The organism is Enterococcus malodoratus, from assembly GCF_027659535.1.
In the GTDB taxonomy this organism is placed as follows: domain Bacteria; phylum Bacillota; class Bacilli; order Lactobacillales; family Enterococcaceae; genus Enterococcus_A; species Enterococcus_A malodoratus.
Genome location: NZ_JAQDPG010000007.1, coordinates 1 through 115,343 on the forward strand (window position 1 = coordinate 1; position 115,343 = coordinate 115,343).

120 protein-coding genes, 2 tRNA genes and 1 pseudogene (1 of these 123 running past the window's edge) are annotated in these 115,343 nt (G+C 41.0%); 106 read left to right on the forward strand and 17 right to left on the reverse strand.

What is annotated here, in order from left to right; genetic code table 11:
- Positions 1 to 72 precede the first annotated feature (72 nt).
- Positions 73 to 234, forward strand: coding sequence for a hypothetical protein (locus PGP85_RS12155; protein ID WP_270327738.1), 162 nt, complete (start codon positions 73 to 75; stop codon positions 232 to 234).
- Positions 235 to 241: 7 nt separating this feature from the next.
- A complete protein-coding gene (locus tag PGP85_RS12160) occupies positions 242 to 682 on the forward strand; it encodes a zinc-binding metallopeptidase family protein (protein WP_270327739.1) in 441 nt (146 codons plus the stop codon).
- Between the two features lie 41 nt (positions 683 to 723).
- On the opposite strand, the gene PGP85_RS12165 is transcribed toward PGP85_RS12160, so the two are convergent.
- Complete coding sequence (locus tag PGP85_RS12165; protein WP_270327741.1) at positions 724 to 1,212, reverse strand: hypothetical protein; 489 nt, start codon at positions 1,210 to 1,212, stop codon at positions 724 to 726.
- A 112-nt stretch (positions 1,213 to 1,324) separates the two neighbouring features.
- Between PGP85_RS12165 and PGP85_RS12170 the strand changes: the two are divergent.
- Positions 1,325 to 1,480, forward strand: a pseudogene (locus tag PGP85_RS12170) (JAB domain-containing protein); the annotation flags it as partial.
- 151 nt (positions 1,481 to 1,631) lie between these two features.
- Positions 1,632 to 1,832, forward strand: coding sequence for a cold-shock protein (locus PGP85_RS12175; protein WP_010743254.1), 201 nt, complete (start codon positions 1,632 to 1,634; stop codon positions 1,830 to 1,832).
- A gap of 85 nt (positions 1,833 to 1,917) precedes the next feature.
- Here the strand turns inward: PGP85_RS12175 and PGP85_RS12180 are convergent, their stop codons facing one another.
- The 3 genes from PGP85_RS12180 to PGP85_RS12190 all read right to left on the reverse strand — a co-directional run bounded on the left by PGP85_RS12180 (position 1,918) and on the right by PGP85_RS12190 (position 4,573).
- Entirely contained in the window at positions 1,918 to 2,421 is a 504-nt protein-coding gene (locus PGP85_RS12180; protein ID WP_010743255.1) for a TetR/AcrR family transcriptional regulator, read from the reverse strand.
- 261 nt (positions 2,422 to 2,682) lie between these two features.
- Positions 2,683 to 4,359 (reverse strand): ribonuclease J1, encoded by a 1,677-nt coding sequence (gene rnjA, locus PGP85_RS12185; protein ID WP_010743256.1) that lies wholly within the window; start codon positions 4,357 to 4,359, stop codon positions 2,683 to 2,685.
- A 1-nt stretch (position 4,360) separates the two neighbouring features.
- Positions 4,361 to 4,573: a DNA-directed RNA polymerase subunit epsilon gene (locus PGP85_RS12190; protein WP_010743257.1), complete on the reverse strand. Its 213-nt coding sequence runs from the start codon at positions 4,571 to 4,573 to the stop codon at positions 4,361 to 4,363.
- A 358-nt stretch (positions 4,574 to 4,931) separates the two neighbouring features.
- Between PGP85_RS12190 and PGP85_RS12195 the strand changes: the two genes are divergently transcribed.
- From PGP85_RS12195 to PGP85_RS12365, 35 genes are all read left to right on the forward strand, one after another.
- Positions 4,932 to 6,662: an ABC transporter ATP-binding protein gene (locus tag PGP85_RS12195; RefSeq protein WP_270327742.1), complete on the forward strand. Its 1,731-nt coding sequence runs from the start codon at positions 4,932 to 4,934 to the stop codon at positions 6,660 to 6,662.
- Positions 6,659 to 8,419, forward strand: a complete 1,761-nt coding sequence (locus PGP85_RS12200) for an ABC transporter ATP-binding protein (RefSeq protein ID WP_270327743.1) — start codon at positions 6,659 to 6,661, stop codon at positions 8,417 to 8,419. The genes PGP85_RS12195 and PGP85_RS12200 overlap by 4 nt, the downstream gene beginning before the upstream one ends.
- 429 nt (positions 8,420 to 8,848) lie before the next feature.
- Complete coding sequence (gene yjeM, locus PGP85_RS12205) at positions 8,849 to 10,363, forward strand: glutamate/gamma-aminobutyrate family transporter YjeM (protein WP_010743261.1); 1,515 nt, start codon at positions 8,849 to 8,851, stop codon at positions 10,361 to 10,363.
- Between the two features lie 4 nt (positions 10,364 to 10,367).
- Positions 10,368 to 11,597 carry an aminopeptidase gene (locus tag PGP85_RS12210; protein ID WP_010743262.1) on the forward strand — a complete coding sequence of 410 codons (1,230 nt, stop codon included), beginning with the start codon at positions 10,368 to 10,370 and terminating at the stop codon, positions 11,595 to 11,597.
- A 111-nt stretch (positions 11,598 to 11,708) separates the two neighbouring features.
- Positions 11,709 to 12,215: a gamma carbonic anhydrase family protein gene (locus PGP85_RS12215; protein WP_010743263.1), complete on the forward strand. Its 507-nt coding sequence runs from the start codon at positions 11,709 to 11,711 to the stop codon at positions 12,213 to 12,215.
- A complete protein-coding gene (locus tag PGP85_RS12220; protein ID WP_010743264.1) occupies positions 12,202 to 12,537 on the forward strand; it encodes a hypothetical protein in 336 nt (111 codons plus the stop codon). Before PGP85_RS12215 ends, PGP85_RS12220 begins: the two co-directional genes overlap by 14 nt.
- Positions 12,538 to 12,603: 66 nt before the next feature.
- Positions 12,604 to 12,870 carry a (4Fe-4S)-binding protein gene (locus PGP85_RS12225; RefSeq protein ID WP_010743265.1) on the forward strand — a complete coding sequence of 89 codons (267 nt, stop codon included), beginning with the start codon at positions 12,604 to 12,606 and terminating at the stop codon, positions 12,868 to 12,870.
- A 28-nt stretch (positions 12,871 to 12,898) separates the two neighbouring features.
- The gene (locus PGP85_RS12230; protein ID WP_010743266.1) at positions 12,899 to 13,174 is read left to right on the forward strand and encodes a GNAT family N-acetyltransferase; all 276 of its coding nucleotides are present in this window, start codon (positions 12,899 to 12,901) and stop codon (positions 13,172 to 13,174) included.
- 81 nt (positions 13,175 to 13,255) lie between these two features.
- The gene (secG, locus tag PGP85_RS12235) at positions 13,256 to 13,492 is read left to right on the forward strand and encodes a preprotein translocase subunit SecG (RefSeq protein ID WP_010743267.1); all 237 of its coding nucleotides are present in this window, start codon (positions 13,256 to 13,258) and stop codon (positions 13,490 to 13,492) included.
- A 193-nt stretch (positions 13,493 to 13,685) separates the two neighbouring features.
- Positions 13,686 to 14,450, forward strand: a complete 765-nt coding sequence (locus PGP85_RS12240) for an alpha/beta hydrolase (RefSeq protein ID WP_270327746.1) — start codon at positions 13,686 to 13,688, stop codon at positions 14,448 to 14,450.
- Complete coding sequence (gene rnr / locus PGP85_RS12245) at positions 14,431 to 16,803, forward strand: ribonuclease R (protein WP_270327748.1); 2,373 nt, start codon at positions 14,431 to 14,433, stop codon at positions 16,801 to 16,803. The genes PGP85_RS12240 and rnr overlap by 20 nt, the downstream gene beginning before the upstream one ends.
- 1 nt (position 16,804) lies before the next feature.
- A complete protein-coding gene (gene smpB, locus PGP85_RS12250) occupies positions 16,805 to 17,272 on the forward strand; it encodes an SsrA-binding protein SmpB (protein WP_010743270.1) in 468 nt (155 codons plus the stop codon).
- A gap of 286 nt (positions 17,273 to 17,558) precedes the next feature.
- Complete coding sequence (gene atpB, locus PGP85_RS12255) at positions 17,559 to 18,272, forward strand: F0F1 ATP synthase subunit A (protein ID WP_010743271.1); 714 nt, start codon at positions 17,559 to 17,561, stop codon at positions 18,270 to 18,272.
- Positions 18,273 to 18,309: 37 nt separating this feature from the next.
- The gene (gene atpE / locus PGP85_RS12260) at positions 18,310 to 18,522 is read left to right on the forward strand and encodes an ATP synthase F0 subunit C (RefSeq protein WP_010743272.1); all 213 of its coding nucleotides are present in this window, start codon (positions 18,310 to 18,312) and stop codon (positions 18,520 to 18,522) included.
- 99 nt (positions 18,523 to 18,621) lie between these two features.
- Positions 18,622 to 19,143: a F0F1 ATP synthase subunit B gene (gene atpF, locus PGP85_RS12265; RefSeq protein WP_010743273.1), complete on the forward strand. Its 522-nt coding sequence runs from the start codon at positions 18,622 to 18,624 to the stop codon at positions 19,141 to 19,143.
- Positions 19,133 to 19,678, forward strand: coding sequence for an ATP synthase F1 subunit delta (atpH, locus tag PGP85_RS12270; protein WP_010743274.1), 546 nt, complete (start codon positions 19,133 to 19,135; stop codon positions 19,676 to 19,678). The genes atpF and atpH overlap by 11 nt, the downstream gene beginning before the upstream one ends.
- A gap of 19 nt (positions 19,679 to 19,697) precedes the next feature.
- On the forward strand, positions 19,698 to 21,224 hold the full coding sequence (atpA, locus tag PGP85_RS12275) for a F0F1 ATP synthase subunit alpha (RefSeq protein WP_010743275.1): 1,527 nt from the start codon (positions 19,698 to 19,700) through the stop codon (positions 21,222 to 21,224).
- Between the two features lie 15 nt (positions 21,225 to 21,239).
- Positions 21,240 to 22,145 carry a F0F1 ATP synthase subunit gamma gene (locus tag PGP85_RS12280; RefSeq protein WP_034708422.1) on the forward strand — a complete coding sequence of 302 codons (906 nt, stop codon included), beginning with the start codon at positions 21,240 to 21,242 and terminating at the stop codon, positions 22,143 to 22,145.
- 22 nt (positions 22,146 to 22,167) lie between these two features.
- The gene (atpD, locus tag PGP85_RS12285) at positions 22,168 to 23,568 is read left to right on the forward strand and encodes a F0F1 ATP synthase subunit beta (RefSeq protein ID WP_010743277.1); all 1,401 of its coding nucleotides are present in this window, start codon (positions 22,168 to 22,170) and stop codon (positions 23,566 to 23,568) included.
- 13 nt (positions 23,569 to 23,581) lie between these two features.
- Positions 23,582 to 24,016, forward strand: a complete 435-nt coding sequence (locus PGP85_RS12290) for a F0F1 ATP synthase subunit epsilon (RefSeq protein ID WP_010743278.1) — start codon at positions 23,582 to 23,584, stop codon at positions 24,014 to 24,016.
- Positions 24,017 to 24,413: 397 nt separating this feature from the next.
- Positions 24,414 to 24,647, forward strand: coding sequence for a DUF1146 family protein (locus PGP85_RS12295; protein ID WP_010743279.1), 234 nt, complete (start codon positions 24,414 to 24,416; stop codon positions 24,645 to 24,647).
- A 45-nt stretch (positions 24,648 to 24,692) separates the two neighbouring features.
- Positions 24,693 to 25,994 (forward strand): UDP-N-acetylglucosamine 1-carboxyvinyltransferase, encoded by a 1,302-nt coding sequence (gene murA, locus PGP85_RS12300; RefSeq protein WP_010743280.1) that lies wholly within the window; start codon positions 24,693 to 24,695, stop codon positions 25,992 to 25,994.
- 11 nt (positions 25,995 to 26,005) lie between these two features.
- Positions 26,006 to 26,182: a DNA-directed RNA polymerase subunit beta gene (locus PGP85_RS12305; protein ID WP_010743281.1), complete on the forward strand. Its 177-nt coding sequence runs from the start codon at positions 26,006 to 26,008 to the stop codon at positions 26,180 to 26,182.
- A 123-nt stretch (positions 26,183 to 26,305) separates the two neighbouring features.
- Positions 26,306 to 26,602 (forward strand): membrane protein insertion efficiency factor YidD, encoded by a 297-nt coding sequence (yidD, locus tag PGP85_RS12310; protein WP_270327753.1) that lies wholly within the window; start codon positions 26,306 to 26,308, stop codon positions 26,600 to 26,602.
- Positions 26,603 to 27,047: 445 nt separating this feature from the next.
- A complete protein-coding gene (locus PGP85_RS12315; RefSeq protein WP_010743283.1) occupies positions 27,048 to 28,211 on the forward strand; it encodes an ABC transporter substrate-binding protein in 1,164 nt (387 codons plus the stop codon).
- Between the two features lie 117 nt (positions 28,212 to 28,328).
- The gene (locus PGP85_RS12320) at positions 28,329 to 29,207 is read left to right on the forward strand and encodes a branched-chain amino acid ABC transporter permease (RefSeq protein ID WP_010743284.1); all 879 of its coding nucleotides are present in this window, start codon (positions 28,329 to 28,331) and stop codon (positions 29,205 to 29,207) included.
- Between the two features lie 9 nt (positions 29,208 to 29,216).
- On the forward strand, positions 29,217 to 30,191 hold the full coding sequence (locus tag PGP85_RS12325) for a branched-chain amino acid ABC transporter permease (protein WP_090402997.1): 975 nt from the start codon (positions 29,217 to 29,219) through the stop codon (positions 30,189 to 30,191).
- Entirely contained in the window at positions 30,172 to 30,948 is a 777-nt protein-coding gene (locus PGP85_RS12330; RefSeq protein ID WP_010743286.1) for an ABC transporter ATP-binding protein, read from the forward strand. The genes PGP85_RS12325 and PGP85_RS12330 overlap by 20 nt, the downstream gene beginning before the upstream one ends.
- Positions 30,948 to 31,649, forward strand: coding sequence for an ABC transporter ATP-binding protein (locus PGP85_RS12335; RefSeq protein WP_010743287.1), 702 nt, complete (start codon positions 30,948 to 30,950; stop codon positions 31,647 to 31,649). Before PGP85_RS12330 ends, PGP85_RS12335 begins: the two co-directional genes overlap by 1 nt.
- A gap of 3 nt (positions 31,650 to 31,652) precedes the next feature.
- Positions 31,653 to 32,297, forward strand: a complete 645-nt coding sequence (locus PGP85_RS12340) for a CBS and ACT domain-containing protein (RefSeq protein ID WP_010743288.1) — start codon at positions 31,653 to 31,655, stop codon at positions 32,295 to 32,297.
- 75 nt (positions 32,298 to 32,372) lie between these two features.
- Positions 32,373 to 32,603, forward strand: a complete 231-nt coding sequence (locus PGP85_RS12345) for a DUF2969 domain-containing protein (protein ID WP_010743289.1) — start codon at positions 32,373 to 32,375, stop codon at positions 32,601 to 32,603.
- 83 nt (positions 32,604 to 32,686) lie between these two features.
- Positions 32,687 to 32,770, forward strand: a tRNA-Tyr gene (locus tag PGP85_RS12350).
- Between the two features lie 4 nt (positions 32,771 to 32,774).
- Positions 32,775 to 32,846: transfer RNA gene (locus PGP85_RS12355), tRNA-Gln, on the forward strand.
- 330 nt (positions 32,847 to 33,176) lie between these two features.
- On the forward strand, positions 33,177 to 33,560 hold the full coding sequence (locus tag PGP85_RS12360; protein ID WP_010743290.1) for a hypothetical protein: 384 nt from the start codon (positions 33,177 to 33,179) through the stop codon (positions 33,558 to 33,560).
- A gap of 48 nt (positions 33,561 to 33,608) precedes the next feature.
- Positions 33,609 to 34,295: a DUF2922 domain-containing protein gene (locus tag PGP85_RS12365; RefSeq protein ID WP_270327756.1), complete on the forward strand. Its 687-nt coding sequence runs from the start codon at positions 33,609 to 33,611 to the stop codon at positions 34,293 to 34,295.
- Positions 34,296 to 34,510: 215 nt separating this feature from the next.
- Here PGP85_RS12365 and PGP85_RS12370 read toward each other — a convergent pair whose 3' ends face one another.
- Positions 34,511 to 35,386, reverse strand: a complete 876-nt coding sequence (locus PGP85_RS12370; RefSeq protein WP_270327757.1) for a helix-turn-helix domain-containing protein — start codon at positions 35,384 to 35,386, stop codon at positions 34,511 to 34,513.
- A gap of 308 nt (positions 35,387 to 35,694) precedes the next feature.
- Here PGP85_RS12370 and PGP85_RS12375 point away from each other — a divergent pair, with 308 nt between their 5' ends.
- Complete coding sequence (locus tag PGP85_RS12375; protein ID WP_010743293.1) at positions 35,695 to 35,865, forward strand: hypothetical protein; 171 nt, start codon at positions 35,695 to 35,697, stop codon at positions 35,863 to 35,865.
- A gap of 33 nt (positions 35,866 to 35,898) precedes the next feature.
- Here PGP85_RS12375 and PGP85_RS12380 read toward each other — a convergent pair whose 3' ends face one another.
- On the reverse strand, positions 35,899 to 36,507 hold the full coding sequence (locus PGP85_RS12380) for a TetR/AcrR family transcriptional regulator (RefSeq protein WP_010743294.1): 609 nt from the start codon (positions 36,505 to 36,507) through the stop codon (positions 35,899 to 35,901).
- A 178-nt stretch (positions 36,508 to 36,685) separates the two neighbouring features.
- On the opposite strand from PGP85_RS12380, the gene PGP85_RS12385 reads away from it, so the two are divergent.
- Together PGP85_RS12385 and PGP85_RS12390 are read left to right on the forward strand one after the other, a co-directional pair.
- Entirely contained in the window at positions 36,686 to 40,927 is a 4,242-nt protein-coding gene (locus PGP85_RS12385; RefSeq protein WP_270327759.1) for a 2-hydroxyacyl-CoA dehydratase, read from the forward strand.
- A gap of 359 nt (positions 40,928 to 41,286) precedes the next feature.
- Positions 41,287 to 41,991: a GntR family transcriptional regulator gene (locus PGP85_RS12390; RefSeq protein WP_034708418.1), complete on the forward strand. Its 705-nt coding sequence runs from the start codon at positions 41,287 to 41,289 to the stop codon at positions 41,989 to 41,991.
- A 9-nt stretch (positions 41,992 to 42,000) separates the two neighbouring features.
- Here PGP85_RS12390 and PGP85_RS12395 read toward each other — a convergent pair whose 3' ends face one another.
- Positions 42,001 to 42,642: a YigZ family protein gene (locus PGP85_RS12395; protein ID WP_270327761.1), complete on the reverse strand. Its 642-nt coding sequence runs from the start codon at positions 42,640 to 42,642 to the stop codon at positions 42,001 to 42,003.
- A gap of 108 nt (positions 42,643 to 42,750) precedes the next feature.
- Between PGP85_RS12395 and PGP85_RS12400 the strand changes: the two genes are divergently transcribed.
- The 31 genes from PGP85_RS12400 to PGP85_RS12550 all read left to right on the forward strand — a co-directional run bounded on the left by PGP85_RS12400 (position 42,751) and on the right by PGP85_RS12550 (position 71,156).
- Positions 42,751 to 43,032, forward strand: a complete 282-nt coding sequence (locus tag PGP85_RS12400) for a DUF7662 domain-containing protein (protein WP_010743298.1) — start codon at positions 42,751 to 42,753, stop codon at positions 43,030 to 43,032.
- 430 nt (positions 43,033 to 43,462) lie between these two features.
- The gene (locus PGP85_RS12405) at positions 43,463 to 44,767 is read left to right on the forward strand and encodes a DEAD/DEAH box helicase (RefSeq protein WP_270327763.1); all 1,305 of its coding nucleotides are present in this window, start codon (positions 43,463 to 43,465) and stop codon (positions 44,765 to 44,767) included.
- A complete protein-coding gene (locus PGP85_RS12410) occupies positions 44,757 to 45,422 on the forward strand; it encodes a ComF family protein (RefSeq protein WP_010738966.1) in 666 nt (221 codons plus the stop codon). The genes PGP85_RS12405 and PGP85_RS12410 overlap by 11 nt, the downstream gene beginning before the upstream one ends.
- A gap of 140 nt (positions 45,423 to 45,562) precedes the next feature.
- Positions 45,563 to 46,108 carry a ribosome hibernation-promoting factor, HPF/YfiA family gene (hpf, locus tag PGP85_RS12415; protein ID WP_010738965.1) on the forward strand — a complete coding sequence of 182 codons (546 nt, stop codon included), beginning with the start codon at positions 45,563 to 45,565 and terminating at the stop codon, positions 46,106 to 46,108.
- A 266-nt stretch (positions 46,109 to 46,374) separates the two neighbouring features.
- A complete protein-coding gene (gene secA / locus PGP85_RS12420; protein ID WP_010738964.1) occupies positions 46,375 to 48,906 on the forward strand; it encodes a preprotein translocase subunit SecA in 2,532 nt (843 codons plus the stop codon).
- 331 nt (positions 48,907 to 49,237) lie between these two features.
- Positions 49,238 to 50,348 (forward strand): peptide chain release factor 2 gene (prfB, locus tag PGP85_RS12425; RefSeq protein ID WP_251865880.1). Its coding sequence is split into 2 segments (ribosomal slippage): positions 49,238 to 49,309 and positions 49,311 to 50,348, totalling 1,110 coding nucleotides; the frame shifts between segments, so codons are not numbered across the junction.
- Positions 50,349 to 50,445: 97 nt separating this feature from the next.
- Positions 50,446 to 51,135, forward strand: coding sequence for a cell division ATP-binding protein FtsE (ftsE, locus tag PGP85_RS12430; protein WP_010738962.1), 690 nt, complete (start codon positions 50,446 to 50,448; stop codon positions 51,133 to 51,135).
- Positions 51,128 to 52,012 (forward strand): permease-like cell division protein FtsX, encoded by an 885-nt coding sequence (gene ftsX / locus PGP85_RS12435; RefSeq protein ID WP_010738961.1) that lies wholly within the window; start codon positions 51,128 to 51,130, stop codon positions 52,010 to 52,012. Before ftsE ends, ftsX begins: the two co-directional genes overlap by 8 nt.
- Before the next feature lie 204 nt (positions 52,013 to 52,216).
- Positions 52,217 to 52,537, forward strand: coding sequence for a DMT family transporter (locus tag PGP85_RS12440; RefSeq protein ID WP_010738960.1), 321 nt, complete (start codon positions 52,217 to 52,219; stop codon positions 52,535 to 52,537).
- 48 nt (positions 52,538 to 52,585) lie between these two features.
- On the forward strand, positions 52,586 to 53,023 hold the full coding sequence (locus tag PGP85_RS12445; protein ID WP_270327768.1) for a GNAT family N-acetyltransferase: 438 nt from the start codon (positions 52,586 to 52,588) through the stop codon (positions 53,021 to 53,023).
- Between the two features lie 60 nt (positions 53,024 to 53,083).
- On the forward strand, positions 53,084 to 54,532 hold the full coding sequence (cls, locus tag PGP85_RS12450; protein ID WP_010738958.1) for a cardiolipin synthase: 1,449 nt from the start codon (positions 53,084 to 53,086) through the stop codon (positions 54,530 to 54,532).
- Positions 54,533 to 54,623: 91 nt separating this feature from the next.
- Positions 54,624 to 55,472, forward strand: a complete 849-nt coding sequence (locus PGP85_RS12455; RefSeq protein ID WP_010738957.1) for a phosphate ABC transporter substrate-binding protein PstS — start codon at positions 54,624 to 54,626, stop codon at positions 55,470 to 55,472.
- Between the two features lie 633 nt (positions 55,473 to 56,105).
- Complete coding sequence (locus tag PGP85_RS12460) at positions 56,106 to 56,882, forward strand: AraC family transcriptional regulator (RefSeq protein WP_270327770.1); 777 nt, start codon at positions 56,106 to 56,108, stop codon at positions 56,880 to 56,882.
- A gap of 67 nt (positions 56,883 to 56,949) precedes the next feature.
- The gene (locus PGP85_RS12465; protein ID WP_270327771.1) at positions 56,950 to 57,342 is read left to right on the forward strand and encodes a VOC family protein; all 393 of its coding nucleotides are present in this window, start codon (positions 56,950 to 56,952) and stop codon (positions 57,340 to 57,342) included.
- Positions 57,343 to 57,347: 5 nt separating this feature from the next.
- Positions 57,348 to 57,599, forward strand: coding sequence for a helix-hairpin-helix domain-containing protein (locus tag PGP85_RS12470; protein WP_090402887.1), 252 nt, complete (start codon positions 57,348 to 57,350; stop codon positions 57,597 to 57,599).
- Between the two features lie 400 nt (positions 57,600 to 57,999).
- Positions 58,000 to 58,932 (forward strand): phosphate ABC transporter permease subunit PstC, encoded by a 933-nt coding sequence (gene pstC, locus PGP85_RS12475; RefSeq protein ID WP_010740063.1) that lies wholly within the window; start codon positions 58,000 to 58,002, stop codon positions 58,930 to 58,932.
- Positions 58,925 to 59,812 carry a phosphate ABC transporter permease PstA gene (pstA, locus tag PGP85_RS12480; RefSeq protein ID WP_010740062.1) on the forward strand — a complete coding sequence of 296 codons (888 nt, stop codon included), beginning with the start codon at positions 58,925 to 58,927 and terminating at the stop codon, positions 59,810 to 59,812. Before pstC ends, pstA begins: the two co-directional genes overlap by 8 nt.
- Positions 59,813 to 59,891: 79 nt before the next feature.
- Positions 59,892 to 60,692, forward strand: a complete 801-nt coding sequence (pstB, locus tag PGP85_RS12485) for a phosphate ABC transporter ATP-binding protein PstB (RefSeq protein WP_010740061.1) — start codon at positions 59,892 to 59,894, stop codon at positions 60,690 to 60,692.
- A gap of 17 nt (positions 60,693 to 60,709) precedes the next feature.
- Positions 60,710 to 61,465, forward strand: a complete 756-nt coding sequence (gene pstB, locus PGP85_RS12490) for a phosphate ABC transporter ATP-binding protein PstB (protein ID WP_010740060.1) — start codon at positions 60,710 to 60,712, stop codon at positions 61,463 to 61,465.
- A 92-nt stretch (positions 61,466 to 61,557) separates the two neighbouring features.
- Positions 61,558 to 62,235 (forward strand): phosphate signaling complex protein PhoU, encoded by a 678-nt coding sequence (phoU, locus tag PGP85_RS12495; RefSeq protein WP_010740059.1) that lies wholly within the window; start codon positions 61,558 to 61,560, stop codon positions 62,233 to 62,235.
- A gap of 181 nt (positions 62,236 to 62,416) precedes the next feature.
- Positions 62,417 to 63,967 (forward strand): daptomycin-sensing surface protein LiaX, encoded by a 1,551-nt coding sequence (gene liaX, locus PGP85_RS12500; RefSeq protein WP_270327775.1) that lies wholly within the window; start codon positions 62,417 to 62,419, stop codon positions 63,965 to 63,967.
- Positions 63,968 to 63,992: 25 nt separating this feature from the next.
- Entirely contained in the window at positions 63,993 to 64,310 is a 318-nt protein-coding gene (locus tag PGP85_RS12505; RefSeq protein ID WP_010740057.1) for a PspC domain-containing protein, read from the forward strand.
- A complete protein-coding gene (locus PGP85_RS12510; RefSeq protein WP_010740056.1) occupies positions 64,310 to 64,672 on the forward strand; it encodes a phage holin family protein in 363 nt (120 codons plus the stop codon). The genes PGP85_RS12505 and PGP85_RS12510 overlap by 1 nt, the downstream gene beginning before the upstream one ends.
- Positions 64,673 to 64,875: 203 nt before the next feature.
- A complete protein-coding gene (gene hprK / locus PGP85_RS12515) occupies positions 64,876 to 65,811 on the forward strand; it encodes an HPr(Ser) kinase/phosphatase (RefSeq protein ID WP_010740055.1) in 936 nt (311 codons plus the stop codon).
- A gap of 1 nt (position 65,812) precedes the next feature.
- The gene (gene lgt, locus PGP85_RS12520; protein WP_010740054.1) at positions 65,813 to 66,643 is read left to right on the forward strand and encodes a prolipoprotein diacylglyceryl transferase; all 831 of its coding nucleotides are present in this window, start codon (positions 65,813 to 65,815) and stop codon (positions 66,641 to 66,643) included.
- Between the two features lie 138 nt (positions 66,644 to 66,781).
- The gene (locus PGP85_RS12525; RefSeq protein ID WP_010740053.1) at positions 66,782 to 67,801 is read left to right on the forward strand and encodes an NAD(P)H-dependent glycerol-3-phosphate dehydrogenase; all 1,020 of its coding nucleotides are present in this window, start codon (positions 66,782 to 66,784) and stop codon (positions 67,799 to 67,801) included.
- A 19-nt stretch (positions 67,802 to 67,820) separates the two neighbouring features.
- Positions 67,821 to 68,714: a UTP--glucose-1-phosphate uridylyltransferase GalU gene (gene galU, locus PGP85_RS12530; RefSeq protein ID WP_010740052.1), complete on the forward strand. Its 894-nt coding sequence runs from the start codon at positions 67,821 to 67,823 to the stop codon at positions 68,712 to 68,714.
- 165 nt (positions 68,715 to 68,879) lie between these two features.
- A complete protein-coding gene (locus PGP85_RS12535; protein WP_010740051.1) occupies positions 68,880 to 69,446 on the forward strand; it encodes a TetR/AcrR family transcriptional regulator in 567 nt (188 codons plus the stop codon).
- A gap of 112 nt (positions 69,447 to 69,558) precedes the next feature.
- Positions 69,559 to 69,996: a DUF948 domain-containing protein gene (locus PGP85_RS12540; RefSeq protein ID WP_010740050.1), complete on the forward strand. Its 438-nt coding sequence runs from the start codon at positions 69,559 to 69,561 to the stop codon at positions 69,994 to 69,996.
- A gap of 2 nt (positions 69,997 to 69,998) precedes the next feature.
- Complete coding sequence (locus PGP85_RS12545; protein ID WP_010740049.1) at positions 69,999 to 70,565, forward strand: YtxH domain-containing protein; 567 nt, start codon at positions 69,999 to 70,001, stop codon at positions 70,563 to 70,565.
- 108 nt (positions 70,566 to 70,673) lie between these two features.
- The gene (locus PGP85_RS12550) at positions 70,674 to 71,156 is read left to right on the forward strand and encodes a helix-turn-helix domain-containing protein (protein WP_010740048.1); all 483 of its coding nucleotides are present in this window, start codon (positions 70,674 to 70,676) and stop codon (positions 71,154 to 71,156) included.
- 43 nt (positions 71,157 to 71,199) lie between these two features.
- Here the strand turns inward: PGP85_RS12550 and PGP85_RS12555 are convergent, their stop codons facing one another.
- Positions 71,200 to 72,300 (reverse strand): M24 family metallopeptidase, encoded by a 1,101-nt coding sequence (locus PGP85_RS12555; RefSeq protein ID WP_010740047.1) that lies wholly within the window; start codon positions 72,298 to 72,300, stop codon positions 71,200 to 71,202.
- 195 nt (positions 72,301 to 72,495) lie between these two features.
- On the opposite strand from PGP85_RS12555, the gene ccpA reads away from it, so the two are divergent.
- Positions 72,496 to 73,500: a catabolite control protein A gene (ccpA, locus tag PGP85_RS12560; RefSeq protein ID WP_010740046.1), complete on the forward strand. Its 1,005-nt coding sequence runs from the start codon at positions 72,496 to 72,498 to the stop codon at positions 73,498 to 73,500.
- 55 nt (positions 73,501 to 73,555) lie between these two features.
- Here the strand turns inward: ccpA and treR are convergent, their stop codons facing one another.
- Positions 73,556 to 74,278 (reverse strand): trehalose operon repressor, encoded by a 723-nt coding sequence (gene treR / locus PGP85_RS12565; RefSeq protein WP_010740045.1) that lies wholly within the window; start codon positions 74,276 to 74,278, stop codon positions 73,556 to 73,558.
- A gap of 447 nt (positions 74,279 to 74,725) precedes the next feature.
- Between treR and treP the strand changes: the two genes are divergently transcribed.
- Both treP and treC read left to right on the forward strand, forming a co-directional pair.
- Positions 74,726 to 76,672, forward strand: a complete 1,947-nt coding sequence (gene treP / locus PGP85_RS12570) for a PTS system trehalose-specific EIIBC component (RefSeq protein ID WP_090402876.1) — start codon at positions 74,726 to 74,728, stop codon at positions 76,670 to 76,672.
- Between the two features lie 15 nt (positions 76,673 to 76,687).
- Entirely contained in the window at positions 76,688 to 78,310 is a 1,623-nt protein-coding gene (gene treC, locus PGP85_RS12575; RefSeq protein WP_270327783.1) for an alpha,alpha-phosphotrehalase, read from the forward strand.
- Between the two features lie 29 nt (positions 78,311 to 78,339).
- On the opposite strand, the gene PGP85_RS12580 is transcribed toward treC, so the two are convergent.
- From PGP85_RS12580 to PGP85_RS12595, 4 genes are all read right to left on the reverse strand, one after another.
- Positions 78,340 to 78,846 (reverse strand): QueT transporter family protein, encoded by a 507-nt coding sequence (locus tag PGP85_RS12580; protein WP_270327784.1) that lies wholly within the window; start codon positions 78,844 to 78,846, stop codon positions 78,340 to 78,342.
- A 117-nt stretch (positions 78,847 to 78,963) separates the two neighbouring features.
- Positions 78,964 to 79,716, reverse strand: a complete 753-nt coding sequence (locus PGP85_RS12585) for a 3-oxoacyl-ACP reductase (protein ID WP_270327785.1) — start codon at positions 79,714 to 79,716, stop codon at positions 78,964 to 78,966.
- On the reverse strand, positions 79,713 to 79,934 hold the full coding sequence (locus tag PGP85_RS12590; protein WP_270327788.1) for a DUF2829 domain-containing protein: 222 nt from the start codon (positions 79,932 to 79,934) through the stop codon (positions 79,713 to 79,715). The genes PGP85_RS12585 and PGP85_RS12590 overlap by 4 nt, the downstream gene beginning before the upstream one ends.
- A gap of 141 nt (positions 79,935 to 80,075) precedes the next feature.
- Positions 80,076 to 82,445, reverse strand: coding sequence for a transglycosylase domain-containing protein (locus PGP85_RS12595; protein ID WP_010740039.1), 2,370 nt, complete (start codon positions 82,443 to 82,445; stop codon positions 80,076 to 80,078).
- A 331-nt stretch (positions 82,446 to 82,776) separates the two neighbouring features.
- On the opposite strand from PGP85_RS12595, the gene tyrS reads away from it, so the two are divergent.
- The 3 genes from tyrS to PGP85_RS12610 all read left to right on the forward strand — a co-directional run bounded on the left by tyrS (position 82,777) and on the right by PGP85_RS12610 (position 85,954).
- Positions 82,777 to 84,039, forward strand: coding sequence for a tyrosine--tRNA ligase (tyrS, locus tag PGP85_RS12600; protein ID WP_270327790.1), 1,263 nt, complete (start codon positions 82,777 to 82,779; stop codon positions 84,037 to 84,039).
- A gap of 96 nt (positions 84,040 to 84,135) precedes the next feature.
- Positions 84,136 to 85,041, forward strand: coding sequence for an AEC family transporter (locus PGP85_RS12605; RefSeq protein WP_270327792.1), 906 nt, complete (start codon positions 84,136 to 84,138; stop codon positions 85,039 to 85,041).
- Between the two features lie 22 nt (positions 85,042 to 85,063).
- Complete coding sequence (locus PGP85_RS12610) at positions 85,064 to 85,954, forward strand: deoxyribonuclease IV (protein ID WP_090402861.1); 891 nt, start codon at positions 85,064 to 85,066, stop codon at positions 85,952 to 85,954.
- A gap of 126 nt (positions 85,955 to 86,080) precedes the next feature.
- Here PGP85_RS12610 and PGP85_RS12615 read toward each other — a convergent pair whose 3' ends face one another.
- A complete protein-coding gene (locus tag PGP85_RS12615) occupies positions 86,081 to 87,331 on the reverse strand; it encodes a glutamate-5-semialdehyde dehydrogenase (protein ID WP_270327796.1) in 1,251 nt (416 codons plus the stop codon).
- Entirely contained in the window at positions 87,324 to 88,133 is an 810-nt protein-coding gene (gene proB / locus PGP85_RS12620; RefSeq protein ID WP_010740034.1) for a glutamate 5-kinase, read from the reverse strand. The genes PGP85_RS12615 and proB overlap by 8 nt, the downstream gene beginning before the upstream one ends.
- Before the next feature lie 289 nt (positions 88,134 to 88,422).
- Here proB and PGP85_RS12625 point away from each other — a divergent pair, with 289 nt between their 5' ends.
- The 9 genes from PGP85_RS12625 to PGP85_RS12665 all read left to right on the forward strand — a co-directional run bounded on the left by PGP85_RS12625 (position 88,423) and on the right by PGP85_RS12665 (position 98,070).
- On the forward strand, positions 88,423 to 88,641 hold the full coding sequence (locus tag PGP85_RS12625) for a YneF family protein (RefSeq protein WP_010740033.1): 219 nt from the start codon (positions 88,423 to 88,425) through the stop codon (positions 88,639 to 88,641).
- A 257-nt stretch (positions 88,642 to 88,898) separates the two neighbouring features.
- The gene (gene trxB / locus PGP85_RS12630) at positions 88,899 to 89,813 is read left to right on the forward strand and encodes a thioredoxin-disulfide reductase (protein ID WP_010740032.1); all 915 of its coding nucleotides are present in this window, start codon (positions 88,899 to 88,901) and stop codon (positions 89,811 to 89,813) included.
- A 254-nt stretch (positions 89,814 to 90,067) separates the two neighbouring features.
- Complete coding sequence (locus PGP85_RS12635; RefSeq protein WP_010740031.1) at positions 90,068 to 91,792, forward strand: phospho-sugar mutase; 1,725 nt, start codon at positions 90,068 to 90,070, stop codon at positions 91,790 to 91,792.
- A gap of 13 nt (positions 91,793 to 91,805) precedes the next feature.
- The gene (locus tag PGP85_RS12640) at positions 91,806 to 92,093 is read left to right on the forward strand and encodes an ArsR/SmtB family transcription factor (RefSeq protein ID WP_010740030.1); all 288 of its coding nucleotides are present in this window, start codon (positions 91,806 to 91,808) and stop codon (positions 92,091 to 92,093) included.
- Positions 92,094 to 92,220: 127 nt separating this feature from the next.
- Positions 92,221 to 93,510 carry a homoserine dehydrogenase gene (locus PGP85_RS12645; protein ID WP_010740029.1) on the forward strand — a complete coding sequence of 430 codons (1,290 nt, stop codon included), beginning with the start codon at positions 92,221 to 92,223 and terminating at the stop codon, positions 93,508 to 93,510.
- 2 nt (positions 93,511 to 93,512) lie between these two features.
- Positions 93,513 to 94,571: a threonine synthase gene (gene thrC / locus PGP85_RS12650; protein WP_270327799.1), complete on the forward strand. Its 1,059-nt coding sequence runs from the start codon at positions 93,513 to 93,515 to the stop codon at positions 94,569 to 94,571.
- Positions 94,568 to 95,431: a homoserine kinase gene (gene thrB / locus PGP85_RS12655; protein WP_010740027.1), complete on the forward strand. Its 864-nt coding sequence runs from the start codon at positions 94,568 to 94,570 to the stop codon at positions 95,429 to 95,431. Before thrC ends, thrB begins: the two co-directional genes overlap by 4 nt.
- Before the next feature lie 433 nt (positions 95,432 to 95,864).
- Positions 95,865 to 97,136, forward strand: coding sequence for an O-acetylhomoserine aminocarboxypropyltransferase/cysteine synthase family protein (locus PGP85_RS12660; RefSeq protein ID WP_270327800.1), 1,272 nt, complete (start codon positions 95,865 to 95,867; stop codon positions 97,134 to 97,136).
- Between the two features lie 4 nt (positions 97,137 to 97,140).
- Positions 97,141 to 98,070, forward strand: coding sequence for a homoserine O-succinyltransferase (locus tag PGP85_RS12665; RefSeq protein WP_010740025.1), 930 nt, complete (start codon positions 97,141 to 97,143; stop codon positions 98,068 to 98,070).
- Between the two features lie 2 nt (positions 98,071 to 98,072).
- Here the strand turns inward: PGP85_RS12665 and PGP85_RS12670 are convergent, their stop codons facing one another.
- Entirely contained in the window at positions 98,073 to 98,927 is an 855-nt protein-coding gene (locus tag PGP85_RS12670; protein ID WP_010740024.1) for a pyruvate, water dikinase regulatory protein, read from the reverse strand.
- Positions 98,928 to 99,012: 85 nt separating this feature from the next.
- Between PGP85_RS12670 and PGP85_RS12675 the strand changes: the two genes are divergently transcribed.
- The 9 genes from PGP85_RS12675 to recO all read left to right on the forward strand — a co-directional run bounded on the left by PGP85_RS12675 (position 99,013) and on the right by recO (position 106,356).
- A complete protein-coding gene (locus tag PGP85_RS12675) occupies positions 99,013 to 99,450 on the forward strand; it encodes a Fur family transcriptional regulator (RefSeq protein ID WP_010740023.1) in 438 nt (145 codons plus the stop codon).
- 138 nt (positions 99,451 to 99,588) lie between these two features.
- Positions 99,589 to 99,765, forward strand: a complete 177-nt coding sequence (gene rpsU / locus PGP85_RS12680; RefSeq protein WP_002356740.1) for a 30S ribosomal protein S21 — start codon at positions 99,589 to 99,591, stop codon at positions 99,763 to 99,765.
- A 21-nt stretch (positions 99,766 to 99,786) separates the two neighbouring features.
- Positions 99,787 to 100,233, forward strand: a complete 447-nt coding sequence (locus PGP85_RS12685) for a GatB/YqeY domain-containing protein (RefSeq protein WP_270327802.1) — start codon at positions 99,787 to 99,789, stop codon at positions 100,231 to 100,233.
- A 333-nt stretch (positions 100,234 to 100,566) separates the two neighbouring features.
- The gene (locus PGP85_RS12690; RefSeq protein ID WP_177183992.1) at positions 100,567 to 101,487 is read left to right on the forward strand and encodes a PhoH family protein; all 921 of its coding nucleotides are present in this window, start codon (positions 100,567 to 100,569) and stop codon (positions 101,485 to 101,487) included.
- Positions 101,488 to 101,502: 15 nt separating this feature from the next.
- The gene (locus PGP85_RS12695; RefSeq protein ID WP_270327804.1) at positions 101,503 to 103,707 is read left to right on the forward strand and encodes an HD family phosphohydrolase; all 2,205 of its coding nucleotides are present in this window, start codon (positions 101,503 to 101,505) and stop codon (positions 103,705 to 103,707) included.
- On the forward strand, positions 103,707 to 104,180 hold the full coding sequence (ybeY, locus tag PGP85_RS12700) for an rRNA maturation RNase YbeY (RefSeq protein WP_270327806.1): 474 nt from the start codon (positions 103,707 to 103,709) through the stop codon (positions 104,178 to 104,180). The genes PGP85_RS12695 and ybeY overlap by 1 nt, the downstream gene beginning before the upstream one ends.
- The gene (locus PGP85_RS12705) at positions 104,158 to 104,553 is read left to right on the forward strand and encodes a diacylglycerol kinase family protein (protein ID WP_010740018.1); all 396 of its coding nucleotides are present in this window, start codon (positions 104,158 to 104,160) and stop codon (positions 104,551 to 104,553) included. The genes ybeY and PGP85_RS12705 overlap by 23 nt, the downstream gene beginning before the upstream one ends.
- Positions 104,554 to 104,614: 61 nt before the next feature.
- Complete coding sequence (gene era / locus PGP85_RS12710; protein ID WP_251865979.1) at positions 104,615 to 105,514, forward strand: GTPase Era; 900 nt, start codon at positions 104,615 to 104,617, stop codon at positions 105,512 to 105,514.
- Between the two features lie 62 nt (positions 105,515 to 105,576).
- Entirely contained in the window at positions 105,577 to 106,356 is a 780-nt protein-coding gene (gene recO / locus PGP85_RS12715; RefSeq protein ID WP_010740016.1) for a DNA repair protein RecO, read from the forward strand.
- Positions 106,357 to 106,726: 370 nt separating this feature from the next.
- Here recO and PGP85_RS12720 read toward each other — a convergent pair whose 3' ends face one another.
- Positions 106,727 to 107,116 (reverse strand): hypothetical protein, encoded by a 390-nt coding sequence (locus tag PGP85_RS12720; protein WP_270327810.1) that lies wholly within the window; start codon positions 107,114 to 107,116, stop codon positions 106,727 to 106,729.
- Between the two features lie 323 nt (positions 107,117 to 107,439).
- On the opposite strand from PGP85_RS12720, the gene hisG reads away from it, so the two are divergent.
- The 9 genes from hisG to PGP85_RS12765 all read left to right on the forward strand — a co-directional run.
- Positions 107,440 to 108,999, forward strand: a complete 1,560-nt coding sequence (gene hisG / locus PGP85_RS12725) for an ATP phosphoribosyltransferase (protein ID WP_270327811.1) — start codon at positions 107,440 to 107,442, stop codon at positions 108,997 to 108,999.
- Positions 108,996 to 110,276 carry a histidinol dehydrogenase gene (gene hisD, locus PGP85_RS12730; RefSeq protein ID WP_270327812.1) on the forward strand — a complete coding sequence of 427 codons (1,281 nt, stop codon included), beginning with the start codon at positions 108,996 to 108,998 and terminating at the stop codon, positions 110,274 to 110,276. The genes hisG and hisD overlap by 4 nt, the downstream gene beginning before the upstream one ends.
- The gene (gene hisC, locus PGP85_RS12735) at positions 110,273 to 111,331 is read left to right on the forward strand and encodes a histidinol-phosphate transaminase (protein ID WP_270327814.1); all 1,059 of its coding nucleotides are present in this window, start codon (positions 110,273 to 110,275) and stop codon (positions 111,329 to 111,331) included. The genes hisD and hisC overlap by 4 nt, the downstream gene beginning before the upstream one ends.
- A complete protein-coding gene (hisB, locus tag PGP85_RS12740) occupies positions 111,328 to 111,921 on the forward strand; it encodes an imidazoleglycerol-phosphate dehydratase HisB (RefSeq protein WP_090402829.1) in 594 nt (197 codons plus the stop codon). The genes hisC and hisB overlap by 4 nt, the downstream gene beginning before the upstream one ends.
- A gap of 45 nt (positions 111,922 to 111,966) precedes the next feature.
- Entirely contained in the window at positions 111,967 to 112,593 is a 627-nt protein-coding gene (gene hisH / locus PGP85_RS12745; protein ID WP_270327817.1) for an imidazole glycerol phosphate synthase subunit HisH, read from the forward strand.
- A complete protein-coding gene (gene hisA / locus PGP85_RS12750; protein ID WP_270327819.1) occupies positions 112,590 to 113,312 on the forward strand; it encodes a 1-(5-phosphoribosyl)-5-[(5-phosphoribosylamino)methylideneamino]imidazole-4-carboxamide isomerase in 723 nt (240 codons plus the stop codon). Before hisH ends, hisA begins: the two co-directional genes overlap by 4 nt.
- Complete coding sequence (gene hisF, locus PGP85_RS12755; RefSeq protein ID WP_010740007.1) at positions 113,309 to 114,067, forward strand: imidazole glycerol phosphate synthase subunit HisF; 759 nt, start codon at positions 113,309 to 113,311, stop codon at positions 114,065 to 114,067. Before hisA ends, hisF begins: the two co-directional genes overlap by 4 nt.
- A 191-nt stretch (positions 114,068 to 114,258) precedes the next feature.
- Entirely contained in the window at positions 114,259 to 114,891 is a 633-nt protein-coding gene (gene hisIE / locus PGP85_RS12760) for a bifunctional phosphoribosyl-AMP cyclohydrolase/phosphoribosyl-ATP diphosphatase HisIE (protein ID WP_270327821.1), read from the forward strand.
- Between the two features lie 17 nt (positions 114,892 to 114,908).
- Positions 114,909 to 115,343, forward strand: partial view of a histidinol-phosphatase gene (locus tag PGP85_RS12765; RefSeq protein WP_270327823.1) — the 5' portion only. The gene runs 393 nt beyond the window's last position; only the first 435 of its 828 coding nucleotides appear in the window; it begins with the start codon at positions 114,909 to 114,911; its stop codon lies beyond the right edge, outside the window.

The following is a 115,343-nucleotide window of genomic DNA, read 5'->3' on the forward strand; positions in this document are numbered from 1 at the left end:
TAAGCACTACTGGAAAGAAGTTGAGGAGTATGTCAAAGAGATCCGCTAACGTCGCCAATAAAGGAGGATTTCATGAAGAAAAATATCAAGGAAGTTATTTCAGTGGCTCATGTTCATGGGTATGAAAAGCTGAAAGATATCAAAATGATGGACAAAACAAGATACTCAGCACTTATAGGTAAACTCGACTGTTTGTCCGGGACCGTCGTTATATCCTCGTCTGCCAGAAATTAAAAATCGTGTGAATAGCGGTTCCGCTACCCCATCAGCGCCGAGTACACCTAACAAGCCGCAGAATCCGCTAACTGCAGGCTCTGGTTATTCTGTTTTAGCTGATGGAAAAGGGAACAAAGGACACTTAGACGAATATGGACCAACTGGTTCTAAGCTTAAAGTTCGTGGGTGGCATATAGCAAACTATAAATATGAATGTATCATTTTAATCGATCGGGTGACTGGAAAAGAAGTTACACGGCAAATAGCCAAAGGGGTGGCTCGTCCAGATGTAAACAAGGCCTACAACACAAAGGGGAATGTTGGATTTGATGTAACATTTGACTTGAAACCGCTAAAAGGAAGGTCAATTGTTGTTTTGATGAGAGCGACAAATGATCCGAAAGGAAATATTGCAGGAGGGTTCCAAGATTTCACGGAAACTCGTTGGTATCACGATATTAAGTAAAACAAAGCCCTCTCTACCTTAATTGGTTGAGAGGGCTTTGTTTAGTATCCGTTTGCTTTATCTTGTTCTGCCAAACGAGCGTTTTCAGCTTCAATAGATGCTTGTTGTTCAGCATCTTGTCTTTGTAACTCAGCATTTTGGCGTGCGGCTTCAGCCTCCATGGCTGCTCTTTCATTAGCTTCCTGTTGCCTATACTCAGCATTAACTCTTGCCGCTTCAGCTTCCATTGATGCCTGTGCCTCGGCTTCTTGTCTTCGGTACTCGGCATTTTGCCTTTCAGCCTCAGCCTCTAAAGAAGCCTGTTGTTCGGCCGCATTTTGTTCTGGAGAAGCTGAACTATCTTGTTGATTGGATTCAACTGATTCAGAACTTGATGTGCTGCTGGAGTCTTTTTTTGAAGATTTTTTCGTTGATGAACTCTTTTCAGTTGATGCAGACGAGCCATCAGTTTTCTTGTCATTCCCACCACCGCAGGCAGCTAATAAAATTACTAATGCGAAAACAGATATTAACCCTAATGTCTTTTTCAAAATTTCCCCTTCTTTCGGTAAAATAATGTTTACAATTTCATTTTATCATTGAATGGTTTTGTTTTCTTGCAACATTTGAGTTGAATGCTAATTATGAAGGTTTAAAAGTTATCATCCTTCCGGAAATCCGACGCCTTCGCAAAACGATTTGGATTTCACGAAACGCGTTCAAGAGTGCGGTTCAATGATGGGAATTGAGCTGATGGACCACATTATTGTCGGAGAAACCAAATATTTCAGTTTACGTGAAGAAAAATACTTAAAGTAGCAATTGAAAACCCTTGCGCGCTAGATAAAACCAGTGTTAAACTATTATTGTAATTTTGTTTGAGTTGCGAGTTGGTATACGTATGTTTCCCTTTTCGTAGGCCGGCAATGTTACAATCAATTAGTGCTTAGGCACGAGGAGGATTTTATTCATGGAAAACGGAACAGTAAAATGGTTTAACGCAGAAAAAGGTTTTGGCTTCATTACTCGCGAAGATGGCAGCGATGTATTCGTACATTTCTCAGCTATCCAAGGTGACGGCTTTAAAACAATCGAAGAAGGTCAAGCAGTAACTTTTGACGTTGAAGAAAGCGATCGTGGACCTCAAGCAGCTAACGTAGTTAAACAATAAAACGACAAGCCTTAGAGAATTTCTCTAAGGCTTTTTTTGCGCATTCGATTTTACCATGTGATGCCGATTCTGAGTAATCCTGAGATTAGCTTTCTAATGAAAATTCAAAGAAACGATCTTCCTCTAAATCTTCGGTATGGTTAGCGTTATTGATCGCTAAGGCGGCTTTTCCGATGCAATACTGCCAGAAAAAGTCAAAAAAGAAACAATCACTTTTTTCTGGATGAATAGTAGCAAAAACCTCTCTGGTTACTTGCTTAACTAATTGAATCGTGTCTGAGTCCTGTAAGAAAAAACGATGAAATTCATCTGGATAATCCGTTGCATAGTTTGTAATGGCCGTTGACATAGCCTGCAGTGATTTTGGTTCTTGGTCTTCTAAAAAGTCGGTGTATTTAACTAAGATGCGATTAGTCAATACTGACTTCAATTCAGCCAAGTTGGCAAATTCGCGATAGATCGGTTGGGTCGAGCAGGCGATATGCTGGGCGATGTTGCGGGCATGAAATTTTTTAAAACCTTCATTAATAATTAGTTGATAAGCGCCGTCAATAATGTGGCTCCGTTGCACGCGTTGTGTTCTTACCATAATCAATCTTCCTTTATCCTAAATTCAAGAAACTATAAAATAACTAGTGATAGTTATCAGCTCTTTCTAACTAATCTTCATTGTGCAAATAATACGGTTATTTGTCAATCGATTTTTTGATAATTTCAAGAAAATAATATTTTATTTTGCAAAAAAATCGCTAGTTATTTATGTGGACTGAAAAGGCATCATAGGCAGGATTGAATAAAAAAACACCTATCTGGCTTTCAGATAGGTGTTTTGACTAACGTTTTAATACTATTAAATATCTGGTGTCATGATCATAGGCAAGATCATTGGGTGACGTTCAGTTTGATCAAATAGAAACGGCTGTAATGCAGCGACCATTGCGTTTTTCAATTTTGTTTCAGTGCAACCAGTCTCATTCAGAGCTTCTCGCAAGGCATGGAATAAGATTCGTTGTCCTTCATTGATCATTTCGCCAGATTCACGCATATAGACAAATCCTCGAGACAAAATGTCTGGACCAGCTAAAATTTCTTTCTTCTCAATATCAACTGTAGCGACAGCTAAGACTAAGCCTTCTTCAGAAAGAATACGGCGATCGCGCAAGACGACGTTTCCGATATCACCGATACCGCTGCCGTCCACATATACATCACTCGCGTTAAAATGACCTGCACGCCGAGCGCTGTCCGCGGTTAGCGCAAGCATATCACCATTTTCCATGATGAAACAATTTTCTTCAGGAACACCAGTATCCTGTGCTAAGCCGGCATGGATTTTCAACATTCTGAATTCACCATGAATCGGAACAAAATATTTTGGTTTCATTAAACGGAGCATCAATTTTTGTTCTTGCTGACTGCCGTGACCAGAAGTGTGGATATTGTTAACTTTTCCATGGATTACTTCGGCACCAGCTTCAGAGAGCAAGTTGATCAAATGATTGACGCTGGTAGTATTTCCAGGGATGGGTGAACTTGAAAAGATCACGGTATCGTCTGGCTGAATCTGGATCTGACGGTGTGTTCCGTTCGCGATCCGTGATAGAGCCGCCATAGGTTCACCTTGAGATCCGGTACATAAAATCATCAATTCATTGGCCGGCAAATGGTTGATTTCGTGAGCATCAACAAAAGTACCATCAGGCACATCAATGTAACCTAATTTTTGTCCATTGACGATCGCATTTTCCATACTGCGGCCGAATACAGCGATTTTACGTCCCGTGGCAACAGCAGCCGAAGCAGCTTGCTGCAAACGAGAAATGTTAGAGGCGAAGGTGGCGAAAATGATTCGACCTTCGATTTTTCCCATAATACGCAAGATCGATTGACCGATCGATTGCTCAGACTTAGTAAAGGTTGGGACTTCTGCGTTGGTACTGTCAGAAAGCAGGCACAAAACGCCTTCTTCTCCAAGCTTTGCCATGCGATGCAAGTTTGCAGGTTGACCAACCGGTGTGAAGTCGAATTTGAAATCTCCGGTTTCCACAACATTTCCAGAAGGAGTTTTAACAACAACACCTAATGGATCAGGAATACTGTGAGTGGTGCGGAAAAAGCTTACAGATGTTTTACGGAAGCGAATCACAGAATCTTCATCGATCTCATGCAATTCTGCGTCACGCAGTAAACCGTGCTCATCCAATTTGTTTTTGATCAGTGCCAAAGCTAGTGCGCCAGCGTAGATCGGAATATTGGCTTGCTTTAATAAATAAGGCACACCACCGATATGATCCTCATGTCCGTGAGTAATCACGAGTGCTTTTACTTTATTGATATTTTGGACAACATAACTAAAATCGGGAATGACATAATCAATTCCTAGCAGATCATCTTCGGGAAATTTTATTCCAGCATCAATGATGATGATCTCATCTTGAAATTGAACCCCATACATATTTTTTCCGATTTCGCCCAATCCACCAATGGCAAAGACACCAGTTTCATTGTTTTTTAGCGAAAGTTTCATATTAGAACTCCGTTAACTTAAAGTCGGCATTTTCTTTTTCGTATTCTAAGTGGTTGCCTTCTAAAAGTTGGATATATTCCACGTTATATGGGGTATTCTCGCGTAATAAATTGTGAACCATTTCTTCGTTGTCCGCTTCCACATACAATGATTGTGTTTGCTCACGTTTTGGATTGCGTTCTTTGGTTTCTTGATAATAAACTTTGTAAATCATGAATCTATCTCCTTTATTTGCTTTATAGCAATTTTTTCCACGACAAAATGAGGGGCGGCTGCCACCTATTTTCTTATGCTCGACGACTTAGCTTTGGCTAAAGCGCTGAGAAGAAGCCTCGTCTTTGCTTCTTGCTTGAAAAAATAATTTCACCGTTCTTTGGGTTGTCCTTACAACAATTACTTGTAGTTTATCACAGAATAAATAAGAAGTATAGAAACTAGGAAGTGAAATGGGGATTCATAAGAAATTTTCAGAAAGTCTAAAAAACAAAATAAAAAAACAATTTTCTAAGCGGGCAGAAGAAGTTCATTTATGCTATATTGGAGACATTACGGTATAGAAAGAGGCGAGAATAATGAAGTTGATGTTGCGGTATACCTTGCGTTACAAGAAGCTATTATTGTTTGATTTCATCAGTGTTTTTGGATTTATCTTGATTGAGTTGGGGTTGCCGACGATTTTAGCCATGATGATCGATAAAGGAATTGGAAATAACGATTTTGACTATGTTCAAAGAATGGGTATTGTGATGATTGCGATTACTGTAATTGGAATTATCATGAGTATCTCATTGCGTTACTTCAGTTCTCAAATCACATCTAGAATGGTAGCGGCAATACGAGATGATCTTTTTGAAAAAGTTCAGACTTTTTCTCATTCAGAGTACGAGCAGATCGGTGTACCTTCATTGATTACTAGAGCAACAAATGATGCTTATCAAATCATGTTGTTCATGCAAAATATTTTGACGACTGGTTTTATGACCCCAATGATGTTTGGGATGAGCTTGTACTTGATTATGCGTACGAGTCCAGGCTTAGGTTTTTACGTTTTGTTGGCGCTGCCGATATTGTTGTTAGCAGTCATTCTGATTGCAAAATATTCAGAACCATTGTCGACGAAGCAGCAAAAAAACTTAGACAATATCAATGGGATATTGCGAGAAAACTTATCAGGACTACGAGTAATCCGTGCGTTTGTTAATGAAAAATTTGAAGAAATGCGTTTCCGTTTAGTCAATGATGCATATACAAATAGTTCTAAGAGTTTGTTTCACTTAATGGCAGTAGCACAGCCGGGTTTTTTCTTTCTATTTAATATTGTGATGGTCTTGATCATTTGGAATGGAACAGTTCAAATCAGTGACGGCTCTTTGGCAGTTGGAACATTGATTGCTTTTATCGAGTATATTTTCCACGCATTGTTTTCTTTCATGCTTTTTGCAACGGTCTTTATGATGTATCCTCGAGCAAATGTTTCAGCACAGCGAATTCAAGAAGTTTTTGATATGGATCCGCTGATCAAGGACAATCCTGAAAAGACAGTGGAACCAACTAAAAAAAGTTCGTTGGAATTTCGTGATGTAACTTTTGCTTATCCTGGGCATGCAGAAAGCCCTGTGATTCGCAATGTCAGCTTTACAGCGAATCTCGGAGAAACAGTAGCATTTATCGGGAGTACTGGGTCAGGAAAATCAACATTAATTCAATTAATTCCCCGTTTCTACGATGTGACAGCGGGCCAGGTTTTAGTTGACGGTCAGGATGTTCGAGATTATCGTTTAAAGGATTTACGTGAAAAAATCGGCTATATTCCGCAAAAGGCTCAATTATTTAATGGAACGATCGCGGATAATTTGCGTTACGGAAAGAAAGACGCAACCCAAGAGGAAATGGAGCTGGCGGCAGAGATTGCGCAAGCAGCAGATTTTATCGCACAAAAACCAGATGGTTATCAAGAGGAGCTGGCAGAGGGCGGTAGTAATTTCTCTGGTGGCCAAAAGCAGCGTTTAGCAATCGCCCGTGCGGTGATCCGTCGTCCAGAAATATATATTTTTGATGACAGCTTTTCTGCACTGGATTATCAAACAGACGCGAAATTACGCGCTCGTTTGAAAAAGGAAACGACTGATTCTGCTGTTTTGATTGTCGCGCAGCGTGTCGGCACGATCATGCATGCAGATAAAATTGTGGTTCTTAACGAAGGGGATGTCGTGGGTATAGGCTCCCACCGAGAACTGTTGGAAAAATGTCCAATTTATTATGACATTGCCGCATCACAATTATCGAAGGAGGAATTAGCATGAGAAAATATACTTCTTCCTTAAAGCGTTTGATGCATTATATTAATCCTTACAAAAAATCATTTATCTTAGTTTTAGTCCTTGCCGTAGGAACCCTGGTTTTAGGAACGTGGCTGCCGTATTTAACAGGTTTGCCAACAACTGAGGTCAGTAAAAATATCGCACAAGGAGAACCGGTCAATTTTGATTATTTATTTAAATGGCTGATCGTGATTGTGATTGTTGGTATTTTCTATTGTGTTACTCAGTTAGGGACTGGTTGGTTGATGGCTAATGTGGTTCAATCCGCGATGCGGGATCTGCGAGATGATATTGAAGCAAAAATCAATCGTCTGCCGGTATCCTATTTTGACCGTAACCAGCAAGGGAATATCCTGTCACGGGTGACTAACGATGTGGATGCTGTAAGTAATGCTATGCAACAAGCGATTATTAAATCGATCAACGCTGTTTTAGGAATTTTGTTAGCAGTGGGCATGATGTTTTATATTAATCCCATGATGGCAATTTTATCTATGATCATGATTCCTTTATCAATCGTGATCTCACGAAAGATCGTACAGGTGTCGCAAAAAGATTTCCAAGGAATGCAAAATTCGCTTGGAGACTTGAATGGTTTCGTACAAGAAAATATGACGGGTTTCAGTGTTTTGAAGCTTTACGGCCGCGAACAAGAGACCTTAGCCGGGTTCAGTGAAGTCAACCACGAATTGCGTCGATTTGGTTTTCGAGCAGCTTTTGTGTCCAGCTTAATGCAGCCGCTTGTTCAATTAACTGCGTATGCAACCTATATTGCAATGGCGCTTTTAGGTAGTTGGAACGTGATTCATGGTGTAATCCTAGTTGGTCAGCTGCAAGCCTTCATTCAATATATTTGGCAAGTCAGCCAACCGATGGGAGAAATCACGCAATTGTCTTCGATGATCCAAAGTGCATCGGCTTCGGCTAAGCGGGTCTTTGAAATTCTGGATGAACCAGAAGAAATATTGAATGAACAAGATCTGCCATTGCCAGAACCCGTTCAAGGAAATGTCGTTTTCGATCATGTTAAATTCAGTTACGATCCGAAGAAACCGCTGATTGAGGATTTGAGTTTTGAGGTTAAGGCAGGTGAAACGGTAGCGATCGTTGGACCGACCGGTGCTGGCAAAACAACTTTGATCAATTTGTTGATGCGCTTTTATGATATCAACAGCGGAAGAATTTTGATTGATGGCGTGAATACCCAAGAAATGAATCGTTCCGATGTTCGTTCGCTATTCGGGATGGTTTTGCAGGATGCTTGGTTATATGAAGGAACGATTGGCGATAATATTCGCTTTGGACGGCTGGAGGCCACAGATTATGAAGTGGTTGATGCGGCCAAGACTGCCAATGTCGATCATTTTATTCGTACAATGCCAGGCGGTTATGAGATGGAGATCAACTCAGAAGGGAATAATGTTTCGCTTGGTCAGAAACAATTATTGACGATTGCTCGTGCAATTATCTCTGATCCCAAAATCTTGATTTTAGATGAAGCTACTAGTTCGGTAGATACTCGACTAGAGGGTCTGATCCAAAAAGCGATGGATCGAGTGATGGAAGGTCGAACTAGTTTTGTAATTGCTCACCGTTTATCGACAATTCGCGATGCAGATCACATCTTAGTGATGAGAGATGGACAGATCATTGAACACGGGACGCATCTTGAATTATTAGCACAAGGCGGCTTCTATGAACAGCTTTATAATAGTCAGTTTATGGAAGAAGCAGAATAGAACAATATGATCAGAGGCACGAAGTTTTCTTCGTGCCTCTTTTTTACTGCTTAAAACTGATGAATCGAGGACCATACACATTATTTATTCATGAGAGGAGCAGCTTTTTTTCTAATTTCTGACGACAGATCATTTAACGGCAAACTGTACTGGTTTAGAAGGGGGAGATTCTCTAAGCCGCAGTGTTTCAACCTATCAGTTAGTTTTTGCCCTAAATAAAAATAACGGATAATTTTTATTAAAAATAGAAAGCGTTTTCTTTTGAGAGTGATACTTTGCTAAAAACTACACCAGTTTTGTTGTTTTATTCTTTAAATATTCCTACAATTTTCCTAACAAGACGAATCAATAAAAAAACACTTTTTATTAAGTATTGAAAGAAAGGAGCTAATCGGTTCGTTATAAAAATACAAATTGGAGGAAATAGTTATGTCGAGCCCCAAGAAAAAGAAATTAACACTGATCTCACTTATTCTTATGATTTTTACTTCGGTATTTGGCTTCACTAATATTACACGAGCGTTCTATTTGATGGGTTATGCATCAATACTTTGGTATGTGTTGGCCGCAGTTACATTTTTCTTGCCTTTTGCATTTATGCTTTCAGAATACGGTGCAGCGTTTAAAGATCGTAAGGGTGGAATTTATTCCTGGATGGCAGAATCATTTAACCCCAAATTTGCCTTTATCGGCACATTTATGTGGTATGCCTCTTACATTATTTGGATGGTGAATGTAGGATCCGGAATTTGGATTCCTTTATCAAATGCGATTTTTGGTGTAGATAAAACACAGCAATGGACACCGTTTGGTTTGTCGGGTGTACAAACGTTAGGGATATTGGCTATTTTTTGGATTATTTTAATCACATTTGTCTCTTCAAGAGGATTGGATAGTATCAAAAAAGTGACTTCGATTGGTGGAACAGCGGTGGCCTTAATCAACGTTGTACTATTTCTCGGCGGATTAACTATTCTTTTATTAAATGGTCATATGGCACAGCCGTTAAGTCCAGGCGCCTTTTTCAAATCACCAAACGCGGATTATTCAACAATGATCCAAGTCTTTGGTTTCTTAGTATTTGCAATATTTGCCTATGGCGGCTTAGAAGTTGTAGGCGGGTTAGTTGATGAAACCGAAAATGCAGAGAAGACGTTTCCGCGAGGAGTAGCAATATCGGCCATCGTAATTGCGATTGGCTATGCGGTCGGAATCTTTATGATGGGAGCATTTACGAACTGGAATTTTGCTTTTACACAATTTTCCGATGCGGAAGTAACTTTAGGAAATGTAGCCTACATTGCTATGAATAATATGGGGTATCAATTGGGTCATGCATTGAATATCTCAGAGGCAGCCTCAGTGACGATGGGTGTGTGGGTATCTCGCTACATGGGCTTGTCGATGTTTTTAGCTTTGACCGGAGCGTTCTTTACATTGATTTTTTCTCCATTGAAACAATTGATTGAAGGGACACCAAAAGAGGTCTGGCCTGAATTTTTAACGAAAACAAAAAATGATTTACCAGTCAACGCTATGAAAGTTCAAGCAGCAATCGTGATCGCAATCGTCGCATTGGTTTCATTCGGCGGCAGCGGTGCGAAGTACTTTTTCCAAGTGCTGGTTTCAATGACCAATGTTTCGATGACGATTCCTTATATGTTCTTAGCGATTGCCTTTATTGGCTTCAAGAAGAAAAAGGAAATCGAAAAACCGTTTGAAATTTATAAGACACAAACAATGGCAAACATCGCAGTAACAGTCGTCACGTTTGTGGTCGGCTTTGCCAATGTCTTTACCATCGTTCAGCCAGCGATGCAGGGAGATATTGCTGGAACCCTTTATTCAATTTTAGGACCGGTTATTTTTGGAATTATCGCAGTGGTCATGTACAGCCGCTATGAGCGAAAATATATTTTATCATCAAAAACAGTACAGAGGTGAAAACATGGAAAATTTAATGACCTATTTAGATAAGTATGCAATGTTGATCGTCAAAACAGGCGTGAATGTACAAAAAGACGACTTAGTACAGTTAGATATTTCGGTTAACCAAGCCCCGTTAGCTCGACTGATCGTTAAAAAAGCCTATGAAGCAGGTGCAAGCCAAGTTGTTTTACGTTGGACAGACGATACAATCTTACGAGAGCAAGTAGAAAACATGGACATCGAAGAATTACGTACTGTTCCTGAATATAAGCAAACTGAAATGGAGGAAATGTTCAAACGTCGAATTAGTCGAATTAGCGTTGTCTCGCAGGATCCAGGTGTTTTTTCTGGAGTAGCGAAAGAACGTATCGAGGCTTATCAACAATACGACCGTCAATTATTATTTGGTCTGCGTCAAGCGGCGGCAGCAAATAGAATTAGTTGGACAGTTGTAGCAGCCTCCGAAGCATCATGGGCAGCAAAAGTTTTTCCTGAACTGCCAGCAGCGGAGCAAGTAGATGCATTGTGGGATGCTATTTTTAAGGCAACGAAAATTTACGAGGCAGATCCTGTTGAAGCATGGTCGCTGCATGAGAAGCGGTTGCAAGAAAAAGCAGCAATGATGAATCAAGAGCAATTCCAAGCTCTGCATTATCAAGCGCCTGGAACAGATCTGACCATCGGGTTGCCAGAAAATCATATTTGGGACAGTGCCCGCAGCATCAATGAAAAAGGTTTTGAGTTTATGGCGAATATGCCGACAGAAGAAATTTTTACCGCTCCTGATCGGCGTGTGGCAGACGGAGTTGTTTCTTCAACCAAGCCATTGGCTTATGCGGGACAAGTAATTACGGGAATAAAATTGACTTTCAAAGATGGTGCGATCATTGACGTGAAGGCTGATCAAGGTGAAGAGGCCTTGAAAAGCTTAGTAGCGATGGATGAAGGCTCCAAACATTTGGGAGAAGCGGCTTTGGTGCCAGATCCTTCTCCAATCTCACAATCGAGGATTACCTTTTTCAGTACTTTATATGATGAGAACGCATCAAATCATTTAGCTATCGGCAATGCGTATGCATTTAATCTAGCCAATGGTGTAGAAATGACTGAAAAAGAATTAGCAGAGCATGGGTTGAACCGCAGCAAGAATCATGTGGACTTTATGATTGGCTCAGACAAGATGAATATTGATGGTATTCGTAAGGATGGCAGCCGCGTAGCGATTTTTAGAAACGGCGACTGGGCTTAAGCGTTTTTCTTATATTGAAAACAAAGAGGCTTTGCATTTTGAGGTCTCTTTGTTTTTTATTTAGTTTTGAAGAGTGGAAGGCGTGCTATACTAGTGATTGAGGTGAGAAGAATGGTAGATTTTATCGCAAATAGTTCAGATGTATATGGAGACGTAACACTTGGAGAAGGTTCGACCATTTGGTTTCAAAGTGTTTTGCGTGGTGACAGCAACACGATAGCAATCGGTAAAATGAGTAACGTGCAAGATGGTACGATCGTACATGTAGATCATGGCGCGCCGACAAACATCGGTGATTATGTAACGATTGGGCATGCTTGTATTATCCACGGATGTACGATTCATTCTGGGGCATTGATTGGAATGGGCGCTACTGTTCTGAACCACGCGGAGATTGGAGAGAATAGTTTGATCGGTGCGGGTTCATTAGTGACAGAAGGAACAGTCATTCCCGCAAACTCGTTGGCATTCGGTTCTCCTGCTCGTGTGATTCGCAAATTGACACCTGAAGAAATCAAAAAAAATCGCGAGAATGCAGAGCATTACTACGAACTTGGACAAGCATACTTGAACAAGGAGATTCTTCCAATAAAGGGATCCGCTCATGAAGGAGACTAGTTTTCTGTTGCTGCAGGCTCAATTAAGAACACTGTTTCCGAACGAAGGACTACATCAGTTAGCGATCTATGAAGACCAAATGGAGAAAATTCTGATTTTCTCAAGTCGTGGCTTGCATGTATTAGAAGAAGATGATTTAACAAAGAGGCCGCGAAATGTTTACTTCACTGCGGATTGTTTAAAACCTTTTGCGCTGAGACAAAACGCAGGTGTTTTTGAGTTGGTCATTGAGACCTTAGGAAGTCGCACATTCATTTTGGCCTTTCCGGATCAAATGGATGCTCATCAGGCAATGCAGACGCTTATAGATCTTTTAGCATGATAAGACGATTTAGTGTAATTTTTTTTTGATTCCCATTATAATCTTACTTAAAGGAAGTGATAGGAAATGGATGGAAGTAAATTTGATCAAGAACCAGTTAATGAAGAGGAATTATTGGTTCAAGGTTATCGCAAATATCATGGTGAGGGCGTTGATATTTATTACAACAAAGATATTTGTGCGCACATCGGGAATTGTGTAAGAGGAAATCCAGAAATTTTTGAGGTGGGTCGCAGACCGTGGATTATCCCCGATAACGGCAGTGCAGAAAATGCTAGTTATGTCGTAAATACATGTCCTAGCGGTGCCTTGAAATATATTGTGAAAAATTAAAGCTAAAAAAGCTGTAAGGAGAATTGTGATGGAAATCAAAGAAGAAAAAGAACGTTTTGTTTTATTGAATGATGCGAATGAAGAAGCAGGAGAAATGACTTGGTCGAATGCGGGTTCAGAAATCATGATTATTGATCATACATTTGTAGATCCAACTTATCGTGGCCAAGGTTTGGCAGAAAAATTGGTTGCTGCTGGTGTAGAAAAAGCGCGTAAAGAGGGTAAAAAAATTATTCCGTTATGCCCATTTGCTAAAAAAGAATTCGACGAAAAATCGGATTATGCAGATGTTTTAAGAAAATAAGTTTTTGACTTCTCTGGTCAAACGACTTCAATTGTGCTAAAGTAAAAAATGAGGTAGTTTGGAAATAAGGAGGATCAGCTTTTGTATAATTTTATTTTGGGTGTTATCTTAGTTTTATCAGTGATCATTGTCATTACGATCATGATGCAACCTAGCAAACAAAATAGTGCTGCGAGTGCTTTTACTGGTGGTGCGGATCAATTGTTCGGAAAGCAGAAAGCACGTGGCTTTGAAGCTGTTATGCAACGATCAACCGCAGTTTTAGGTGCGGTTTGGATGATTCTGCTCTTCGCATTAATGTTTTTATCAAGCAAATAAAACCGGCCTCTCAAGTGAGAGGTCTTTTTTATTTTGTATTTAGGTCAAATCAAGTACACTTTAAGATAGAGTGAGGATGCCAATTCGATTTTTTGCGATGTTTTGGCAGATCAAAGGTACGGAAAAAAAGAGCGAAATCAATTTTTCGTTTTTGAGAAAATGAAGATCAACTACGAGATCGGAGTGAAGAAAGATGATTCAAGCCCCAGGATCGTTGTTTCTGCCCCAGGGGAAACGAGCGGTTTTACTGCTACATGCCTATTCAGGCAGTCCGAATGATGTGCGGATGCTGGCGCGTTTTTTGGAAAAATTAGATTATACAGTTTATGTTCCACTTTACTCAGGACACGGAACAGCAGATCCTTTGGATATCTTGCAGGAAACTTCTGAGCAATGGTGGCAGGATAGTCAACAAGGCGTCAAATTTTTGCAATCACAAGGTTACCAGGAGATCGCTGCATTTGGACTTTCAATGGGTGGTATTTTTGCAACCCGTCTATTACAAGCATTGCCCAAACAATTTTTAGGAGGCGGTTTTTTCTGTTCGCCTATTGCACCAGTCAAAACCAATGTAACAAAAAACTTCCTATTATATGCCAAACAGGTGTTAGAACGAAACGGTGCGAAAACGACTGAAAACAAAATTGAAAGTTATCGTCCTCTAGTAGAACGACAATTGACAACAATCGAAGAGCAATCCCAAACAGCATATGAAAATTTAACGAAAATCGATTGTCCTTTTTTTATGGCGCAGGCAGGACAGGATGAGATGATCGAAGCGGATGGTGTTTTTCAAACGGCAGAGCGTTTGAAACAGACCGCCTTCACCTTAAACTGGTACCCGCAAAGCGGACATGTGATTACCGTAGGGCCCGAAAGAAGACAATTAGAACAAGATGTGGCCGATTTTTTAGCCGGTCTTGGCTGGAGAGAAGAAAATGGAGAGAAAAACAATTAAAGCAGAAATACTGGCTGGATTGAAAGCAGCCAATAAAAAAAGTCTTTCAATGGAAGAATTAGCAGAAGTTTTAGACATGCGCAAGAGCGAAGATTTTAAGTTATTAGTTCAAACGGTTGCGCAGCTTGAGCGAGAAAAAACTGTGGAATTTAATAAAAAGGGTCGTGTCATGCTGCCTTTTCAACCAATCGAAGTAGAAGGAATCTTTCGCCGCAATGAAAGAGGATTCGGCTTTGTAACGATTGATCCGGAAGAACCGGATATCTTTATCCCGAAAGAAGCAACGAACTTTGCGATGGATGGCGATATTGTCATGATCGATATTCAAAAGACGGCGGATCTCTTTTCTGATCGTGGAGCAGAGGGTCGTGTTGTTTCTATTAAAGAGCGGAAGATCCAACAGCTCGTGGGTGAATTCAATGCCTTTGACGTTGATGAGATTGCTGAATCAGATTTATTCGGTTACGTAACGCCGAAAGATAAAAAAAGTGCGCAGTTCAAAGTCTTCATTGCAGCAGAGGGGATTCAACCTGTTGATGGGAGTATCGTCATCGTTGAAATCACTCATTATCCTGAGAAGGGCTATGCTACGAGCTTGGAAGGGATGATTACTAAGGTAATTGGGCATAAAAATGATCCTGGTATGGATATTCTATCCATCGTAATCGCTCAAGGCATTCCGACATCCTTCCCCGATGAAGTTCAGACTGCTTCAGAGCAAGTGCCGGATAAAATTGCTGAAGCGGATCTAGTTGGACGCCGTGATCTGCGCGACCAGCAAATCGTTACGATCGATGGGGCTGATGCGAAAGATTTGGATGACGCAGTAACGGTTCGCAAGTTAGAAAATGGGAATTACTTCTTGGGTGTCCATATCGCGGATGTTTCTTATTATGTTACTGAAGATAGCGTCTTGAATAAAGAAGCTTTTGAACGTGGAACGAGTGTATATCTGACGGATCGTGTGATCCCAATGATTCCACAGCGTTTATCAAATGGTATCTGTTCATTAAATCCGCATGTACCGCGCTTGACCATGAGTTGCGAGATGGAGATTGATACTAATGGGATGATCGTTCATCATGAAATCTTCCAAAGTGTCATCCAAACGAGCGAACGAATGACCTACTCGGCTGTGAATGCTATTTTGGACAATGATTCTGAAACAGTCGAACACTATCATGAGTTAGTACCGATGTTTCATTTAATGAAGGAACTTCATCAAATTCTTGAAAATCGCCGCAAGCAGCGCGGAGCTATTAACTTTGAGGATCGTGAAGCGAAAATCATAGTTGATCCTGAGGGACGTCCAATAGATATTGAACTACGGGAACGGGGTGTCGGCGAACGATTGATTGAATCCTTTATGCTAGCGGCTAATGAAACAGTGGCTGAGCATTTCAATAAATTGAAATTGCCCTTCATTTATCGGATTCACGAGCAACCAAAGGAAGAAAAGATGCAGCGCTTCTTTGATTTTGCGGCAGCATTAGGAATTTTAGTTAAAGGGACAAAAAATACGATTACACCAAAAGATTTGCAGCAAGTCATCCATGATGTAGAAGACAAGCCCGAGTCCGCGGTTATTAACACAATGTTGCTGCGCAGTATGCAGCAAGCGCGTTATTCGGAAGACAATTATGGTCATTATGGATTAGCGGCGGAATATTACACGCACTTCACATCGCCTATTCGTCGTTACCCTGATTTGATCGTTCATCGCTTGATTCGGACATATAGCCAGGATCAAAGTGAAGCAACGAAAGAGAAGTGGGCAGAAACGTTGCCTGAGATCGCTGATCATAGTTCGAAAATGGAACGGCGTGCCGTGGAAGCAGAACGTGAAGTTGATAGTATGAAAAAAGCCGAATACATGGCCGAGAGGGTTGGCGAAGAATTCGACGGTATTATCAGCTCCGTTACAAAATTTGGAATCTTTATCGAATTGCCAAATACGGTTGAAGGCATGATTCATCTAAACGAGATGAAACAAGATTATTTCCATTTCATCGAAAATCAACTGGCTTTGGTGGGGGAACGTACTCGTCAAACATTTAAGATTGGACAAAAGGTCCGCATAAAGGTGACTAAATCTGATCCTGAAACCCGTGAAATTGATTTCGAGCTGCTTGAGGCTGAAGAGATACCTTCATTGGAGGTGCCGGGAAATAGTCAACGTAATCAACGAAGGAAACCGGCGGGCGGCAGAAAGAATAATAGGGATTCTAATAAGAATTACGGTAAGACTTCCGATCGTTCAAAGACAAGCAAAGAGAAGAAAAATAAAAAAGGCAAGAAGCCGTTTTATAAATCAGTAGCCAAAAAGAAAAAGCCAGGTAGAAAGAAGGGATAATATGCCAAAAGGTGAAGGCAAGTTAGTAGCACAAAACAAAAAGGCGCGACACGATTATACGATCATCGATACAATCGAAGCTGGAATTGTCTTGCAAGGGACGGAAATAAAATCAATCCGAAATAGCAGGATTAATTTAAAAGATGGATTTGCTCGAATTCGAAATGGTGAAGCTTTTTTATACAATGTTCATATCAGTCCTTATGAACAAGGCAACATTTTCAATCATGATCCTGTCCGTACGCGTAAATTGCTGATGCACAAAAAACAAATTGCGCGTTTAGCTGGTGAGGTCAAAAATACCGGGATCACATTAGTTCCGTTGAAAGTCTATTTGAAAGATGGGTTTGCGAAGGTCCTAATCGGTGTGGCTAAAGGGAAACATCAGTACGATAAACGGGAAACTTTGAAGCGTAAAGATGTTGATCGACAAATCAGCCGCACATTGAAAAACTATTCTCATCAGTAAAATATTCTTTTTCGCATATTCGATGATTATTTCTTTACTTAAACTTCGATTTTGATACGATTAGTTACAATCTATAATAGCCTAATTTCGGGCTAAAATAAGTACCAGAGCCGTCTAACGAAAGATAAAATAACGTTTCGAAATTTATCTTCAAGTTATTCGAAAAATTTTAGGAAAATTCTTTGAAATTTTCTTTCTCTGGTGGTAACATACGATAGTATTTTGAGGAGCAGCGCTAAGCAGGCACGAGCTGACGCCGAGTCGCTGGGAAGAGAGGTGAACTTGATTGAATGAAAAATCTTGGTTTTTCCATATTGGACCCATATGGTTTGACGGAACGGTAACGACAATGATTATCGTAACGTGTGTAATTGTCTTTTTCCTTGTCTATTCCTTTACACGCAATCTGTCATTGAAACCTAAAGGAAAGCAAAACGCAATTGAGTGGGTCATTGATTTCACTACGAACATTGTTGGTGACAATATGCCTCGTAAGGAAGTCAGAAATTTTAGTTTGTTCTCATTTACGTTGTTCTTATTTATTTTTGTAGCAAACCAAATTGGACTCGTCACAAAAATTGTCTCTGGTAATGATGTGACTTATTGGAAAAGTCCAACAGCTAATCCTTTTGTAACGATGGGATTGGCCTTACTTGTATTAATCTTAGCGAATTACCTAGGAACAGAAAAATTGGGATTAGGTCGTTACATCAAAAATTCTTTCTTCACACCGTCAGGACTATTTCCTATTAAGTTGATGGAAGAATTTACCAATGTTATCACGTTGGGCTTACGTCTTTACGGAAACATTTTCGCAGGTGAAGTATTGCTTTCGCTGATCGCAAGCATGGTTACAAGTGCAGGATGGTGGACACTGCCATTCGCTATACCGCTTGAAATGATTTGGATCGCATTCTCACTATTTATTGGTAGTATCCAAGCCTTTGTTTTCACAACTCTATCTATGGTTTATATTAGTCATAAAATCGAGGTAGAATAATAAAAAAATTAATACACTTTTTAGGAGGAAATTTATTATGAACTTTATCGGTGCAGGAATCGCAATCATGGGAGCCGCAATTGGGGCTGGTTATGGTAACGGACAAGTAATTTCAAAAGCAATTGAATCAATGGCGCGTCAACCAGAAATGTCAGGACAAATTCGTTCAACAATGTTTATCGGTGTTGGTTTGATCGAAGCTGTGCCAATTCTAGGTGTAGTATTAGGTATGTTGATGGTTTTCCAATAAAAATCAGTACTTTTTTGTTGAGACTCACTTCAAAGGTGAGCAGGAGGACCGCTTGACGGTTCTTTTAATGAGGAAGACGAACAGAAAGGAAGACCGAGTATGCTGAATCTAGTTATTGCTGAGGCTGTCAATACAACGCTCGGTAATTTAATTGCTGTTACGGGAGCATTCGTGATCCTAATGGCATTATTGAAAAAATTCGCGTGGGGTGCCGTTCAAGACATTCTACAAAAACGTGAAGATAAGATCGCCAATGATCTAGATTCTGCCGAACAATCCCGGGTTAAAGCTGCTGAGTTGGAAAAAGAACGTGAAACTCAATTGGCCAGCTCCCGCAGTGATGCGGCAGATATCATTAAAAATGCGAAAGAAAGTGGCGAATTAAGCCGTCAAAATATCATCAAAGATACGAAAGAAGAAGTTTCGCGTCTAAAAGATCGTGCGCAAGCAGAGATCAAAGATGAACGTGAAAATGCGTTGACTTCTGTCAAAGATGATGTGGCAACACTTTCTCTACAAATCGCAGAAAAAATCTTGAGTAAAGAGCTCTCACAAGATGCTCATCAAGATTTGATCAACAACTATATGGACAAGCTAGGAAACACAAAGCATGAAGCTTGATAAATACACTGTTGGTAAACGTTATGGGAAAGCTTTGTTTGAATTGGCGATCGAAAATGAAGCCGCCGATGCCGTTTATCAAGAGTTGTTGACGATTCGGGAAATCTGTAAAGAAATTCCTGATCTAGGAAATATTTTAACTGATGTTCGTTTAGAAGGTGCAGAAAAGAAGGCCATCATGGATGCTTTTACTGGCGGATTCGACGGGATCGTTAAAAATTTTCTATTGGTTGTATTTGAGTACAACCGCAGCGATGATCTTCCATTTATGATTGATGAATTTGAGCGTCGCTATGATGAAATGAACAAAGTCGCACACGGTACAGTCACAACGGCTGTTCCGCTCTCTGAAGAAAAGAAACACGAACTTGAAGCAAAAGTCGCTGATGTTTTTGGCTACCAAAAGGCCTCATTAACCCCGATAGTTGATGAATCAATTCTCGGTGGTGTCATTGTTGAAGCCGATCATCAAGTGATCGACGGCAGCCTCGCCAGCCAATTAAATGGCCTACGAGCAGCACTTAGTAAAAAGTAGAGAAGAAGAGGTGAAATGAATGGCCATCAAAGCAGAAGAAATCAGTGCTTTAATCAAAGAACAGATTCAAAATTATGACAATAAGCTGTCTGTCGAAGAAATCGGAACAGTCACTTACGTTGGGGATGGAATCGCCCGTGCCCACGGTTTAGAAAATGCAATGAGTGGAGAACTTCTAGAGTTTTCAAACGGCTCTTATGGGATGGCACAAAACTTAGAAAGCAATGATGTCGGTATCATCGTTCTAGGTGAATTTGAGTCCATTCGTGAAGGAGACAAAGTAAAACGTACCGGTAAAATCATGGAAGTGCCAGTCGGTGATAACATGATCGGTCGTGTTGTAAACCCATTAGGTCAACCAATCGACGGTATGGGTCCAATCGAAACAAGTAAAACACGTCCAGTGGAAGCAATGGCTCCCGGTGTTATGCAGCGTAAATCAGTATCAGAACCAATGCAAACAGGTCTGAAGGCAATTGATGCCCTTGTTCCAATTGGCCGCGGACAACGTGAATTGGTCATTGGTGACCGTAAAACTGGTAAAACATCGATCGCTATTGATACGATTATTAACCAAAAAGGTCAAGATATGATCTGTATTTATGTGGCTATCGGACAAAAAGAATCTACGGTTCGTTCACAAGTGGAAACACTTCGTAAATTTGGTGCCATGGATTATACCATCGTTGTCACAGCTGGTGCGTCTCAACCTGCACCGCTATTATTTATCGCGCCTTACGCTGGAACAGCAATGGGTGAGGAATTCATGTATAACGGCAAACACGTATTAGTTGTTTTTGATGATTTATCAAAACAAGCTGTGGCTTATCGTGAACTGTCACTATTATTACGTCGTCCGCCAGGTCGTGAAGCTTATCCAGGGGATGTTTTCTATCTGCATTCACGTTTGTTAGAACGTGCAGCAAAACTTTCAGATGAATTAGGCGGCGGTTCATTAACTGCCTTGCCATTCGTTGAAACACAAGCAGGAGATATCTCTGCTTATATTCCAACCAATGTAATCTCAATCACCGATGGACAAATCTTCTTAGAAAACGATTTGTTCTATGCTGGTATTCGTCCAGCCGTTGATGCGGGTCTATCCGTATCACGGGTTGGTGGTTCCGCACAAATCAAAGCGATGAAAAAAGTTGCAGGGACACTTCGTTTAGATCTCGCCAGCTATCGTGAATTAGAAGCCTTTACGCAATTCGGTTCAGATTTAGATGCGGCTACACAAGCAAAATTAAATCGTGGACGCCGAACTGTTGAGGTACTAAAACAAAAATTACATGATCCGCTTCCTGTTGAAAAACAAGTAGTGATTCTATATGCCTTGACTCATGGTGTGCTAGATAGTATTCCAGTCAATAGTATTTTAGATTTTGAAGCACAATTATTTGAATACTTGGAAACGAATCATTCTGATTTATTCGCTGCGATTCGCGAAACAAAAGAATTGCCTGATACAGATAAATTAGATAGTGCTATCCAAGAATTCAAAGATATTTTTGACGCTTCCACAGCTAACCAAGAAAAAGCATAATCGAGGTGAGAATAAATCATGGCATCCTTAAATGAAATCAAAACACGGATTGCATCGACGAAGAAAACTAGTCAAATCACCAAGGCTATGCAAATGGTATCAGCATCTAAGTTGACGAAATCAGAAGTTTACTCAGCAAAATTTCAAATTTACGCTTCAAAAGTACGTGAAGTATTGACGCACTTAACAGCGAGTGAATTAACGGAATTAGCCAACTCTGGTCGTGAACTAGGCGGCATCAACTATCACAGCATGCTGTTGAATCGTCCAGTTAAAAAAACTGGCTATATTGTGATTACTTCTGATGGCGGTTTGGTGGGGGGCTACAACAGCTCAATCCTAAAACAGACGATGACAATGCTTGAAGATGATCATGATTCTGCTGATGAATATGTTTTGTTAGCCATCGGTGGAACCGGTGCGGACTTTTTCAAAGCTCGCGGCGTTAAATTAGCTTATGAATTACGCAATTTATCGGATCAGCCTAGCTTTGAAGAAGTACGAAAAATCGTTTCGATGACGACCAGTATGTATGAAAATCAAGTCTTTGATGAACTTTACGTCTGCTACAATCATCACGTTAATTCATTATCTAGTCAGTTCCGGGTAGAAAAAATGCTGCCTATCTCTGATTTGGATCCTAGTGAAGCACAAACGTATCGCGAAGAATATTTGTTTGAACCTTCAAAAGAAGCGATTCTTGATCAATTACTGCCGCAATATGCAGAAAGCTTGATCTATGGCGCAATCGTTGATGCCAAAACGGCGGAACATGCAGCCGGGATGACCGCAATGAAGACGGCAACAGATAATGCTGGCTCGATCATTGATGATTTAACCATTTCATACAACCGGGCACGCCAAGCGGCGATCACCCAAGAGATTACTGAAATTGTCGGCGGGGCTTCCGCATTAGAATAATTTCGAGATTGGAGGAAAAAACATGAGTTCAGGCAAGATTGTTCAAGTTATTGGTCCCGTTGTCGACGTGGAATTTTCTTTAGATCAATCCTTACCAGACATCAACAATGCGTTGATTGTTTACAAAAAAAATAAAACAAAAGTTGTTCTTGAAGCTGCTTTGGAACTTGGTGATGGTGTTATCCGCACGATCTCTATGGAATCAACAGATGGCTTGCAACGTGGAATGGAAGTTGTCGATACAGGCAAACCAATCTCAGTTCCCGTTGGTAAAGAAACTTTAGGTCGTGTGTTTAACGTATTAGGTGAAACAATCGACAAAGAAGCGCCTTTTCCAGAAGATGCAGTAAAAAGCGGTATTCATAAAAAAGCGCCGGCTTTTGAAGAACTTAGTACCAGTAATGAAATTTTAGAAACAGGGATCAAAGTTATCGACTTATTAGCTCCTTACTTAAAGGGTGGTAAAGTCGGACTATTTGGTGGTGCCGGTGTTGGTAAAACCGTCTTGATCCAAGAATTGATTCATAATATCGCCCAAGAACACGGTGGTATTTCAGTGTTTACGGGTGTTGGTGAACGTACTCGTGAAGGGAACGACCTTTATTATGAAATGAAGGAATCAGGCGTTATTGAGAAAACTGCCATGGTGTTTGGACAAATGAACGAGCCGCCAGGTGCGCGTATGCGTGTTGCCTTGACTGGTTTGACATTGGCTGAATATTTCCGAGATGAAGAAGGACAAGATGTGCTGTTGTTTATCGACAACATCTTCCGTTTCACTCAAGCCGGTTCTGAAGTTTCTGCCTTGCTTGGCCGGATGCCTTCAGCCGTTGGCTACCAACCAACTTTGGCAACTGAAATGGGTCAATTGCAAGAACGAATCACTTCAACGAAGAAGGGTTCAATTACTTCTATTCAAGCTATTTATGTTCCAGCCGATGACTATACTGACCCAGCGCCAGCAACAGCGTTCGCCCATTTGGATGCAACAACCAACTTGGAACGTAAGTTAACGGAGCAAGGGATCTATCCAGCCGTTGACCCATTGGCTTCATCTTCAAGTGCATTGGCACCTGAAATCGTTGGGGAAGAACATTATCGTGTAGCGACAGAAGTTCAACGTGTTTTACAACGTTACCGCGAGTTACAAGATATTATCGCTATTTTGGGGATGGACGAATTGTCTGACCAAGAAAAAGTGATTGTTTCTCGTGCTCGTCGAATCCAATTCTTCTTATCACAAAACTTCAATGTAGCGGAACAATTCACTGGTCAACCAGGTTCATATGTACCAGTTGAAAAAACAGTTGAAGGCTTTAAAGAAATTTTAGAAGGCAAGTATGATGACCTTCCAGAAGATGCTTTCCGTAGTGTAGGTACGATCGAAGACGTAGTAGAAAAAGCAAAAACTTTAGGCTACTAGAAAGAGGTGCCCGATGGAACAAGAAAAAGACAAAGTTCTGCAAGTGAACGTTGTTACTCCAGATGGTAACGTCTATGATCATAATGCAACCATCGTCATTGCAAAAACGGTCGCCGGTGAAATTGGGATATTACCAAACCATGCACCGATCATTGCGCCTCTTGCAATCGATGAGGTTCGTGTTCGCCGGACGGATGCTGATACACACGTGGATTGGATCGCAGTCAATGGTGGGATCATGGAAGTTCGGGACAATGTGTTGACGATTATCGCCGATACGGCAGAACGTGAACGAGATATCGATGTTTCACGTGCTGAAAGAGCAAAACAACGTGCGGAAGCGCGGATTCAAGAAGCTCGCGAAAAGGAAGATACCGATCAGTTGAGCCGTGCCGAAGTTGCTTTGCACCGTGCTATGAATCGGATCAAGGTTTCTAAACATCGTTAAATATTGCAAAAACGGTCATTGCAGAATCCTTTTCTGAAAGACCATAGGATTATTGAAAGTTGTGCCGCTGATTGCGGCACAACTTTTTTTTGTGAAATAGTTCAATATTTTAACTGATTATTAGAATAAAGAAAGCAAGTAAATGCACAAATTTTCAAAAAACTTGGACTTCAAAAAACACTGGGTATTTTTTGATATATTGACTAAAAAAGGAACCTAAAAATTTTTAAAGGACTTTTTACCTATAAAAAAAAGTTGTTTTGATAATAAAAAAGCAAAATTGAAAGATTAAGTTTTTTAAAAGTTTCTGTATAGTTCTTTGAATGCGCAAAGTGTTCTTCTTTATATAAATCTGTGCTATAATCCAACTATTGATTTTTTTGAAAGGAAACGAATTATGCAAGTATTTGGAATTGATGCAATCGTTCGGATTGTATCGCATTTTTCCTTTATCTATTTAGCCTTCTGGGCTTTAAGAGCTTTGCGAATTGAAAATCTGTTTAAAGCATTTAAGGAGACTCAAGTTCGAATCGTGATTTTGATGATGGCGATCGCCTTAGGTTTTGCTTGCAGTACGTTCTTCTTAGAAATCATTCTTTTATGCAAAAATATATTTTTGACATTTAGTTAAGGTACATATACGAGATAATCGACTAGCTTTTTTGGAGGGAATACAATGGAAGAGATCATCGTTCGTGGTGGTAAACAATTAAAAGGAACAGTACATATCGAAGGGGCAAAAAATGCCGTATTGCCAATTTTAGCTGCGACTTTATTAGCTGAAGAAGGAACATCAACATTAAGCAATGTTCCGATTTTATCTGATGTCTTTACCATGAATCAAGTGATTCGTTATTTGAATACAGATGTTGAGTTTAATGAAGAAACGAAAGAAATTACAGTGGATGCGACCCGTCAATTGAACGTGGAAGCCCCTTATGAGTATGTTAGCAAAATGCGTGCGTCAATCGTTGTGATGGGGCCTTTATTGGCGCGCAACGGACACGCAAAGGTTGCAATGCCTGGCGGCTGTGCAATTGGTAAACGTCCAATTGATTTGCATTTGAAAGGATTCCAAGCTTTGGGTGCGAAAATTATCCAAAAAAATGGATACATTGAAGCAATCGCTGACGAATTAGTCGGGGATACGATTTATTTGGACTTCCCAAGTGTCGGTGCGACTCAAAATATCATGATGGCCGCTGTAAAGGCTAAAGGAACAACTGTGATCGAAAACGTTGCTCGCGAACCTGAGATCGTTGATTTGGCGAACTTCCTAAATAAAATGGGTGCTAGCATCCATGGTGCTGGTACAGAAACGATGCGTATCGAAGGTGTTGACCATCTTCACGCTGTTTCTCATCCAATCGTTCAAGACCGGATTGAAGCTGGAACATTCATGGTTGCTGCTGCAATGACGGAAGGCAATGTCTTGATTGATGGAGCAATTCCTGAACATAATCGTCCATTGATCTCTAAACTGATCGAAATGGGTGTTAAGATCACTGAAGAAAATGACGGATTACGAGTTATCGGTCCTAAGAGCTTGAAAGCGACGGATATTAAAACGATGCCTCATCCAGGATTCCCAACAGATATGCAAGCACAAATGACTGCTATTCAATTAGTAGCTGATGGTGTTAGCACAACTACAGAAACGGTCTTCGAAAATCGTTTCCAACATTTAGAAGAAATGCGCAGAATGAATGCACAAGTGAAGATCGACAATAACGTTGCCTTGATTAAAGGGGCATCTGAATTGCAAGGCGCAGAAGTTTATGCGACTGATCTACGTGCGGCAGCTGCTTTAGTTTTGGCTGGTCTGCGAGCAAATGGTATGACACGTGTCCGCAATTTGAAATATTTGGATCGCGGCTACTACAAATTCCACACTAAATTACAACAATTAGGTGCGGATGTGGAACGTGTTGACAATGAAAGCAAGAAAACGGCCGACGCAGTCACTGTATTAGCTTAAGGAGTGGATATATGAGTTCGGGTGAACATATCTTACGCAGCTTAATTCGGATCGTGGCAATTTTACTAGCTGGTGTCCTATTATTTGTTGTCGGCAGTATGATCGGTTACGGTGCAATGGGTGGCGGAAATCCTTTTAAAGTGTTGATGCCAGATGTTTGGCGTCATATCTTAGATTTTGTCCATTAATTTGCAGTGAAGTTTTAGTTGATTATAAGGGGTTGCTCCATTTATTTGGTGCGATCCCTTTTTTGCAAGTTCTCTTTAAAAAGAATGGTATACGTAATATAGGAACGATGTTGAGGTGAGAGAATGAATTTCATAGGTAAAGGATTAATCTTTTTAGTACGAGGCTATCAGCGCTTTATCTCGCCGTTAACGCAGCCCTCTTGTCGCTATTACCCATCATGTTCTAGTTACATGATTAAGGCGATCCAAGTTCATGGGGCTTTTAAAGGGTTTTTGATGGGGACTTCGCGTATTCTGCGGTGTCATCCATTTACTAAACCGGGATTAGACTATGTACCTGTCAATTTTTCTTTGCGGAAAAATTTAGTTGATCGAGAAGAACCTGATTATCAGAATTCGAAGAAGGATTTGAAGGTATAAAAAGTAGGCTGAATTTTCGATAGAAAAGAAGCTATAATTGTGTCTGTCATTCATTTTAGCGAGTGACAAGAAATTGGGCAATCTGGTTATTGTATGGACGGGGTGATTTCTTTCAGATTTTTCACGGCTAGTTTAGTCAAACGAATCCAAAATGAGCAAATCGGCTCAAAATAGCCCATGATCAATGATTCTGAGCAGAATCTTGAAGCGGCCTTACAATTAAGAAACTCAGTTATTTTAAATAAATCTCTTTGACTGTTTATCAGTTAAAGGGATTTTTTTTAGTTATCTGATAGACTTTAAATAGGGTTGTAAGCGCTATAAATTGTTTGAGTATTGTTGAATTATTAAAATATTCAGAAAATTTAATTGACAGTGAGAGTTTTTTCCTATATATTCTTTATTATCTTAACAAATTATCATTATTTTATTAGGGGGTAACAGGATGAAGAAAAGAACAGTAGCTGCATTGGCAGCAGGGTTGTTTCTATTTGGCGCATGTGGTTCGCCTAAAGCCAATGATAGCAGTGGCGGGGAAGATGCCAAAACAATCAAAATCGGCGGAAATTTTGAATTATCTGGTGCTGTAGCCGCTTATGGTGAAGCAGAAAATGAAGGTGTCAAATTGGCTGTTGAAGAAATCAATAAAGACGGCGGGATTGACGGAAAGAAAATCGAGTACGTTTCAAAAGACAATAAGTCAGATAATAATGAAGCTGCTTCTGTTGCGGCTAACTTAACTACTAAAGATGAAGTTGTTGCGATTGTGGGACCGGCTACTTCTGGCGCAACAAAAGCGACATTGCCAAACTTATCGAAAGCCAAAGTACCTGCTATTACGCCTTCAGGAACAGATGATGCGATCACTGTACAAAAGGGTAAAGTACAAGATTATATCTATCGAGCTTGTTTCCAAGACAGTTCTCAAGGGGTCATTTTAGCAAAATATGCGGAAGATAATTTGAAGGCTGATAAAGCAGTGATTTTAGGCGATAACTCAAGCGATTATGCAAACGGGTTGAAAAAAGCCTTTAAGGAAACGTATAAAGGAACAATCGTAGCGGAGGAAAACTTTACCGCTGGTGACAAAGATTTCCAAGCAATGTTGACAAAAATCAAAGATAAAGACTTCAATGTCATCTATATCCCAGGTTATTACACAGAAGCTGGCTTGATCATCAAACAAGCCCGTGAAATGGGTATTGAACAACCAATCATCGGTGCAGATGGTTTCGGTGATGAAAAACTGATTGAAACTGCTGGTGCAAGCAACGTCAAAAACGTTTATTACACAGGGCACTTCTCAACGAAAGCTCCAGCAACAGACAAAGTGGAACCATTTGTAAAAGCTTTTGAAAAGAAATACAGCAAACAGCCTTCTTCATTCAACGCGTTAGCTTATGATTCTGTTTACATGATCAAACAAGCGATCGAAGATGAAGGAAAAGCAACACCTGAAGCTATCAAGAAAGGTCTTGCGAATTTGAAAGACTTTGAAGGGGTTACTGGTAAGATTTCTATGGACAAGGATCACAATCCTGTGAAACCTTTAGTTGTACTAGGACTGACAGATGGAAAAGAAACTTCTGCTGAAACCGTAAATCAATAATTAATCGGGAAAAGCAGGCAAGGGGGTGTGCCAATGGACTTTGGCACACTCCCTTTTAAGAATCAAGTACGCAAAATAAGCGGCTAATCTATTTTTTTGAAAAGTGATGTGATAAAGATGGAAATATTTATTCAGCAAATCGTCAATGGGCTTTTTCTTGGGAGTGTCTATGCGTTGATGGCGCTAGGCTATACCATGGTTTATGGAATTATTAAATTGATCAACTTTGCCCATGGTGAAATCTATATGATTGGCTCATTTATTGGCTACTTTTTGATCAATCAATTTAATATGGGATTCTTTCCAGCATTGATTTTGTCAATGGCGGGCAGTGCGATCTTAGGTGTAGTAATCGAATTCTTGGCCTATCGACCACTGAGAAATTCAACTCGGATCGCGGCATTGATTACAGCGATCGGTGTATCGTATCTATTACAAAATACAATGATCTATTTTTTCAGCTCGACAACCAGACCTTTTCCGCAAGTGATTAAATTGCAGGTCTTCAAGATTGGTTTCTTAAGCGTCTCAAACATTCAGTTGTTAATTTTAGGCCTGTCCTTATTCCTGATGATCACCTTAAACTTGATCGTTCAAAGAACTAAGATGGGGAAAGCGATGCGTGCAGTCAGCGTTGATACCGATGCTGCACAGCTGATGGGGATCGATGTGAATCGGACGATTTCATTTACCTTTGCATTGGGTTCGGCACTCGCTGCAGCCGGTGGAATGATGATCGGACTGTATTATAACTCGATTGATCCGATGATGGGCTATATTCCGGGGCTGAAATCCTTTATCGCGGCTGTTTTAGGCGGGATCGGGATTATTCCGGGAGCTGCGATCGGCGGCTTTGTTATTGGACTGATCGAAACAATAACAACGGCGTTAGGATTCTCTGATTTCAAAGATGCAGTGGTTTACGCAGTATTGATTTTAATTTTATTAGTTCGTCCAGCCGGCATTTTGGGCAAACACGTAAAAGAGAAAGTGTAGGTGGATCAAATGAAAAAGAATTTGAAATACAATTTGATTTGGCTAGCTTTGATCGTAATTGGCTATGTGATTTTATATGTGGCTTACTCTGCTGGGATGGTCAATTTGTTCTTAGATAATGTTTTGGTTCAAATCGGAATTAATGTGATTTTAGCGGTGGGTTTGAATTTGATTATTGGTTTTTCTGGTCAGTTTTCTTTGGGACACGCTGGATTCATGGCGATTGGCGCTTATGGAGCGGCACTAGTTTCAATGAGTATGCCGACTTACGGCGGATTCTTCTTAGGAATGGCTGTCGGCGTTATTATCGCCGGTATTGTTGCTGTAGCGGTGGGGATTCCAACGTTGCGTTTAAGCGGTGACTATTTAGCAATCGCGACATTAGGTGTTGCGGAAATCATTCGGATACTATTGATCAACTTTAAAGACATCACGAATGGACCATCAGGGCTATTTGGAATCGAACCTTTTGTTGACTGGCAAATGGTTTACGGTTTTATGGCGATCACAACCTTGTTTATCGTCAACTACATTCGTTCAGGTGCGGGTCGTGCGACCATGGCGATTCGCGAAGATGAGATCGCGGCCGAATCAATGGGCGTGAACACGACGAAATACAAAGTTATGGCCTTTACATTTGGCGCGATGACAGCGAGTATTGCTGGTTCGTTGTATGCAGGGTATCTGCAATCAATCGCACCGAAGGATTTTGCATTTACTAAATCTGTCGATATTTTGATCTTAGTCGTATTAGGCGGGATCGGCAGTGTTACAGGGACCTTTATCGCAGCGATACTTTTAGGAATCATCAATATGTATCTGCAAGATTTCGGAACCTTACGGATGATTATCTACGCGTTGGCATTGATCATCTTGATGATCTTCAAGCCAGGCGGATTATTAGGAACGAAAGAATTATCTGTGAAGAAAATTGTTGATAAGTTTAAAAAGGGAGATGACCAGAATGCCTCTGTTGGAAATTAAAGAGTTAACCAAAAACTTTGGCGGTTTGGCGGCGGTCTCCAATGTCAATATCGCATTAGAAGAGAATCAATTAGTCGGTCTGATCGGGCCGAATGGTGCCGGAAAAACAACCCTATTCAATTTGATTACCGGTGTTTATGAGCCTAGTGAAGGGGACGTGCTGTTAGAAGTCGATGGGAAAAATCATCGCCTGAATGGTCAGAAACCTTACGCGATCGCTGATTTAGGCCTGAGTAGAACGTTTCAGAATATTCGTTTGTTTAAAGATTTAACGGTTTTGGACAATGTTTTGATCGCTATGAATAGTAAAAACAAAGAGGGCTTCTTTTCCAGTGTTCTGCGTTTACCTGCTTTTTATAGTAAGGAAGCAGAATTAAAGGAAGAAGCGTTGAAATTATTAACGATTTTTGATTTGCAGGACAAAGCGGAAAACTTAGCTCGCAACTTGCCGTATGGCGAACAACGACGTTTAGAAATCGTACGGGCGTTGGCGACAAAACCGAAAATTCTCTTCTTGGACGAACCGGCAGCAGGGATGAACCCGCAAGAAACGGCGGCGTTGACCTTGTTGATCAGAAAGATCCAAAAGGAGTTTCAAATCACGATTCTATTAATTGAACACGATATGAGCTTAGTTATGGATGTCTGCGAACGGATCTATGTTTTAGAATATGGTCGGATTTTAGCAGAAGGTGTTCCTGAAGAAATTAAGAACAATCCAGAAGTTATTAAAGCCTACCTTGGAGGTGACCTATAATGCTGAAAATTGAAAATCTTTCGGTTCATTACGGCATGATCCAAGCGGTACGCGATGTTAGTTTTGAAGTCAATCAAGGCGAGATCGTTTCATTGATCGGGGCGAATGGTGCGGGAAAAACAACCATTTTACGGACGATCTCTGGACTGAATCAGCCCTCAAAAGGGACAATCACCTTTGAAGGGGTACCGATCCAAAAGAAGGCGCCAAGAAAAATTGTTGCTCAAGGAATCTCTCAAGTGCCTGAAGGCCGTCATGTCTTTTCTGGCTTGACTGTTTTAGAAAACTTAGAGATGGGGGCTTATTTACGAAAAGATGACGCCATCAAAAAGGATTATGAACACGTTTATGAAAAATTCCCGATCTTGAAAGAACGCTTAAATCAAGATGCTTCAACGTTATCTGGGGGAGAACAACAGATGCTGGCGATGGGGCGGGCATTGATGTCTAAACCGCGCTTGTTGCTGTTAGATGAACCTTCTATGGGCTTAGCACCAATCTTTATTCAGGAAATTTTCAACATCATTCAAGAAATTCAAAAGCAAGGAACGACGGTTTTATTGATCGAGCAGAATGCCAAAATGGCGTTATCAATCGCTGATCGCGGATACGTATTAGAGACTGGAAAAGTGGTCTTGTCAGGAACGGGTCAAGAGTTGCTAGAAAGTGAAGAAGTGAAGAAAGCTTATCTAGGAGGGTAAAGAATGAGTGTAAAAGATTTTATGACAGAAAAGTTAATCACGGTCACATCTCAAACCAAAATATTTGATGCCGTTGATTTGATGAAAAAATATGATATCCACCGTCTTCCGGTGATTGATAATGATCGATTGGTGGGACTGATCACGGAAGGAACGATTCAAGAGGCGCTGCCTTCAAAAGCAACTAGTCTGAGTGTGCATGAAGTCAATTATCTATTGAACAAAACCGTTGTAGCCGATGTGATGATCAAGGATGTTAAGACTGTCGCTCCCGATGCAGAACTAGAAGACGGTATTTACCTGATGCGTCAAAACAAGATCAATGTGCTTCCAGTACTAGAAGGTGAAAAGCTAGTCGGAATCATCACCAACAATGATATTTTTGATGCCTTCCTTAAATTAACCGGGTACTATGAAGGTGGAACTCGTGTTCAATTGAAGATTTTAGAAGACAAAAAAGGTGTATTGGCTAGAGTAACGAAAATTTTAGCAGATCATGATTTTAGTATTCTAACGGTCATCGTAGACCACAAAACAGAGGCAACGATCGTGGAGATTCAATTATCCAGCAAAGAAACCGAAGAGATTAAGCAGCTGCTGACCGATAATGGCTATGAAGTACTGCGAGCGGTAGTAACACAGCCTTAACCCTAGAGACAACTGAGTGATCAGTTGTCCTTTTCTTTTGGAGTATGATAAACTATTCAGGGTGGAGGGAAATATATGTCTAAAAAAAACAAAGATATCCAAGTTCAGATCAATGAAGAAGAACGTCTGATTAACGGAGAAAAACAAACCGTCACTCAATTAGTGATCGGTAAAAAAAATATCGGTGAGATTATTCCCGAAAATAAAAATTTTCAAGCCTATAATGACGGGCATTTACTAGGGAATTACAAGACCCTAGATGATGGTATTGAGGCGTTAATTCGAAATTGGAATTTACATGAATAATTTTTGAAAAAAGTACTTGCATTTTTTTTGAAGATTAGGTATTATAACTGAGTCGGGTTTTTAAATAATAAAAAAACCTAGCTGGAGGAGTAGCGAAGTGGCTAAACGCGACGGACTGTAAATCCGTTCCTTAGGGTTCAGTGGTGCGAATCCAGTCTCCTGCACCATGTTTGGGGTATAGCGAAGCGGTAAGGCAAGGGACTTTGACTCCCTCATGCGTTGGTTCGAATCCAGCTACCCCAGTTGTTAAGTGAGTTGCATAAGCAGCTCACTTTTTTTGTGTTTTGAAAGCGGGAATAAGCCGGACTTAGAACGAACAATCAAGAAAGTGGTCAAAAAAAAAGGATTTCTTCTTTCTGTTTTTAGGATAATTGACTAAAAAATAGAAAACGATTTCATTATTTATTGCCCGACTTTTCGTTGCTGTGATCAGAAAGAGTGTTTGATAATCATTATCTTTAAAATATTATAAAAAAAGCGGAGGGTAATTCCCGGCAAAAAGAGGTATTTTAGTTTTGTAGATGAAAACATCTATCAACAAAGAAAATTATTAATTAGGAGGGAGGCAGTGAGATGGAAGAATATGGCCTAAGCAAACGGCAGATTTTCACTTTAAAGCGTCGAAGTCTTGAAAAAAGAATCAATAAATACTATCAACAAACCAATGATGGCGAGGGCACAATCGAACTGCTGATTACGCTCCAAGTGCGTGATGAACTGTGTGATCTAGACTTTTCATTTATGTTGAGTCAACTGGTCAAAAGAATTTTTACACGGACTCGTTCGACAGCCGCGCTGCGCCGTTATTATGTTTATTTCGCAGAATACTTTGATAAAAAGGAATGGCGTTTGTTATTAGTCAAACTATTTCCTGCTAAAACCTTTATCGCTGAGAAGCTTGAGCAATTATATACGCAATACATTAAAGCACCTTTAGCCAGATTGGCTGGATCATGACGAAGAATGATGGCGAGTTAAAAAATGCAGAGGAAAGGAAGAGAGAGCATGTTCACATTAGATGCGGAATTTGAGAAAAGCAATGGAAAACACCATCATTTGCGGTTAAGCGATTTTGATCCGACAAAAACGGCAGAAGAGATCAAATCATCATTAGAGAAGTTAACGAAATTGAATTTGTTTGAAAAGGAAGGCACTGGTCTATTTAAAAAGGTGCTGCACGCAACCGTGATCGAGAAAAAGGTGACAACAATTTTCGATGACAGCAAGAAGAAAAAGAAACGTGGGAAAGATCCATTATCCCAATTAATGGAAGCAGCAAACCACTCGGTCGTAGAACCAGCAGCAGTAAAAGAAGTACCAGTACTAGAACCAGAGTCTGTAAAAGCAGTGGTTGATTTAGCGACTCTGCGTATCCCGCAAGATTTGCGCATCACAGAGGAAAGAATAGAACCTGATAGACTGATCCAGACGATCGAACTGCCTAGAGGGATCGATCCATGGAAAATGAACGAAAGTCAAGCTTTTGGGCTGGTAGTGGCTTGTATGCCAGCGAAGGCGAAGCTGATAAATGTAGAGGTCGATGATAAATCCATTCCGGCCAGACTGATTGTAACTGAATCAATCGCGGGATCAGGATTGCCGACTGAGTTGCCGGTGAATACCAAGTCACCGCCAGAAAAGCCGAAGAAAAAACGAACGCGATTATTAGATCGAATCCGAAAACGAGAATAAGCGACGGTGTTCGTCTCATCAGAAAATCCGACGTTGGTATAAGACTCCTCTGTTACTAATAATAAGAATATACCGCGCAATGATCCCGATTAAGCAGAGGGCTATTTGTCATGGCCTTTGCAGGTATCATTCGCAGGTTTATTTTACCCTGGCGTTCAGAGATGTTCGCTCCCCTATTGAAAAAGCGCCCGTGCTGAAATCGCGGACGCTTTTTTCTAGTGATTAATTAATCGGCTGCGTAGTTTGAGCGCCCCGTAAAAACCGGCTGCGCAAAAGACGAATACCAGGAAAAGAATGAAGGAGATCAAGGCATAAGGGAAAATTGGTGCAGCAGTGACTGATAAGATTGGTTCGACAATCAGTTGCCGAATAATGGTCGGAACTTCCTGCTGTAGGTCACTCAACGCGCGAGTGATCTCCGGAAGATTGCTGTGTTCAGGTAAAATACTGGCGTGAGGTCCAAATGCTTTATTCCCAATAGCGAGATAACCTAAGGCAAAGTTGCCTAAACTGAAGAAGCCGACCACCAAATTGCCTAAAGCAAACAATCCGATAGCGAGGTTTCCAAGGCCAATCGTTCCCAAGGCTACATTCCCCGCTGAAAAAATCCCCAAAGATAAAAATCCTGCGGAAAGGATTCCTAAAGAAAAGAAGCCCACCGAAAGAAAGCCTTTAGCAAAAACGCCTAAAGCAAAAATTCCTGAGGAGAAAAAGCCGATACTGAAAAAACCGTGTGCTGTCGGAATCAGCTGCTGCTTATGGCATAATGTACTGAGTGCGAATTGTCGATTGTGCCATAAGAGTTCCGAGAGATTCGGAATAATGATATGCAGCAGCGGCAGGTTGAATAAAAGTGTCGCCGAACGGTATTCAAAATATAATTCCGGCTCGCGTTCATTTAATAAATTGTCTAAAGAAATATCCAGCAATTGCGCAATTTTTTTTAATGTATCGATATCAGGATACCCAGCCCCGCGCTCCCATTTTGAAACGGTGCGATCCGATACATATAAAATATTTGCCAGTTGTTTTTGTGTCAGTTCATTACGCTGCCGATAGTTTCTTAATTGTACCCCTAAAAAATTATTCATTTGATTTCCTCTTTCTTATTGATACTTTAAGCATAGCGGATTCGCAGTAAGATGAATAGGAAATCCAGTGAAAAAGCGACTCTACTTTGCGTAGAGTCTTGTCAAATCAAGCTTACTGCAAAAATTGGTCGAATCAAGGGTCTCTCACTTGAAGCCATTTAAAATTTAGGCTACATTTAAGAGGAAGATGTGAATGATGTATTTTGCTAATGCAAATGTTTGTGCCGGGGCTAATTTTTTGAAAGGTTGAAGGCCAGACTGCTTAGCAAGGTGCAGCGATAAATGAAATCAGAAGGGAGTCTAAGATCATGAGTAAAGTTGAGGAAGTCAAAGAAATGCTGACCGATACGGTGGCTAAAATTTATACCACGATTAAGGACAATTCAATCGAGGTAACGAAAGAAAAAGGACAAGCGCCGCGTGTACGGAATGTTCGTCCAACTCGTCACACCATTAAATGGAAAGCAAAAAATCATTAAGAAAAGCGCTCAGAAAATCTGGGCGCTTTTTTTTTAATGATCAATTTCAATCCCTAAAATAGTTAAGTGGCCGTTACCGATTAGTTTGACCACAAGTTTTGAGAGGCTGTCGGCACTCATGTCTGTATCGCTGGTGATCCACCAATGCAGGGTACCAACGAAAATCGAGGTCATGTACTCAATAATGAAATCCAAGGGAACTTCGATATCGTTTTCGGTGATTTTCAAGCGTTTGAAGATGTGGGCATATTTCTCATCCAAAATCTCCGCAATCTTTTTTCGCAGAATTTCATTGCCGGAAGCATCCATGATCGTTAAAAAGAATTTTCGATTCGCTTGGATTTGTTCGTAAATATTTTTCAATACCATCTCAACTTTCCAAACCTTCAGGCGATTGCCTTGAACAATCTGGTCGGGATCGAGAACGGAGGCAAAGGCATCAATCGCCTGTTTGAAAATGCAATCGTAAAGATCTTGCTTGTCTTTGAAATGGGCATAGAAGGTCGCACGATTAATCATTGCTTCGTCAGCGATCTCTTGTATGGTGATATTATCGTATCCCTTTACTTCTACTAAATGAATAAAAGATTCCATAATCATTTTATTCGTTCGCTTAACCCGCAGGTCAATTTTTTTTGCCATAGGAATTTCCTCTCATTTTCACAACATATTCCAATAAATTGTTGCTTATCACACGAATGAAATGGTTTTGAGTATTGCATAACGTTCGAATTGTTTTTAGAATATACGTGAGTAGTATAACAAACACTTTGTAAGTTAATCAACATGTGTTGTTAAAAATGGAAGGTAGGAAATAAGTATGACATTACGAGCGGGGATTGATGTTGGCTCTACAACCGTCAAGTTGGTCATTTTGAATGAAAAAAACGAAAGCCTATTTGCGAAGTATGAACGGCATTTTTCTGATGTGAAAACTGCCACAGAACGTGTGCTGCGCGAGGCTGAAGCATTAATCGGTAATCAAGAAATGACAATGAGCATCACAGGTTCCGGTGGGATGGGCCTGGCAGATGTTTTAGAGATTCCTTTTGTTCAAGAGGTAATCGCGTGTACACGCACGGTTGAAGAAGTTATTCCAGAAACAGATGTTGCGATCGAACTTGGTGGAGAAGATGCGAAAATCACCTTCTTTGAGGGTTCTTTAGAGCAGCGAATGAACGGAAGCTGTGCCGGTGGAACGGGAGCGTTTATTGACCAGATGGCTGTCTTATTAAAGACCGATGCCAATGGTGTGAATGAACTAGCCAAAAATTATAAAACGATTTATCCGATCGCTTCACGTTGTGGGGTGTTCGCGAAAACAGATGTACAGCCGTTGATCAATGAAGGCGCGGCAAAAGAAGATATCGCGGCGAGTATTTTTCAGGCGGTAGTCAATCAAACGATTGCTGGTTTAGCAGCGGGTCGCAAGATCAAAGGGAAGATCGCTTTTCTGGGCGGCCCTTTATTCTTTATGTCCGAATTGCGACAGCGTTTTATCGAAACGTTGAACATTACACCGGAAAATGTTGTTTTTCCAGAAAATCCGCAGCTCTTTGTAGCGATGGGAGCGGCTTTTTATTCAGAAGAAGCAGATGCCTCTTCATTAGAAGAATTGCTGCATCGGTTAACGACGGCAGAAGAGGGTCATTTATCGCCTTCTGATACGTTAGAACCGTTGTTTAAAGACGAGGCGGACTTGGCCGAATTTCGGATGCGCCATGGACAGGCACAAGCTAGTGAAAAGAGTCTATCCGACCATGATGGCGTAGCCTTTTTAGGAATTGATGCCGGATCGACTACAACGAAGGTTGCGTTGATCGATGACAGCGGCAATTTGATGTATTCTTTTTATGGCAATAATCAAGGACAGCCGTTGGAAACAACGATGACTGTGTTAAAAGATCTTTATAAACAATTACCGGAAAACGTGTTTATCGGTAAAGCAGCCGTGACCGGTTATGGCGAACAACTGATCAAAAATGCGTTGAAGGTCGATATTGGTGAAGTGGAAACGATGGCTCACTATAAAGCGGCGAACCATTTTCAACCGGGCGTAGATTTTATTCTGGATATCGGCGGACAAGACATGAAAGCCATGACGATCAAAGACGGTGCTCTGTCTTCGATCCAATTGAATGAAGCCTGTTCTTCAGGCTGTGGCTCATTTATCGAAACCTTCGCGAAATCGTTGAATTATAAAGTAGAGGATTTTGCACAATCTGCCTTGAAATCTAAAGGACCTGTCGATTTAGGTTCACGTTGTACCGTCTTTATGAATTCAAAAGTGAAGCAGGTGCAAAAAGAAGGTGCTTCTGTCGGAGATATCTCTGCAGGACTTTCTTATTCAGTTATTAAGAATGCGATCTATAAAGTCATCAAAGTTCGTCGTCCAGAAGAGCTTGGCGAAAAAATCGTCTGTCAGGGCGGCACGTTCTATAACGAAGCTGTTTTGCGGGCTTTCGAGCTGGTGGCGGGACGCGAAGTGGTTCGTCCATCGATCGCGGGTCTGATGGGCGCTTTCGGAGCGGCGTTGATCGCTTTGGAAAATTATGAAGTGGGCGAACGAACCGAAACACTTTCGTTAGCTGAAATCGATGCGTTTACCGCTGAAAAAGAATTTACTCACTGCGGCTTATGTGAAAACAACTGTATGCTGACAGTGACCCTATTCTCAGATGGTCGTCAATTCATCACAGGCAATCGTTGTGAACGCGGTGCTCGAATCAAAGTGAAGCGGGAAGATAAAAAAGTCAATCTGGTGGATTACAAATACCGCCGCTTGTTCAAATATCGCCCATTACGTAAAAAAGAAGCCGTTCGCGGTGAGATCGGTATTCCACGGGTCTTGAACATGTATGAAAACTATCCATTGTGGCATACCTTTTTCAGTGATTTAGGCTTTCGTGTGAAATTATCACCGCGCTCAAACAAGGAATTGTATGAACAAGGGATGGAAACAATCCCAAGTGATACGGCTTGTTATCCTGCCAAAATTGCTCATGGCCATATCCAAGCCCTGATCGATGGCGGTGTGCCGATGATCTTTTATCCAGGGGTCGTTTTTGAACGGGAAGAATCAAAAGAAGCGGACAATCATTTCAACTGTCCGATCGTTCAAAGCTATCCTGACGTAATCCGCAACAATGTCGATGACATTCGTGACGGGAAAGTTGACTATCGCAATCCTTATCTAAACTTAGCTAATGAAGCCTCTGTCGCAAAAGTTTTAGGACGCTGCTTCGAGGATTTGGGCATTACTCAAGAAGAAATTAATAACGCGCTGCACCATGCGTATGAAGAATTGGAAACCTTTAAAGATGATATTCGCCAAAAAGGGGAAGAGACGTTATTAATGCTCAACCAAAAGGGCGAACGAGGAGTAGTTCTTTCTGGCCGTCCTTATCATTTGGATCCTGAAATCAATCACGGAATCGCTGAGGTTATTACCCAAGAAGGCTTCCATGTATTAACGGAAGACAGTGTTTCTCATTTAAGCGATGTGGGTAACCTGCGGGTAGTTAACCAATGGGTCTACCATTCTCGTTTGTATGCCGCAGCACGTGTCGTGGCAAAATCGAAAAATCTTGAGCTTGTTCAATTGAACTCATTTGGTTGCGGCCTTGATGCGGTAACTACCGATCAAGTTGAAGAAATCATGGAACAATACGGCAAGATCTATACGGTCTTGAAAATTGATGAAGGCTCGAATTTAGGCGCTATCCGAATTCGATTGCGGTCATTAAAAGCGGCCGTCAATGAACGGGAAAAATCAAACTTTGAACCCGTTAGACGTTTTGAAGAACCAGAAAAAATCGTCTTCACTAAAGAAATGCGTAAAAAGCACACGTTGCTGTTACCAATGCTTAGTCCGATCCATCAATCTGGTTTGTTTGATATCGCTTTGGAAGCTTCTGGCTACAATGTGGTTTGTTTACCAGCGATGGACCGCGAGGCGATCAATGTTGGTTTGAAATTCGTCAACAATGATTCTTGCTACCCTGCGATTATTTCGATTGGTCAATTAGTCGAGGCTCTGCAAAGCGGCGACTACGACTTAAACAATACAAGTGTAATGATGAGTCAGACCGGCGGCGGCTGTCGTGCGACCAACTATATTCCATTGTTGCGCAAAGCCTTGAACGATGCCGGGTTCCCGCAAGTTCCTGTTGTTTCTGTTTCACTTGGAAATAAAGGGGTAGAAAGCAACCCAGGCTTCAAATATACCTTGCCGATGCTGAAACGAATTGTTGTCGCCATTCTTTACGGCGATCTTTTCGAACGAATGGTTTATCGGACACGTCCGTACGAATTGGAAAAAGGCCAGATCGATGCTTTGCATGAAGAATGGTTGAAAAAGGTGGAGAGCAATGTTCGCAATGGCTCGTTGACGATCTTTAATCGGAACATGAAGAAAATCGTTAAGGACTTTGATACCGTACCGATCTCAAATGAGGTCAAACCAAAAGTCGGTGTCGTAGGCGAAATCTTAGTGAAGTATTCTCCAACCGCTAATAACGATATTGTTCGCCTGCTGGAATCTGAAGGTGCTGAAGCGGTTGTGCCGGACTTGATCGGTTTCATGAACTATTCCTTGTACAACCAGATTTGGAAATATGACAACATGGGCATGCCGAAGAAGAATAAGACCATCGCGGAAATGGCGATCAAATTGATTGAAGTCGTGGAAAAACCAATGGATAAAGCGTTGCGAGCTTCTGAACGTTTCACTGGTATTCATTCGATCTATCAGTTGGCTGAAGATGCGGGCAAGATTCTTTCTATCGGGAATCATACCGGTGAAGGCTGGTTCTTGACTGGTGAAATGATCGATCTATTGAAGACCGGTGTCAATAACATCGTCTGCATGCAGCCATTTGGTTGTTTGCCAAACCATGTGGTTGGTAAAGGTGTGATCAAAGAGCTGCGCCATCAATATCCAAAATCAAATATCGCCGCGATTGATTATGATCCAGGTGTTTCGATCGTTAACCAATTGAATCGAATTCGTTTGATGATGGCAACAGCCAACAAACAGTTAAAAGAAGAAGTGAAAAATTAAGCGGAAGAGTAGACCAATTAAAACCGGTCTGCTCTTTTCTTTTGTCCGGTTTTTGTGAGTACTTGGTGGAAAAAAACGTCATTTATTTGGAAAAGTAAAGGAATGGTATGTGTAAAAAAATTTGATTCTGCCATTATTTGAACCAGATTTCTAACTTATATGTAAGTCGTCAGTTTATCTATTCTTGCGGCTATTTTCAGGATGTCTGCAGAATGGTATGTATCAGGAAAAATACGCGATAGTTTAGCGTAATCTTCATTAAAAGGGCGGTTCGAATGAGGGGCAACAAAGGATTATTGTTGTACATTAGGTATATACCAGTTATAATAAGGGTAGAAAATTGAACGGGGTGACGGAACGTGGCGAATCAAGTGCCAGTTTATATTCAAATACATGATCAGTTAAAACATGAAATTGAAAACGGTGTATGGAAGGTCGGGGCGCGCCTGCCTTCTGAGCGAGAGCTATCGCTGAGATTTAATGTCAGCCGAATGACTCTGCGTCAAGCGATCCAAACATTGTCAGATGAAGGGATCTTGGAACGAAAGATCGGTTCAGGAACGTATGTAGCAAGTAAAAAAGTCCAAGAAAAAATGAGCGGTACCACAAGCTTTACCGATATTATGGAGTCGTTGGGCAAGGTGCCTTCAAGCAAAACAATTTCTTTCTTCCATTCACGGGCAAGTTCTAGTGAAGCGGAAAAATTGGGCTTGGAAAAAGGCGAGCAGGTCTTGCGGATGGAGCGGATTCGTTATGCGGATGAGGTGCCGATTTGTTTTGAGGTCGCAAGTATTCCAGCAAAATTAGTCGAAGGTTTCAGCAAGGTAGAAATCACTGATTCTTTTTACCACAGCTTGCAAGAAAAAGGCTTTGAAATCGGTCGTGCCAATCAAACAGTATCGGCGATTTTAGCTTCCGAACAAATCGCTGATTATTTGGCGGTGAAACGCGGCGATGCGATTTTACGTTTGCGCCAAATCTCATATTTAGCGGATGAACGCCCATTTGAATATGTGCGGACTCAATATGTCGGCAGCCGCTTTGAATTTTATTTAGAAAAATAATCCAAGAAGTTAGCCTTCTTGGATCAGTTGTTCATGATAGGCAACTTCGCCAGTAGTGAAGTTGGCTTGTCCATTTAATAAATCGGTAACTTGCGCTTCGAAGGTATCCAGCTGGTCTTCATCAACCATGCAGGTCACAACGACCTGATCGGTAAATTGAGTATCTTTGACAGCTAGATTTTCGGTAGTAATGAAGTTTTCCATTTTTCCCCAATTGGGATAATCCATGCGGACGAAAACTTCTTGCTGCAGCCGGCCTTCAACGATACCGACAGCGGCGACCGCTTGAGCTACAGAACCAGAGTAAGCCCGGATCAATCCGCCAGCACCGAGTTTCGTTCCGCCAAAGTAGCGGGTAACGACAGCACAAACATTGATCAGCTCATTTTTTTTCAATACCTCCAGCATGGGAACGCCGGCTGTACCGCTGGGCTCACCATCATCTGAGGAGCGTTGAATCTCGTTGCGGTCGCCTAGAACGAAGGCGCTGCAATTATGATTGGCTTTCCAATGTTCTTTTTTAAGCTGCTGAATGAAGCTTTTTGCCTCTTCTTCCGATTCGATTCGTTTTAAAAAACAAATGAAACGTGATTTTTTGATCTCGATTTCATGTTGATAGTCTTCTTTGATGGTTCGATAATTTTGCAGCATACTTTTGCCTCACTTTAGTTTTCTCTTTCTAGTATAGGAGAAAAGCGGGGCAGGTTTCAACTAAAGGCTGTTTGTCAGTCTGATTTTGTTTGAAGGTGAGGGATACGCATGACACGTGTAAAAAAATACGATGGGATTACCCATTATTTAAAAAGCAATAATGGCTCCCAAGTGACGCTGACCTTTACGCAATTTGACGAGCTGTTGTTCCCACGCAGTGGCCTGCCGCAAACTGCGCGACAAGATCTAGACTGGTGGGCGAATGATTATCGCCATCCAGAAAAAGGCGCATACGGCTGGTTGAATGCCAACTACGAAGTCGTTCAGGTCAATCTCGATAAAGAATATGTAGTCTTTAATAAATTAGTAAAATCAAGCTGGCTGATCTAGAAAAGACCACAAATTAATAATAATCACAGAAGCACGGCAAAATAATTTGCCGTGCTTATTTTGTCAGTCCAACTTTTCGCAGGTTATTAGGTGAGAAATAAAATCTAAGTGCTTCAGCTAAATATAGCTCAATCAGTTTAGTTGGATGATATGCGTAGAGAAAATAAGACTCATTTTTCATGCACTTTGAAAAATGAATCCCTTGAAGGGAACTAGCTGTCAGTCCGTTTTCGCAGAATTTAAAAAATGGATTGAATTAAGTATTATAAACAAATTATCCAGTTTAGCAGAATGATATGCGTAGTGAGAATAAAACTCATTTTTCATGCACTTCGAAAAATGAATCCCTTAAAAAGAACTAGCTGTCAGTTCCGTAGTAAAATTCTTTACCAACCTTCTGCGTACCTTTCTATAAGAGAGGAGGCCGCAAATGATGATGACAGGTCAGCGTTTATTATGGAAGGAATGGCAGGCCTTTTATCCAGAGGCAGATTTGGCACATGCTGAGAAGATCCCCGCGATGTTGGCTGTTGAAAATGGCTGGTTATGTCAGCGCTGCGGAGAAGTTTCGCAGGAAAAAGTTCCAGCAGATTATTTCTATTGTCCGGCCTGTTTAACATTAGGGCGGGTGGATAGCCGAAGTTATCTTTATTATTTCTCGGCTAAAAGTCTACTTCCTAGAAACGTTCAACTGACTTGGGCGGGGGAACTATCCTCTGCCCAAAGCAAAATTGCTGAGGCTCTGCTTGAAGACCAGTCAGTAGCCAGCACATTTCTGCTTTGGGCGGTGACCGGGGCTGGAAAAACGGAAATCCTTTTTCCTTTATTGAAGGAATTTTTGGAACAGGGAAAACGTATCGCTGTGACGTCCCCTCGAGTCGATGTTTGCAACGAAATTTTTTTACGGTTTCGACAGGCTTTCCCAAATGAAAAAATCAGTCTTTTTCACGGGCAGGAGAGAAAGGACGCGGGAGACACTTTTGTGGTGTGCACGGTTCATCAGCTTTTGCGCTACCACGATTATTTTGACTTAGTGATCGTTGATGAGGTGGATGCCTTTCCTTATGATACAGATCCCTTATTACATCGTGCAGTGGATACTGCGCAGCGGCCAAGGGGGAAGCGCGTGTATTTGAGTGCTACACCGGATGGCAAACTAAAAAAGCTGGTGGAACGGTTGTATTATTTGCCGGCTCGCTACCATCGCCGCAGTTTGCCAGTCCCAGAATTGCTTTTTTCATGGCGGTTAGAGAAGGAGTTGTTAGACGGGCGTTTATCCAAAAAAATCTTAGTAAAAATAGCGGCGTTGCTAGCAGAAAATCACGTACTGATTTTTTGCCCAAATATCCCTTTGTTAGAAAAAATGGCCAAGTGTATCCAACGTGAATTTTCAGAAGTTCAATTGACGACTGTCTTTTCGCAGGATCAAGAGCGTTTAGTAAAAGTTGAAAGGATGCGTGCAGGAAAGTATCAGGTACTTCTGACCACGACCATTTTAGAGCGAGGAGTGACGTTTGAAAAGGTGTCGGTCATAGTTCTGCAAGCTTCCCACCGTGTGTTTAAAAAATCCGCGCTGGTACAAATTGCCGGACGGGCGGATCGAAAGGGGGAGTTTGCCCGTGCTAAAGTTATTTTTGTGACTAGCGAAGTAACAACAGCGATTAAGGCGGCGATCAGCGAAATCAAAGGAAATAACCAACAAGCTTTATTGGAGGGCTTGATCGATGCGATGTAGCTGTTGTCAAAAAGAGCTGATCAGTAATCTCACTCTTCGTGAACTGTTTTTCTCGCCCAGTCTAAGATGTTATCATTGTGAAAAATTATTTACGCGCATTGAACAAAGGACAACTTGCCCGGGATGCGGGCGGGCAGATACGGCTGAATTGTGCCAAGATTGTCGGGCATGGCAAGGAAAGCTTGGTTTTGTTATGGGGAATAAAAGTTTGTTTCGTTATAATGCAGGTTTTCGGCAATGGATTGAGCCGTATAAGTTCACAGGCGATTATCGTTTACGCGGCGCTTTTGCGACAGAACTTGCTCAGTATTTACGAGAGTATCGAAAATATGTGATTTGTCCCTTGCCGCTTTCAACGGAACGTTTTGAGCAGAGAGGGTTTAATCAGGTCAGCAGTTGTCTAGATTCGGCGGGGGTCACATATGAATTGTTGTTGAAGAGAAAAGAGCTGGCTCCGCAATCGGAAAAATCACGGGAAGAACGGCTAAAAATGATTCAGCCTTTTGAATTAAATAGACCAAATGAAAAGATTAGAAATCAAAAAGTTTTATTAGTGGACGATGTTTATACAACGGGGCGTACGCTGTTTCATGGCGCAGAAATACTTTATAGAAATGGCGCGGAAACGGTGAAAAGCTTGACTTTTGCTCGCTGAAATGCATTATTTTTGATTATGAAATTGATAGCGATTTACTTTGCAAAAGGATTAGATTTCGATATAATAGGGATAAGAAGAAGAGGTAAGAGTGGTCCTTCCTCCTATCTTCAGTTGGCAAGACGAAAGGGGCAATACGTATGTTCAAATATAATGTTCGTGGGGAAAACATCGAAGTTACAGAGGCTATCCGCAATTACGTTGAAAAGAAAGTAGGAAAGTTAGAACGCTACTTCACTGATGTTCCGGACGCAACTGCTTATGTCAATTTAAAGGTTTATACAGAAAAAACGGCAAAAGTTGAAGTAACGATTCCATTACCTTACTTGGTTCTTCGTGCGGAAGAAACTTCACCAGATTTATATGCAAGTATTGATTTGGTTGTGGATAAATTAGAACGTCAGATCCGCAAATTTAAAACAAAAATTAATCGCAAAGCTCGTGAAACAGGTGTTCCTGAACGTGCGGTAGAAGTATTGGTGAACGCAGAAGATTCAGAAGAATCTGAATTAGAAATTGTTCGCACAAAACGTCTATCACTTAAACCAATGGGCAGCGAAGAAGCTGTATTACAAATGAACATGCTTGGACATAACTTCTTTATCTTTGAAGATGCTGAAACAAATGGTACAAGTATCGTTTATCGTCGTAAAGATGGTAAATACGGTTTGATCGAAACAGATTAATAGAAATTACAGCCTTCCAGCTCTTGCTGGAAGGTTTTTTTATTTCACTGAAAATAAAGTTTTAGAATGAGCCCCGATTATTTGAAGAAATTATGCCGCTTGAACGTTGCTGCCAAAGAAAATCACAAAAAAAGTTTAATCATTGTATAAGTCGCGCTTTATTCGCCGCGAGAAGTTTCTTTTCTCAAGGACTAATGATAAAATATACTAGCGGGTTTCTATCGTAAAATAGAAAATGAAAAGAAATAAAGGAGTAAGATAAACGAATGGCAAACTTTCTGAGACGAATGATTGAAAACGATAAAAAAGAATTAAAACGATTGAGCGGGATCGCTGACAAGGTCGAAGAATTTTCTGGCGATATGGAGAAATTATCAGACGGACAATTACGCGGCAAAGCCGAAGAATTTAGAGGACGTTATCAAGCAGGAGAAACACTAGATGATCTATTACCTGAAGCTTTTGCGGTTGTTCGCGAAGCGGCGAAACGCGTCTTGGGTTTATATCCATACCACGTTCAATTAATGGGTGGGATCGTACTACATGACGGCAACATCCCTGAAATGAAAACCGGTGAAGGTAAAACGTTGACAGCAACGATGCCGGTTTATTTAAATGCCTTAACAGGCGAAGGGGTACACGTTGTTACCGTCAATGAATATTTGGCGACACGTGACTCGACTGAAATGGGTGAGCTGTACAACTTCTTAGGACTAAGTGTTGGGTTGAACATCAATTCAAAAACAGCCGATGAAAAACGTGAAGCTTATAATTGTGATATCACTTATAGTACCAATAATGAATTAGGGTTTGACTATCTCCGTGACAACATGGTGGTTTATCAAAGCCAAATGGTTCAACGTCCATTAAATTATGCGATTGTCGATGAAGTTGACTCGATCTTAATCGATGAAGCGCGGACACCGTTGATCATCTCTGGTGCCGCTGAAAAATCTACGGCTCTTTATACACGTACAGATAACTTCGTGAAACGTTTGAAAGAAGACGAAGATTTCAAAATCGACATCCAATCAAAAACGATTGGATTAACTGAACAAGGGATCGAAAAAGCGGAAGAGAACTTCGGCTTAGAAAATCTGTATGACTTAGACAACACAGCCTTGACTCACCATTTAGACCAAGCTTTGCGGGCAAACTTCATCATGATCCGTGACATTGACTATGTGGTTCAAGAAGGCAAAGTCTTGATCGTTGACCAATTTACTGGTCGAATCATGGATGGTCGCCGCTACTCAGATGGTTTGCACCAAGCAATTGAAGCAAAAGAAGCGGTAGAGATCGAAGACGAAACGAAGACAATGGCAACGATCACGTTCCAAAACTATTTCCGGATGTACAAAAAACTGTCTGGGATGACCGGTACGGCTAAAACCGAAGAAGAAGAATTCCGTGAAATTTACAATATCGAAGTTGTTCAAATCCCAACCAACCGTCCGATTATTCGGGAAGACCATGCGGATTTGTTATATCCTACGTTAGAGAGCAAGTTCAAAGCAGTCGTTCAAGATATCAAAGAACGTCACCGTAAGGGCCAGCCAATCCTTGTTGGTACAGTAGCGGTTGAAACATCTGAGCTACTTTCCAATATGTTGGATCAAGAAAAAGTTCCGCATGAAGTATTGAATGCGAAGAACCATTTCAAAGAAGCAGAAATTATTATGAGTGCCGGCCAAAAAGGGTCTGTTACGATCGCCACCAACATGGCTGGTCGTGGTACGGATATCAAGTTGGGCTTAGGCGTTATTGAATTAGGCGGACTTGCGGTAATCGGTACCGAACGTCATGAATCTCGTCGTATTGATAATCAGCTGCGTGGACGTTCAGGTCGTCAAGGAGATCCGGGTGTTTCACAATTCTATCTTTCATTGGAAGATGATTTAATGAAACGTTTCGGTTCTGAACGAATCAAAGCCTTCTTAGATCGCATGAAGGTTGAAGATGAAGATGCCGTGATCCAAAGCAAAATGCTGTCACGTCAAGTTGAATCTGCACAAAAACGTGTAGAAGGAAACAACTACGATACTCGTAAAAATGTCTTGCAATACGATGATGTTATGCGCGAACAGCGGGAAGTTATCTACAAACAACGTCAAGATGTTATCATGGGCGAAAAAGATTTGACACCGAATTTGTTGAACATGGTACGCCGGACGATTTCACGCGTAGTCGACAGCCATACACAATTAGATAAAGATAACTGGAACCTTGAAGCTTTGGCTGATTTTGCTGGAGCAACTCTGGTTCATGAAGATTCTATTTCGAAAGCCGATTTTGAAGGCAAGTCACCTGAAGAAATGAAGGACTATTTATATGGTCGCGCCAAAGATGTTTTCGATACAAAAGTGGCACAACTGCAAAGTCCTGAACAATTATTGGAATTTGAAAAAGTTGTAATCTTGCGTGTTGTTGATACGAAATGGACAGACCACATTGATGCAATGGATCAATTACGTCAATCTGTCGGACTTCGTGCTTATGGACAAAACAATCCATTAGTTGAATACCAAACAGAAGGCTACAAGATGTTTGAGGATATGGTTGGAGCCATCGAATTTGAAGTGACTCGTCTCTTCATGAAGGCCGAAATCCGCCAAAACGTTCAACGTGAACAAGTGGCGCAAAACCAGCAAGAGCATCCAGTAGAAGCCGATGGCGATCCAAAGAACCTGACGCAAACAAAACAAAAACCAGTTCAAGTACAAAAAGTTGGACGAAATGATCCATGTCCATGCGGCAGCGGGAAAAAATACAAAAACTGTCATGGCAAAGGACAATAGTTTTTCGATAAGAAAAGAACCTTCAGGACGGGACATAGCTACTATGTCTCGTCTTTTGCCAGTCCAACTTTTCCCAGTTCAATAAACTATGAGAGCCAATAAAATAAATTATTGGAAATAAAATGTACAAGCCGTTTAGTTGGATGGTATGTGTAAAAAAATAGACTTTTTTTTTCACAGTTTGATAAGTTATTCATTCAAATTATAGTTACAAGCAATTTAATTGGATGGTTTGCGAGCAAAATACTCTTATTTTTAGTAAAATGTAATAGACTTTTGAATGATTGGTTATACGGGTAATTTTATTATCCGGGAGAAAGAAGGAATAGATTTGGAAAACGCAGAGATACAAAATTTGTTAGACACGATGCAAGAGCAAGTCGCAAGTTTCAGGGGGTCTCTTTGACCTAGAGCAATTAGAAGAAGATATTGCTGAAGCGGAAAATCAAATGACCGCACCCGGTTTTTGGGATGATTCGGAAAAAGCGCAGAATTTGATCAGCCAGAACAACGTGTTGAAGGAAACCTATGATCAGTTTCAAGCAATCGCGAATGAAACCGATGAGCTGACCGTTATGTGGGAAATGCAGCAGGAAGAATTTGATGCCGAGCTGCAAACTGAATTGGAAGAGCGGTTGGTTCAATTACAGGAAAAAATCGCTGCCTTTGAGCTGTCGTTATTATTGGATGAACCGTATGATAAAAATAATGCGATTGTGGAGTTGCATCCTGGGGCTGGCGGAACGGAATCGCAGGATTGGGGTTCGATGCTATTGCGTATGTACACGCGTTGGGCGGAACAGCACGGATTTTCAGTTGAAACGATCGATTACCAATCGGGTGACGAAGCGGGTATCAAAAGTGTGACGCTCATGATCAAAGGAACCAATGCATATGGCTACTTGAAATCTGAAAAGGGTGTTCATCGCTTAGTGCGGATTTCACCATTTGATTCAGCTAGTCGACGCCATACTTCGTTTTGTTCTGTTGAGGTGATGCCTGAATTGGATGAAAATATCGAAGTCGAGATCAATCCTGACGATTTAAAGGTCGATGTTTATCGAGCTAGCGGCGCTGGTGGACAGCATATCAATAAAACTTCTTCGGCCGTGCGAATCACGCATTTACCAACGGGGACTGTGGTTGCCAGTCAAGCACAGCGTTCACAATTTCATAACCGCGAGACAGCGATGCAGACGCTGAAGGCAAAACTTTATCAATTAGAGATTGAAAAGAAGGAGCAAGAAGCTGCAGCTTTGCGAGGAGAGCAAAAAGAGATTGGTTGGGGCTCACAAATTCGTTCTTATGTTTTCCATCCTTATTCTATGGTGAAAGATCACCGCACCGAACATGAAACAGGAAATGTACAGGCAGTAATGGACGGCGAATTAGATCCTTTTATCGATGCTTACTTAAAATGGCGCTTAGCACAAAACGATTAAGTGCAAAATGAAATCAAATTGTAAAGTAATGAAAGCCAGTTGCAATGTTGGCATGCTATAATAACAAAGAATTTAAGAGGATTTGGAGAGATAAAGCATGATTGAAATGCAGGATGTAACAAAAAAATATCCTAATAAGACAACTGCTGTACGTGGGATTTCGGTCCGTATCGATCAAGGTGAGTTCGTCTATGTCGTTGGTCCCTCTGGTAGCGGAAAGTCTACCTTCATCAAGTTGATGTATCGTGAAGAAAAAGCGACTTCTGGTAAAGTATTAGATGTTGCGCGTCATGATTTGCTAAAAATTAAGAATAAAGAAGTTCCTTTTCTGCGTCGCGATGTCGGCGTTGTTTTCCAGGACTTCAAATTACTACCCCGTAAGACAGTCTATGAAAATGTTGCTTACGCAATGCAGGTAATTGGACGTAAACCGCGGGACATCAAAAAACGTGTTATGGAAGTTTTGGACCTTGTTGGTTTGAAACATAAAGTCCGCGTTTTTCCAAGTGAGTTATCTGGTGGGGAACAGCAACGTGTATCCATCGCGCGTGCGATCGTGAATACACCGAAAGTACTGATTGCCGATGAACCAACAGGGAATTTGGACCCGGATACTTCTTGGGAAATCATGCGTTTATTAGAACGGATCAATAATCAAGGAACAACGATCGTTATGGCAACACATAACAAAACGATTGTTGATACCATGCGCCATCGTTTGATCGCGATTGAAAATGGCTTGATCGTTCGAGATGAAGCGGAAGGAGAATACGAGTTTGATGATTAGAAATTTCTTCCGACATTTGTTGGAAAGTATCAAGAGTGTCAAACGTAATGGCTGGATGACTTTAGCATCCGTCAGTGCAGTGACGATCACATTAACCATGGCAGGAATTTTCTTGGCAGTGATTATGAATGCGACAAAGTTAGCACAAGATGTTGAAGGAAATGTCGAAGTGACGGTCTTTGTTGATATTGGTACGAAAGAAAAAGAATTAAAAGAATTGAAATCTGAACTGCAAGAAATCAAACATGTAGACAAGGTCACTTATTCTAGTAAGCAAGCTCAGTTGAAGAAGCTTCAATCACAAATGGGCGATGCTTGGGATTTATTCGAAGGAGACAGCAATCCGCTGTACGACGTTTACATTGTTAGTGCAACAGATGCTCAATATATTCGACCTGTAACGCGCGAAGCTAGTCAGCTACACAATGTTTTCCGGGCAAACTACGGCGGAAATTCAGCTGACCGAATCATTCAAATGGCGAAAGTCGTACGTACTTGGGGCTTAGCCGCAGCAGCACTATTAATTTTCGTGGCGATCTTCTTGATCTCGAATACAATTCGAATCACGATTATTTCACGGAAAAACGAAATTCAAATCATGCGTCTTGTAGGTGCAAAAAATGGCTATATTCGTTGGCCGTTCTTCCTTGAAGGAGGTTGGATCGGCTTGATCGGTTCGATCGTACCGATTCTTGTTTTGACTTACGGGTATTCACAAGTGTACGGGATAGCAGCACCTTATCTATTACAATCAAACTTAGCGTTATTACGACCAAGCCAGATTGTTTGGATCTTGGATATCGTCATGGCCGTTGGCGGATATTTGATTGGTTCACTTGGATCAGTTATTTCAATGCGCCGCTTCTTGAAGATTTAATCAAACGAACTTCTCCGATAATTTTCGGAGAAGTTTTTCTTATGCTTGCCATTTTTGCTGGAAAGATTTAGAATAGCAATTAAATAAATTAATACGCTACCGAGCAAGGGAGCCAATTTCGTTAGGTCTTTGAAGAAATTGGACTCCCTTTTTGTGTTCTCAGCAGTATAAATTTATTATTTTAACTGAGGAGGAGTAATTATTATGGCATGGGTATCATTAGTTGTAGCAGGATTATTTGAAATGTTTTGGGCGACGATGATGAAGTTGAGCGAAGGGTTCAGCAAACTGAATTATTCGCTTTTAACGCTGATTGGCATGGTGGCGAGCTTCTACTTTTTAGCAAAAGCATTACACTCGCTGCCAATGAGTTTGGCTTATCCAATCTGGACAGGGATCGGTGCTGTGGGATCAATTTTGATTGGTGTGATTTTCTTTAAGGATCATTTATCTCTTTTAACAAGCTTTTTTGTGCTGCTTTTGATCGCGGGTATCATTGGGATTAAAGTTACTAGCGGACATTAACCTAAAAGTGAGTTACACTATTTCTAATAGAAAATTCAGGAGGTCCCTATGATTAAATCAACCGATGAGCTAACGTCACAAGAATTATTGACAATTTTACAAATTCGTACAGCCGTCTTTGTGGTTGAACAGAATTGTCCGTATCAAGAAGTCGACGAGGCAGATCGTCAGGCTTTGCATGTTGGTCTGGAAGAGGATGGCAAGATAAAGGCTTATGCCCGAATTTTAGCGACAGACGATCAGATTCATTTTGGCCGTGTTTTAGTGGTGAAAGAATATCGCGGACAACAATTAGGACGAAAAATCGTGGAAAAAACATTAAAGGAAATTGAAAAACGTTATCCTAATCGAGTGGTTGTTATTTCAGCTCAAGCTCACCTGACCGAATTTTATGGGTCCTTTGGGTTTAAGCCGAATTCTGAGATTTGCTTGGAGGATGATATTCCGCACATTGAGATGCTTTTACAAAAAAACGAGAATCAGTAATGCCCATTGTTTACAATCAGCACCTTCTCGGCTATCCTTTAGTAGAAGGAGTGTGAAAACATGTCTTTTGTGACAGAGCACTTGGGATTGATTTTCCTGGTTATAAACACGATATTATCATTTATTATTGTCTTTCGAGAACGGAAGGATACGGTCAACACATGGGCTTGGTTGTTAGTCTTGACCTTTATTCCAGTTCTCGGTTTTGTTTTATATGTTTTTTTTGGAAAGGGGATTTCCAAAGAACGAATCTTTGATTTGAAGATGCAGACCAAAATCGGTATGAACGTTGAAGTCCAACAACAGCAACGCGCTTTAACACGGGGACTTTTTCCAAAGCCGACAACGAATCAAGTAGATCCGAGGCAGTTGATTTATATGCTGACGATGTTTGAGAGTTCACTATATACAACCAATAATGAAGTGACGCTCTACACTGATGGCCGTGAAAAATTTGACGCTTTGCTTGAGGATATCAAGCGGGCGAAGTTCCATATTCATATGGAGTACTACATTTATCGCGCAGATAATTTGGGACTTGAAGTTCGCGAAGCATTAGTCGATGCTGTTTCTCGAGGTGTGAAAGTTCGCCTGCTGCTGGATGCTTGGGGCTCCACTCAAGTCAATCGACGTTTCCTTACACCGTTAATCGAAGCCGGAGGCGAAGTTGATTTTTTCTTTCCGCTATTTTTACCGTATCTGAACCCGCGAATGAACTATCGGAATCACCGGAAAATCGTCGTGATCGATGGTGAGATCGGGTATACCGGTGGGTTCAATGTGGGAGATGAATATCTTGGTTTGGTTGAAAAATTTGGTTATTGGCGAGACAATCATTTGCGCATCCATGGTCATGCCGTTTATACTTTGCAGAATCGCTTTTTGATGGACTGGAATTCCCAGCAAAAACACGAATTGGTTTATCAGCCCGATTATTTTCCTGAAATCGAATCAGATGGTAAATTGGCCCTGCAAATAGTCAGCAGCGGCCCGGATAGTGAACATGAACAGATCAAATTGACCTACTTAAAAATGATCAATCTGGCAAAAAAAGAAATTTTGATCCAGACACCTTACTATATTCCAGACGCTCCGATTCATGAGGCGCTGAAACTAGCGCTGCTTTCCGGGGTAAAGGTTCGAATGCAGATACCAAATAAGCCCGATCATATTTTGGTTTATTGGGCGACGTATTCTTTTGCGGCAGAGCTGTTGGAATATGGCGCGATCATCGAGACCTATGAGAATGGTTTCATTCATGCTAAAACCATGGTGGTCGATGCTGGGATTGCTTCAGTAGGATCGGCGAATATCGATGTTCGTTCTTTCAAATTGGATTTTGAAGTAAATACACTTGTATATGATGCGGCATTTGCAGAAGAACTAAGAGAAGAATTTTATAAGGATTCGATGAAATCAGAACTTCTGACGCAGGAAAAATACGATCAGCGCGGTACGGTTATCAAGTTTAAAGAGGGAATCGCTCGTTTGATCTCACCACTCTTATAAAAATCATTTGCGCTTTCATGGTTTGATAGTATAAAATGAACTAGCTTGTTTAGTGAATCAAACATCTAGGAAATGATTAAGGAGATTTTTCATGAAGAAATGGTTAATTCCCCTATTAGGTACGCTTTTACTTTTGTCCGGCTGTTCAAAATGGATCGACCGCGGCGAATCAATTACGGCGGTCGGGTCCTCCGCGCTGCAACCTTTAGTTGAGACGGTAGCTGAAGAGTATCAAAGCAAGAACCCCGGCAGATTTATTAATGTCCAAGGCGGCGGAAGTGGTACAGGGTTAAGCCAAGTACAGTCCGGTGCTGTTGAAATCGGTAATTCTGATTTGTTTGCTGAGGAAAAAAATGGGATCGACGCGAAAAAATTGGTCGACCATAAAGTTGCGGTCGTCGGGATTACTCCGATCGTTAATAAAGGCGTTGGCGTAAAAAATATTTCGTTGGAAAACTTGCGCAAGATTTTTCTTGGCGAAATCAAGAACTGGAAAGAAGTCGGCGGAAAAGATCAAGAAATCGTGATCTTAAACCGAGCAACCGGCAGCGGAACGCGTTCGACATTTGAGCAATGGGTGCTAGATGGCAAAACTGCGATTCGAGCTCAAGAGCAAGACTCCAGCGGCATGGTTCGGCAAATTGTTTCCGATACACCAGGTGCGATTAGTTATACGGCCTTCTCTTATGTAACGAAGGATGTTCAAACATTGAGCATTGATAATATTGAACCGACTGACGAAAATGTAACGACCAATCGTTGGAAAATCTGGGCCTATGAACACATGTACACCAAAGGAAAGCCAACCAAGTTGGTTGAGGATTTTCTTGATTACATGCTTTCAAAAGAAGTTCAAGGAAAAGTCGTTCCACAACTCGGCTATATCCCAATCTCTGATATGAAAGTAGAACGAGATTGGCAAGGCAATGAAATAAAATAAGAATCTCAGAGGGCATAGAAAAAAATTTTCTGTGCCCTTTTTGCCACTCCAACTTTTCGCAGTTCAATAAACTATGAGAGCCAATAAAATAAATTATTGGAAATAAAATGTACAAGCTGTTTAGTTGGATGGTATGCGTACGAAAATAAATTCATTTTTTCGCTCTTTGAAAAAATGATTACCAAAGTAAAGAGTTAGCTGGCAGTCCGGTTTTTCGCAGTTCAATAAACTATGAGAGCCAATAAAATAAATTATTGGAAATAAAATGTACAAGCCTTTTAGTTGGATGGTATGCGTACGAAAATAAATTCATTTTTTCGTTCTTTGAAAAAATGATTACCAAAGCAATGAGCTAGCTGCCAGTCCCGATTTTTCCGCAGTTAAATAAACTATGAGAGCCAATAAAATAAATTATTGGAAATAAAATGTACAAGCCTTTTAGTTGGATGGTATGCGTACGAAAATAAACTCATTTTTTCGTTTTTTGAAAAAATGATTACCAAAGCAATGAGCTAGCTGCCAGTCCCGATTTTTTTGCAGTTAAATAAACCATGAAAGCTAATCAATTGTTCATTCAATCAACTTAGATAAATGATAAACACAGAGATGATAAAAGCAAGGAGGCACTATAAGATGTACTATCCAATTCAACTGCCTTTTCTATTGAACGAGGAATTTACTCGTGTAATGAATTATCAGGAGAAGATTGTTCCTGAGTCCAGCGACTTTATTTTGTGCTTTTGGGAGATCTCCTCAAAAATGAACGAGCCGACTCAAGTTAAAAATGTGATCATCGCAGATGGCTGCATTGATTTAATCGTGGACTATGATCAGAAAATGATTTTTTTTACGGGGAATCAGCAGACGGATTTCGATTATGAGATTCAGACACCTGCCCATTTTTTTGGTGCCCGCATGATGCCGGGAGCTTTTCATCAATTAACGGGGATACCTGCCAATGAGGCAATGGATGAGTTTCTATTGCTTTCCGATATTTTTGCTGACTTGGATCATGATGAGTTCTTTTCGCTGAGTTTTCCTGAAGCACAAGAAAAATTTCAAACCTATTTGGTCGGGAAATTTGCTGAGAAGCATCCGAATGAATTTACGCAGCTTTTCCCGCGAATGTCTGAAACGATTCCTCAGACTACGGAAGGCTTGTATGAATTGCTTCACTTTAGTCCGCGGCAATGTCAGCGATTATTTTCAAAAAATTTTGGTCTCACTCCCAAGATGGTACTGAGTATTTTACGGTTTCAGAAATGTCTGCAAATATTGACTTCTGAACAGGCCAAGCCAGCGGATATTTTGGCGGTCACAAATTATTATGATCAGCCTCATTTCAATCGAGATTTTAAACATCATCTAGGCATCACGCCCTTAGAATTAGTCGCGCGGTACAAAAATTGACGCATTTTTACAATAAGTTTCTTTTTCTGCTTGCTAGAATAAGAGTATAAATAAGGAGGCAGTTAATATGTACAAAAATATAACGACGAATTTAATGGTGGTAAGTGTAGATGCATCTGTGGAATTTTATCAAGAAGTTCTTGGGTTAGAGGTAGTTGCTTCAGTTCCGGCTAAAGATCAAACACTGCAATTTGCGATTCTTGCTAAAGAGTCATTAACATTGATGCTGCAAGAACAAAGTAATTTGAGCGAAGAATACCCGATTCTGACGACGGAGAAAATCCAACCTTCGATTACGCTATATATTACGATTGATAATTTCGAGGAATTTTATGCAAATGCCAAAACCAAGTATCCAATCTATACTGAACCTCATGCAACTTTTTATGGCGCGAAAGAATTTGCGATCACAGATCCTGATGGTTATGTACTAACGTTCACTGAATATAAAGAGGACTGATCACGATGGAAAATGATTTACAAGCGATTCCCGGTATTGGAAAAAATATGGCACAGCACTTAATCAACGCTGGTTACCCGGATATTGAATCGTTGAAGCAGCAAGATCCTGAAGACATCTACTTGAAGGATTGCGTAGCACAAGGCGAAAAGGTCGATCGCTGTGCATTATACGTCTATCGTTTAGCGGTACACTATGCCGATCACGATGGCAATCTCCCACCAAAAAAACAAAACTGGTGGGACTGGCAGGACTAAATAAACAGAGAAACAGCATCCGCGGATGCTGTTTTTTTTGCCAGTTTTCCTTCCTGTTTTAGCAGGTTAGTAAAATGGTATGCGTGGTGAAAATAAAACTCATTTTTCTTCAGAGAAAAATGATTACTGTAAAATAAACTAGCTGCCAGTTTTCTTTCCAACATCAGAAGATTTACAAAATGGTGTCATTATATTTTTATTCAAAAAAATTCTGCCTATTCTGAGCCGGCTAGCAAGCAGTTCAGTTGCGAATAGCCTCCGATTTAGTTTACACTTTCTTTACAATTGTCATGGAAGCGTTACAGGAGGTTAAAAGGAAATTGATTTTCAACAGGTAAAATGATTTTGTCGGTTTGTAAAACCGAGTGGATTAGTTTGAAGGAATCAGGAGGAGTAGGCCTTGGAAAATGAAGATGTAAAAAAAGCGCTCACGACGAAATCAAAGCGTGCAAGGATTGAACAGCGAGGACGCTTTATCAGTTTTGTTTGTATCGCATTGATCGTGTTTGTGGTTGGAGCGATTTTCTATTTTGTAGCAAGTAAAGGGTTATCGACCTTTTTTGTAGATAAGATTAATGTATTCGACTTTTTATTTGGCACAGTCTGGAATCCTAGTGCGACAGGACCAGATGGCAAGCCTTTAGTGGGTGCTTTGCCAATGATTCTAGGTTCATTTATGGTGACATTTTTATCCGCAATTGTAGCGACTCCTTTCGCAATCGGTGCGGCGGTCTTTATGACAGAAATCTCGCCGACTAAGGGACAAAAATTTTTACAGCCGGTCATTGAATTATTAGTAGGTATTCCTTCTGTTGTATATGGTTTTATCGGTTTAACAGTGATCGTACCCTTCATCCGGTCCATTTTTGGCGGAACGGGTTTTGGGATCTTATCGGGAACCTTCGTCTTGTTCGTCATGATTTTACCAACGGTGACTACGATGACGGTCGATACATTAAAATCAGTGCCACGTCATTACCGCGAAGCTTCACTGGCTTTGGGAGGAACGCGTTGGCAAACGATTTACAAAGTTGTATTGCGGGCAGCGATCCCGGGAATTCTGACCGCTGTCGTATTCGGAATGGCTCGGGCCTTTGGTGAAGCTCTAGCGATCCAAATGGTGATCGGGAACGCCGCTTTGATGCCGGCGGGTCTAACAACACCAGCATCAACCTTAACTTCGATTTTAACGATGGGAATTGGGAATACGATCATGGGAACAGTAGAAAACAATGTCCTGTGGTCATTAGCCTTGATCCTATTATTCATGTCTTTAGTTTTCAATATTTTAATCCGCTACATTGGAAAGAAAGGGGATATAACGAATGGATAAAGCCAAACGCGCAGATAAAATCGCGACAGTCATTTTGTATACTGTCTCTGCTGTGATCGTTGCGATCCTGGCCTTTCTTTTACTATATATTTTAATCCGCGGCTTGCCGCATGTTTCTTGGGAATTCTTGACCTCTCCATCAAAAGCTTACCAAAAGGGTGGCGGGATCGGGATTCAATTATTCAATTCGATCTACTTGTTACTGATCACGATGATCATCAGTTTACCAATTTCGTTGGGAGCTGGGATTTATCTATCTGAATATGCGAAGAAAAATTGGGTGACCAATGTTATTCGGACATCGATCGAAATTTTAAGCTCACTGCCTTCAGTGGTTGTTGGTTTGTTCGGCTTCTTGATCTTCGTTATCCAGTTTGGATATGGCTTCTCGATTCTTTCAGGGGCTTTGGCATTGACCTTGTTCAATTTGCCCTTGCTGACAAGAAACATTGAAGAGTCGTTAAGAGCGATTCATTACACACAACGTGAGGCGGGATTAGCTCTAGGCTTGTCACGTTGGGAAACTGTTACGAAAATTGTTGTTCCAGACGCCTTGCCAGGAATTTTAACCGGAGTCATTTTGAGTTCGGGCCGGATTTTCGGTGAAGCGGCGGCATTGATTTATACAGCTGGACAAAGTGCGCCGGCTTTGGATTTTACAAATTTCAATCCATTGAGCGTTTCAAGTCCATTAAGTATTTTCCGTCAAGCTGAAACGTTAGCCGTGCACATTTGGAAAATCAATACTGAAGGCACGATGCCAGACGGCAACGCTGTTTCCGCGGGAGCTTCGGCAGTCTTAATTTTAGCAGTCTTGCTATTTAATTTTGGCGCACGGGCGATCGGTAAACGACTGCATAGAAAAATGACTTCAGCATAAGAAGAATAGTTTAATTGTGCGAAAAGAAAAGTGAATGATTTGTAACTAAATTTCCTCAGTACGAACAAGGAGAACGTTGATGAAAGAATACAATTGGGAGGAACGCAACCTCATCAGGATGCCTGGCGAAATTGCGTTGCATACGGAAGATCTGCATGTCTATTATGGAGACAATGAAGCCATAAAAGGTGTCGATCTGGAATTTGAAAAAAATAAAATTACCGCGTTAATCGGCCCTTCAGGCTGTGGGAAATCGACCTATTTGCGGTCTCTGAACCGGATGAACGACGGGATTGCCAGTGCCAGTGTAACTGGGAAAATCATATACAAAGATGTAGATGTCAATGCATCAAACATTGATGTCTATGAAATGCGCAAACGGATCGGAATGGTGTTTCAACGACCAAATCCTTTCAGTAAATCGATTCGCGAAAATATCACATTTGCACTAAAACAACACGGAATGCGTGATAAAAAGCAACTGGAAGAAGCAGTTGAGACCAGTTTGAAACAAGCGGCGCTGTGGGATCAGGTCAAAGACAACTTAGACAAAAGTGCTTTGGCCCTATCTGGTGGACAGCAGCAGCGTTTATGCATTGCGCGAGCAATTGCGATGAAGCCAGATATCTTATTACTAGATGAACCAGCCAGCGCCTTGGACCCGATCTCAACAGGAACGGTCGAAGAAACACTGATTCAATTGAAAGAAAACTATACGATCATCATTGTGACTCACAATATGCAGCAGGCAGCCCGGATCAGTGATTATACGGCTTTCTTCTATTTAGGACATGTTATCGAGTACGATGAAACACCGAAAATCTTCACACGGCCGAAAATTCAGGCTACCGAAGATTATGTATCAGGACACTTTGGTTAAGAGACGGAGGAAATTGAATGTCGAAGATTATTACTTCCAAAGACCTTCATTTGTATTATGGTAAAAAGGAAGCCTTAAAAGGCATTGATATGGATATTGAAAAAGGTGAGATCACCGCGATGATCGGACCTTCAGGCTGCGGAAAATCGACTTACTTGCGCTCATTGAATCGAATGAATGATTTGATTCCAGGTGTGACGATCACCGGCAGTGTGATGTATAAGGACAAAGATATTTACAGCCCTAAGACAGATACGGTGGAATTACGAAAAGAAATCGGGATGGTTTTTCAACAGCCAAATCCTTTTCCATTTTCGATTTACGAGAACGTCATTTATGGGTTAAAATTAAAGGGTGAAAAAGACAAAAGCAGGCTTGATCAAGTGGTGGAAGAAAGTTTGAAAGCTGCTTCGGTTTGGAATGACGTCAAAGATAAATTGCATGAGAGTGCATTATCCTTATCTGGCGGGCAACAACAGCGGGTTTGTATCGCTCGCGTTTTAGCAGTCAATCCAGAAGTTATTCTAATGGATGAACCAACAAGTGCACTGGACCCTGTATCCACGGGGAAGATCGAAAACATGTTGTTAGAGCTGAAAGAAAATTACACGATCATCATTGTGACGCACAATATGTCACAAGCATCGCGGATTTCTGACCGTACGGCGTTCTTCCTGCAAGGAGAATTGATCGAGTTCGACAAGACGAAGAAGATTTTCTTAGATCCAGCAAAACAAGAAACAGAGGATTACATCTCAGGAAAATTTGGTTAGCTTGCAAGAAACTAGTAGAGATAGTCTATGACTCGAATAGAATTAATTTTTCATGGAAAAGTTGATTCGTGATTATGAAAAGGAGGGCAACGATGTTACGTACACAATTTGAAGAAGATTTGCTGAATCTTCACAATCAGTTTTATGAAATGGGTATGATGGTCTCAAGTGCCGTGCACAAATCGGTCCGTTCATATATTGATCATGATAAAAAATTAGCACAAGAGGTTATCGACCATGATGTTGAGATCAATGACATGGAAGTCCGCTTGGAGAAAAAAAGTTTTGAAATGATCGCTTTACAGCAACCCGTCACTACAGACTTGCGGACGATCATTACGATTATGAAAGCCAGCTCTGACTTGGAACGAATGGGGGACCATGCGGTCTCTGTTGCCAAATCGACCATTCGCTTAAAAGGTCTGCCGCGGATTTTAGAAGTCGAAAAAGAAATCAATGAAATGTCCAACTACGTAAAAAAAATGGTGGACAATGTTTTGATCGCTTATGTTAAGACTGACGAAAAAGACGCTCGAATGATTGCATTAATGGATGAACGAGTGAACGACTATTTCCAAAAAATATATGACATGACCACGAATACTATGGAAAAAGAATCCGATACGATCATTAGCGGAACCGATTATCTGCACGTTGCAGGCTACTTGGAACGCGTGGGTGATTATGTAACGAATATTTGTGAATGGATCGTTTACTTAGCGACAGGAAAAATCACTGAGCTTAACAGCAATCGCAACGAAACATTTTAAGACAATCTGCCAGCTAGATAATTCTAGCTGGTTTTTTCTACATATTAATAGGAAGAAACACATTCTTTAAGAAGTCGGATAAAAAGATGGGTCTTTAGTCCTATGACAAATGCTCAAAAACATTGCATAATATGAATGTAAACAAAAGTAAGGTATTTGCTTTTTGAAGGAGGCAATTTCTATGAATGAAAGACAACGAATTATGGAATTAGTTAAAAAAGGTATTTTATCAACTGAAGAAGGTTTGGATTTACTAGAAACTATGGCCAAGGCGAAAGATGAAGCGCAGATCAAACAAGCTGCTGATAAAGTGGATTCTTACCACCGCGACCAAGCAACCAATTTAGTTGATGAATGGGAAAAAGGAAAAGACACAGAAGAAGCAGATCGTTCTGAAGAACAGGACTTGGAAGAACTTGAAGCTTATTTTGATGACTTAGCCACCGAAGCCAACCAAATTTCTGCTCATATTGATGAAATCAATCAAAAGAAAAAAGAGCTGAAAGCGGCACTTCATGAAAAAGAAGAAGTTTTGATGGAGTTAGACACGAAAGAAGAGTTGGATACATTATCTGAAGAAGACGATGACATTCGTGAAGCTGTGGAAGAGGCGATTGATAATCTTAAAGAAAAAATCGCTGAGTTAGAAGAAGAAGCTGAAGAAAAAGAAGAAGAATTGAAGAACGTGCAGGACAACCAAAACGAAACGCGTAAAGAACGCAATCGTGCACGCTTTGATATTCCAGATGATTTAAAAGATCAAGCAAGCGAAACATTCTCACAAGTTGGTGAAAATCTAGGAGAAGCCGGTGTTCAATTAGGACGCTTGATGAAGAAGACTTGGAAAACAGTTTCTGACACAGTGGAAGAAAATGTTGATTGGAAAGACTTCAACGTAAAAGTTCCTGGTCTTGTAACTTCGAAATTTGAACATCAATTCTTATACACTGATGTTGAACCAACCTTGATCGACATCAAGTTGGCAAATGGTAAAGTAACCTTAAAGGCTTGGGACGATGCAGCTATCAAAGTAGATGCGAAAATCAAACTTTATGGTAAAATGAACGAAGCAACTCCATTACAATCATTAATGGAACGCAGTCAAATCGAAGTGAATGATGAACACATCTCATTCCAAATACCAAACAAACGGGTTCAAGCGGAGTTAGTATTCTATTTGCCGAAACGCACTTACGATCACGTAGCAGTTAAATTGTTAAATGGTGATTTGAATGTTGAAGAGATGGATGCCAAAGACGTTTATGCTAAATCAACGAACGGTAACATCAGCTTCAAACAGATCGACGCTACAATGCTTGAAATCCAAGGCGTCAACGGCAACATTGAAATCCGCGAAGGCGCGATTTTAGATTCAATCATCGAAACGGTTAACGGCAATATTACTTCTAAAGCGGCCGTTCAAAATTATGGCATCTCATTAGTAAACGGTGATGTGAAGTTAACGGCTGGACATGACAGCTTACAAAAAATTAAAGCAAGCTCAGTTAACGGAAACGTCAAAGTTTCTTTAGGCAAAAATATTGGTTTGGAAGGTCTAGCTAAAACAAGCTTAGGCAGCATCAATGACCGCCTGTCAAACTATGAAGTAATCAGAGAAAAGAAAGAAAAAACAAATCGCTTGTTGCAATTCCGTCGTGTAGCCGATAAAATGGCAAAAATCGATGTATCTACAACAACAGGCAGCATTTTCTTGAAAGATTTCGACAATTAGGAAATAATAAGGAAGGAAGATTCATATGCAAAAGAGATTACAAAAGTCACGAACTAATGTGGTACTGACAGGTACCTTAGCCGGGATCGCCGAATACTTCGGGATCGATCCGACAATCGTGCGTGTGATTTATGTTTTCTTAAGTTTCGGCTTAATCGGCGCACCGGTTGTACTATATGTCTTGTTAGCATTAGTGATTCCTGCGGGTCAAAAAGGCCGGGATTCTTATGGACACAACAATCCATACTATGGAAACAATGATTACAACAACTACGAGAAAAAAACGTCCCGCCAACGTAAGAAAGCGGATAAAATCGACGATGATGACTGGAGCGACTTTTAATGACTTACCTACAGCGCTTAATAGCTAACTCACTGATTTTCATTTCACTATCGGTGCTCTTTCCCAACCAAGTTTATGTGGAGAGTTTGACGATGGCTATTGCTGCAAGCTTTGTCCTGTCAATTTTGAATACATTAGTGAAACCGATTCTGATTCTGCTTTCACTTCCGTTGAACATTTTGACCTTGGGGCTCTTTAGCTTTGTGATCAGCGCTGGTATGTTGCAATTGACTTCCAACTTATTAGGAAATTATCGTTTTGGCTTTTCCAGCTTTGCCATCTCAATCTTGGTGGCGATCGTCATGGCGATTGTCAATGCGATCGTTTCAGATCATAATATCGACAAATATGCGGATAGGTAATCACCTATCCGTTTTTTTTTGACAATTTTTCTGGTTCAACCGATAAATTAGTAACTGGCAAGACCAAATTAAATATTTTATTATGCGGTTTCATTAACTTTTTATGAAGGCTTTTTGATTCTTATCTGAGAAGGTTATCTGAACCTAGTCACTCCAATGATAAAATGATAAAATAGAGCGGAAGTGTAGAAAAGAGGGATTATATGGCTGAAACAGTAAAAGTAAAAGAACTAGTTAATAAACTTTCATTGGAAGTAGTAACTGGCGATGAAGAAAGTCTTGAGCGGGTCATTACCACCGGCGATATTTCTCGTCCAGGTTTGGAATTGACCGGTTATTTTAATTATTATTCACATGATCGTTTACAACTTTTTGGAAATAAAGAAATTACCTTCGCGGAGCGTATGATGCCAGAAGAACGCTTGATGGTTTTACGTCGTATGTGCAGCGATGATACTCCGGCTTTTATCGTTTCTCGTGGCTTAACGCCGCCAAAGGAAATGATCGAAGCAGCTAGTGAACGCAATATTCCAGTATTAAGTTCACCGATCTCGACTTCGCGTTTATTAGGCGAAATCTCAAGTTTTCTAAATGGCGGATTAGCATTAAGGACCAGTGTTCACGGCGTATTGGTGGACGTTTATGGTTTAGGAGTACTGATTCAAGGTGACAGCGGAATTGGTAAGAGTGAAACTGCGCTGGAACTAGTCAAACGTGGACATCGTTTAATCGCAGATGATCGTGTCGATGTTTATCAACAAGACGAATTGACATTAGTCGGCGAACCGCCTAGAATTTTGCAGCATTTAATCGAAATTCGCGGAATCGGTATCATTGATGTGATGAACTTATTTGGCGCCAGTGCTGTTCGCGGATCGATGCCGGTTCAGCTAGTAGTTTATTTAGAAAGCTGGTCGAAAGATAAAAAATACGACCGTTTAGGCAGCGGCAATACCGAAGTGGAGATTGCAGAAGTAAAAATTCCGCAGGTGAAGATTCCAGTGAAAACTGGTCGAAATGTCGCAATCATCATCGAAGTAGCAGCAATGAATTTCCGTGCTCGTACAATGGGTTACGATGCGACGAAGACCTTTGAAGATCGTTTAACCCAATTAATCGAAGAGAATTCAGGACAATAAGATGGTTGGACAAATAAATCGCACCGCCTTTGAATTGTTTGGTCTTCAAATTTATTGGTACGCGATCATTATTGTTTCAGGAATAGCAATTGCTTTGTGGCTCGCCAACCGTGAGGCATTGAGAGTTGGTTTAAAAGAAGATGATATGACGAACTTTCTTCTATGGGCATTGCCGATTGCGATTATAGGCGCTCGTTTGTATTATGTCTTGTTCGATCTGCCGATGTATCTTGCCGATCCAATCCAGATTTTTAATACACGCAGCGGCGGATTAGCTATTTATGGTGGATTGATCGCCGCGGTACTTGTTTTGATCGTCTATACACGTCACCATTTTATTGATCCATGGTTATTTTTGGATGTAGTATCGCCAGGGGTAATGCTGGCTCAAGCGATGGGCCGCTGGGGTAATTTTACGAATCATGAGGCTTTTGGCGGTGAAACGACAAGGCAGTTTTTGGAAAGCATCCATTTACCGCAGTTTATCATCAATAATATGTACATTGATGGCGCCTTTCGCCAACCTACCTTTTTCTATGAATCCATGTGGAGCCTGGCAGGTTTTATCTTGATTCTGTTCATCAGAAAAAACGTATCGCTCAAACGTGGCGAGCTATTTTTAGGCTACGTGACTTGGTACAGCTTCGGCCGTTTCTTTATCGAAGGAATGCGGACGGACAGTCTGTATGCATTTGGCGGAATTCGAGTCTCCCAATTATTGTCAGTCGTTCTTTTTGTCGGGGGAATCGCACTACTGTATTATCGTCGCAAAAAGAGTACAAATATCAAATTGTACGAACGTGACAAGGGTGCTAATCAGGCTTTAATATAAGAACGTGGTATCAGTTATCTATGCTATGATAATATAGTAGATTAAAAAAATAGCAGTACGAGTTAGGATACCAGCCATACTATTTACTGGTATATTGATGAAAAGAAGTACTTTAATACGAACTAGGAGGAAATCTCTGTGAAGCAAAAAGTTGCAGTTTTAGGACCAGGTTCTTGGGGAACAGCATTAGCTCAAGTCTTGGCCGAAAATGGACATGAAGTAAGAATTTGGGGAAATCATGAGGCGCAAATTGATGAAATCAACACGTACCACACGAATCGCCACTACTTACCGGATTTAAAAATTCCCGACAGTATTAAAGGGGAAAAGGATCTGAAAGAAGCTGTAAAAGATGCGGATGCTGTTTTGTTCGTAGTTCCAACAAAAGCGATTCGCTCCGTAGCACAGGAATTTGCTAAAGTAGCTGAAAATAAACCCGTAATTATCCATGCAAGTAAAGGATTAGAGCAAGATACGCACAAACGAATCTCAGAAGTTTTGATTGAAGAAATTCCTGAAGAACATCGTCAAGGTGTGGTTGTATTATCGGGACCAAGTCACGCAGAAGAAGTGGCAGTTCACGATATTACTACGATCACAGCAGCTTGTAAAGATCAAAAATTAGCCGAATATGTGCAAAAACTATTCATGAATGAATATCTTAGAATTTACACCAACCCAGATGTCATCGGTGTTGAAATGGGTGCAGCTTTAAAAAATATCATTGCTCTAGGGGCGGGTGCCTTGGCAGGACTTTCTTACGGAGACGATGCTAAAGCGGCTATTATGACTCGTGGATTGGCGGAGATCAGTCGTCTAGGTGTAGAGATGGGCGCAAATCCATTGACTTTTATTGGTTTGAGCGGTGTCGGCGACTTGATCGTAACATGTACTTCGGTTCATTCACGAAACTGGCGTGCAGGGAATTTATTAGGCAAAGGACACAAACTAGATGAAGTTTTAGATAATATGGGCATGATCGTCGAAGGTGTTTCAACGACGAAAGCTGCTAAGGAATTAGCTGACAGTATGAATGTCAGCATGCCGATTACTGAAACGATTTATGATGTTTTATACAATGACAAAGACGTGCGTCAGGCTTGTCGCGATTTGATGATGCGTGAAGGTACGTTTGAAAATGAATTTACTTTAGAATAGAAAGAGTGGGACAGTATTCATGCGAGTAAAAAAAGCAGTTATTCCAGCCGCTGGTTTGGGAACAAGATTTCTACCAGCTACTAAAGCGATGGCCAAAGAAATGTTGCCAATCGTTGACAAACCAACGATCCAATTCATCGTTGAGGAAGCATTAAAATCTGGGATCGAAGATATTTTAATCGTGACCGGAAAAGCCAAACGCCCAATCGAAGATCATTTCGACTCAAATATTGAATTAGAAATGAATCTGCAAGAAAAAGGCAAAACAGATTTATTGAAATTAGTCGAAGAGACGACCGATGTTAATCTGCATTTCATTCGTCAATCACATCCAAAGGGCTTGGGGCATGCTGTCTTGCAAGCACGTGCCTTTGTTGGCAACGAACCATTTGTCGTGATGTTGGGTGATGATCTGATGGAAGACCGTGTTCCGTTGACTAAACAATTGATGAACGATTACGAACAAACGCATGCATCAACGATCGCCGTTATGCGTGTTCCTGAAAAGGAAACATCAAAATACGGCATCATCAATCCAGGTGAAGAAGTATCTAAAGGCTTGTTCAATGTGAAGAACTTTGTCGAAAAACCAAAACCTGAAGAAGCACCAAGTAATTTAGCGATTATTGGCCGTTACTTACTGACACCTGAAATTTTTGATGTATTAGCGACACAAAAACCAGGGGCAGGCAATGAGATCCAATTAACGGATGCGATTGACACTTTGAATCGGACACAACGCGTATTTGCACAAGAGTTTACAGGCAAACGCTACGATGTGGGTGATAAATTCGGCTTTATGACAACGAGTATCGAGTATGGATTGAAACATCCTGAGATCAAAGATAAATTGCATGACTATATCATTGCTTTAGGAAAAGAGTTAAGTGGTCAAAATAAAGTAAAAAAATAATTAACTAAGCGCAGATTTGATTCTGCGCTTTTTATATTGTTAGTTATTTTAATTTATTAAATCATTGGTTTTTCAAATGTAAATCATCATAATAATTAATAGAAAAAATTGGTTATTTTGTTATATAATGTTTTTTGAAAATAACGAATTAAAAAAGGAGACTGAATGAAAACTTCCCGATTAAATAGAGAAATAGTCATCGAATGTGCGATGGCCTTGGTCTCTGAGTCTGGTATCAGCGGACTAAGACTCAATAAGATCGCTGATCGCCTAGAGGTCAAATCTCCTTCGTTGTATACGCATACAGGGAGCGTGACAGAATTACGGCAAGCGGTAGTCAGAAAGGCAATGGAGGAGTTTCGCGAGCAACTGGTGGATGCTATCTTAGGCAGAGCCAATCTTTGCGCTTTTCTAGAGTTAGGAAAAACATGGACAGCCTACGCAAAAAATAAAAATGCCTTTTATACTGTTTTTTATGAAAAAGAGTACATACGCTCTTATGAAAAAAACATCTCTGTTTTTTTAAGAGCTGCATTTGATCGTATCTTCATAGACTGTGAACTAACTGATAAAGAAATTATTCAAGTTGAACGTGTGATGACGAATTATTTTCGTGGACATGCTGATCGTTTTACTGAGCAGAATTTCGATGAAACAGATTTAATCAGTGATCTAGAAATCATTTACAATGGCATTCGTCAAAACTTCAGGAAAGTACCTCAAGAAATTTAATTGAGGTACTTTTCTATTGGATTTAATTATAATTCTTTCTCTTTCATTAATTTCCATGAGAATGGTATAATTTAAGTTAGCATAATGAGTGAAAAATGAGAGGAGCGATTGAATGAGTTTAGGTGGAATCGCAGCAATTATTGCGGCACTAGCATTTGTTGTTTTGGTTATCTTTTTAGTGCGTGTCTTGAGTCAAGTTTCAAAAACGGTTGAAAAAGTTGAAACGACAGTGACCGAGGCGAATACGACGATTGATGTTCTTACTAAGGACGTAGATTTACTCATGCAGCAGGTCGAAGGATTGCTGGTTAAAGGCAATCACTTGTTGAATGATATTAATGGGAAAGTTGAAACAATTGATCCATTGTTTACAGCGGTGGCTGATTTGAGTCAGAGTGTCTCTGATTTGAATACCACAAGCCGAAATTTGGCGGGAAAAGTCGGTGGTGTCAGTAAGAATGCAGCGAAAGCTAGTGTTGCAGGAAAAGTTGGTGCTACGACGATGAGATTCTTTAGAGATCGCAAAACAACAACGAAAACGGAGGGGTAAGAATGGCAAAACGCGGAAAATTTTTAGCAGGTGCTTTGATCGGCGGAACGGCTGCAGCAGTCGTTGCTTTATTATTAGCACCAAAATCAGGAAAAGAATTGCGTGAAGACTTAGCAAAGAAAACAGATGATTGGTTAGACTTAGCGTCTGATTATACAGATGATTTTGTTGCAAAGACCAGCGAGATGGGATCGATTGTAAAAGATCGCGCCTCTGATTTAAGTGATCAAGCAAGTGATCTGGCTTCAAATGTGAAGGACAAAGTAAATGATTCAATGGACGATATGGATGACATTACGTCGGATACTTTGGAAGATTTGAAACGTCAAAGCTCTGATTTGTCTGACCGTTTTCGTAAAGCAGCCAGCGATACGAAAGATGTCGCTGAGGATGCTTCAGAAGATATCGTGATCGATGCGAAAGTGGCCAAAGAGGATGCGAAAGAAACCGTTTCTGAAGGTGCTGAAGCTTTAGCTGATAAAACGAAAGAGTTAAATAAAGAAAAACCCGATTTCTCCGAAGTCAAAGAAGAACTAAAGGAAGAAGTCGAAAAAAATAATCCAGAATAAATGATGCAGCCCTCACTTTTGAGGGCTATTTTTTTACCATTGCGTGCGCAACGCCTGCTATTGCTGTAATCTTGAGTCATAGTAATCAATCATTAAGGGGAGACGAAGATGGAAATTGGAAAACAAATTCGCTCAAGAAGAGAAGAAGTGAAGATGACTCAACAGCAATTGGCAGATCAAATCTACGTGACGAGACAAACTATTTCAAAATGGGAGTTAGGAAAAAGTGAACCAGATCCGATTTCTCGAAGTAGTCTAGAAAGGATTTTGGCTGTTCAATTAACGGAAGGGTCTTCTTCACAAAAAGCTGAGGAGGCAGATGTTATGAAAAAAATTCAGTGGTTCGCAGGTTTGTTGTTGTTTGGGATTCTATTTTTACCGTTGCGTTTTCTGTGGGTGATGATCAGGAGGTATTGGGAGCGGCCATGGAATCGATTCATTTTGATTCCCGCTGTTTTGGTCTTCGTTTTGTGGTATCTGCATTCACTTAAGGATCATGTCTTTTATTTCTTTTTAGCAGTGATTCTATTGGCTTATCTGGTCACGAGCTACTATTTTTTCAATGATCAGAAAATGTTGCAGGATAACTAAAAAAGAAACACCATTTTTCGGATGGTGTTTCTTTTTTCTTCTATTATAAGATAGTTAATTCTTTTGAAGTTTTGGTGAATGGGATGCAGCCGTCTTTCGTTACGAATAGACAGTCTTCAATCCGAACACCAACATCATTTGGCAAATAAATTCCTGGTTCGATTGAGAAGCACATGCCTTCTTTGACCTCTAAATCATTGCCGCCAACAATTTGCGGGAATTCATGAATCGTTGTGCCGATTCCGTGACCTAGACGATGGTTAAAGTATTCACCGTAGCCATGGCTTTCAATAACATCACGTGCCAGCTTATCTAGCTGTCCGCAGGTAACACCCGGTTTTACAGCGTTTAAAGCAGCCATATGAGCATCTAGCACGATATTGTAGATGTCTTTTTGGTGATCTGTCGGTTTCCCACACGCCACAGTTCGAGTAGCATCACTGCAATAACCATTGACGATTGTACCAAGGTCGAATAAAACCAGTTCATTTTCTTTACAGGTATTTTTACCAGGAGTACCGTGAGGGCTGGCAGCATTTGGTCCAGCTAATACTTCGGTTGGGAATGACATTTGTTTAATGCCTTTTTTCTTCAATTCATATTCAATCTCAGCCACGATTTCTTCTTCAGAGACACCTGGTTTCACATGTCTAAAACCAATCTCGAAAGCTAAATCAGCTGTTGAGCCAGCTTCGATCAAACGTTGGCATTCTTCTTCTGTTTTATATAATTGCAATTCTTGAACTAGTGGAGTTAAGTCGGTCGAAAAATCAGCTGATGGGAAAGCTTGGCTCAAACGAAGGTAACGATCCAAAACCAATTGATTTTTTTCTAACGCGATTTTTTTAGGAGAACCATAGCGTTTTTTGATTTCGTCTACGATCAAAGCAAAAGGATCTTGACTATCTAAATAGCCCACCACATCGTACTCAAAACTGCTGGCTTTTGCATCTTCAACTTCTAAGCCTGGTGCAAAAAGAAATGGGTCTTTTTCAAGTGGAATGAAAAGCGCCAATACACGTTCCATTGGGTTACTGTCAAAGCCGGAGAAGTAACCAATGTGACTTGCATCAGAGACATACGCCAAATCCACATCGTTTTTTTCCATCCATTTGCGTAATTCTAAAACTTTTTCTTGGTTCATTAAAGCATCCTTCTTTCTATTAGCGTTATATTGATTGTAACACTAATAAAATTTATTGAAAAATGATTCTGATAAAACGCTTACAAAAAAATAAGGAAAAATGTGTAAAACGGTTGCAATCGATGAAACAACGTGCTATTATCTTTTAGAAATGTAAATGATATTTTCTGAAAACAATATAAAAGGAGCATATCCATGGAAAAGCAAACAATTACGATTTATGATGTTGCCCGCGAAGCAAACGTTTCAATGGCAACCGTTTCTCGTGTGGTCAACGGCAACCCAAATGTAAAACCAACAACACGTAAAAAGGTGTTAGAAGTTATTGAGCGTTTAGATTATCGTCCCAATGCAGTCGCACGAGGACTAGCAAGTAAGAAAACAACAACAGTTGGTGTGATTATCCCTGATGTCAGCAATATGTTTTTTGCTTCATTAGCACGCGGGATCGACGACATCGCAACGATGTACAAATACAATATTATCTTAGCCAACTCTGACGGCGAGGCACAAAAAGAAGTCAACGTGCTGAATAACCTATTAGCGAAACAAGTTGATGGTGTGATTTTCATGGGACATCGCATTACAGATGAAATCCGTGCTGAATTTTCTCGTTCAAAAACACCAATCGTTTTAGCTGGTTCAATTGATCCAGACGAACAAGTCGGCAGTGTAAACATCGACTACAAAGCAGCAACAAAAGAATCAATCGACTTATTAGCAAAACACGGCAATAAGAAAATTGCATTCATCAGCGGTGCGTTAATCGATGCAATCAACGGACAAGCTCGTATGGGCGGTTACAAAGAAGCATTGGCTGAAAATGGTTTGGATTACAACGAAGGCTTAATCTTTGAAGCACCTTATAACTTCAAAGAAGGATTGGCTTTGACTGATCGTATCTTAAACAGTGGTGCAACAGCTGCTTATGTGACCGATGATGAATTGGCTATCGGTTTATTAGATGGTTTGATCGACAAAGGCATGAAAGTCCCTGAAGACTTCGAAATCATTACAAGCAATGATTCATTGCTAACAGAAGTGGCTCGTCCACGTCTAAGCAGCGTGACACAACCATTGTATGATATCGGTGCTGTCGCTATGCGTCTATTAACGAAAATGATGAACAAAGAAGAGATCGAACAAAAAACGATCGAATTGCCACACGGCATCTTCGAAAAAGGTTCAACAAAACAATAATAGTGAAAAGGCTGTGCCGATTTCGGCGCAGCCTTTCTTTTTATCTGAAGGAAGACTACATCGTCGAAGGATGCCGCCGTGCAAAATCAAAGAAACGAAACTTATCAACTTGATGGCGACTTTCAGTGTATTGAAATTGCCTAGCATCACTGGTGAAAACACGGCTTTTTACAGAGACAATGTTGATATCATGTTGATTTAGATCCAGAAGCTCACGATCCTCCTCAGTCAGAGCATCGATCGTGATTTCTTTTTCAGCAAAGGCGATATTCAATGCCAATTGATTCTCAAAATAGCGATAAATCGAGTCCTTTGCAATCTCAGTATCTAGCTCCGGAACAATCGTCGTTAAGAGTAGATCCTTATCTAAGATCACTTTCTTCTGATCAATGGCACGAGTTCGAATCAAATCCCAACAAATCTCCCCGACCTCAAAACCAGTCACCTGTGCAGCCTTTTCATCAATGACGATTTTTTTCAAGCTGACAACATCAGTGCTGCTTTCATACCCATAAGAATTTTGCAGCTCCTTATAGCTGGTCAAGCCAGAAACTGGAAAACGCAATTGCTCACGCTTCAAGACAAGGGAACCTTTGCCCTGAATTTTTTGAATGTAGCCATTGGCCATCAGAAGGGAAAGCGATTTGCGAATCGTGTCCCGCGATACGTGATACGTTTGCCGAAGTTTATTCTCACTAGGCAAATAAGAACCTGCCTCATAAACACCCTTTAAAATCCCACGTTCAATTGCTTGATAGATTACCTCATAATTTTTCATCGAATCCTCCTTTCAAGTTGCAGCGCAGCGAAACGAAACAAAACAAAACAAAACAAAACAAAACAAAACAAAACAAAACAAAACAATCCAATCCAATCCAATGGGTGATTCATGTTTCATTGAAAAGTTTCGCAACTTGTCCGTATATGTATTTTCATTATACAAATAGCGAATTCAAAAGTAAAACGCTTTCTAATGATTGTTGAAAAATAAAATGAGTAAATTCTTATTTTTACTCAAACTTGTTGGGTTAGTTGCCAACTTGTTTGGAACTGAAAGACCAATATTTAGTTAATAAAACTTGTTATCCTTTATTAAAATTAGAGAGTTCTAATAAAAGGCGACATCCCACAAATGTAAGCGATTTACAAATATCTTCAAAGCACTTATAGTAAATGTATCAGCTGAACTTATCCATACAAGTTAAATTATTCGGAGGGAAAAAAGATGGGAAAATATGAAAAGGATACGAAGGACCTGCTGGCGGCCATTGGCGGCAAGAAAAATATTTCCGCGGTTACTCATTGTGCCACTCGGATGCGTTTTGTATTAAACGATCCAAAGAAGGCAGATGAGGAACGAATCGAAGATATTCCTAGCGTCAAAGGGATGTTTACGAATGCAGGTCAGTTTCAAGTAATTATCGGAAATGATGTAGCAGTATTCTACAATGAATTCGCAGCCGTTTCAGGAATTGAAGGAGTTTCAAAAGAAGCAGCGAAATCTGCTGCCAAACAAAATCAAAATCCAGTTCAACGCGCCATTACTGTTTTAGCAGAAATTTTCACGCCATTATTACCAGCAATTATTGTCGGCGGTTTGATTTTAGGATTTCGAAATATTTTGGAAGCCGTACCAATGGGCTGGCTGAATGGTCAAACGATTGTAGAAGCTTCAACCTTTTGGAGCGGTGTCAATGGCTTTTTATGGCTGCCGGGTGAAGCGATCTTCCATTTCTTGCCAGTAGGGATCACATGGAGTATTGCCAGAAAAATGGGAGCTACAGAAATCCTTGGAATTGTCCTAGGGATCACCCTAGTTTCACCGCAATTGTTAAATGCTTATGCCGTGAACGGTACAACAGCTGCAGAAATTGCAAAGAATTGGACATGGGATTTCGGCTTCTTCACCGTTGACAAAATCGGTTACCAAGCGCAAGTTATTCCAGCAATGCTGGCAGGGTTCTTACTCGTTTATTTAGAACGTTTCTTCCGAAAACATATTCCAGAAGCGGTCTCAATGATTTTCGTTCCATTTTTCTCATTGCTTCCAACGATTTTAGCGGCACATATTATTTTAGGGCCAATCGGATGGAAAATCGGAACTGCCATTTCAGCCGTTGTGAATGCTGGCTTAACTTCTAGCTTTAGCTGGTTGTTCGGCGGTATCTTCGGAGCATTATACTCGCCTCTGGTCATCACCGGTCTGCATCATACGACCTTGGCGATTGATTCGCAATTGATTGCCGATTTTGGTTCAACTAATTTATGGCCGATGATCTGTTTATCAAATATTGCTCAAGGGGCGGCTGTTTTAGCTGTTGTGTTCGCTCATCGCGGCAATAAAAAAGAGGAACAGGTTTCAATTCCATCAGTTATTTCTGCTTGGTTGGGTGTTACGGAACCGGCGATGTTTGGGATCAACTTGAAATATACGTATCCCTTTATCGCGGCTATGATCGGCAGCGGGATCGCAGGGTTATTCGTTACCTTGTTCAAAGTTCGGGCACTGTCGATTGGGGTCGGCGGCTTACCAGGGATTTTAGCGATTCGTCCGCAAGACTATTTGATCTTTGCTATCGGTATGGTAATTGCAGTTGCCGTTCCATTCCTTTTGACCCTAACTTTCCGTCGAATAGGTTTGTTTAATAAAATCGACCGCGTCGAAGAAGAAAATGTTCCAACTTTAGGCAGTGAAACACCAAAAAAAGCCGGTTCGGTTGTTGAATTATTTGCGCCAATCGCTGGTATGCTGCATCCTTTGAGCAGTGCGAAAGATCCAGTTTTTGCGGAAGGGATGATGGGGCAAGGCGTCGTGATCGATCCAAGTGAAGGAAAACTTGTTGCTCCATTCGACGGACAAATCAGCTTATTATTCCCGACAAAACATGCCATCGGCTTAGTAAGCACCGAAGGAACAGAAGTATTGATTCATATTGGAATCGACACGGTTCAGCTAGATGGAAAATATTTTACTAGCCATGTGAAGCAAGGGGACAGTGTGAAAAAAGGGCAGCTATTGATGGAGTTCGATGTTGAAGCAATCAAGGCAGCCGGTTACGAAGTACAAACTCCCATTATTGTGACAAACTCGACAGACTTCCAAGTTGATCCACTGATTGAGGAAGCAGCTGTCACAAGCAATGAAAAAATCTTAATCGCAACAGAATTGTAGAAGCTGGAGGACAAAATGAGTTTTAAAGAGAAAGTAATCTATCAGATTTATCCCAAATCATTTTTAGATACAAATCAAGACGGTGTAGGAGATCTATTAGGAATTCAACAAAAATTACCCTACTTGAAACGATTAGGGGTTGATATGATTTGGTTAAGTCCAATCTATCCGAGTCCGCAAAATGATAATGGCTATGACGTCGCAGATTATACGGCGATCAATCCAATGTTTGGGACAATGACTGATTTTGAAGCCCTAATGGCAACTGCAAAGAAACACAATATCGAAGTAATGCTGGACATGGTTTTTAATCATGTTTCAACGGAACATGAATGGTTCCAAAAGGCATTGGCTGGAGATAAAAAATATCAGGACTACTTTATTTTGCGAGATGAGCCGACGGATTGGGTGTCCAAATTTGGTGGAAATGCATGGGCACCATTTGGCGATACCGGAAAATATTACTTGCATCTGTTTGACAAAACACAGGCGGATCTAAACTGGCGCAATCCAGAAGTGCGGGAAGAATTATTTGAAGTTGTCCGCTTTTGGACAGACAAAGGAGTGAAAGGCTTCCGCTTTGATGTGATCAATTTGATTGGTAAAGATGAGTTCTTAAACGATTGTGCTGAAAATGACGGCAAGCCAGCTTACACCGATCGTCCGATCAATCATGACTATCTTCGCATGATGAATCAAGCGACGTTCGGAAAAGAATCCGAGATGATCACAGTTGGTGAAATGAGTTTTACAACAGTTGAGGAATGTATCTTATACACGAAACCCGACCGTGAGGAATTGGATATGACCTTCAATTTCCATCACCTAAAAGTGGACTACAAAGATGGAAAAAAATGGACACAGATGCCATTTGATTTTGCGAAACTTAAAGAATTGTTTCATACTTGGGGAACGCAGATGAGTGCCGAAAGTGGCTGGAACGCACTTTTCTGGAATAACCATGATCAGCCGCGGGCATTGAATCGTTTTGTTGATGTGGATAACTATCGCGTAGCAGGCGCTAAAATGCTGGCTGGTGCGATCCACTTGAATCGAGGAACACCGTATATTTATATGGGGGAAGAGATCGGGATGATCGATCCCGATTTTGATTCGATGGAACAATACGTTGACGTGGAAAGTCTAAACGCGTATCAAGAACTATTGACAGAAGGCAAGTCCGAGCAAGAGGCCTTTGAAATCGTCAAGGCTAAGTCTCGTGACAATTCTCGAACACCAATACAATGGGACAGTGGGGAATACAATGGTTTTTCACAGGTTACGCCGTGGTTAGCACTAGGGAAATCTGCCGACGAGATCAATGTAGCAAAGGAACTACAGGAAGGATCGATATTTAGCTACTATCAGGAATTGATCAAGTTGAGAAAGGAATATCCGGTAATCGCTGAAGGGAGTTATGAAGCCTTTCTACCGGATCATCCACAGATTTATGGCTACATTCGCCGCCTTAAAGAGGCATCGCTGCTGGTACTCAATAACTTTTTCCCGCAAGAATCGACGATCGAGATACCGGAAGAGTTTGTATCAGGAAAAGTTCTGATCGATAATTATGGTACGGAAACGATTCAGAGAGAAATTACACTAAAACCGTATCAATCCATCGCGATTTATCGCTAAAAAAAGCGTGAGCAATTTGCTCACGCTTTTCATTTTTTTAAATCAATGCGTTTATTTATCAAATAGATCAGTCCACCGCCCAGTGACATAGAAAGCAGTTCGCCTAAACCAATGATCAGCCAATTGAAGAAAAACGGTGCTTGATAGAAAAAGGTCAGTTGACCAGCGACCGTAAACATCGAAAAGGCAAAAATCAAAGCGGTAATGATCATCTTTTTCTTAAGGCTTATGATATTTTTGGTAACTGCTCGGCAAATCAATAAAACGATCAAAGTAGAGATACTACCGAAGAACACATCCACGATTCCAAGCGGGGATGCTAGGTTGGCAATCGCCACACCTAAAGTTATTGCGACAGTGTAGCGTTTGTTGAAGAGTGGCAAGTAATTGAACATTTCCGCGATGCGGAATTGGATCGCGCCGAAACTTACGACGGATAATACGATCGTGACAGCGACATAGAGCCCCGTCACAACGGCCATTTTTGCCGTGTCGGTGGTTGTCCAACGTTGTGTTGAACTTTTTTCAAGGTGCATTTTATCATTCTCCTTTACAAGACCAAGTCTCGTTAATAACTGCGACCAAAGGATTGAAGTGCCGCAGTGCGAAATCTCGCTATTATTTATCTTAGTTGTTTTCGTAAAAAATGCAAGCTATTTTAAAAGCCAGCCGCCATCGATAGGCAGGATATTGCCTTGCATATAGCGGGATTCATCGCTGGCTAAAAACAATGTTGCGTAAGCCACTTCTTCAGGCTTCGCCCAACGTTTAACCGGGGTTTCCTCAGCTACCCATTTGGCCATCTGACCATCTCCGGCAAAGTCCGCTTGATTCATAGGAGTATTGATTGCGCCGGGTGCGAGGGCATTGACATGAAGACCTTTAGCAGCGTAATCCAGCGCCAATTGCTTAGTAAACCCAACAATCGCATGCTTGCTCGTAGTATAAGCAATACCGCCGCCGCCCGCCACAAGTCCGGCGATAGAGGCCATATTGATAACGGTCCCTTGATTGTTCAATAATTCGGGCAGCAACAGCTTTGTCAGGAGGAACATCCCTTGTATGTTGGTAGTTAAAATCCGTTCCCACAAGTCTTCGTCCGTTTCCGCCAACGCTAAATAATCATCCAAGACCCCAGCAGTATTCAGCAAAATGTTTACTGTGCCAAAAGTTTCATGGCAGTTTTGGATAGCTTCCTGCAGTTGTCTTTTCTCTCGAACATCGCCGATGAAAAAGGTAAAATGTTCAGGAAAGTTTTTTTCTATTTCTAGTAGATTTTGTTCCTGCTGATCGAAAGCAAAAACACGTGCACCTGCTTTTAGAAAAGCCTGTACTTGAGCCGCACCGATACCTGAAGCAGCTCCAGTAATGAAAATAATTTTGTCCGAAAAATCAACGGTCATCATTCGATGATTTTCCAGTCTTCTGCCAAGATATCGCAAACAGTTGGGGCAAAACTTGAGAAGCCTTCGTCCGCTGTCTTGATTAAAAAGTAGGGCGTCACTGGTGAACCGTCAAACACTTCGCCTTCAACTAACGTCACATATAATTCAAAACCGCCCCAGCCTTCACGGATAATTTTTGCCCCTTTTTTTAATTCAGGTAAGATTTCTTCAAATGTCATTTATTTTTCCTCCGTTCAAAAAATGATTTTCTGTTGGTAGAATACCAAAAAGCATGTGCCGCTACAAGCAGCATGAGTGAAACTTTGACGAATGTACTGACAAAAACAAAGACCTCTCTGCAATAGAGAAGTCTTTGCTAATTAATCGTCATCTTTATCGTCTTTGTTCTTTGCATTGACCTTGTTACGGGTATTCCAATAGGATTTATAGTCATCGTCGTTTCCGCCGATACCAAATTCGTAAGTATTATCTGCTGGACCATCTTTGGCCCAAAGAGAAGTTGTTTCACCACTTGGAACTTGGTAGTTTGTACCATCGTGATTGACTTTTCCAGGTTTCAATCCAGTGAAGTCAGAAACCTTGATTTGTTTCACTTCGTCAGCCAGCTCGAATTTCTCATCTTCACCAAAGACAGTTGGATTGACCTGATAGATCCGTCCAGCAAGGTAGGCCATATAAGTTGCAGTTCGATTTCCAGCACCATCATTCATTGGTTTGTTGTCATCTCGACCGGTCCATGTTCCTAATGTGATAGTAGGAGTAGAGACGATCAGCCAGTTATCGGCATAGTTATCAGTCGTCCCGGTTTTACCAACCCAATCAGCAGTACTCAATGGATAATTCACACCGCTTAAGATCGATTTGAATGGCGTCGTATGCTGTTCATTGATAACACTGCGCATCAAGTCATTCATGATCGAAGCCGTGGCTTTTGAATACACTTGAACGGGTGCCTCTTTATGTTTGTATATTTCTTTACCAGTGCTGTCAGTGATTGATTCAATCAAATAACCCTGTTGATAAGAACCGCCATTGGCCAACGTTTGGAACCCGTTGACTTCTGTTAAGGTCGAAACCCCAGTGGTACCTAATGGCGCGGATTCCACACCCCAAGCATTTGAAGTCGGATAATTCATTTTCTTCAAGTAATTATCATAAGCAAATTGATCAGAGCCTTTATTTGTCAGCATATCTTGATAAACATGATAGGCCGTGATATTCGTTGATTCAACGAGGGCTTCTCGTGTTGTTTGGAAAGTCTTAGAACCTTTATTTTCAGCATTTTCCAATTCTTTGCCTGCGTGTTCGCCATGCTGATATTTCATTGGGAAATCGGCAATTCGCGACGCGCTTCCTAATAGTCCTTGATCAATTGCCGGCCCGTATACTAAAACTGGTTTAATTGATGAACCCGCTTGCCGCACGGTGTCAAACGCATGGTTATTTTGGTTCGTATTGTAATCACGACTGCCAACGAAGCCGTAGATTCGGCCCGTTTTATTATTCATCATGACAGTTCCGGGCTCAACCGTTGCCCCTGATCCATCGTCTAAATATTGTCCGTACTCGGCGACACCTAACTGCATCGCATCGTAAATATTTTTGTCGATGGTTGATTTCACCACCAACCCTTGATTTTGCATTTTGACTTTGGCTTGTTCAATATAACGATTTTGAACTTCTTCTTTTCCGTAATCGGCATCACTGATCCCATCTTCTTTAGCCTGCTGTTTGGCTACAATGCTGATAGCTTCATTATAAACAGTGTAATACAAGAAGCCGTGTTGTTGAACTTCCACGTCTTGGCGTCCTTGGAAGTCTTTTGCAAGATCATATTTTTTGGCGTCTTCGTATTCTTTTTTAGAAATCATTTGTTCACGGTACATATTGAAAAGGACATCGTCTTTTCGGTTCATTCCGATCGAGTAGTCTTGTTTTAAATCCCCAGTATTGGTGTAAGGACTATAGACAATTGGACTTTGCGGCAGACCGGCAATAAAAGCGGATTGCGGTAAGCTTAAGTCCTTTGCATGAACTCCGAAGATACCGATCGCAGCTTCTTCAACACCCGCGATATTTTGTCCTTTATTATTCCGACCAAAAGGAGAGACATTCAAGTACGCCGTTAAAATTTCGTCTTTGCTCAGGTATTTTTCCAGATCCAAGGCCAGAACGATTTCATTGGCCTTTCGTTTGAAAGAAGTCTCATTAGTCAAAACTTGCTGTTTGACCAGCTGCTGTGTCAGGGTTGAACCACCTGAACCAGCACCAAAACCAACCATCTCACCTAGTAGGGCACGTACAACGGCTTTGGGAACGACACCATGGTGTTCATAAAAGTTTTCATCTTCAGTAGCGACTAGGGCCTTTTTTACCCATGGCGAGATTTCATCAGAATTTATTTTCTCACGAATCGGATCCGCTTGGATTGTTGCCAGCTCTCGGTCATCTGAATAAAGTAATTTTGATGACTCAGCGATGTCGCCAACTTTTTGCTTCATTTCGGATTTTGTAGGCGTCGGCGTCCCTTCAACAAGATGCGCAAAATACCCAGCACCGATCCCAACGACGAGCATGCCGCCTAGGAAGAGCACGACGATTAAGCCAAGCAATAAAGACTTGACCACTCGCAATGAAACATTGAGTGCAAAAGGACCTCCAAGAGAAGTTCTTGTTTTACCTTTGCTGCTCTTTTTCGGTTGCTTATTTATTTTTTTCTTGTGAGCCAAAAAGTCCACCTCGTTAGATTCTATTCATTTTAATTATCTGTTGAATTATAGCAAAGTTTTACTTCTATTAACAAGCGGATGCAATGTTTGTAATCAAAACTTCAACTAATTGTTAACTAAAACAAAACAAAGATTATTACATTATTTGGCTTTTTTTCTTCAAGCGCCGTTTTATTGATGCAGAACTTCGATTAAATCTAGCGAATAGCTTTTATTTCCTTGTTTTTTCAGTTACTATGGGAAAGTATAAATCATTGAGGAATGATATGCGTAATGAGCATCTGTTTAACTTTTTAGAGTTAGGCAGCAACAAAAATTAGGAGGATAAAACATGCATTCAGACTTTTTTCAAGAATTAAAAGCCCGTGGCTTAATTTTTCAAGTAACAGATGAAGCAGCTTTAGAAAAACAATTAAACGAAGAGTCTGTTAAACTATATATCGGCTTTGACCCAACCGCAGACAGTCTGCACATTGGTCATTTATTACCGATTTTGACGTTGCGTCGTTTCCAACAAAACGGACACGTGCCAATTGCTTTAGTTGGCGGCGGTACCGGAATGATTGGAGACCCTTCATTTAAGGATGCAGAACGTCAATTAAATACTTTGGACACTGTACAAAACTGGTCACAAAGTATTAAAAACCAGCTTTCTGGAATCATTGACTTTGAAAATAAAGAAAATCCAGCGATCGTCGCTAATAACTATGAATGGTTAGGCGAATTAAAATTGATCGACTTTTTGCGTGATGTGGGTAAGAACTTTACGATCAATTACATGATGAGCAAAGAAAGTGTTAAACGCCGGATTGAATCTGGTATCTCGTACACTGAATTCGCGTACCAATTATTACAAGCTTATGACTTCTATGAATTAAATCGACGCTACGGTTGTTTATTGCAATTAGGCGGAAGCGACCAGTGGGGAAACATCACATCAGGAATTGAGTTGATTCGTCGCGAAGAAGGCAAACAGGCCTTTGGGTTAACGATGCCATTGATTACGAAAGCCGATGGTACAAAATTTGGTAAAACTGAAGGCAATGCTGTTTGGCTGGACCCAGAAAAAACGTCGCCGTATGAATTTTACCAATTCTGGATCAATACCGATGACCGTGATGCGGTTAAATTCTTGAAATACTTTACTTTCTTAAGCTTAGAAGAAATTGCTGCGATTGAAGAAGAATTTACTGCTGCTCCTGAACAACGCGCGGCTCAAAAAGCTTTGGCTAAAGAAGTAACGGTATTAGTTCATGGAGCAGAAGCCTATGATCAAGCGGTGCATATTTCTGAGGCTTTATTCAGCGGAAACGTAAAAAACTTGAATGCAGAAGAAATTAAGCAAGGCTTTAAAAACGTGCCAAGCTACCAAGTTCAAGCGGAAGATGATTTGAACTTAGTAGAAATTCTGCTAACCTCAGGGATTGAGAAATCGAAGCGTCAAGCGCGTGAAGATATTACGAATGGTGCGATTTACATTAATGGTGATCGCGTACAGGATGTCGCATACACGTTGGGCGATCAAGACAAATTGGTTGATGAATACATTGTCGTTCGTCGCGGTAAGAAAAAATATTTTGTTTTACAATTTTAATTGCATTCACGAAAGGGATTGTACCAATTACTTTGGAGCAATCCTCTTTCTATATAGTAATGAGTAAGCGTTTTATAGGTTGGATGGGGTGAAAGTGTGAGAGCAGTTTTATTAAACTCGCTAGGATTATTTGTTATTATCTTAATAGGCTATTTAACGAAACGGTTCAACTTGCTGCTGAAATCGGATGGCTCGATGATCTCCAAAATGGTCGTCAACGTAACTTTGCCAGCGGCGATCATTGTGAATCTGCAATCCTTGGCAGTAAAGAATCAATTATTATTATTGATTCTAGCAGGGCTTTTATTGAACTTGGTCATGATCATAGCCGGTCATTTTTTGTCAAAAAAACAGGATCAAGTGGAACGAGAGTTTTTGATGTATAGCGTTTCTGGCTATAATATTGGAAATTTTGCTATTCCATTTGTCCAAAGTTTTATGCCGCAGGCGATCCCGATTTTATCTTTCTTTGATATCGGAAACAGCGTCATGTTGGCGGGCGGATCAAATGTTGTGATTGAAGGCATCAGCGGCAGTAATGAAGAACGACCTAGTGTGAAAAAGGTTATCGGTCGTTTGGGGCGTTCAGTTCCATTTCTCTGCTATTTGTTTATGCTGTTCTTTCGGGTGCTGAAGATTGATTTACCGCAGGCCGTTTTTCAGATCGCACAGCCGATCGCCAATGCGAATACGTTCTTATCGATGTTTATGATTGGTCTTTTTTTGGAATTACGTTTGCCGAAAAAAGATTTAGCATTAGTTTTACGCGTCTTGGTAATTAAGTATGGGATAGGAATACTGTTAGCAGGTCTGTTTATACTGCTGCCAATCTCACCGATGATCAAAATCGTTTTATGCCTTGTCTCAGTAGGGCCGATTCCGACTTTTGGTGTGATCAATAGTGTAGCCGCTGGAATGCGGGCAGAAGTGGTGGGGTTCACCTCATCACTAAGTTTCTTGATCAGTTTGCCATTGATGACAAGTTTGTTGTTGTTTCTATAAATAAAAAAATCTGGAGGTTTTTATGTTAATTGGTTCTCATGTAAGTATGAAGGGAAAAGAAATGTTATTAGGTGCTGCGCAAGAAGCAGCAAGTTACGAAGCTTCGACTTTTATGATCTATAGCGGTGCGCCGCAAAATACTCGCCGCAAACCAGTGGAAGAGATGAATATTCCGGCTGGAGAAGCGTTCATGAAAGAACATGGTCTGTCGAATATTGTGATGCATGCTCCTTACATCATTAATTTAGGGAATACGAAGAAACCGGAAATGTTCCCGTTTGCGGTTCAGTTTTTACGTGAAGAAATCATGCGAGCGGAGGCTTTAGGTGCGATGCAGATTACATTGCATCCAGGAGCTCACGTAGGTGCGGGTGAAAAAGCTGGCTTGGATCAAATCATTAAAGGATTGAACGAAGTATTGACCAAAGATCAGCGAGCGCAAATCGCATTGGAAACGATGGCTGGTAAAGGGACTGAATTAGGGAGAACCTTTGAAGAGTTGGCTTACATCATTGATGGTGTAACATTGAATGAAAAGCTTTCTGTTACATTCGATACGTGTCATACGAATGATGCAGGGTACAATGTTAAGGAAGATTTTGATGGGGTATTAGACGAATTCGATCGTGTTATCGGTTTAGATCGTTTGAAAGTGATTCACGTGAATGATTCGAAAAATCCGATGGGCTCTCACAAGGACCGTCATGCGAACATCGGTTTTGGAACGATCGGTTTTGATGCGTTGAATGCGATTGTTCACCATGAAAAATTGAAAGAGTTACCGAAAATTTTGGAAACACCTTATGTTGGAGAGGATAAAAAGAACCAGCATGCACCATACGGTTTTGAAATCGCTATGCTGAAAGCAGGTAAATTCGATCCAAATTTGTTAGAAAAAATTCAGGCACAATAAGATCAAAGGCACACACTCAAAAAAAGAGTGTGTGCCTTTTTGTCAGATAAATGTTAATTCAGATATACACAGTAAGAGGACCAAAAGAACGATCTGCATAGAATAGATTTTTGACTTATGCAAGTTCTATTCGCGAATCTGCCCATCTCCGTAGATAATGTATTTAGTAGAAGTCAGATGCTCTAAACCCATCGGTCCACGAGCGTGTAATTTTTGTGTAGAGATTCCAATCTCGGCTCCAAAGCCGAATTTAAAGCCGTCAGTAAAGCGAGTAGAGGCATTGATGTAGACAGCCGCCGCATCGACTTCTTTTAGGAACCTTTGCCCATTATGGTAACTATCAGTGACGATTGCTTCAGAATGTTTGGAGTTGAAGCGATTAATGTGTTCGATCGCTTCATCAATGGAAGCAACCACTTTGATCGCTAAAATGTAATCTAAAAACTCAGTGGTCCAATCCGCTTCAGTAGCTAAGTCTGCTTGCTTTAAATAGGACATAGCTCTGGAATCCGCCCGCAGAGCCACTTGATGTGGAGTCAAGGCTTCTTCAATCATTGGTAAAAATTCAGAAGCAATGTCCTCATGAACTAATAATGTCTCTATCGCGTTACAAACAGAGGGACGTTGAGCTTTTGCATTGGCAACAATACTGATTGCCATATCTAATTGTGCAGCGTGATCAACGTAAACGTGATTGTTTCCAGTTCCTGTTTCGATCACAGGGACAGTTGCGCTATTTTTGACCCGTTGGATCAAACCAGCACCGCCACGGGGAATCAAAACATCTAAATACTCGTTCAGACGCATCATTTCATTGGCCACATCGTGAGAAGTATCGTTGACGAATTGGATCATTGCTGGGTCCAATTGACTATGGCGCAGTGTCTGCTGCATAAGTTCTACTAATGCTTGATTTGAGTAGAAGGCTTCTTTGCCTCCGCGTAAAATTACGGTATTGCCGGATTTAAAACACAGACTAGCGGCATCGGTGGTCACATTTGGACGCGATTCAAAGATGATGCCGATCACGCCTAAAGGAACGCGCTGCTGCCCGACCATCAGTTGATCTTCTGTGCGCCACATTTTTTCCACTACACCGATTGGGTCAGGCAGTGAAGCAACTTGGCGAATGCCTTCAGCCATCTCTTTGATTCTTTCATCAGTTAAGCGCAAGCGGTCGATCATTGGATCAGGAATCCCATTCTCTTTCGCCCGGCTCAAATCTTGTTGATTCGCTGCTAGAATAGTATTGCTGCTGTTTTCTAAATCTTGTGCCATTTGCATTAAGCAGTCATTTTTTTCTGCGGATTCTAGTTGGCTTAATTGTTGGGCCGCTCGCTTACTTTGCTGCCCTAAAGTATTCATTAGATCACTCATGTTTTTCCTCCTTGAATAACGTTCCGACTTCTGCACCAGACAAGATATCAAAAATTATTCTTGGGGGTTTGCCATTTGCCAGTACCATCGCACTTTTGGCATCGAGCACTCTTTGAGCAGCTTTCAACTTGCTGACCATTCCGCCAGTACCAAATCGGCTGCCTTCACCGCCTGCTTGGTCCATCAGGGTTTGATTAATTGTTGAGATAGTAGAATAAAGAATAGCTTGTTTATTTTTTGACGGATTATCCGAATAAAATCCATCAATGTCGCTTAACATAATCAGCAAATCAGCGTCCATTAATTGCGCAACGATCGCGGATAACTCGTCATTGTCTCCGAACTTTCTTGTATGATCCATTTCGTCGACAGCGACCGTATCATTTTCATTGATGATAGGGATAATTCCCATTGAAATCAGCTGCTGCAATGTATTGATAACATTTTTGCGGCTTTCAGGGAAATCGACTACGTCGCGGGTCAGCAAAACTTGCGCTGTTTGTTGACTGTAGCCTAAGAAACGCTGATTGTAGATATGCATCAATTCTGATTGACCGACAGCTGCGACGGCCTGTTGAACAGGAATCTCATGCGGCCGTTCTGCAATCCTAAGTTTGTCCATACCGACACCAATCGCGCCAGATGAAACTAATATTATTTCTTTGCCTTGATTACGAAGGTCAGTTAATACAAAAGCCAATTGATCAATTCCAGAAAGATTGATCTTGCCATTTGGATGGATCAAGGAACTGGTCCCGATCTTTACCACGATCCGATTCACGGATCTCAAAAAATCTCTCATGCTTGCACCTCTTCACTAGCCACCAGTGAGGAAGATATTGTTTTGCATTTTATCATATTCTAATCAATAATTCATCAATTATTTATAAATGATTGAAAATTTTTGATAAAAACATACATATAGTCTAGAAATTTTTTTAGTCAAAGATAAAAATGGGGCTTTCTGGGGCAATTGACAGGAATGAACTAAGAATTTCGCATTAGGTTTTGAAGTTTCTTTAAAACGTCTTTTCTTTTATAGGATCTTTTAGTAAAATGTATAAGAATGTGTCAGGAAAGGAGCGGTGAAAATGGTATCAACTGGAATCGTAGTATTGATCGCAGTAATCGCTGCACTATTAGGTGCTGTCGGCGGTTTCTTCTTAGCTCGTAAATATATGCAAGACTATTTCAAAAAGAATCCTCCAATCAACGAGGATATGTTACGTCAAATGATGATGTCGATGGGGCAAAAACCTTCAGAGAAAAAAGTTCGTCAAATGATGCAGCAAATGAAAAACCAACAATAATCTAGAAAGGACAATCATCGTAGGATGATTGCCCTTCTTTTTGTCTATTCTGCTTTTCGCAGTATTAAAGCTCGAAGTTTGTTAGTAATTAAAAGAAATACCTGAAGTGTGATGTCTAGCAGAAAGATATGCGTACGAAAATGAATTTCCTTATTACTGAGTTAGCTGCGAATTTGCAAAACTGACAATTAGTAAGCAGATTTGTCGACAGAATAAATTCTTGGATGTAAAGTAAAGCCGAATGGGGGAATGTCTGAATGTATGATGTAATAATTATCGGCGCGGGTCCAGCAGGGATGACCGCTGCCTTATATGCTTCACGATCAAATTTGAAAGTTCTCTTGATCGAACGTGGCGCACCCGGCGGACAAATGAACAATACTGCCGAGGTAGAAAATTATCCAGGGTTTGAATCAATTATGGGTCCAGAACTTGCGATGAAAATGTATGATGGTGTCACCAAATTCGGTACTGAAAATGCATATGGAATCGTTCAAGATATTAAGGATCATGGAGATTATAAAGAAGTCATTACGGAAGATAAAAGTTACCAAGCTAAAACAATTATCGTTGCGACGGGCTGTGTCCATCGTAAACTAGGCGTACCAGGTGAAGAATCGTTTGCAGGACGCGGAGTGTCTTATTGTGCGGTTTGTGATGGCGCCTTTTTCCGCAATAAACGCTTGATCGTTGTCGGCGGCGGCGATTCAGCGGTAGAAGAAGCGATCTATTTAACTCGTTTTGCTTCTGAAGTTGTGATCGTTCATCGTCGTGATGAATTACGGGCACAAAAAATTATCCAAGATCGTGCATTTGCAAATGAAAAAATTTCATTTATCTGGGATAGTGTTGTTGATGAGATCGTTGGAAATGAAATGGTCGTGACAGGCGCGAAGATTCGCAACGTCAATACAGGGGAAGTTCACACGGAACCAGCGGACGGAGCATTTATCTATGTTGGTCTAGAACCATTGACGGAACCATTTAAAAACAGCGGAATCACAAATGCTGCCGGTTGGATTGAAACTGATTATGAAATGAAAACAAAAATTCCTGGTGTCTTTGCTATTGGCGATGCACGGGAAAAAGACTTGCGCCAAATTACTACAGCAGTTGGTGAAGGCGGAATCGCAGGTCAGCAAGTGTATAAATATATTGAAGAACAAAACTAGCATTTTGAGGAAGACAGAGATTGTCTTCCTTTTTTTCAGCTATACTTTGCGCAGTTTATTTGAACCTATAGCGTTTTTTACTGTTAAGCGCCCCATACTCGTGAGCTTTCTATTTGGTGGGAAAATCCAACCTGACCAAGGAAAAAATATCGTCCTCTTTTTTTGAGATGCGAATCAGGTACAAGTTTTCTTTGCTGAATATAACAGTAATGGTATACTTAAATGGTAAGAAAATATTGAAAGAGGTGTGTTTCATGTCTTGGGAACAAGTTTATGAACAATGGATTGATTCAGATAAATTAGATGAAAAAATGCGTAAAGAATTAGAAGACTTAGGCAAAGACCCAGAGTTGAAAAAGGATGCGTTTTATAAACAATTAGAATTTGGAACAGCAGGTATGCGCGGAGTTTTAGGGCCTGGTGTCAACCGGATGAATATTTTCACCATTCGTCAAGCGACAGAAGGATTGGCTCGCTTCATGGACACACAAGATCCAGAAACTAAGCGTCGTGGAGTAGCGATTGCATATGATTCACGACATATGTCACCAGAATTTGCGATGGAAGCTGCGAAAACTTTGGCGAAACATGATATTCCTTCATTTGTATTCGAGAGTTTACGTCCGACTCCTGAATTATCGTTTGCCGTTCGTTTTGAAAATGCCTTCACAGGAATTATGATTACGGCTTCTCACAATCCAGCTGAATATAACGGTTATAAAGTATACGGCGAAGATGGCGGGCAAATGCCGCCAGAAGATGCAGATGCATTGACGAAGTTCGTACGTGATGTGGAAAATCCTTTAGAGGTTGAAGTTTTATCCGATGAAGAAGTGGAACACAGCGGATTGATTAATATTATTGGCGACGAAGTTGATTCAGAGTATTTGAAAGAAATTAAAGCTGTAACAATCAATCAAGACTTGATCAATGAAATGGGAAAAGAACTAAAATTAGTTTACACACCATTACACGGTACAGGTAAAATGTTAGGCGAAAAAGCTTTGAAACAAGCTGGTTTCGAAAAATTTGTTCTTGTACCTGAACAAGCAATTGCTGATCCAGACTTTTCAACTGTAAAATCACCAAATCCAGAAGAACATTCTGCTTTTGAATATGCTATTAAACTAGGCGAACAAGAAGGAGCAGATTTGTTGATTGCTACTGATCCTGATGCCGATCGTTTGGGTGCGGCTGTTCGTTTACCAGACGGGCGCTATGAAGTATTGACCGGAAATCAAATCGGTGCCATCATGATTCGTTACATTTTGGAAGCACATAAACAAGCGGGAACATTGCCTGCTAATGCAGTTGTGTTAAAATCAATCGTATCAAGCGAATTGGCTACGACGATTGCAAGTTCTTATGACGTGAAGATGGTTGATGTATTGACTGGATTCAAATTTATCGCTGAAAAAATTCAACAATACGAGGATGACCATTCACAAACATTCATGTTTGGTTTTGAAGAAAGTTATGGTTATTTGATCAAATCTTTTGTTCGTGACAAAGATGCGATCCAAGCGCTAGTTTTATTAGCAGAAGTTGCAGCCTACTACAAGAAACAAGGCAAAACATTGTATGATGGTTTGCAAGATATTCTTGAAGAGTACGGTTACTATGCTGAAAAAACCATCTCAGTTACTTTGAGCGGTGAAAAAGGCGCAGAAGAGATCAAGACGATCATGGGCAACCTGCGCAAGGAAGCGCCAAAAGCGTTTGCGGATGTAGCCGTTACTTTGACCGAAGACTTTAAGACCTCTAAATCAATTGATGCTGAAGGAACCGAAAAAGCGATCGATATGCCGGCTTCAGATGTGTTGAAATATACGTTAGCTGATGAAACATGGTTAGCCATTCGACCTTCTGGGACAGAACCAAAAATCAAATTCTATATCGGTGTGAAAGGCGATTCTCATGCTGCTGCCGCAGAAAAAATTGCGACATATGAAGAAGCGATCCGTAAAATTGCCGAATAAATGAGGGCTATAAATGAAGGAACACGAGGAATTTCAAGCGGTCAGTCAATTTTTTAAAATCTTGAGTGACCCGACACGTTTAAAAATTTTGATGTTTCTAAAAGAAGGGGAACGTAATGTGTCAGCAATTAGCGACACATTAGCGATGGAACAATCGGCCGTTTCTCATCAATTAAAATTATTGCGTGACAACCGCTTAGTCAAAGCACGTCGTGACGGGAAGGCGATGCTCTATAGTTTAGACGATCAACATGTTCTAGATGTTTTGGAGCAAACCTTCCGTCATGTCTTGCACCAATAAAAAGCGGCTTTTCCAAATTTTTTGGAAAAGCTCTTTTTTTTTACAGAAATTTTGTTATACTGATAGCTAGCTATTAGAATATGATGAAATTAGTTTTAATACGAATGTAATTTACTGGAGGCGGATTATGGAAAAAGCAGTCAAGGTGGGTCTATTAGGTTTAGGTGTAGTAGGTACCGGTGTTTTAGAAATTTTAACAGATCATCAAGATAAAATTGAAAAAAGTATTGGCGGTCCCTTGGTTGTTACGAAAGCATTGATCCGACCAGAGGAAGATAAAAGTGCAATAGCAGAAAAATATAATTTGGACTTAGTCACAGAGTTAGATGCAATTTTAAATGACCCAGAGATCTCAATTGTTGTAGAAGTGATGGGACGGATCGAACCGGCTAAAACGTTTATCAAAAAAGCGTTAATGGCAGGTAAAAATGTGGTGACTGCGAACAAAGATTTATTGGCGCAGCATGGCAGTGAACTAGTCAATCTAGCACGTGAGCAGCAACGCAATTTATATTACGAAGCCAGTGTGGCGGGCGGCATTCCGATTTTACGAACGATTGCTAATAGTTTAGCGGCAGATGATATTACCGAAGTTTTAGGAATCGTCAACGGAACGACAAATTACATGTTAACCAAAATGGTGCAGGAACATCGTACATACGATGAAACCCTGAAAGAAGCTCAAGAACTAGGCTTTGCGGAAAGTGATCCGACAAATGATGTTGACGGAATTGACGCGGCTTATAAGATGGTCATTTTAAGTAAGTTCGCTTTTGGAATGTCCATCACGATGGACCAAGTCAAGATCAAAGGAATTCGCGGATTAGCAGGTGAAGATGTGACAATAGCTGATCAGCTTGGGTACACTGTAAAACTAATCGGCTCTACAGTTAAGAAGGACGATACGATTTCGGTAGAAGTTGGTCCAATCTTAGTTCCCCACGAGCATCCACTAGCATCAATTCATAATGAAATGAATGCTGTTTTTGTTAAAAGCTCAGGTATTGGTGAATCGATGTATTATGGACCAGGTGCAGGTGCACGTCCTACAGCGACAAGCATCGTAGCGGATCTAATGACGATCGTCAACAAGATGAAGAAGAATACGGTCGGTCATCGCTTTACTGGATACACTCAACCAACAAAGCTGACATCTCCAGAGGACAATATCAGCAAATATTTCTTGTCATTAGAAATGCCGGATGAACCAGGTCAATTTTTGAAACTCGCTGAAATCATGACTCAAACAAAAGTTGGATTTGAACAAGTGGTTCAAGAAAAGGGTGATGGCGAGAGCGCACGAGTTGTCTTGATCACACATGAAACATCGGAAACGAAGATGGCGACAATCCAACAAGAAATCAAAGAAAAGACTAGTTATAAATTATTGTCATTGATGAAAGTTATGGGGGAATAAACATGTACGAAGGATTATTAAAACAATATCAAGAATATTTGCCAATCACTGAAAAAACACCTCAGATTGCTTTAGCTGAAGGTAATACACCGTTGATTCCCTTGAAAAATTTATCTAAAGAGTTAGGCATTAACCTGTATGGAAAATATGAAGGCCTGAATCCGACCGGTTCTTTCAAAGACCGCGGAATGGTCATGGCTGTTGCGAAAGCTGTAGAGGACGGTGCGAAAGCAATTATTTGTGCATCAACTGGTAATACGAGTGCGGCTGCGGCTGCCTACGCAACGCGTGCTGGGATCAAAGCATATGTCGTGATCCCTGATGGAAAAATCGCAATGGGTAAACTAGCTCAGGCCATTGCTTATGGGGCGGATATTATTTCGATCCCAGGAAACTTTGATGAAGCATTAAAAGCAGTTCGTGACATTGCAGAGACTGAAGCAGTAGCTTTAGTAAACTCAGTAAATCCGTATCGATTAGAAGGGCAAAAAACAGCGGCCTTTGAAATTTGTGAACAATTAGAAAAGGCGCCCGATGTTTTAGCGATCCCTGTCGGTAATGCGGGAAATATCTCCGCTTATTGGAAAGGCTTCAAAGAATGGCACGAGAAAAAAGGAACTGATTTACCGCGCATGCACGGCTTCGAGGCCGAAGGAGCAGCTGCGATTGTGAAGGGTGAAGTCATTGAAGAACCGGAAACTGTTGCCACAGCTATCCGTATCGGAAATCCAGCAAGCTGGAAATTGGCTGAAGCTGCCCGTGATGAATCGAATGGATACATTGATTCGGTAACAGATGAAGAAATCTTGAATGCGTATCGCAAAGTTGCCGCTCAAGAAGGTGTCTTTGTTGAACCTGGCTCAGCCGCTTCTTTAGCGGGAGTTATCCAACATGTGAAAAATGGTCGTATCAAACCGGGTGAAACGGTTGTTACAGTCTTTACTGGAAATGGATTGAAAGATCCTGATACAGCAATTAATGAAACAGATATTAAGATCAACAAGATGAGTGATTTGGAGGATATGCGCCGACACTTACGTGAAGGAGTGGCATCTCTATGAAAATCCGCGTCCCAGCAACTAGCGCTAATTTAGGTCCTGGATTTGATTCGTGCGGGATTGCGTTATCCCAGTACTTAACCATTGATATAGGACCAGAAACACAAAAATGGCAAATCAAACATCAACTAGGCAGCAATATTCCTTCGGATGAAAAGAATTTGTTGATTCAAACGGCTTTAGATTTGGCACCGAATTTAACACCGCATCAAATTACGATGACTTCAGACATTCCAATCGCTCGCGGGCTCGGAAGTAGCTCATCTGTCGTAGTGGCAGGGATTGAATTGGCCAATCGTTTGGGAAATCTAGGAATGACGCCGCAAAAGAAAGTGTCGTATGCAACAAAAATCGAAGGACATCCTGACAATGTCGCGCCAGCGATCTGTGGTGATTTTGTGGTGGCAAGCTACAATAACAATGAAGTGAACTTCGTGAAGCATACGTTTCCTGATTGTGATGTGATTGCCTTCATTCCAAACCATGAATTATTGACTTCAGAAAGTCGCGCTGTCTTACCGAAAGAAATGTCGTACCGCGATGCAGTAAAGGCCAGTTCGATCGGCAATGTGATGATAGCGGCGGTTTTGAATGGCAACTTGCCATTAGCTGGAAAAATGATGGAGAAAGACATTTTACATGAAAGCCATCGCCAACATCTTGTTCCGCATCTGAAAAAAATTCGAGAATTTTGTAAAGCTTATGGCGGCTATGGCAGTTTTTTAAGTGGTGCAGGCCCGACCGTTTTGGTTTTAACCCCGCCAGAAAACACAGAGAAATTAGTTACAGCCTTGAAAGCTTTTGACCATGAAGCAGAGATTGATGTGCTGTCCGTCGAAAAAGAAGGCGTGCAAATATTTTAGTTGCGTTGAAGAGAAGAGTACAACGAATCGGACTTGACAGAGAGCTTCGGTAATTGAGAAGAAGCAGCAGCGATTAGTTAGAAGATGGCCTCGGAGCGATTGTCGTTGAGACACGGGAATGCCCGTTACAGCAGTTCGTAGCAATACGACAAAAGATCAGTCTTGCGAAAGGCTGATAAACTAAGGTGGTACCACGGAACTCCCGTCCTTTCATAAGTGAAAAGACGGGAGTTTTTTGCGAGTTCCACTTCCTGCTTTAGCAGGTTAGTGGAATCGTATGCGTAACGAAAATCAAATTCATTTTTCGATTTTGGAAAAATGATTTCTCAAAAAAGAATTAGCTGTCAGGTAGTAAATCTAAATCCAATCACTAAAGCAATTTACGATTTTTTGCTTAAAACAAATACATGAATACAAATTAGGAGGAAGAATTATGGAATTTGAAACAAAATGTTTACACGCAGGTTATCAACCGGAGAATGGCGGACCACGAGTGTTACCAATCGTTCAAAGTACGACTTATGCCTATGAGTCAACAGACGAGATTGGAAAATTATTTGATCTGGAAGCGGCGGGTTACTTTTATACGCGTTTAGCCAATCCAACGACTGGTGCAGTGGAAGAAAAGATTGCTGCGCTAGAAGGCGGAGTCGGCGCACTATGTACGTCATCAGGTCAAGCGGCAACTTTTTATGCAGTATTAAATATTTTGGAGGCTGGTGATCATTTGATTTCTTCCAGCTATATATATGGCGGCACCTATAATTTATTTGCCCATACATTCAGAAAAATGGGAATTGAAGTAACTTTTGTTGATCAAGATGCTTCGCAGGAAGAATTATTGAAAGCAGTAAAACCAAATACTAAAGCGATTTTTGGTGAAACGATCGCCAATCCTGCGGTTAAGGTTTTAGATATTGAAAAATTTTCTGCAGTTGCTAAAGAATTAGATATTCCTTTCATCATTGACAACACTTTTGCGACACCATACTTTTGCCGGCCAATCGAGTTTGGCGCAGACATCGTTATTCACAGTACAACCAAGTATTTGGATGGTCACGCTGTCCAAACGGGTGGTGTGATTGTAGATGGCGGAACTTTTGATTGGAATAACGGAAAATTCCCGCAGCTTTCTGAGCCGGATGAAACTTATCATGGCATCGTTTATACGGAAAAATTTGGTCAAGCGGCCTATATCACAAAAGCCCGTGTTCAATTAATGCGTGATTTGGGTGCAACGCCTTCTCCGCAGAATTCATTTTTGCTAAATCTGGGCATGGAGACATTACCTGTACGGATGGATCGTCATTATCAAAATGCACTGACTGTAGCAAAATTCTTAACTGAGCAAAAAACAATTAAGCACGTGTATTATCCTGGTTTAGAGAGCGATGATAATTACGCCTTGGCCCAAAAATACGTGCCAAATGGTTTATGTGGAGTAATCTCTGTGGAATTTGCGGAAGGAAAGGAAACGGCAGCAAAATGGTTGGATGCATTGGAGCTTGTTTCTTTAGAGGTTCATGTGGCGGATATTCGCACATGTGCTTTACATCCAGCGACATCGACTCATCGTCAACTAACCGATGAAGAGCTGCATCAAGCAGGAATTTCACCAGGCTTAGTCCGTTTGTCTTGCGGAATTGAAAACGTCACAGATATTCTTGCTGACTTGCAACAGGCCTTTGATAAATTGGAGGGATAAAACCATGCCGATTCGCTTAGAGCCTGATTTTCCGGCGAAATCTATCTTGGAGTCTGAGGATATCTTTGCGATTGATAATTCGCGCGCAGAGCATCAGGATATTCGCCCGTTGAAACTATTGATTCTAAATTTGATGCCGAACAAAATCGATACCGAGATTCATTTGCTTCGATTGATTAGTCAAAGCCCGCTGCAAATCGATGTAGATTTTTTGAAAGTGGCTAGTCATGAACATAAGCACACGAGCAAAAATCATTTGGATAAGTTTTATTTGGACTTCTCACAGGTAAAAGAGACCTGTTATGATGGCCTGATTATTACGGGGGCACCTGTAGAACAGTTGGCGTTTGAAGAAGTCGATTACTGGCCGGAATTGGTAGAAATCATGGAGTGGAGCCAAACTTCTGTGACCTCAGTGGTACACATTTGTTGGGGAGCACAAGCCGGCTTATACTATCATTTTGGAATAGACAAGGTACCCTTCGAGAAGAAACTTTTTGGGATTTACAAACAAGATATCGAACATCAATTTCGTTTATTTAGAGGGTTTGATGATCGCTTTTGGATGCCTCAATCCCGTTATACCGGAATTAATGAGGAGCAAGTGCGACAAAAGAAGATTAAAGTGATTGCTAAAGATGAAAAAGAGCGCTCGGCTATTTTAATTTCTGAAGACGAACACGATGTCTTTTTGATGGGGCATTTTGAATACGCCGCGGATACTTTGGAAAAAGAATATCTGCGGGATCATGATCGTGGCGTAGAAACAGCCAAACCAGAGAATTACTATGAAGACGGGAAAATCTATAACTATTGGCGTGCACAGGCTCATTTGTTTTATCACAATTGGTTAAACGATGTGTATCAAATAACTCCTTATCGACTAGAAACGATTCGTCAATTACAAAAAGAAAGAAAGCTGAGATCAATTTGATCTCAGCTTTCTTCTTCCATAAAGTAGTAACTATGGTCTTCTAAATCCAGCGCGCTCATGATCATAGCTGCTGTTTCCTCTATTGAAAGAGTGGCAACGTTGATGATCTCACAGCCTAGTTTGTGGTACAAATCGTTAGCAAATTTTAGTTCTGCCTGAATTTTTTCACGGTCTGAATAGGCCGTTTCAGGGTTTAAGCCGTAAGCACGCATCCGTTCTTTGCGGATGCCGATCAATACTTCGGGATCATTGGTTAAACCAACAATTTTCTTAGGATCGATTTCAAATAATTGTTTTGGAATATGCGCTTGCGGGATCAGCGGCAAGTTGGCCACCTTCAGGTTTTTATTGGCAAGATACAGACTCAATGGTGTTTTTGATGTCCGTGAAACGCCAAGTAAAACAATGTCGGCTTCTAAAAATCCGCGAGGGTCTTTCCCATCATCGTATTTTACGGCAAATTCCATTGCTTTGATTCGTTTGAAATAGTTCTCGTTTAGGTGATGCAATGCACCTCGTTCACCGGTTGGTTCCAGATGTGCGCGTTGTCCTATCTCAGCAACGACGGGGTTCAACAAGTCCATCGTGAACAAGTCTTCGTTGTCGCAGAACTCTTTCGCAATTTTAGAAAGTGTAGGATTAATCAATGTATAAATGATCATGCCATTTTCGGCTTTGGCATCGTTTAAGGCTTTCATCAATAATTCTTCCGTGTGGACAAAAGTCCGGCGGAAGAGACAAAATTCCACGGTAGGGTACTGCGCCATCGAGGCTTGTGCCAATTTTGAAGCAGTTTCTCCAGCAGAATCGGAGATGATGAAAATAGTGACTAACTCATTTTGTTTTTCGCTATCCATAAAGAAGATCTCCCTTGCAATCAGTAATAATTTATTATACCATATTGTTTATTCGGAATCATTACACTTTGGAATGAGGGATACGATGACACAGATGACTTTATTAGAAAAAGCCTTGGCAAAAGTAAAAGAAAATGGCTTTAAGTATACAAAAAAACGTGAAACATTATTGGATTATTTGATTAAATGCAATCGTTACGTTTCTGCCCGTGAAGTTTATGACTATTTGAATGGACAATTTCCAGGATTGAGCTATGATACCGTTTATCGAAATCTAAGAGAGTTTTGCGAGATTGGATTGATTGAGGATACTGAGCTGCAAGGGGAAATGAAGTTTCGGTTTAGCTGCAGCGAAAACTTTGAACATCACCACCACTTTATCTGTACGGTTTGCGGCATGACCAAAGAGATCCACATGTGTCCGATGAACTTTTTTAAAGAACAACTGGATGATTGTGAAATCGAAGGACATCGGTTTGAATTGTACGGTCGTTGCGAAAAATGTCAAAAACTAAATGAATAAATTAAGAATTAAAATTCTTCAGTACCTTGACTCAAAATAGCCCATTGGATATAATGACTTATGGACGGTCTTGTTTATTGGAAGCACATTTCAATAACAAAAACGGTTACATTTCAAGCCCGGAGGGAGGGAATTTATATGTCAAAAACAGTGGTTCGAAAAAATGAATCTCTTGACGATGCTCTTCGTCGCTTCAAACGTTCCGTTTCAAAAGCAGGGACTCTGCAAGAATCTCGCAAACGTGAATTTTATGAAAAACCAAGCGTGAAACGTAAGAAAAAATCAGAAGCAGCTAGAAAACGTAAGAAATTCTAGTCTGTGAACGGAGTGATTCTATTGTCACTACTTACTACCTTGAATGAAGACATGAAGCAAGCGATGCGAGCAAAAGACAAAGAGACTTTGCAAGTGATCCGGATGCTTAAAGCTTCGATTCAAAATGAGCAAATTAAAAAAGGTCAGGATTTAAATGACGAAGAAGAATTGACCGTTTTATCTCGCGAGATGAAACAACGTCGTGATTCTCTAACTGAGTTTGAAAAAGCTGATCGCACCGATTTGGCCGAAAAAGTCAAAAAGGAAATCGTAATTGTTGAAAACTATTTGCCGCCTCAACTTTCCGAAGAAGAGATTCGTGCAATCGTTCAAGAAGCAGTTACAAACACAGGAGCGACTTCACCAAAGGAATTTGGTAAAGTGATGGGCGCAGTGATGCCGAAAGTCAAAGGCAAAGCCGATGGCAATCAAGTCAACGCAATCGTCAAAGAACTTCTGAACAATTAAGCAATAACGAAAGCCGAGAGAATTTTCTCTCGGCTTTTTTTGTGTCTTAGCAGATTCGTTTGGTGAATTTCTATGAATCAAAGTGTCACTACTAGCGATTTGCAGTACTTAATATTACTTGAAATTTTATGTTATCCGTGATAAAAAAGAGTTCTTCATTTTCAGCGGAATGTTAGCTTTCCACATTCTTTTTAATGGAAGATTAGACAATTTTTCTTTTATTTAGAGTGTGGTATTATAAGAAGGAATGATTTATGAAGGGATGAGCGCTTGTTGAATAGCAACGATTTTGAGTCGTTAGAGATAAAGCTTGATGGAAAAGATGACATCAGTATGCTTTTAGGAACCCACGATAAACATATAAAATTTTTAGAAGAGAATACAGATACCACGATTAATACACGAGGCGAAATGATCCAGATTGTTGGACCGAAAGAAGAAGCTAAATTAGTAGCGGATATTATTCGGACACTGCAAATTTTGATCGATCGTGGAATCAAAGTAGCGACACCGGATGTAATGACTGCTCTACGTTTGGGACGCGAGAATCATTTAGATGAGTTTGTCATGATGTATGAAGAAGAATTATTAAAGGATCGTAACGGAAAACCAATTCGTCCTAAAAACATTGGTCAGAGCCGCTATATTGCAGCGATCCGCAAATCTGATGTAGTTTTTGGCGTCGGACCAGCAGGGACAGGGAAAACATATTTAGCGATTGTTATGGCGATCGCTGCATTGAAAAAAGGTGAAGTGCAGCGGATTATTTTGACGCGCCCAGCAGTAGAGGCTGGCGAAAGCTTAGGTTTCTTACCAGGGGATTTGAAGGAAAAAGTAGATCCTTATTTGCGCCCAATGTATGATGCCTTGCATCAGATTTTTGGGGTGGAACATACGAATCGCTTATTAGAACGCGGAGTCATTGAGATTGCGCCGCTTGCTTATATGCGCGGTCGTACACTGGATGATGCTTTTGTCATTTTAGATGAAGCTCAGAATACGACGATTTCACAAATGAAAATGTTTTTGACACGTCTTGGATTCAATTCAAAGATGATCGTCAATGGGGATACTTCCCAGGTGGATTTGCCGAGAGGTCAGGTCAGCGGTCTGATTCATGCTGAGAGAACATTAAAAGGGATCAAAAAGATTCGCTTTGTCACCTTTGAAGCAGGCGATGTGGTAAGACATCCCGTAGTTGCTGAAATCATTGAAGCATATGAACACGAGAACCTACGACACCAAGAAAAGTAGTCAGGAGGGAATTGGATGTTAAATCGACCCATCAATAACTTGCTGAAAAAGTTAGGTTCAAAATTTATTCCGATCATACTAGGTGTTTTTTCGACTATTTTAGTTTTGTCGATGCTCACCAGTGTGATGCAAAAAAGTGTGGACTATAAAGAAGGTCAAGTGGCAACAGAAAGTATCCGTGCTAACAAGACCATTGAAAATAAGACTGAAACGAATCAGAAGCGGCAGCTTGCCTCTGAGGCAGTTACACCAGAGTATACTTATCAAGCTGATTTAGCCCAGACACAACACGATCGGGTTAGTCAGTTGATCACGTTGATCCAAAAGGCGAATAGTGAATTAGATAAAAACTATCAAACCAAAGTGTCGCAGGCGAAAGATGGAGAAAAAGTTCCGCAGCCTACAGTAGATGAGCGTGTTGCAGCAGTTAAAAAGAATTTTGAAGGCTTGGATCAAGACACGGTCACATTCTACCAACAGCTTCCGGAAGAGTTTTATCAATCAGTCGTACAACTTAGCTCAGCTGATTTGACTAAAGTTGGGACTGAAAGTCTGAAACTGTTAGATGAGCAAATGGCGAAGCGGATTCGCCAAAGCGATCTTGCTGAATATAAACAGCAGGCGGTCGATAAAGTTCAAGGATTAGGATTATCTGACGAAGCTGCGCAAACAATGCGTTACTTGTTAGAAAAGGGAATCATTATTAATGACTCTCTTAATCAAAAACGAACGGATGAATTAAAAGAACAGGCAAGTGACTCTGTTCAGCCAGTCATGATCTTCCAAGGTGAAGTGATCGTTCGTGAAGGTAGTCAAATAGACGCAAATGCGATTAATAAATTAAAATTATTGGGACTAACCAGCTCAAGTACCTCGGTATTCCCATTGATTGCGATGTGTTTGGCTGTAATCTTACAAGGCGTTTTGTTATGGTTCTACAGTCGCCAATTTGAAGTTGAATTCCAACGCGTACGTTTCATTTTGTTCTACTGTGCAACGATGACTATCGGTGTCCTTATTATGAAGATATTGCAGTCTTTCCAAGGCAGCACGTCTAATAGTCTGGCACTATTCTTCCCAGCTGCCTTTATGCCGTTGATCTTAACGGTCTTTGTTAATCGACGGGCAGGTGCGCTATCGGCTGTCTTCCAAACTGTTTTTGCTTTGTTTATTTACTACAAGGCGATTGGAACGAATATGCTGCCGGTTATTTTGATGACGTATCTTTTCTCTGGAACATTAGCCGTTATGGTAAAACAAAAACGGTTATCTGATCAGGTTAAACAAGCCTTGCTATGGATTGTGGCATTTCCAATTATTTGGTCGATTATTTTAAGTATCTACCAAGGAATGTCCTTTACCGATTCACAAACATGGGGCTTGCTGCTTGGAGCTTTCGCGGCCAGCATCTTGTCCTTTATTATGGGAATGGGGCTGCAGCCGTATATTGAGATTTTAGTAACGGATAGCGGTGTGATCACTTTAAATGAGTTAAGTAATCCCAACCACCCGCTGCTAAAAGAGCTATTAGAAAAAGCACCTGGGACCTATCATCATTCGATGATGGTGGCGAACTTGAGTGCAAATGCGGTGGCCGAAATCGGCGGTCGTTCACTCTTGACCCGAGTCGCTTGTTACTATCATGATATCGGTAAGATTCGATATGCGAACTTCTTCGTTGAAAATCTACCGACCGGGGCAGAAAATCCCCACAACTTCCTATTGCCGGAAGACAGTAAGCAAATTATCTTCGGTCATGTCATTGAAGGCGCGAAGATTTTGAAAGAATACAAGATGCCGCAGATGGTGATCGATATTTGTTATCAGCACCATGGAACGACGTTGATGAAATTCTTCTATTTTAAAGCAAAAGAACGGAATCCAGATACGACAGAAGCAGATTTTCGTTATCCTGGACCTAAGCCTCAGACACGTGAAGCTGGGGTCGTGAATATTGCCGACAGTTGTGAAGCAGCCGTCAGAGCGATGGATCATCCATCCATTGATAAGATTACAGAGTTTGTCCATAATTTGATCGAAGAACGAATCAGTGATGGACAGCTAGATGATTCTGGCTTGACGCTAAAAGAGATTCGGATGGTTGAAAAATCATTGATTAACGGATTAAGCTCAACCTTCCATTCACGGATCAAATATCCGAGAATGCAATCAGAGGCGGAGAAGATGAAAGAAGAGCAAGAGAAAAAAGGGGAAGAGTAATGGATATTACCTTTATTGATGAAACAGAGCAGGTCTCTGAAGAAAAAATCCAAGAAATCGATGGTGTGCTGCAATTTGCGGCGGATTATTTAAAGCTGCCGGAAGATACGGAAATGTCCGTTACGTTTATGGATAATGCGGCGATTCAAGTCATCAATCGAGATTATCGCGGAAAAGATGCGCCGACAGATGTTATCAGTTTTGCATTGGAAGAAGAAGGCGAGGATGAAATTCCAATCATCATGGATGAGGAAGATCCGATGCCGCGTAATTTAGGTGATATTATGATTTCGACGGAGCGTGCTCGTGAACAAGCAGCAGAATATGGGCATAGTTTTGACCGCGAATTAGGGTTTCTAGCCGTACATGGCTTTTTGCATATCAATGGGTACGACCATATGACACCTGAGGATGAAAAAGAGATGTTTGGTCTACAGAAAGAGATATTAGATGCCTATGGACTTAAAAGATAAAACGGAAAAAAATAAGCATTTTATCACGTCTTTAGAATTTGCGATTCAAGGAATCAAGACGGTTTTTCAAGAAGAGCGCAATATGCGTGCCCACGTCGTTTTTGGATTGATGGCGATTCTTGTGGCCTTCTTACTGGGCGTATCCGTACTTGAATGGCTCTGGATTTTTCTGGCCGTTTTCCTAGTCTGGATCGTGGAGATCATCAATACAGTATTTGAAAATGTGGTGGATATGGTGACGGATTGCCATTTTCATCCAATCGGGAAAAAAATCAAAGATATGGCTGCCGGTGCAGTCTTAGTGACTTCGATATTTGCTGTCATCGTAGGTGTGATTATCTTTTTACCCAAAATTATTGAGCTCTTTCTTTAGTGAAAAGCTGCAAAACTCGAAAGTATCAACAATTTTCTTGCTATAAGAAAGGAACGTTTACATGACAGAACATAAATCAGGGTTTGTAGCAATCGTTGGACGACCGAATGTCGGCAAATCAACATTGCTAAATCGCATTGTGGGGCAAAAAATTGCCATCATGAGCGATAAAGCGCAAACCACCAGAAATAAAATCCAAGGTGTTTACACGACACCTGAAGCACAAGTTGTCTTTATTGACACTCCCGGTATCCATAAGCCAAGACATCGTTTAGGCGATTACATGGTTGAAATGGCCTACAGCGCTTTAAGAGAAGTTGATGCGATCATGTTTATGGTTAGCGCCGATCAAAAGCGCGGCCGCGGGGATGACTTCATTTTAGAACGTTTAAGCAAACAAGAGGTTCCAGTTTACTTGGTCATCAACAAGATCGATACGATCCATCCAGATGAGCTTCTGGCGATTATCGATGATTATCGTAAGATTATGGACTTTAAAGAGATCATTCCAATCTCAGCGACCGAAGGAAATAATGTTGAACATCTATTGGATACGATAGTCGATCAGATGGACGAAGGCCCACAGTATTTCCCAGATGATCAAATTACCGACCATCCGGAATACTTTATCGTGTCGGAATTAATCCGTGAAAAAGTTTTAAGCTTAACACGTGATGAAGTTCCACATTCTGTAGCGGTCGTGACAGAAACAATGAAGCGCGACGAGAACGACAAGGTTCGTATTCAAGCAACGATCATTGTGGAACGAACGAGTCAAAAGGGAATCATTATCGGCAAAGGCGGCAAGATGTTGAAAAATATTGGCACGCAGGCTCGTAAAGATATCGAGACGCTTTTGGCTGACAAAGTTTATTTAGAGCTTTGGGTTAAAGTCCAAAAAGATTGGCGCGATAAACAAACCTATCTGAAAGATTATGGATATCGTAAAGACGATTATTAAAATGGATACAGAGCTTCACGATTCTATCGTGGAGCTTTTGTCATCGAAGTGGAGATGAATCTATGGCACAGATTGGCGAAACAAAGGGGATCATTTTATTCAGTCGTGATTATAAAGAAAAAGATAAGTTGATCAAAATATTCACTGAGTCTGCTGGCAAAGTGATGTTTTTTGCCAAAGGAATTCATCGTGCGAATAATCCTTTGAAGACAGCAGTCCAGCCATTCACTGAAGCGATATTTATCGGGAATTTGAAGACAGACGGGCTTTCTTTTCTGAATAGCGCAAAAGATGTTCATCCTATGCGAAAGCTGCAAGAAGATATCTTTTTGAATGCCTATGGTTCCTATATTCTAGGTTTAACTGATGCGGCGATTGAAGATCATGTTTATGATCCGGCGTTGTACGGATTTACACTAGAAGCTTTGCAGCGGATGAATGACGGTGCCGACGGTGAGACGATCATGAATATCTTTGAGGTGCAGATCATGCAGCGGTTCGGTGTTTCGTTGAACTGGAAGGCTTGCGGGGTATGTGGAAAGAAAACGGGAGCCTTTGATTTCTCTTCGAAGTATAATGGGATTCTTTGTGAAGAACATTGGCATTTAGATCAGCATCGTTATCATGCCGATCCGCGGGCCATTTATTTTTTACGATTGTTCAACAGTGTGACGTATGAGAATATCAATACGATCAATTTGAAACCCGAAACAAAAAAAGCGATCCGGCAAACACTGGATCAATTGTACGAAGAATATATTGGCTTGCACTTAAAGAGCAAAAAGTTCATTGATCAAATGAGCGAGTGGCAAGATGTATTAAAACCAAAAGACGAAGAATAATCTGCAACCCCTAAACTAGGTGCTGCAGATTATTTTTTTGCAAATAAGCAGCCACATAAAACTGGCGATAAAAGAGAGAAAAAGATAAAGGAAGAGCATTTGAACGTTTAGTTGATTTTGATAGATAAAGGCTGAACCAAATGTCCCGATGATAAAAAAATAGCAGAAATAAAAAAGTGCTCGTAATGAAGTATTTAATGTTGTTTTGGCTTCAATAAAGTAGGAAGCCATCAAGAACAACAATACAATGACGATATTGAATAGACTTTAGAGAGAAAAGCCGTTGATAGATAGGTCTTTTACCCAAGCAAATAGAAGAGATCCGATAAATAAGACCAAAACAAATAGAAGATTGCTCATTCTTTTGATTTTAGGTTTTTGTTGCCCCATAATTAGCTCCTTTGAACAAAAATTCTGCAGCTAAAATTGAAAGCCCAGTGTAAAGCAGCGCAACAATCGCCAATAGGATGAACGAGGTGTAATTCACGAGGCTATTGGTAATAAAGCCATCAACTACTAAATAGAGAAATGCACTGAGGGAGTAAAAGACGAAAATTAAGATACGCTTATTTTTAAAGCGAGCGGCAAAATATCCTGCAAGGTAAGCTGTACATAAAAATATTGTAGGTAAAAAATTGGCGAATATCGGTGAATGGTTTAAAGAATTCGCAATCAGTTTTATTGAAAGGGTGAAGCCTATGAGCAGCATCAAAATAAAGAGCGGTTTTTCTCGCAAGAATAAATCTAACTTTTTAAGCATTTTATATTCCTCACTTTCAAGACCAGCCGTCAAGTTCTATCTAAAAGTATAGCAGAAAAAGACTGTAGACTTAGAAAAATCTAAGAATCAGCTGTCATATCGATTCTTTTCTTTCAGCGCTTTTTCTAAAAAGTGAGTTGTTTCACAGGTTACCATTGCTAATTTATGGCAAAACAATTAATATTGTTAGAAAACACTAATGTTTTTTACTGAAAAGGATTGTATGTTTCGCTTTTGCTTTATTACAGGTAGCACAATGGTGTCTGACATTTTTTTTCTGTAAGAGAAAATAAATACATAAATAGGAATTAGGAGTGATAAGTGTGGAAGAATTATGGAAAGTATTAAGACCAGAAGAACAAATCGAACTGAAGCTAAGAAAGTTGTATACTCAGCATCATTTTCAACCTTATCACTTAAACAACTTTGAGGAATATGGAAACTATCAGCAAAGCTACAATTTTTTACGGAAGTCATCGATCATTACCTTTACCGGAAATGACGGTCGAACGATGGCCTTAAAACCAGATGTAACACTGTCGATTGCTAAGAACACACCAGCTGGTGAAGCGCGAAAGGTTTATTATGTCGAAGATGTATATCGGCATGATCGCCAGGCAGGTGAATATCAAAAAATTTACCAAATTGGTCTAGAGATCATTGATGAGATTACTTGGGAAGATCAATTAGAAGTATTGAAGCTTGCTTGGGAAAGCTTAGCCCAGGTTGGTGAAGGAACATTGGATCTTTCGCATATGGGGATTCTGAATGGAATCTGTGATCGTTTCCCAGAGGAAGATCGGCAAGATGTTTTGGATTGTCTACGAGATAAAAGTTCTCATGGGATGGATGTCCTTACGGAAAAAGCTGGTTTATCCAAAGAAGAATCAGAAAATCTGGCCAAATTGGTTCGGATGTCCGGGGATTTTGAAACGAAATACCAACGAGCAAAAGTTTTGTTGGCGGCGTATCCCAAAGCACAAGCAGGCTTAGAAGAGTTGAAGCAATTATACAAAGCTTTGCAGGAAGAAAATTTATCTGAAAAAATTCGTCTGCGCTTGGATTTTTCGATTATGAATGATGCGGATTACTATAGTGGATTGTTATTCCAAGGGTTTATCAAAGAAGCGCGGGAAACGATTCTTTATGGTGGACGCTATGATCGTTTGATGAGTCGTCAAGGCAAGGATCAAGGAGCGATTGGTTTCGGGATGAAATTGAATCATGTCGGACAAAAGCTTCCTACAGATACAGAAAGTTCCGAATATCTGAACATCGCTTTACCTAAAGGTCGAATGGGTGATGCGGTTTATGATCTATTCACGAAAGCAGGCGTCGCCGCAGAAGGCGTCTTCGAGGACAATCGGAAATTGATTTTCTGCGATGAAGACAATAAGCTGCGCTTCTTTTTAGTGAAGCCTAGTGATGTAGCGATCTATGTGGAACATGGGGCCGCTGATATCGGTGTTGTGGGTAAAGACATTCTATTAGAAAGCAAAGCAGAGGTCATCGAATTTCTTGATCTGCATATGGGAGCTTGCCGCTTGGCAGTCGTTGCTCATAACGATTTTGAAGAAGATTTTTCTCGACCATTGCGCGTTTCGACAAAATATCCGCAAATCACGCGCGAGTTTTATGAAGGGCTTGGGCGCTCCGTAGAATTGATTCACTTACATGGATCGATTGAGCTGGCACCTTTGTTGGGACTATCGGATGTGATCGTCGATATTGTCGAGACAGGTACAACGTTAAAAGAAAATGATTTGAAGGTTATTCAAGAAATCGCACCGTCATCTGCTCGCTTGATCATTAATAATGCGACATGGCGTTTTAAACAAGAACGAATTCAAAAGGTGATCGAGAAGGTGAGGAAGCAGCTATGAGAATTTATTCAACACAAAAAGATCAATTAGCCGATATTTTGGCGCGAAAATATTCTGAGACAGCGGATGTTTCTGCTGTTGTAACAAAAATTATCGAACGTGTGCGGACGGATGGCGACCAAGCACTCTATCAATTAATAGAAGAAATCGATCATGTCACTTTGGATTCCTTAGCTGTCAGTCAGGCTGAAATGGATGCTGCATTGAAGACAGTTTCACCAGAATTGTTGGCCGTGATGAAGCAGGCGAAGGAAAATATCTTGTCTTTCCACCAAAAGCAAGTTCGTCAGGGATTTGTTTCTACTGAGGAAAGCGGCGTTGTGATGGGACAGAGAATTCTTCCTCTAGCACGAGTTGGCGTATATGTACCTGGTGGAACTGCTGCTTATCCTAGTACCGTTTTGATGGATGTGCTGCCGGCAAAAATCGCAGGTGTACCCAAAATTGTGATGATGACGCCGACAGATGATGCAGGCAATGTTCCAGCAGCGATTTTAGCAGCCGCTTCAATCGCTGGAGTAGATGAGATTTACAAGGTCGGCGGTGCTCATGGGGTTGCGGCTCTTGCTTATGGAACAGAAACGATTCCGAAAGTAGATAAGATCGTAGGGCCGGGAAATATCTATGTAGCGACCGCTAAAAAGATGGTTTACGGCGAAGTCGATATCGATATGATCGCTGGACCAAGTGATGTATTGATCGTAGCGGACCAAAGTGCGAATCCTCGCTGGATCGCAGCTGATCTTTTGGCACAGGCCGAGCACGACAAATTGGCACAAGCGATTTTAGTAACAACAGAAGAATCCCTGATTGAAAAAGTTCAGGCTGAAGTAGACCAGCAAGTAGCAGAATTGCCGCGTCAAGAAATCGCAGCGGCGGCGATTGATACTAATGGAAAGATTATTTTGGTGAAGGATTTGGCAGAGGCTATCGCAATCGCCAACCAAGTCGCGCCAGAGCATCTCGAATTATCTGTGGCAGAGCCGTTTGCTTTGTTAGGAAAAGTTGAAAATGCCGGCAGTGTATTCTTAGGACATCATACGCCAGAAGTTTTGGGTGATTACTTTGCCGGACCGAATCATACATTACCGACAGAAGGAACCGCTCGTTTCTATTCACCTTTATCAGTGGATGATTTCATTAAGAAGAGCAGCTACTTGTATTACACAGAAGAAGCGATGAAAGCCGTGGGGCCCGCGGTAGAATTATTTGCGGAAACCGAAGACCTAATGGGGCATGCCCGTTCGATGAAAGTACGAAGAGGTGAAAATGAATGACCTTTTTAAATCAAAAATATCTAACATTGACTCCCTATACACCTGGTGAGCAAGTTGATGAGCAGGAATACATCAAATTAAATACCAATGAAAGTCCGTATGCACCTGCACCGGGCGTTCAGGAAGCAGTTGCGGAGGCTTCACAAAAGTTGAATCGCTATTCGGATATTGCGGTGGAGGTTGTGGCAAAGCCATTGGCTCAGTATCTAGGTGTGAAGCAGGAACAGCTCTTTTTAGGCAACGGCAGCGATGAAGTGCTTTCGTATATTTTTCAAGGCTTTACGGAAAAAGGGATCGCGTTTCCCGATGTGACTTATGGCTTTTATCAAGTCTATAGTGGATTGTACCAAGTGGATGCGACGGTTGTTTCATTGAATGAAGATTTTTCACTTGAACTCAAAGAATATGATGAGCTGAAGGGAACGGTGATTTTTGCCAATCCCAATGCACCGACAGGAATTTATCTATCGCAAAAAGAAATCTGTGAATTTTTAGCACGTCATCCGGATCGCTTGGTAGTGGTGGATGAGGCCTATATTGATTTTGGCGGTAAATCAATGGTTTCCTTGATTGATCAATATAAAAATTTATTAGTAGTAGGAACCTTTTCAAAATCCCGCCAACTGGCCGGTGCACGTTTAGGCTTCGGTGTCGGGAATATCGAATTGATCGCAGATTTGAATCGTTTGCGCTTCAGTTTGAATCCTTATAATGTCAATAGTCTGACTCAAGCAGCCGGCGGCGCTGTTTTACAGGAACAGGCATATGTGGACCAAAAAATTCAAGAAACGATCCAAGTTAGAGAATGGAGCAAGCAAGAATTGACCAAACTCGGCTTTGAACAAACGGATAGCCAAGGAAACTTCTTATTTGCCAAGCATTCGAAACTAGCTGGAGAAACACTTTTCCGCGCTTTAAGAGAAAATAAAATCTTAGTGCGCTGGTTCAATCAACCTCGAACAAAGGATTATTTACGGATCACTATAGGTACACAAGAGCAAATGGAGCGATTGATCGCAGTTTTGACAACGATACTAGAAGGGGTGGACGCATGAGAAAAGCAGAGGTAACACGCAATACATCTGAAACAAAGATTCAGCTGACGTTGACAGTAGACGGTACCGGACAACAAACAATCAAAACAGGTGTGGGCTTTTTAGATCATATGTTGGAATTATTCGTTCGGCATGGTCGTTTTGATCTTGAGCTTGTTTGTGATGGAGACATTGAAGTCGATGCTCATCACACCACGGAAGATGTTGCAATCGCGATCGGTCGTGCTTTTTCTGACAGCTTAGGCGAACGTCGAGGAATCAAGCGTTATGGCAGTATGCTTCTGCCGATGGATGAAGCGTTAGTGATGTCAGCGATCGACATTAGCGGTCGTGGGATGGCCGTTGTCGAACTGGATATTCCTAGTGAAAAAATTGGTCAGCAGTTCGATACTGAATTAGTCGAAGAATTTTTCATCGCTTTTGCCCGTGAATTAGGTGCGACGATTCATCTGCATCAAGTTGCCGGAAAAAATAGTCACCATATTGTCGAGGCCTGCTTCAAAGGCTTTGGTCGGGCATTAGGCGAGGCTGTGGCGATCAATCAATTAGCACCAGATGAGATTCCATCAACCAAAGGGACAATTAATTAAGAGGTTGAAAAGTGAATTCGTTAGTTACGAACTAGGAGGGAATCTATGCTAGCAATTATCGATTACGGCGTTGGCAATTTGTTCAGCTTGTCGCGCTCATTGGAATATTTGGAAGTGGAATGTAAAATTACACGCTCATTAGACGAATTGAAGTCTGCGGATCGAATCATTCTGCCGGGTGTCGGAGCGTTTGGCGACGCACGAAAAAAACTAGAAGAATTATCGCTAGTCGAACCGATTCAAGAATTGGCCGCATCCGGCAAACCTTTTTTAGGAATTTGTTTAGGGATGCAGCTGTTGTTTGATAAGAGTGAAGAATTCGGTGAGCATTTGGGACTTGGGTTGATTCCCGGTCGAATCGTTTCGATGCGTGAAGCATTCGATCAAGCGAATATTGACCTTAAAGTACCGCAGATCGGCTGGAATAAATTAGATGTACAAAATGCTGAAAGCCCGCTGGTGAAATCGCTGGGGGAAAATGATTTTGTCTATTATGTCCATAGCTATTATGCGACGGATTGCGAAGAGCATTTAGTCGCTGATAGTGAATATGGACTCTCGATTCCGGGAATTGTGCAAAATAAAAATGTTTTTGGTACCCAATTTCATCCTGAAAAAAGCGGCGATGTTGGCTTGAATATCCTAAAAGCATTTACGGAGGTGCCAGTATGAAAATATTTCCAGCAATCGATCTCTTAGATCAGAAGGTTGTTCGCCTGTATCAAGGCGATTATGATCAAAAGGAAGTGTTCGGTGACGATCCTGTAGCTTTTGCGCAATCTTTTGAAAAAGCCGGAGCGGGGTATCTGCATCTTGTGGATTTGGATGGTGCCAAAGCGGGTAAACTACATTATTTTGGGATCGCAAAAAAAATTGTTGAGAACACGAATCTTTTCGTAGAAGTTGGCGGCGGTATCCGTGATGAAGAAACGATCGAACATTGTTTATCCGCGGGTGTGGATCGGGTCATTCTCGGTACGATCGCTCAAAAAGATCCTGAGTTCACGCAGGCGATGCTGAAAAAGTACGGTAGTAAAATCGCTATCGGTGTCGATGCCAAGGACGAAAAGGTAGCCGTAGAAGGCTGGTTGGAAAAAACTGAAACGGACGCATTCGAATTTTGTCAGCAGCTAGTCGAGTGGGGCGCTGAGACAATTATTTTCACTGAAATATCTCGTGACGGAACTGGCGAAGGGATCAATTTGCCGTTATATGAAAAACTCAATCAGTTGAATATTGAAATCGTTGCTTCAGGCGGTGTCGCTTCTTTGAAAGATATCGAAGGATTGAAGAAGTTAGGCGTTTCCAGCGCGATTGTCGGCAAATCATTATACAACGGAAGTTTAAAACTTGAAGATGTTTTAGCAACAGGCAAGGAGGACGGCCAATGATCGCAAAACGAATCGTGCCATGTTTAGATGTTCGCGATGGGCGCGTGGTTAAGGGTGTTAATTTTGCTGGTCTGCAGGACGTCAATGATCCAGTGACTTTGGCTCGTTTTTACAATGAGCAGGGTGCGGATGAATTGGTTTTTTATGATATTACAGCTTCAGCTGAAGAACGCGGCTTATTCACTGATATTTTGAAGGGCGTTGCTTCAGAAGTATTTATTCCTTTAACAGTTGGCGGCGGGATCAATGAGGTGTCTGACTTTGAACGAGTCCTGAACTGCGGAGCGGATAAGGTCAGTGTCAATTCAGGCGCGATCCGACGACCTCAGTTGATTGAAGAAGGCGCGAAACGTTATGGCAGCCAGTGTGTTGTTTTGTCAGTCGACATTCGTCGGGTGGGGGATCAGTGGCATGTTTTTGCTAAAGGCGGCCGAGAAGATACGGGATTGGAAGCATTGGAATGGATTCGCCAAGGCGAACAATTAGGTGCTGGCGAGTTAGTCATCAATAGTATGGATACTGATGGCGTAAAACAGGGATTTGATCTGAAGCTGTTGAAAGCAGTCAGTGAGATTACAACACTGCCGATCGTAGCATCTGGCGGTGCTGGGAAAAGTGAAGACTTTATTGATCTGTTTCAATTGCCCAAGATCGAAGCAGGTTTAGCCGCATCGATCTTCCATTATGGTGAAGTAAAGATTCCAGATCTAAAAAAACAATTGATGGCGGCAGATATCCCTGTCCGGATTGTTTAGATTGCCAGTTCCGAGCAAGATTAGAAGAATGATATACGGGATGAAAAATGAATATATTAGTATTGAATAAGGATGCCAGTTCTTCTTCTTGCTTTAGCAAGATTAGTAGAATGGTATACGGCATGAAAATCGACTTTATTTTTCGCTTTTTGAAAAATGAATACATTAGTATTGAATAAGGAGTGACCCACATGACGAAGTTGAAATTTGACGATCAAGGATTGATTCCGGTCATCGTACAAGATGCCGAGACCAATGAAGTTTTGACGTTGGCTTATATGAATCAGGAAAGCTATGACTTAACGATAAAGGATCAATTAATGACGTTTTATTCTCGCAGCCGCAAAGAATTATGGCGCAAAGGGGAAACTAGCGGGAACTATCAGCATCTTGTTTCGTTAAAATTGGATTGCGATCAGGATGCACTGGTGGCGAAGGTTAAAAAAGAGGGACCTGCTTGTCATACAGGAGCGGAAAGCTGCTTTAATGAAAGTTTATTCGGTGACGATCAGCAAGCGACGATTGATGCGCTTTACGAATTAGTCAAAGGTCGTAAAGAGGCACCGCAAGAAGGAAGCTATACAAGCTACTTGTTTGAAAAAGGTGTGGAAAAAATCTTGAAGAAGGTCGGCGAAGAATCGACTGAGGTAGTAATTGGCGCAATGAAAGAAGATCGGACAGAAACCGTTTTCGAAATTTCTGATTTGGTGTATCATGTTCTTGTACTGATGGTAGAGATGGGAATTGATTTGGCAGAAGTGCGCCAAGAATTAGCGAACCGTCATGTTGTCGATAAAAAGGTGAAGCAGGAACGGTTGCAGTAAAAAATTGGAGGTCAGCGATGTTTTATTCAAACGCACATACCCACAGCACCTGGTGCGATGGGAAAGATACTTTAGAAGATATGGCGCAAGCAGCGATTGATTTGGGTTTTACTGATCTAGGATTTACGTGTCATTCACCAGCACTGTTTGATCCTAGCTGCTTAGGTGTCCAAAATGAAGTGGCCTATCAGGCGGCTTTGCGTGAACTAAAAGAAAAGTTAGCGGGGAAATTAAACATCAGTTTAGGATTGGAATGGGATTACTATAGTGCAGATCCAATTGCCGGTTATGATTATACGGTTGGCTCCGTGCATTATTTTCCGCCGCGTCAGGGTATTTTCCGCAGTGTCGATGAAAGTCCTGAAAGCTTAATGAAGACTTTGGATGAGTGGTACCAAGGGGATAAGATGCAGCTGGTTCAGGATTATTATGATACGGTAGTAAAACATATT

Excerpts from the sequence above, each read along its gene's own strand:
- PGP85_RS12190 (WP_010743257.1), bottom strand. The coding sequence starts at position 4,573 with ATGATTTACAAAGTTTATTATCAAGAAACCAAAGAACGCAATCCAAAA.
- PGP85_RS12695 (WP_270327804.1), top strand. The coding sequence starts at position 101,503 with ATGTTAAATCGACCCATCAATAACTTGCTGAAAAAGTTAGGTTCAAAA.
- PGP85_RS12370 (WP_270327757.1), bottom strand. The coding sequence starts at position 35,386 with ATGAATAATTTTTTAGGGGTACAATTAAGAAACTATCGGCAGCGTAAT.
- hisIE (WP_270327821.1), top strand. The coding sequence starts at position 114,259 with ATGACGAAGTTGAAATTTGACGATCAAGGATTGATTCCGGTCATCGTA.
- PGP85_RS12645 (WP_010740029.1), top strand. The coding sequence starts at position 92,221 with ATGGAAAAAGCAGTCAAGGTGGGTCTATTAGGTTTAGGTGTAGTAGGT.
- liaX (WP_270327775.1), top strand. The coding sequence starts at position 62,417 with ATGAATGAAAGACAACGAATTATGGAATTAGTTAAAAAAGGTATTTTA.
- hisC (WP_270327814.1), top strand. The coding sequence starts at position 110,273 with ATGACCTTTTTAAATCAAAAATATCTAACATTGACTCCCTATACACCT.
- PGP85_RS12440 (WP_010738960.1), top strand. The coding sequence starts at position 52,217 with ATGGCATGGGTATCATTAGTTGTAGCAGGATTATTTGAAATGTTTTGG.
- PGP85_RS12460 (WP_270327770.1), top strand. The coding sequence starts at position 56,106 with ATGTACTATCCAATTCAACTGCCTTTTCTATTGAACGAGGAATTTACT.
- PGP85_RS12660 (WP_270327800.1), top strand. The coding sequence starts at position 95,865 with ATGGAATTTGAAACAAAATGTTTACACGCAGGTTATCAACCGGAGAAT.
- era (WP_251865979.1), top strand. The coding sequence starts at position 104,615 with ATGACAGAACATAAATCAGGGTTTGTAGCAATCGTTGGACGACCGAAT.
- hisF (WP_010740007.1), top strand. The coding sequence starts at position 113,309 with ATGATCGCAAAACGAATCGTGCCATGTTTAGATGTTCGCGATGGGCGC.
- trxB (WP_010740032.1), top strand. The coding sequence starts at position 88,899 with ATGTATGATGTAATAATTATCGGCGCGGGTCCAGCAGGGATGACCGCT.
- PGP85_RS12220 (WP_010743264.1), top strand. The coding sequence starts at position 12,202 with ATGAAGGAGACTAGTTTTCTGTTGCTGCAGGCTCAATTAAGAACACTG.
- PGP85_RS12505 (WP_010740057.1), top strand. The coding sequence starts at position 63,993 with ATGCAAAAGAGATTACAAAAGTCACGAACTAATGTGGTACTGACAGGT.
- pstB (WP_010740060.1), top strand. The coding sequence starts at position 60,710 with ATGTCGAAGATTATTACTTCCAAAGACCTTCATTTGTATTATGGTAAA.
- PGP85_RS12540 (WP_010740050.1), top strand. The coding sequence starts at position 69,559 with ATGAGTTTAGGTGGAATCGCAGCAATTATTGCGGCACTAGCATTTGTT.
- PGP85_RS12640 (WP_010740030.1), top strand. The coding sequence starts at position 91,806 with ATGAAGGAACACGAGGAATTTCAAGCGGTCAGTCAATTTTTTAAAATC.
- atpF (WP_010743273.1), top strand. The coding sequence starts at position 18,622 with ATGCTGAATCTAGTTATTGCTGAGGCTGTCAATACAACGCTCGGTAAT.
- PGP85_RS12315 (WP_010743283.1), top strand. The coding sequence starts at position 27,048 with ATGAAGAAAAGAACAGTAGCTGCATTGGCAGCAGGGTTGTTTCTATTT.
- PGP85_RS12230 (WP_010743266.1), top strand. The coding sequence starts at position 12,899 with ATGGAAATCAAAGAAGAAAAAGAACGTTTTGTTTTATTGAATGATGCG.
- murA (WP_010743280.1), top strand. The coding sequence starts at position 24,693 with ATGGAAGAGATCATCGTTCGTGGTGGTAAACAATTAAAAGGAACAGTA.
- PGP85_RS12200 (WP_270327743.1), top strand. The coding sequence starts at position 6,659 with ATGAGAAAATATACTTCTTCCTTAAAGCGTTTGATGCATTATATTAAT.
- PGP85_RS12365 (WP_270327756.1), top strand. The coding sequence starts at position 33,609 with ATGTTCACATTAGATGCGGAATTTGAGAAAAGCAATGGAAAACACCAT.
- PGP85_RS12705 (WP_010740018.1), top strand. The coding sequence starts at position 104,158 with ATGCCTATGGACTTAAAAGATAAAACGGAAAAAAATAAGCATTTTATC.
- PGP85_RS12175 (WP_010743254.1), top strand. The coding sequence starts at position 1,632 with ATGGAAAACGGAACAGTAAAATGGTTTAACGCAGAAAAAGGTTTTGGC.
- PGP85_RS12375 (WP_010743293.1), top strand. The coding sequence starts at position 35,695 with ATGAGTAAAGTTGAGGAAGTCAAAGAAATGCTGACCGATACGGTGGCT.
- secA (WP_010738964.1), top strand. The coding sequence starts at position 46,375 with ATGGCAAACTTTCTGAGACGAATGATTGAAAACGATAAAAAAGAATTA.
- PGP85_RS12210 (WP_010743262.1), top strand. The coding sequence starts at position 10,368 with ATGGAAAATTTAATGACCTATTTAGATAAGTATGCAATGTTGATCGTC.
- PGP85_RS12340 (WP_010743288.1), top strand. The coding sequence starts at position 31,653 with ATGAGTGTAAAAGATTTTATGACAGAAAAGTTAATCACGGTCACATCT.
- PGP85_RS12240 (WP_270327746.1), top strand. The coding sequence starts at position 13,686 with ATGATTCAAGCCCCAGGATCGTTGTTTCTGCCCCAGGGGAAACGAGCG.
- PGP85_RS12585 (WP_270327785.1), bottom strand. The coding sequence starts at position 79,716 with ATGATGACCGTTGATTTTTCGGACAAAATTATTTTCATTACTGGAGCT.
- PGP85_RS12360 (WP_010743290.1), top strand. The coding sequence starts at position 33,177 with ATGGAAGAATATGGCCTAAGCAAACGGCAGATTTTCACTTTAAAGCGT.
- PGP85_RS12410 (WP_010738966.1), top strand. The coding sequence starts at position 44,757 with ATGCGATGTAGCTGTTGTCAAAAAGAGCTGATCAGTAATCTCACTCTT.
- PGP85_RS12225 (WP_010743265.1), top strand. The coding sequence starts at position 12,604 with ATGGATGGAAGTAAATTTGATCAAGAACCAGTTAATGAAGAGGAATTA.
- PGP85_RS12535 (WP_010740051.1), top strand. The coding sequence starts at position 68,880 with ATGAAAACTTCCCGATTAAATAGAGAAATAGTCATCGAATGTGCGATG.
- PGP85_RS12580 (WP_270327784.1), bottom strand. The coding sequence starts at position 78,846 with ATGCACCTTGAAAAAAGTTCAACACAACGTTGGACAACCACCGACACG.
- ybeY (WP_270327806.1), top strand. The coding sequence starts at position 103,707 with ATGGATATTACCTTTATTGATGAAACAGAGCAGGTCTCTGAAGAAAAA.
- thrC (WP_270327799.1), top strand. The coding sequence starts at position 93,513 with ATGTACGAAGGATTATTAAAACAATATCAAGAATATTTGCCAATCACT.
- hisH (WP_270327817.1), top strand. The coding sequence starts at position 111,967 with ATGCTAGCAATTATCGATTACGGCGTTGGCAATTTGTTCAGCTTGTCG.
- PGP85_RS12615 (WP_270327796.1), bottom strand. The coding sequence starts at position 87,331 with ATGAGTGATCTAATGAATACTTTAGGGCAGCAAAGTAAGCGAGCGGCC.
- cls (WP_010738958.1), top strand. The coding sequence starts at position 53,084 with ATGTCTTTTGTGACAGAGCACTTGGGATTGATTTTCCTGGTTATAAAC.
- PGP85_RS12610 (WP_090402861.1), top strand. The coding sequence starts at position 85,064 with ATGTTAATTGGTTCTCATGTAAGTATGAAGGGAAAAGAAATGTTATTA.
- pstB (WP_010740061.1), top strand. The coding sequence starts at position 59,892 with ATGAAAGAATACAATTGGGAGGAACGCAACCTCATCAGGATGCCTGGC.
- PGP85_RS12720 (WP_270327810.1), bottom strand. The coding sequence starts at position 107,116 with ATGCTTAAAAAGTTAGATTTATTCTTGCGAGAAAAACCGCTCTTTATT.
- PGP85_RS12295 (WP_010743279.1), top strand. The coding sequence starts at position 24,414 with ATGCAAGTATTTGGAATTGATGCAATCGTTCGGATTGTATCGCATTTT.
- PGP85_RS12330 (WP_010743286.1), top strand. The coding sequence starts at position 30,172 with ATGCCTCTGTTGGAAATTAAAGAGTTAACCAAAAACTTTGGCGGTTTG.
- hprK (WP_010740055.1), top strand. The coding sequence starts at position 64,876 with ATGGCTGAAACAGTAAAAGTAAAAGAACTAGTTAATAAACTTTCATTG.
- atpA (WP_010743275.1), top strand. The coding sequence starts at position 19,698 with ATGGCCATCAAAGCAGAAGAAATCAGTGCTTTAATCAAAGAACAGATT.
- PGP85_RS12635 (WP_010740031.1), top strand. The coding sequence starts at position 90,068 with ATGTCTTGGGAACAAGTTTATGAACAATGGATTGATTCAGATAAATTA.
- atpD (WP_010743277.1), top strand. The coding sequence starts at position 22,168 with ATGAGTTCAGGCAAGATTGTTCAAGTTATTGGTCCCGTTGTCGACGTG.
- thrB (WP_010740027.1), top strand. The coding sequence starts at position 94,568 with ATGAAAATCCGCGTCCCAGCAACTAGCGCTAATTTAGGTCCTGGATTT.
- PGP85_RS12625 (WP_010740033.1), top strand. The coding sequence starts at position 88,423 with ATGGTATCAACTGGAATCGTAGTATTGATCGCAGTAATCGCTGCACTA.
- PGP85_RS12510 (WP_010740056.1), top strand. The coding sequence starts at position 64,310 with ATGACTTACCTACAGCGCTTAATAGCTAACTCACTGATTTTCATTTCA.
- recO (WP_010740016.1), top strand. The coding sequence starts at position 105,577 with ATGGCACAGATTGGCGAAACAAAGGGGATCATTTTATTCAGTCGTGAT.
- hpf (WP_010738965.1), top strand. The coding sequence starts at position 45,563 with ATGTTCAAATATAATGTTCGTGGGGAAAACATCGAAGTTACAGAGGCT.
- PGP85_RS12180 (WP_010743255.1), bottom strand. The coding sequence starts at position 2,421 with ATGGTAAGAACACAACGCGTGCAACGGAGCCACATTATTGACGGCGCT.
- PGP85_RS12395 (WP_270327761.1), bottom strand. The coding sequence starts at position 42,642 with ATGCTGCAAAATTATCGAACCATCAAAGAAGACTATCAACATGAAATC.
- atpH (WP_010743274.1), top strand. The coding sequence starts at position 19,133 with ATGAAGCTTGATAAATACACTGTTGGTAAACGTTATGGGAAAGCTTTG.
- ccpA (WP_010740046.1), top strand. The coding sequence starts at position 72,496 with ATGGAAAAGCAAACAATTACGATTTATGATGTTGCCCGCGAAGCAAAC.
- PGP85_RS12465 (WP_270327771.1), top strand. The coding sequence starts at position 56,950 with ATGTACAAAAATATAACGACGAATTTAATGGTGGTAAGTGTAGATGCA.
- atpE (WP_010743272.1), top strand. The coding sequence starts at position 18,310 with ATGAACTTTATCGGTGCAGGAATCGCAATCATGGGAGCCGCAATTGGG.
- hisA (WP_270327819.1), top strand. The coding sequence starts at position 112,590 with ATGAAAATATTTCCAGCAATCGATCTCTTAGATCAGAAGGTTGTTCGC.
- rnjA (WP_010743256.1), bottom strand. The coding sequence starts at position 4,359 with ATGAAACTTTCGCTAAAAAACAATGAAACTGGTGTCTTTGCCATTGGT.
- tyrS (WP_270327790.1), top strand. The coding sequence starts at position 82,777 with ATGCATTCAGACTTTTTTCAAGAATTAAAAGCCCGTGGCTTAATTTTT.
- PGP85_RS12215 (WP_010743263.1), top strand. The coding sequence starts at position 11,709 with ATGGTAGATTTTATCGCAAATAGTTCAGATGTATATGGAGACGTAACA.
- PGP85_RS12155 (WP_270327738.1), top strand. The coding sequence starts at position 73 with ATGAAGAAAAATATCAAGGAAGTTATTTCAGTGGCTCATGTTCATGGG.
- PGP85_RS12445 (WP_270327768.1), top strand. The coding sequence starts at position 52,586 with ATGATTAAATCAACCGATGAGCTAACGTCACAAGAATTATTGACAATT.
- PGP85_RS12385 (WP_270327759.1), top strand. The coding sequence starts at position 36,686 with ATGACATTACGAGCGGGGATTGATGTTGGCTCTACAACCGTCAAGTTG.
- PGP85_RS12545 (WP_010740049.1), top strand. The coding sequence starts at position 69,999 with ATGGCAAAACGCGGAAAATTTTTAGCAGGTGCTTTGATCGGCGGAACG.
- PGP85_RS12470 (WP_090402887.1), top strand. The coding sequence starts at position 57,348 with ATGGAAAATGATTTACAAGCGATTCCCGGTATTGGAAAAAATATGGCA.
- PGP85_RS12400 (WP_010743298.1), top strand. The coding sequence starts at position 42,751 with ATGACACGTGTAAAAAAATACGATGGGATTACCCATTATTTAAAAAGC.
- treP (WP_090402876.1), top strand. The coding sequence starts at position 74,726 with ATGGGAAAATATGAAAAGGATACGAAGGACCTGCTGGCGGCCATTGGC.
- PGP85_RS12290 (WP_010743278.1), top strand. The coding sequence starts at position 23,582 with ATGGAACAAGAAAAAGACAAAGTTCTGCAAGTGAACGTTGTTACTCCA.
- rpsU (WP_002356740.1), top strand. The coding sequence starts at position 99,589 with ATGTCAAAAACAGTGGTTCGAAAAAATGAATCTCTTGACGATGCTCTT.
- ftsE (WP_010738962.1), top strand. The coding sequence starts at position 50,446 with ATGATTGAAATGCAGGATGTAACAAAAAAATATCCTAATAAGACAACT.
- PGP85_RS12405 (WP_270327763.1), top strand. The coding sequence starts at position 43,463 with ATGATGATGACAGGTCAGCGTTTATTATGGAAGGAATGGCAGGCCTTT.
- PGP85_RS12195 (WP_270327742.1), top strand. The coding sequence starts at position 4,932 with ATGAAGTTGATGTTGCGGTATACCTTGCGTTACAAGAAGCTATTATTG.
- galU (WP_010740052.1), top strand. The coding sequence starts at position 67,821 with ATGCGAGTAAAAAAAGCAGTTATTCCAGCCGCTGGTTTGGGAACAAGA.
- PGP85_RS12455 (WP_010738957.1), top strand. The coding sequence starts at position 54,624 with ATGAAGAAATGGTTAATTCCCCTATTAGGTACGCTTTTACTTTTGTCC.
- pstA (WP_010740062.1), top strand. The coding sequence starts at position 58,925 with ATGGATAAAGCCAAACGCGCAGATAAAATCGCGACAGTCATTTTGTAT.
- ftsX (WP_010738961.1), top strand. The coding sequence starts at position 51,128 with ATGATTAGAAATTTCTTCCGACATTTGTTGGAAAGTATCAAGAGTGTC.
- PGP85_RS12555 (WP_010740047.1), bottom strand. The coding sequence starts at position 72,300 with ATGAACCAAGAAAAAGTTTTAGAATTACGCAAATGGATGGAAAAAAAC.
- PGP85_RS12345 (WP_010743289.1), top strand. The coding sequence starts at position 32,373 with ATGTCTAAAAAAAACAAAGATATCCAAGTTCAGATCAATGAAGAAGAA.
- PGP85_RS12320 (WP_010743284.1), top strand. The coding sequence starts at position 28,329 with ATGGAAATATTTATTCAGCAAATCGTCAATGGGCTTTTTCTTGGGAGT.
- hisD (WP_270327812.1), top strand. The coding sequence starts at position 108,996 with ATGAGAATTTATTCAACACAAAAAGATCAATTAGCCGATATTTTGGCG.
- rnr (WP_270327748.1), top strand. The coding sequence starts at position 14,431 with ATGGAGAGAAAAACAATTAAAGCAGAAATACTGGCTGGATTGAAAGCA.
- PGP85_RS12590 (WP_270327788.1), bottom strand. The coding sequence starts at position 79,934 with ATGACATTTGAAGAAATCTTACCTGAATTAAAAAAAGGGGCAAAAATT.
- yjeM (WP_010743261.1), top strand. The coding sequence starts at position 8,849 with ATGTCGAGCCCCAAGAAAAAGAAATTAACACTGATCTCACTTATTCTT.
- PGP85_RS12670 (WP_010740024.1), bottom strand. The coding sequence starts at position 98,927 with ATGGATAGCGAAAAACAAAATGAGTTAGTCACTATTTTCATCATCTCC.
- PGP85_RS12665 (WP_010740025.1), top strand. The coding sequence starts at position 97,141 with ATGCCGATTCGCTTAGAGCCTGATTTTCCGGCGAAATCTATCTTGGAG.
- yidD (WP_270327753.1), top strand. The coding sequence starts at position 26,306 with ATGAATTTCATAGGTAAAGGATTAATCTTTTTAGTACGAGGCTATCAG.
- PGP85_RS12305 (WP_010743281.1), top strand. The coding sequence starts at position 26,006 with ATGAGTTCGGGTGAACATATCTTACGCAGCTTAATTCGGATCGTGGCA.
- phoU (WP_010740059.1), top strand. The coding sequence starts at position 61,558 with ATGTTACGTACACAATTTGAAGAAGATTTGCTGAATCTTCACAATCAG.
- PGP85_RS12335 (WP_010743287.1), top strand. The coding sequence starts at position 30,948 with ATGCTGAAAATTGAAAATCTTTCGGTTCATTACGGCATGATCCAAGCG.
- treR (WP_010740045.1), bottom strand. The coding sequence starts at position 74,278 with ATGAAAAATTATGAGGTAATCTATCAAGCAATTGAACGTGGGATTTTA.
- treC (WP_270327783.1), top strand. The coding sequence starts at position 76,688 with ATGAGTTTTAAAGAGAAAGTAATCTATCAGATTTATCCCAAATCATTT.
- PGP85_RS12675 (WP_010740023.1), top strand. The coding sequence starts at position 99,013 with ATGACACAGATGACTTTATTAGAAAAAGCCTTGGCAAAAGTAAAAGAA.
- PGP85_RS12690 (WP_177183992.1), top strand. The coding sequence starts at position 100,567 with ATGCTTTTAGGAACCCACGATAAACATATAAAATTTTTAGAAGAGAAT.
- PGP85_RS12550 (WP_010740048.1), top strand. The coding sequence starts at position 70,674 with ATGGAAATTGGAAAACAAATTCGCTCAAGAAGAGAAGAAGTGAAGATG.
- PGP85_RS12380 (WP_010743294.1), bottom strand. The coding sequence starts at position 36,507 with ATGGCAAAAAAAATTGACCTGCGGGTTAAGCGAACGAATAAAATGATT.
- PGP85_RS12325 (WP_090402997.1), top strand. The coding sequence starts at position 29,217 with ATGAAAAAGAATTTGAAATACAATTTGATTTGGCTAGCTTTGATCGTA.
- lgt (WP_010740054.1), top strand. The coding sequence starts at position 65,813 with ATGGTTGGACAAATAAATCGCACCGCCTTTGAATTGTTTGGTCTTCAA.
- hisB (WP_090402829.1), top strand. The coding sequence starts at position 111,328 with ATGAGAAAAGCAGAGGTAACACGCAATACATCTGAAACAAAGATTCAG.
- proB (WP_010740034.1), bottom strand. The coding sequence starts at position 88,133 with ATGAGAGATTTTTTGAGATCCGTGAATCGGATCGTGGTAAAGATCGGG.
- smpB (WP_010743270.1), top strand. The coding sequence starts at position 16,805 with ATGCCAAAAGGTGAAGGCAAGTTAGTAGCACAAAACAAAAAGGCGCGA.